Annotated in this window: 104 protein-coding genes and 1 riboswitch; of the genes, 55 read left to right on the top strand and 49 right to left on the bottom strand. The window is 72.4% G+C overall.

From position 1 onward, the window contains the following. Window positions 1–53 precede the first annotated feature (53 nt). Together FHU30_RS27960 and FHU30_RS46375 are read left to right on the top strand one after the other, a co-directional pair. Entirely contained in the window at window positions 54–1,355 is a 1,302-nt protein-coding gene (locus FHU30_RS27960; RefSeq protein WP_253879741.1) for a hypothetical protein, read from the top strand. Window positions 1,356–1,850: 495 nt separating this feature from the next. After that, the gene (locus FHU30_RS46375; protein ID WP_308211410.1) at window positions 1,851–2,453 is read left to right on the top strand and encodes a septal ring lytic transglycosylase RlpA family protein; all 603 of its coding nucleotides are present in this window, start codon (window positions 1,851–1,853) and stop codon (window positions 2,451–2,453) included. A gap of 28 nt (window positions 2,454–2,481) precedes the next feature. Here the strand turns inward: FHU30_RS46375 and FHU30_RS27950 are convergent, their stop codons facing one another. Beyond that, window positions 2,482–3,405, bottom strand: coding sequence for an arginase family protein (locus FHU30_RS27950; RefSeq protein WP_253879740.1), 924 nt, complete (start codon window positions 3,403–3,405; stop codon window positions 2,482–2,484). Between the two features lie 101 nt (window positions 3,406–3,506). Continuing rightward, window positions 3,507–4,820, bottom strand: coding sequence for an alpha/beta hydrolase (locus tag FHU30_RS27945; protein WP_253879739.1), 1,314 nt, complete (start codon window positions 4,818–4,820; stop codon window positions 3,507–3,509). 180 nt (window positions 4,821–5,000) lie between these two features. Between FHU30_RS27945 and FHU30_RS47255 the strand changes: the two genes are divergently transcribed. Further along, window positions 5,001–5,363 carry a YkvA family protein gene (locus tag FHU30_RS47255; RefSeq protein ID WP_253879738.1) on the top strand — a complete coding sequence of 121 codons (363 nt, stop codon included), beginning with the start codon at window positions 5,001–5,003 and terminating at the stop codon, window positions 5,361–5,363. Between the two features lie 90 nt (window positions 5,364–5,453). Here FHU30_RS47255 and FHU30_RS27935 read toward each other — a convergent pair whose 3' ends face one another. Next, window positions 5,454–6,206 carry an IclR family transcriptional regulator gene (locus FHU30_RS27935; RefSeq protein WP_308211409.1) on the bottom strand — a complete coding sequence of 251 codons (753 nt, stop codon included), beginning with the start codon at window positions 6,204–6,206 and terminating at the stop codon, window positions 5,454–5,456. A 1,578-nt stretch (window positions 6,207–7,784) separates the two neighbouring features. Here FHU30_RS27935 and FHU30_RS27930 point away from each other — a divergent pair. From FHU30_RS27930 to FHU30_RS27895, 7 genes are all read left to right on the top strand, one after another. Beyond that, on the top strand, window positions 7,785–8,099 hold the full coding sequence (locus FHU30_RS27930) for a hypothetical protein (protein ID WP_253879737.1): 315 nt from the start codon (window positions 7,785–7,787) through the stop codon (window positions 8,097–8,099). Window positions 8,100–8,395: 296 nt separating this feature from the next. Then, entirely contained in the window at window positions 8,396–10,204 is a 1,809-nt protein-coding gene (locus FHU30_RS27925; protein WP_253879736.1) for a fatty acyl-AMP ligase, read from the top strand. Window positions 10,205–10,244: 40 nt separating this feature from the next. Next, the gene (locus FHU30_RS27920) at window positions 10,245–12,959 is read left to right on the top strand and encodes an MMPL family transporter (protein ID WP_301323777.1); all 2,715 of its coding nucleotides are present in this window, start codon (window positions 10,245–10,247) and stop codon (window positions 12,957–12,959) included. Next, window positions 12,949–13,977: an alpha/beta hydrolase gene (locus tag FHU30_RS27910; RefSeq protein ID WP_253879735.1), complete on the top strand. Its 1,029-nt coding sequence runs from the start codon at window positions 12,949–12,951 to the stop codon at window positions 13,975–13,977. The genes FHU30_RS27920 and FHU30_RS27910 overlap by 11 nt, the downstream gene beginning before the upstream one ends. A 147-nt stretch (window positions 13,978–14,124) precedes the next feature. Beyond that, window positions 14,125–14,865, top strand: a complete 741-nt coding sequence (locus FHU30_RS27905; RefSeq protein ID WP_253879734.1) for a TetR/AcrR family transcriptional regulator — start codon at window positions 14,125–14,127, stop codon at window positions 14,863–14,865. A 166-nt stretch (window positions 14,866–15,031) separates the two neighbouring features. Next, window positions 15,032–15,625 carry a hypothetical protein gene (locus FHU30_RS27900; RefSeq protein WP_253879733.1) on the top strand — a complete coding sequence of 198 codons (594 nt, stop codon included), beginning with the start codon at window positions 15,032–15,034 and terminating at the stop codon, window positions 15,623–15,625. Between the two features lie 211 nt (window positions 15,626–15,836). Then, on the top strand, window positions 15,837–17,726 hold the full coding sequence (locus FHU30_RS27895; protein ID WP_253879732.1) for a Vgb family protein: 1,890 nt from the start codon (window positions 15,837–15,839) through the stop codon (window positions 17,724–17,726). A 58-nt stretch (window positions 17,727–17,784) separates the two neighbouring features. On the opposite strand, the gene FHU30_RS47250 is transcribed toward FHU30_RS27895, so the two are convergent. Then, window positions 17,785–19,017 carry a glycosyltransferase gene (locus tag FHU30_RS47250; RefSeq protein WP_253879731.1) on the bottom strand — a complete coding sequence of 411 codons (1,233 nt, stop codon included), beginning with the start codon at window positions 19,015–19,017 and terminating at the stop codon, window positions 17,785–17,787. Between the two features lie 94 nt (window positions 19,018–19,111). Then, window positions 19,112–20,863 (bottom strand): MFS transporter, encoded by a 1,752-nt coding sequence (locus FHU30_RS27885; RefSeq protein WP_253879730.1) that lies wholly within the window; start codon window positions 20,861–20,863, stop codon window positions 19,112–19,114. A gap of 216 nt (window positions 20,864–21,079) precedes the next feature. Here FHU30_RS27885 and FHU30_RS27880 point away from each other — a divergent pair, with 216 nt between their 5' ends. The 4 genes from FHU30_RS27880 to FHU30_RS27865 all read left to right on the top strand — a co-directional run bounded on the left by FHU30_RS27880 (window position 21,080) and on the right by FHU30_RS27865 (window position 30,157). Then, window positions 21,080–27,514 (top strand): type I polyketide synthase, encoded by a 6,435-nt coding sequence (locus FHU30_RS27880; protein WP_253879729.1) that lies wholly within the window; start codon window positions 21,080–21,082, stop codon window positions 27,512–27,514. Window positions 27,515–27,532: 18 nt separating this feature from the next. Further along, complete coding sequence (gene ccrA, locus FHU30_RS27875) at window positions 27,533–28,849, top strand: crotonyl-CoA carboxylase/reductase (protein WP_253879728.1); 1,317 nt, start codon at window positions 27,533–27,535, stop codon at window positions 28,847–28,849. A gap of 164 nt (window positions 28,850–29,013) precedes the next feature. After that, complete coding sequence (locus tag FHU30_RS27870; RefSeq protein WP_253879727.1) at window positions 29,014–29,583, top strand: hypothetical protein; 570 nt, start codon at window positions 29,014–29,016, stop codon at window positions 29,581–29,583. Window positions 29,584–29,686: 103 nt separating this feature from the next. After that, window positions 29,687–30,157, top strand: a complete 471-nt coding sequence (locus FHU30_RS27865) for a nuclear transport factor 2 family protein (protein ID WP_253879726.1) — start codon at window positions 29,687–29,689, stop codon at window positions 30,155–30,157. 32 nt (window positions 30,158–30,189) lie between these two features. Here FHU30_RS27865 and FHU30_RS27860 read toward each other — a convergent pair whose 3' ends face one another. The 4 genes from FHU30_RS27860 to FHU30_RS27845 all read right to left on the bottom strand — a co-directional run bounded on the left by FHU30_RS27860 (window position 30,190) and on the right by FHU30_RS27845 (window position 33,129). Continuing rightward, entirely contained in the window at window positions 30,190–30,486 is a 297-nt protein-coding gene (locus FHU30_RS27860) for a helix-turn-helix domain-containing protein (RefSeq protein ID WP_253879725.1), read from the bottom strand. Then, the gene (locus tag FHU30_RS27855; protein ID WP_253879724.1) at window positions 30,483–30,848 is read right to left on the bottom strand and encodes a type II toxin-antitoxin system RelE/ParE family toxin; all 366 of its coding nucleotides are present in this window, start codon (window positions 30,846–30,848) and stop codon (window positions 30,483–30,485) included. The genes FHU30_RS27860 and FHU30_RS27855 overlap by 4 nt, the downstream gene beginning before the upstream one ends. Then, window positions 30,791–32,581 (bottom strand): carboxylesterase/lipase family protein, encoded by a 1,791-nt coding sequence (locus tag FHU30_RS27850; RefSeq protein ID WP_253879723.1) that lies wholly within the window; start codon window positions 32,579–32,581, stop codon window positions 30,791–30,793. Before FHU30_RS27850 ends, FHU30_RS27855 begins: the two co-directional genes overlap by 58 nt. A gap of 125 nt (window positions 32,582–32,706) precedes the next feature. After that, the gene (locus FHU30_RS27845; RefSeq protein ID WP_253879722.1) at window positions 32,707–33,129 is read right to left on the bottom strand and encodes an ArsI/CadI family heavy metal resistance metalloenzyme; all 423 of its coding nucleotides are present in this window, start codon (window positions 33,127–33,129) and stop codon (window positions 32,707–32,709) included. Between the two features lie 72 nt (window positions 33,130–33,201). On the opposite strand from FHU30_RS27845, the gene FHU30_RS27840 reads away from it, so the two are divergent. Continuing rightward, complete coding sequence (locus tag FHU30_RS27840; protein WP_253879721.1) at window positions 33,202–33,561, top strand: ArsR/SmtB family transcription factor; 360 nt, start codon at window positions 33,202–33,204, stop codon at window positions 33,559–33,561. Continuing rightward, the gene (locus tag FHU30_RS27835) at window positions 33,558–33,968 is read left to right on the top strand and encodes an arsenate reductase ArsC (RefSeq protein ID WP_253879720.1); all 411 of its coding nucleotides are present in this window, start codon (window positions 33,558–33,560) and stop codon (window positions 33,966–33,968) included. Before FHU30_RS27840 ends, FHU30_RS27835 begins: the two co-directional genes overlap by 4 nt. Here the strand turns inward: FHU30_RS27835 and FHU30_RS27830 are convergent. Beyond that, on the bottom strand, window positions 33,949–34,668 hold the full coding sequence (locus FHU30_RS27830) for a DUF4097 family beta strand repeat-containing protein (protein ID WP_253879719.1): 720 nt from the start codon (window positions 34,666–34,668) through the stop codon (window positions 33,949–33,951). The genes FHU30_RS27835 and FHU30_RS27830 overlap by 20 nt on opposite strands. Window positions 34,669–34,877: 209 nt before the next feature. On the opposite strand from FHU30_RS27830, the gene FHU30_RS27825 reads away from it, so the two are divergent. Then, window positions 34,878–35,267 (top strand): PPOX class F420-dependent oxidoreductase, encoded by a 390-nt coding sequence (locus FHU30_RS27825; protein WP_253879718.1) that lies wholly within the window; start codon window positions 34,878–34,880, stop codon window positions 35,265–35,267. A 37-nt stretch (window positions 35,268–35,304) separates the two neighbouring features. Further along, window positions 35,305–35,745 (top strand): VOC family protein, encoded by a 441-nt coding sequence (locus tag FHU30_RS27820; protein ID WP_253879717.1) that lies wholly within the window; start codon window positions 35,305–35,307, stop codon window positions 35,743–35,745. 19 nt (window positions 35,746–35,764) lie between these two features. Here FHU30_RS27820 and FHU30_RS27815 read toward each other — a convergent pair whose 3' ends face one another. Continuing rightward, the gene (locus tag FHU30_RS27815; RefSeq protein ID WP_253879716.1) at window positions 35,765–36,259 is read right to left on the bottom strand and encodes a carboxymuconolactone decarboxylase family protein; all 495 of its coding nucleotides are present in this window, start codon (window positions 36,257–36,259) and stop codon (window positions 35,765–35,767) included. A 131-nt stretch (window positions 36,260–36,390) separates the two neighbouring features. Here FHU30_RS27815 and FHU30_RS27810 point away from each other — a divergent pair, with 131 nt between their 5' ends. Next, complete coding sequence (locus FHU30_RS27810; RefSeq protein ID WP_253879715.1) at window positions 36,391–36,720, top strand: DUF493 domain-containing protein; 330 nt, start codon at window positions 36,391–36,393, stop codon at window positions 36,718–36,720. On the opposite strand, the gene FHU30_RS27805 is transcribed toward FHU30_RS27810, so the two are convergent. From FHU30_RS27805 to FHU30_RS27780, 6 genes are all read right to left on the bottom strand, one after another. Continuing rightward, a complete protein-coding gene (locus tag FHU30_RS27805; protein ID WP_253879714.1) occupies window positions 36,721–37,182 on the bottom strand; it encodes a hypothetical protein in 462 nt (153 codons plus the stop codon). A gap of 41 nt (window positions 37,183–37,223) precedes the next feature. Then, window positions 37,224–37,364 carry a hypothetical protein gene (locus tag FHU30_RS27800; RefSeq protein WP_253879713.1) on the bottom strand — a complete coding sequence of 47 codons (141 nt, stop codon included), beginning with the start codon at window positions 37,362–37,364 and terminating at the stop codon, window positions 37,224–37,226. 153 nt (window positions 37,365–37,517) lie between these two features. Continuing rightward, a complete protein-coding gene (locus FHU30_RS27795; protein WP_253879712.1) occupies window positions 37,518–38,045 on the bottom strand; it encodes a GNAT family N-acetyltransferase in 528 nt (175 codons plus the stop codon). A 106-nt stretch (window positions 38,046–38,151) separates the two neighbouring features. Further along, on the bottom strand, window positions 38,152–38,337 hold the full coding sequence (locus FHU30_RS27790; RefSeq protein ID WP_253879711.1) for a DUF397 domain-containing protein: 186 nt from the start codon (window positions 38,335–38,337) through the stop codon (window positions 38,152–38,154). A 37-nt stretch (window positions 38,338–38,374) separates the two neighbouring features. Continuing rightward, entirely contained in the window at window positions 38,375–38,560 is a 186-nt protein-coding gene (locus tag FHU30_RS27785) for a DUF397 domain-containing protein (protein WP_253879710.1), read from the bottom strand. Continuing rightward, complete coding sequence (locus FHU30_RS27780) at window positions 38,557–39,372, bottom strand: helix-turn-helix domain-containing protein (protein WP_253879709.1); 816 nt, start codon at window positions 39,370–39,372, stop codon at window positions 38,557–38,559. Before FHU30_RS27780 ends, FHU30_RS27785 begins: the two co-directional genes overlap by 4 nt. Window positions 39,373–39,495: 123 nt before the next feature. On the opposite strand from FHU30_RS27780, the gene FHU30_RS27775 reads away from it, so the two are divergent. The 3 genes from FHU30_RS27775 to FHU30_RS27765 are packed head-to-tail and all read left to right on the top strand — an operon-like array spanning window position 39,496 to window position 41,028. Continuing rightward, window positions 39,496–39,918, top strand: a complete 423-nt coding sequence (locus FHU30_RS27775; RefSeq protein WP_253879708.1) for an ATP-binding protein — start codon at window positions 39,496–39,498, stop codon at window positions 39,916–39,918. Next, window positions 39,915–40,055, top strand: a complete 141-nt coding sequence (locus FHU30_RS27770; protein WP_253879707.1) for a hypothetical protein — start codon at window positions 39,915–39,917, stop codon at window positions 40,053–40,055. Before FHU30_RS27775 ends, FHU30_RS27770 begins: the two co-directional genes overlap by 4 nt. Before the next feature lie 34 nt (window positions 40,056–40,089). Next, window positions 40,090–41,028, top strand: coding sequence for an SDR family NAD(P)-dependent oxidoreductase (locus tag FHU30_RS27765; RefSeq protein WP_253879706.1), 939 nt, complete (start codon window positions 40,090–40,092; stop codon window positions 41,026–41,028). Here the strand turns inward: FHU30_RS27765 and FHU30_RS27760 are convergent. Then, entirely contained in the window at window positions 41,009–41,566 is a 558-nt protein-coding gene (locus FHU30_RS27760; RefSeq protein WP_253879705.1) for a TetR family transcriptional regulator, read from the bottom strand. The genes FHU30_RS27765 and FHU30_RS27760 overlap by 20 nt on opposite strands. Window positions 41,567–41,651: 85 nt before the next feature. Between FHU30_RS27760 and FHU30_RS27755 the strand changes: the two genes are divergently transcribed. Further along, window positions 41,652–42,200: a hypothetical protein gene (locus tag FHU30_RS27755; protein ID WP_253879704.1), complete on the top strand. Its 549-nt coding sequence runs from the start codon at window positions 41,652–41,654 to the stop codon at window positions 42,198–42,200. 207 nt (window positions 42,201–42,407) lie between these two features. Further along, window positions 42,408–43,409, top strand: a complete 1,002-nt coding sequence (locus FHU30_RS27750; protein WP_253879703.1) for a glycoside hydrolase family 113 protein — start codon at window positions 42,408–42,410, stop codon at window positions 43,407–43,409. Here FHU30_RS27750 and FHU30_RS27745 read toward each other — a convergent pair. Beyond that, on the bottom strand, window positions 43,399–43,818 hold the full coding sequence (locus tag FHU30_RS27745; RefSeq protein WP_253879702.1) for a MarR family transcriptional regulator: 420 nt from the start codon (window positions 43,816–43,818) through the stop codon (window positions 43,399–43,401). The genes FHU30_RS27750 and FHU30_RS27745 overlap by 11 nt on opposite strands. A gap of 70 nt (window positions 43,819–43,888) precedes the next feature. On the opposite strand from FHU30_RS27745, the gene FHU30_RS27740 reads away from it, so the two are divergent. Together FHU30_RS27740 and FHU30_RS27735 are read left to right on the top strand one after the other, a co-directional pair. Next, window positions 43,889–45,160 carry a DHA2 family efflux MFS transporter permease subunit gene (locus FHU30_RS27740; RefSeq protein WP_253879701.1) on the top strand — a complete coding sequence of 424 codons (1,272 nt, stop codon included), beginning with the start codon at window positions 43,889–43,891 and terminating at the stop codon, window positions 45,158–45,160. Window positions 45,161–45,310: 150 nt separating this feature from the next. Then, entirely contained in the window at window positions 45,311–45,781 is a 471-nt protein-coding gene (locus tag FHU30_RS27735) for a GNAT family N-acetyltransferase (protein WP_253879700.1), read from the top strand. Window positions 45,782–45,817: 36 nt separating this feature from the next. On the opposite strand, the gene FHU30_RS27730 is transcribed toward FHU30_RS27735, so the two are convergent. Beyond that, window positions 45,818–46,450, bottom strand: coding sequence for a hypothetical protein (locus FHU30_RS27730; protein WP_253879699.1), 633 nt, complete (start codon window positions 46,448–46,450; stop codon window positions 45,818–45,820). A 687-nt stretch (window positions 46,451–47,137) separates the two neighbouring features. Between FHU30_RS27730 and FHU30_RS27725 the strand changes: the two genes are divergently transcribed. Continuing rightward, window positions 47,138–47,566 carry a helix-turn-helix domain-containing protein gene (locus FHU30_RS27725; protein WP_253879698.1) on the top strand — a complete coding sequence of 143 codons (429 nt, stop codon included), beginning with the start codon at window positions 47,138–47,140 and terminating at the stop codon, window positions 47,564–47,566. A gap of 21 nt (window positions 47,567–47,587) precedes the next feature. Here the strand turns inward: FHU30_RS27725 and qcrB are convergent, their stop codons facing one another. Beyond that, on the bottom strand, window positions 47,588–49,243 hold the full coding sequence (qcrB, locus tag FHU30_RS27720; protein ID WP_253879697.1) for a cytochrome bc1 complex cytochrome b subunit: 1,656 nt from the start codon (window positions 49,241–49,243) through the stop codon (window positions 47,588–47,590). A gap of 284 nt (window positions 49,244–49,527) precedes the next feature. Here qcrB and FHU30_RS27715 point away from each other — a divergent pair, with 284 nt between their 5' ends. Beyond that, window positions 49,528–50,814, top strand: a complete 1,287-nt coding sequence (locus FHU30_RS27715; RefSeq protein WP_308211408.1) for a PucR family transcriptional regulator — start codon at window positions 49,528–49,530, stop codon at window positions 50,812–50,814. A 9-nt stretch (window positions 50,815–50,823) separates the two neighbouring features. On the opposite strand, the gene FHU30_RS27710 is transcribed toward FHU30_RS27715, so the two are convergent. The 3 genes from FHU30_RS27710 to FHU30_RS27700 form a co-directional block, all read right to left on the bottom strand. Then, window positions 50,824–51,906, bottom strand: a complete 1,083-nt coding sequence (locus FHU30_RS27710) for a sensor histidine kinase (RefSeq protein ID WP_253879696.1) — start codon at window positions 51,904–51,906, stop codon at window positions 50,824–50,826. After that, window positions 51,903–52,577, bottom strand: a complete 675-nt coding sequence (locus FHU30_RS27705; RefSeq protein WP_253879695.1) for a response regulator transcription factor — start codon at window positions 52,575–52,577, stop codon at window positions 51,903–51,905. Before FHU30_RS27705 ends, FHU30_RS27710 begins: the two co-directional genes overlap by 4 nt. Before the next feature lie 62 nt (window positions 52,578–52,639). Next, window positions 52,640–54,121 (bottom strand): glutamate-cysteine ligase family protein, encoded by a 1,482-nt coding sequence (locus FHU30_RS27700; protein ID WP_253879694.1) that lies wholly within the window; start codon window positions 54,119–54,121, stop codon window positions 52,640–52,642. A gap of 269 nt (window positions 54,122–54,390) precedes the next feature. Between FHU30_RS27700 and FHU30_RS27695 the strand changes: the two genes are divergently transcribed. After that, window positions 54,391–55,752: a sensor histidine kinase gene (locus FHU30_RS27695; protein ID WP_253879693.1), complete on the top strand. Its 1,362-nt coding sequence runs from the start codon at window positions 54,391–54,393 to the stop codon at window positions 55,750–55,752. 48 nt (window positions 55,753–55,800) lie between these two features. Here the strand turns inward: FHU30_RS27695 and FHU30_RS27690 are convergent, their stop codons facing one another. Next, window positions 55,801–56,352 (bottom strand): YceI family protein, encoded by a 552-nt coding sequence (locus FHU30_RS27690; RefSeq protein WP_253879692.1) that lies wholly within the window; start codon window positions 56,350–56,352, stop codon window positions 55,801–55,803. Between the two features lie 131 nt (window positions 56,353–56,483). On the opposite strand from FHU30_RS27690, the gene FHU30_RS27685 reads away from it, so the two are divergent. Then, window positions 56,484–57,110: a TetR/AcrR family transcriptional regulator gene (locus FHU30_RS27685; protein WP_253879691.1), complete on the top strand. Its 627-nt coding sequence runs from the start codon at window positions 56,484–56,486 to the stop codon at window positions 57,108–57,110. An 87-nt stretch (window positions 57,111–57,197) separates the two neighbouring features. After that, complete coding sequence (locus tag FHU30_RS27680; RefSeq protein ID WP_253879690.1) at window positions 57,198–59,144, top strand: WD40 repeat domain-containing serine/threonine protein kinase; 1,947 nt, start codon at window positions 57,198–57,200, stop codon at window positions 59,142–59,144. Between the two features lie 9 nt (window positions 59,145–59,153). Here FHU30_RS27680 and FHU30_RS27675 read toward each other — a convergent pair whose 3' ends face one another. Further along, window positions 59,154–60,344 (bottom strand): lipid-transfer protein, encoded by a 1,191-nt coding sequence (locus tag FHU30_RS27675; RefSeq protein ID WP_253879689.1) that lies wholly within the window; start codon window positions 60,342–60,344, stop codon window positions 59,154–59,156. Window positions 60,345–60,452: 108 nt separating this feature from the next. Here FHU30_RS27675 and FHU30_RS27670 point away from each other — a divergent pair, with 108 nt between their 5' ends. Genes FHU30_RS27670 through FHU30_RS27660 form a run of 3 tightly spaced genes read left to right on the top strand, consistent with a single transcriptional unit; the run spans window position 60,453 to window position 63,871 of the window. Beyond that, window positions 60,453–62,048, top strand: a complete 1,596-nt coding sequence (locus FHU30_RS27670; protein ID WP_253879688.1) for an acyl-CoA synthetase — start codon at window positions 60,453–60,455, stop codon at window positions 62,046–62,048. Between the two features lie 42 nt (window positions 62,049–62,090). Then, complete coding sequence (locus FHU30_RS27665) at window positions 62,091–62,930, top strand: MaoC/PaaZ C-terminal domain-containing protein (protein WP_253879687.1); 840 nt, start codon at window positions 62,091–62,093, stop codon at window positions 62,928–62,930. A gap of 50 nt (window positions 62,931–62,980) precedes the next feature. Further along, window positions 62,981–63,871, top strand: a complete 891-nt coding sequence (locus tag FHU30_RS27660; RefSeq protein ID WP_253879686.1) for a hypothetical protein — start codon at window positions 62,981–62,983, stop codon at window positions 63,869–63,871. Window positions 63,872–64,020: 149 nt separating this feature from the next. Here the strand turns inward: FHU30_RS27660 and sigE are convergent, their stop codons facing one another. Continuing rightward, a complete protein-coding gene (sigE, locus tag FHU30_RS27655; protein ID WP_253879685.1) occupies window positions 64,021–64,614 on the bottom strand; it encodes an RNA polymerase sigma factor SigE in 594 nt (197 codons plus the stop codon). Between the two features lie 204 nt (window positions 64,615–64,818). Between sigE and FHU30_RS27650 the strand changes: the two genes are divergently transcribed. Beyond that, on the top strand, window positions 64,819–66,195 hold the full coding sequence (locus FHU30_RS27650) for an esterase-like activity of phytase family protein (RefSeq protein ID WP_253879684.1): 1,377 nt from the start codon (window positions 64,819–64,821) through the stop codon (window positions 66,193–66,195). Between the two features lie 112 nt (window positions 66,196–66,307). Next, window positions 66,308–67,894 (top strand): acyl-CoA synthetase, encoded by a 1,587-nt coding sequence (locus FHU30_RS27645; protein ID WP_253879683.1) that lies wholly within the window; start codon window positions 66,308–66,310, stop codon window positions 67,892–67,894. On the opposite strand, the gene FHU30_RS27640 is transcribed toward FHU30_RS27645, so the two are convergent. Beyond that, window positions 67,852–68,994 carry a glycosyltransferase family 4 protein gene (locus FHU30_RS27640; RefSeq protein WP_253879682.1) on the bottom strand — a complete coding sequence of 381 codons (1,143 nt, stop codon included), beginning with the start codon at window positions 68,992–68,994 and terminating at the stop codon, window positions 67,852–67,854. The genes FHU30_RS27645 and FHU30_RS27640 overlap by 43 nt on opposite strands. A gap of 111 nt (window positions 68,995–69,105) precedes the next feature. Here FHU30_RS27640 and FHU30_RS27635 point away from each other — a divergent pair, with 111 nt between their 5' ends. From FHU30_RS27635 to FHU30_RS27625, 3 genes are all read left to right on the top strand, one after another. Beyond that, window positions 69,106–70,008 carry a PIG-L family deacetylase gene (locus FHU30_RS27635; RefSeq protein ID WP_253879681.1) on the top strand — a complete coding sequence of 301 codons (903 nt, stop codon included), beginning with the start codon at window positions 69,106–69,108 and terminating at the stop codon, window positions 70,006–70,008. Beyond that, entirely contained in the window at window positions 70,005–71,048 is a 1,044-nt protein-coding gene (locus FHU30_RS27630) for a lysylphosphatidylglycerol synthase domain-containing protein (RefSeq protein ID WP_253879680.1), read from the top strand. Before FHU30_RS27635 ends, FHU30_RS27630 begins: the two co-directional genes overlap by 4 nt. Window positions 71,049–71,115: 67 nt before the next feature. Further along, entirely contained in the window at window positions 71,116–72,840 is a 1,725-nt protein-coding gene (locus tag FHU30_RS27625; protein ID WP_301323775.1) for a serine/threonine-protein kinase, read from the top strand. A 51-nt stretch (window positions 72,841–72,891) separates the two neighbouring features. Here the strand turns inward: FHU30_RS27625 and rho are convergent, their stop codons facing one another. Further along, window positions 72,892–74,181, bottom strand: a complete 1,290-nt coding sequence (gene rho, locus FHU30_RS27620; protein ID WP_372503965.1) for a transcription termination factor Rho — start codon at window positions 74,179–74,181, stop codon at window positions 72,892–72,894. A 551-nt stretch (window positions 74,182–74,732) separates the two neighbouring features. Here rho and FHU30_RS27615 point away from each other — a divergent pair. Together FHU30_RS27615 and FHU30_RS27610 are read left to right on the top strand one after the other, a co-directional pair. Then, window positions 74,733–75,515: an enoyl-CoA hydratase/isomerase family protein gene (locus tag FHU30_RS27615; RefSeq protein WP_253879678.1), complete on the top strand. Its 783-nt coding sequence runs from the start codon at window positions 74,733–74,735 to the stop codon at window positions 75,513–75,515. A gap of 122 nt (window positions 75,516–75,637) precedes the next feature. Further along, window positions 75,638–76,288 carry a DUF4232 domain-containing protein gene (locus tag FHU30_RS27610; RefSeq protein WP_253879677.1) on the top strand — a complete coding sequence of 217 codons (651 nt, stop codon included), beginning with the start codon at window positions 75,638–75,640 and terminating at the stop codon, window positions 76,286–76,288. Between the two features lie 16 nt (window positions 76,289–76,304). Here the strand turns inward: FHU30_RS27610 and FHU30_RS27605 are convergent, their stop codons facing one another. Together FHU30_RS27605 and FHU30_RS27600 are read right to left on the bottom strand one after the other, a co-directional pair. Further along, window positions 76,305–76,949: a LuxR C-terminal-related transcriptional regulator gene (locus tag FHU30_RS27605; protein ID WP_253879676.1), complete on the bottom strand. Its 645-nt coding sequence runs from the start codon at window positions 76,947–76,949 to the stop codon at window positions 76,305–76,307. Window positions 76,950–76,959: 10 nt separating this feature from the next. Continuing rightward, window positions 76,960–78,243: a sensor histidine kinase gene (locus FHU30_RS27600; RefSeq protein ID WP_253879675.1), complete on the bottom strand. Its 1,284-nt coding sequence runs from the start codon at window positions 78,241–78,243 to the stop codon at window positions 76,960–76,962. Window positions 78,244–78,426: 183 nt separating this feature from the next. On the opposite strand from FHU30_RS27600, the gene FHU30_RS27595 reads away from it, so the two are divergent. Together FHU30_RS27595 and FHU30_RS27590 are read left to right on the top strand one after the other, a co-directional pair. Further along, a complete protein-coding gene (locus FHU30_RS27595) occupies window positions 78,427–80,652 on the top strand; it encodes an MMPL family transporter (protein WP_253879674.1) in 2,226 nt (741 codons plus the stop codon). Between the two features lie 146 nt (window positions 80,653–80,798). Next, on the top strand, window positions 80,799–82,181 hold the full coding sequence (locus FHU30_RS27590) for a DHA2 family efflux MFS transporter permease subunit (protein WP_253879673.1): 1,383 nt from the start codon (window positions 80,799–80,801) through the stop codon (window positions 82,179–82,181). 3 nt (window positions 82,182–82,184) lie between these two features. Here FHU30_RS27590 and FHU30_RS27585 read toward each other — a convergent pair whose 3' ends face one another. Continuing rightward, window positions 82,185–83,030, bottom strand: coding sequence for a polysaccharide deacetylase family protein (locus FHU30_RS27585; RefSeq protein WP_253879672.1), 846 nt, complete (start codon window positions 83,028–83,030; stop codon window positions 82,185–82,187). Window positions 83,031–83,113: 83 nt separating this feature from the next. On the opposite strand from FHU30_RS27585, the gene FHU30_RS27580 reads away from it, so the two are divergent. After that, window positions 83,114–83,893: an ABC transporter permease gene (locus FHU30_RS27580; RefSeq protein ID WP_253879671.1), complete on the top strand. Its 780-nt coding sequence runs from the start codon at window positions 83,114–83,116 to the stop codon at window positions 83,891–83,893. 9 nt (window positions 83,894–83,902) lie between these two features. On the opposite strand, the gene FHU30_RS27575 is transcribed toward FHU30_RS27580, so the two are convergent. From FHU30_RS27575 to FHU30_RS27565, 3 genes are read right to left on the bottom strand one after another with little or no spacing between them, the layout of a single operon-like run. Further along, window positions 83,903–84,307: a RidA family protein gene (locus FHU30_RS27575; protein ID WP_253879670.1), complete on the bottom strand. Its 405-nt coding sequence runs from the start codon at window positions 84,305–84,307 to the stop codon at window positions 83,903–83,905. After that, a complete protein-coding gene (locus FHU30_RS27570; RefSeq protein WP_253879669.1) occupies window positions 84,304–85,074 on the bottom strand; it encodes an IclR family transcriptional regulator in 771 nt (256 codons plus the stop codon). The genes FHU30_RS27575 and FHU30_RS27570 overlap by 4 nt, the downstream gene beginning before the upstream one ends. Further along, a complete protein-coding gene (locus tag FHU30_RS27565) occupies window positions 85,071–86,084 on the bottom strand; it encodes a sugar kinase (protein WP_253879668.1) in 1,014 nt (337 codons plus the stop codon). The genes FHU30_RS27570 and FHU30_RS27565 overlap by 4 nt, the downstream gene beginning before the upstream one ends. Before the next feature lie 126 nt (window positions 86,085–86,210). On the opposite strand from FHU30_RS27565, the gene FHU30_RS27560 reads away from it, so the two are divergent. From FHU30_RS27560 to FHU30_RS27550, 3 genes are read left to right on the top strand one after another with little or no spacing between them, the layout of a single operon-like run. Continuing rightward, the gene (locus tag FHU30_RS27560; RefSeq protein ID WP_253879667.1) at window positions 86,211–87,461 is read left to right on the top strand and encodes an alanine racemase; all 1,251 of its coding nucleotides are present in this window, start codon (window positions 86,211–86,213) and stop codon (window positions 87,459–87,461) included. A 2-nt stretch (window positions 87,462–87,463) separates the two neighbouring features. Further along, the gene (locus tag FHU30_RS27555; protein ID WP_253879666.1) at window positions 87,464–89,071 is read left to right on the top strand and encodes an N-acyl-D-amino-acid deacylase family protein; all 1,608 of its coding nucleotides are present in this window, start codon (window positions 87,464–87,466) and stop codon (window positions 89,069–89,071) included. Between the two features lie 11 nt (window positions 89,072–89,082). Beyond that, window positions 89,083–90,480 (top strand): GntP family permease, encoded by a 1,398-nt coding sequence (locus FHU30_RS27550; RefSeq protein WP_253879665.1) that lies wholly within the window; start codon window positions 89,083–89,085, stop codon window positions 90,478–90,480. A gap of 39 nt (window positions 90,481–90,519) precedes the next feature. Here the strand turns inward: FHU30_RS27550 and FHU30_RS27545 are convergent, their stop codons facing one another. The 3 genes from FHU30_RS27545 to FHU30_RS27535 form a co-directional block, all read right to left on the bottom strand. Next, the gene (locus tag FHU30_RS27545) at window positions 90,520–91,797 is read right to left on the bottom strand and encodes a hypothetical protein (RefSeq protein WP_253879664.1); all 1,278 of its coding nucleotides are present in this window, start codon (window positions 91,795–91,797) and stop codon (window positions 90,520–90,522) included. Beyond that, window positions 91,794–92,726, bottom strand: a complete 933-nt coding sequence (locus FHU30_RS27540) for a hypothetical protein (protein WP_253879663.1) — start codon at window positions 92,724–92,726, stop codon at window positions 91,794–91,796. The genes FHU30_RS27545 and FHU30_RS27540 overlap by 4 nt, the downstream gene beginning before the upstream one ends. 68 nt (window positions 92,727–92,794) lie before the next feature. Next, window positions 92,795–93,397 carry a TetR/AcrR family transcriptional regulator gene (locus FHU30_RS27535; RefSeq protein WP_253879662.1) on the bottom strand — a complete coding sequence of 201 codons (603 nt, stop codon included), beginning with the start codon at window positions 93,395–93,397 and terminating at the stop codon, window positions 92,795–92,797. Window positions 93,398–93,473: 76 nt separating this feature from the next. On the opposite strand from FHU30_RS27535, the gene FHU30_RS27530 reads away from it, so the two are divergent. Next, window positions 93,474–94,100, top strand: coding sequence for an FMN-dependent NADH-azoreductase (locus tag FHU30_RS27530; protein ID WP_253879661.1), 627 nt, complete (start codon window positions 93,474–93,476; stop codon window positions 94,098–94,100). 8 nt (window positions 94,101–94,108) lie between these two features. On the opposite strand, the gene FHU30_RS27525 is transcribed toward FHU30_RS27530, so the two are convergent. The 3 genes from FHU30_RS27525 to FHU30_RS27515 form a co-directional block, all read right to left on the bottom strand. After that, window positions 94,109–94,504 carry a helix-turn-helix transcriptional regulator gene (locus tag FHU30_RS27525; RefSeq protein ID WP_253879660.1) on the bottom strand — a complete coding sequence of 132 codons (396 nt, stop codon included), beginning with the start codon at window positions 94,502–94,504 and terminating at the stop codon, window positions 94,109–94,111. Window positions 94,505–94,590: 86 nt separating this feature from the next. Next, the gene (locus tag FHU30_RS27520) at window positions 94,591–96,216 is read right to left on the bottom strand and encodes an AMP-binding protein (protein WP_253879659.1); all 1,626 of its coding nucleotides are present in this window, start codon (window positions 96,214–96,216) and stop codon (window positions 94,591–94,593) included. Beyond that, window positions 96,213–97,898 (bottom strand): AMP-binding protein, encoded by a 1,686-nt coding sequence (locus FHU30_RS27515; RefSeq protein WP_253879658.1) that lies wholly within the window; start codon window positions 97,896–97,898, stop codon window positions 96,213–96,215. The genes FHU30_RS27520 and FHU30_RS27515 overlap by 4 nt, the downstream gene beginning before the upstream one ends. Window positions 97,899–98,047: 149 nt before the next feature. Between FHU30_RS27515 and FHU30_RS27510 the strand changes: the two genes are divergently transcribed. Continuing rightward, complete coding sequence (locus FHU30_RS27510; protein WP_253879657.1) at window positions 98,048–98,236, top strand: hypothetical protein; 189 nt, start codon at window positions 98,048–98,050, stop codon at window positions 98,234–98,236. 136 nt (window positions 98,237–98,372) lie between these two features. Here FHU30_RS27510 and FHU30_RS27505 read toward each other — a convergent pair whose 3' ends face one another. Then, window positions 98,373–99,254, bottom strand: a complete 882-nt coding sequence (locus FHU30_RS27505; RefSeq protein WP_253879656.1) for a LysR family transcriptional regulator — start codon at window positions 99,252–99,254, stop codon at window positions 98,373–98,375. A 102-nt stretch (window positions 99,255–99,356) separates the two neighbouring features. Between FHU30_RS27505 and FHU30_RS27500 the strand changes: the two genes are divergently transcribed. Continuing rightward, window positions 99,357–100,502, top strand: a complete 1,146-nt coding sequence (locus FHU30_RS27500) for an MFS transporter (RefSeq protein ID WP_253879655.1) — start codon at window positions 99,357–99,359, stop codon at window positions 100,500–100,502. On the opposite strand, the gene FHU30_RS27495 is transcribed toward FHU30_RS27500, so the two are convergent. The 3 genes from FHU30_RS27495 to FHU30_RS27485 form a co-directional block, all read right to left on the bottom strand. Beyond that, window positions 100,492–101,736 carry an RNA polymerase sigma factor gene (locus tag FHU30_RS27495; protein WP_253879654.1) on the bottom strand — a complete coding sequence of 415 codons (1,245 nt, stop codon included), beginning with the start codon at window positions 101,734–101,736 and terminating at the stop codon, window positions 100,492–100,494. The genes FHU30_RS27500 and FHU30_RS27495 overlap by 11 nt on opposite strands. Window positions 101,737–101,739: 3 nt before the next feature. Then, the gene (locus FHU30_RS27490; RefSeq protein ID WP_253879653.1) at window positions 101,740–102,102 is read right to left on the bottom strand and encodes a YciI family protein; all 363 of its coding nucleotides are present in this window, start codon (window positions 102,100–102,102) and stop codon (window positions 101,740–101,742) included. 127 nt (window positions 102,103–102,229) lie between these two features. Further along, window positions 102,230–102,973, bottom strand: coding sequence for an SDR family NAD(P)-dependent oxidoreductase (locus tag FHU30_RS27485; protein WP_253879652.1), 744 nt, complete (start codon window positions 102,971–102,973; stop codon window positions 102,230–102,232). Window positions 102,974–103,132: 159 nt separating this feature from the next. On the opposite strand from FHU30_RS27485, the gene FHU30_RS27480 reads away from it, so the two are divergent. The 3 genes from FHU30_RS27480 to FHU30_RS27470 are packed head-to-tail and all read left to right on the top strand — an operon-like array spanning window position 103,133 to window position 105,497. Further along, entirely contained in the window at window positions 103,133–104,515 is a 1,383-nt protein-coding gene (locus FHU30_RS27480; protein WP_253879651.1) for an alpha/beta fold hydrolase, read from the top strand. Continuing rightward, window positions 104,512–105,027, top strand: coding sequence for an RNA polymerase sigma factor (locus FHU30_RS27475; RefSeq protein ID WP_253879650.1), 516 nt, complete (start codon window positions 104,512–104,514; stop codon window positions 105,025–105,027). The genes FHU30_RS27480 and FHU30_RS27475 overlap by 4 nt, the downstream gene beginning before the upstream one ends. Next, complete coding sequence (locus tag FHU30_RS27470; protein ID WP_253879649.1) at window positions 105,024–105,497, top strand: hypothetical protein; 474 nt, start codon at window positions 105,024–105,026, stop codon at window positions 105,495–105,497. The genes FHU30_RS27475 and FHU30_RS27470 overlap by 4 nt, the downstream gene beginning before the upstream one ends. A gap of 67 nt (window positions 105,498–105,564) precedes the next feature. On the opposite strand, the gene FHU30_RS27465 is transcribed toward FHU30_RS27470, so the two are convergent. The 4 genes from FHU30_RS27465 to FHU30_RS27450 all read right to left on the bottom strand — a co-directional run bounded on the left by FHU30_RS27465 (window position 105,565) and on the right by FHU30_RS27450 (window position 108,492). Further along, on the bottom strand, window positions 105,565–106,329 hold the full coding sequence (locus FHU30_RS27465; protein ID WP_253879648.1) for a group II truncated hemoglobin: 765 nt from the start codon (window positions 106,327–106,329) through the stop codon (window positions 105,565–105,567). Between the two features lie 117 nt (window positions 106,330–106,446). Then, on the bottom strand, window positions 106,447–107,004 hold the full coding sequence (locus FHU30_RS27460) for a copper resistance CopC family protein (RefSeq protein ID WP_253879647.1): 558 nt from the start codon (window positions 107,002–107,004) through the stop codon (window positions 106,447–106,449). Then, window positions 107,001–107,708 carry a YcnI family copper-binding membrane protein gene (locus FHU30_RS27455; protein WP_253879646.1) on the bottom strand — a complete coding sequence of 236 codons (708 nt, stop codon included), beginning with the start codon at window positions 107,706–107,708 and terminating at the stop codon, window positions 107,001–107,003. Before FHU30_RS27455 ends, FHU30_RS27460 begins: the two co-directional genes overlap by 4 nt. Window positions 107,709–107,850: 142 nt before the next feature. Then, window positions 107,851–108,492, bottom strand: a complete 642-nt coding sequence (locus tag FHU30_RS27450) for a hypothetical protein (RefSeq protein ID WP_253879645.1) — start codon at window positions 108,490–108,492, stop codon at window positions 107,851–107,853. A gap of 187 nt (window positions 108,493–108,679) precedes the next feature. Further along, window positions 108,680–108,839, top strand: a riboswitch (cobalamin riboswitch). A 202-nt stretch (window positions 108,840–109,041) separates the two neighbouring features. Here FHU30_RS27450 and FHU30_RS27445 point away from each other — a divergent pair. Together FHU30_RS27445 and FHU30_RS27440 are read left to right on the top strand one after the other, a co-directional pair. Then, window positions 109,042–111,342: a ribonucleoside-diphosphate reductase subunit alpha gene (locus FHU30_RS27445; RefSeq protein WP_253879644.1), complete on the top strand. Its 2,301-nt coding sequence runs from the start codon at window positions 109,042–109,044 to the stop codon at window positions 111,340–111,342. Window positions 111,343–111,377: 35 nt separating this feature from the next. Next, the coding region (locus tag FHU30_RS27440) for a ribonucleotide-diphosphate reductase subunit beta (protein ID WP_253879643.1) at window positions 111,378–111,997 on the top strand (620 nt) is incomplete at its 3' end.

Raw genomic sequence — 111,997 nt, 5'->3', positions numbered from 1 at the left:
GCCGATTCCGTGGCCCGCCAGTGCAGGGTCAATCCGATTCCCGGGGGGAAAGCATGAACCGATCCGCGCGCAGCCTGCTCAGAGCCACCGCGATCGCGCCACTCGCCGTCGCGCTGGCCGGCCTGGCCGGTCCGGCGTCCGCCGGCCAGGCGCGCCCGGCCGACACCGGCCTCGGCAACGTCGCCGACGTGAAGGGCGCCGTCGCCGGCCTCACCCGGACGGTCGACCAGACCGCCGGCGGCCTCGGCCTCACCAACCCGACCGCGGGCGCGGGCGGCCTCGGCCTCCCGAACGCCGGCTCGGGCGGTCTCGGCCTGCCGAACCCGGGCGCCGGGCTGCGCCGCGCCGACGCCCCGCGCCGCGCCGCCGAGCCGAAGCCCGCCGGGCACGTCCGCGTGGGCCTGCCGGAGCGGCTCGCGTCCTCGCTCGGCCTGCCGCAGGACACCGACCTCCCCGTCAGCCTCCCGGACGTGCCGCTCCCGGCGCTCGGCAAGGCCCTGCCCGCCGGTGCCACCGGCGCCGTCGCGCCGAACGCCCGCACCGCCCGCACCACCGGCACCACCCGCACCGCGTCGCCGCCCGTCGCCCAGCCCGGCGTGGTGAGCGGCCTGGTCTCGCAGCTGACCGGCCGTCCGAACCCGATCCCGTTCCGGCTGCGGGACGCCGCGACGGCGCCGTCCGGCACCCGCGGAACCGGCCCGCGCCCGGCCGGCGCCAAGGACATCGGCGGGCCCGGGCTCGGCACCGTCCTCGCCGACCTGCGCAAGGTGACGCAGCTGCTCAAGGGCCAGCCGATGACCGAGCCGAACCTGCCGAACATGCCGGCGGTCCCGGGCCGTCCGCAGACCGTCCCCGGCGCCGACCGGGCCGTCCCGTCGGCCGAGCGGGCGGTTCCGTCCGCCGAGCGGGCCTCGCGGATGGCGCCGCCGCTGCCGGGCTTCGACGCCCTGAGCAACCTGAGCGGCGTGACGTCCCTGGTCCCCGGCCTGCCCGTGCCGCTCCCGCTGCCGGTGCCGAACCCGGCCGGCTTCCCGGTCGACCGCGTCCGGCACACCAGCGCCCCGGCCGACAACAACCCGGTCAACAACGTCCTGAACGGGCTGACCAAGGGCGGCAACACCCTCGGGACGCCCGGCTCGAACGGCCAGCTCCTGCCGGGCAACCTGCTCCCCGGCGGCGCCGGCGGCATCCTCCCCGGCCAGCGCGTCCGGGACGCTCGTCCCGCCGCCGCTCCGGCTCCGGCTCCCGCCCCGGTGCCGGTGCCCGTCGTGGGCGACGTGCTGCAGCGGCTGACCGGCCCGCACGGCCCGGCGACCGTCCACCTCCCCGGCCTGAACAGGGAGAAGACCGCCTGACCGGGCAGCGTCCGCAACCCCCGCGGGACGTCCGCGCCACACCGGCGCGGGCGTCCCGTCCGCATGTCCGGGGGAGTGAATTACACGGTTGTTATCCCGCCGAGATTGGCCAACGGAATCTTGACGCAGCGCACTAGATCCACTTCGCTGCGACAAAATCGGGGTGACAAACCCCACAAACTCCGGGCTTTCGCTTGCGTAAAGCCGATCAAGCCGTACGGTCAAGGACTTGTGTGCGGCCCCATCTGAGATCGCTGTGGTTCTTCCAACTGAAGATGGCCGGGAGCCGCACCGCCGGACGCCCGGTCCGCATGTTGGCGGACGCGTCGAACCACCGGTGCCGAGAACCGGCCACGAGGCGGAGCATCCCTCGTAGCAGCAGATCCCGCGGGGCACGCGACCAGGAGTGAGTCCTGCCCGCGTGCGCGGAGAACTGTGCCCGAAAAGCGGCGCACCGGGTGTCCGGGGTCCTGTCCCCGATCAAAGGACTTCTCCGTGGGTAAGCATCGCCCGAAGATCCGCCTTCGCACCCTGCTCGTCGCCTCGGGCGTCGCGGTCGCCGTCCTCGCGGCCGGCGCGGCGGCGCTGCTGATGGGAGGCGGCTCCGGCGGATCGGCGAACGCGGCCCAGACGCGACAGCTCGCGACGCCGCCGACGCAGCCCCAGAGCACCCAGACCCCGCTGGCCGACGCGCCGCGGACCACGCCGAGCCGCGCCAGCCGCGGCGAGCCCCGTCCGCCGGTTCCGAAGCCGGTGAAGACCAGCGACTCGCCCAAGCCGAAGCCGAAAAAGAAGACCTACAACGTGGTCTCCAGCGGCAGCTGCGAGGCGTCCTCGTACGGCGAGGGGCAGGAGACCGCCAGCGGCGAGCCGTTCAACCCGAACGCGCTGACCGCCGCGCACAAGACGCTCCCCTTCGGCAGCAAGGTCCGCGTCACCAACAAGGACAACGGCGAGTCCGTCATCGTCCGCATCAACGACCGCGGACCCTACGTCGGCGGGCGCTGCCTGGACCTCTCGACCGCCGCGATGAAGGCGGTGGACGGCATGGGCGCGGGCGTCATCCCCGTCCGCTACGAGGTCCTCTCCCGCGGCTGACCCTCGCGCACCCGAACGAACCCTCGCGCTAGCCGCCGCGGCTGAAGGCGCGGGCGAGCACCCCGACGAGCGCCGCCCCCGCCGTGCCGTCCGGGTCCACGTCCGGATCGTAGATCGAGACGTTCATGCCGACCGCGCGCGGGCTCGACAGGAGGACCTCCAGCAGGTCGGAGAGCTCGTCGAGGGACAGCCCGTTCGGGTTCGGCGAGTCGACGGCCGGCATCACGCTCCGGTCGAGGACGTCCGCGTCCAGATGGATCCAGAAGCCGTCGGACGCGGCGTCCTCCAGCACGTCCAGGGCCGCCGCGCCCGCGTCCTTCCCGCCGCGCGCGCGGATGTCCGCGCTGGACAGGCGGGTGATCGCCGACGCGTCGAACTCCTCGGACGCCAGGACGCCGTGGTCCTCCGGCTCCCACTGGTACCCGAGCGCGACGGCCCGCTCCTCGGCGACGAAGGGGCGCAGGCCGTCCAGGTCGGCTAGGCCGTCCGCGCCGTGCCCGGTGGCGATGCGCAGGGCGTACCCCGCTACGTTGCGGACACCGTGCGCCTTCGCGCGGTCGCGCGGCGGGGCGTAGTCGGCGTGCCCGTCAAGGTAGGCGAGCCCGTACGTTCCGCGCCGCCGCAGCGCCAGCAGCGGTCCGAGCAGCACCCCGCAGTCCCCGCCGAGGACGAGCGGGAACCGCCCGTCATCGAGCAACTCGGCGACACGGTCGGCCAACTGTGCCGTGTAGGCGATGTGAGCCTGCCCGTTCCGATACCCCGTGACCGGATCCGGGACGACCGCATAGCCCGGCGCCTCGACGCGTCCGGCCTCTTCGGCATCCAGCTTCTCGGCGAGCCCATGCGCGCGCAGCGCCTCGGGCAGCCGCCGCACCCCCGGCACGTGCCCCTCGTACAGCGGCCTCAGCCCAATATTGGACGGAGCGTCCAGCAACGACACCCGACGAGCCATCCCGCGCCTCCAAGACACCATCTAAACCCTTTAGCCGGTGTTGAAGATCAGCGTAGCGACCGCCCGCCCCACCCGTCGACCCACCGCGAGCAGGCGTCGGGTCAGGACGAGCTGCCGGTCAGGTGCAGGGACACCGGCGGGGTCGTCCGGGTCGTCGGCTCGGCCAGCCGCTCCCGGAACCAGTCGGTGAGCACGCCGTCCACGCGGACGGCCTCGGTGATCGGCGGGCGCGCCTCCAGGCCCGGCTCGGCGGCGAGCGCGTGCGCCATCCGGAACGTCGCCGCCTCCACGGTCTTCGCGCCGCACCGGGACAGCAGGTCGCGCAGCGCCGTCACCTCGGCGGCCGGGACGATCCGGTCCCGCGCGCCGCCGATCAGCAGCAGCGCCGCGCCCGCTCCGGCGATCCGTCCGGCGTGTTCGGAGAGGTCGAGGCGCTCGGCCAGCGCGACGCCCGCCGGGCTCCAGGACCGCTCCCGCCCCGAGCGCTTCTCCACCGAACGCGCCGCCCGCGCGGGCGACACCACCGGCGCGATCAATGCGGCCGTGCTGACCTGCACGTCCTGCCTGGCAAGCGCCAGCAGCACCACCGCCGCGCCCGCCGAGAACCCGGCCAGCGCCACCGGACCTTCCGGGACGCCCAGATCGCGCCGCAACTCCGCGAGGACGGCGGGCAGCCGCTCGGCGCCCTGCTCGACGGCCGTCCCGAACGCCGTCACCCCGGCGTCCGAGAGGAACATCTGCGAACCCAGCCCGGTCGGCAACCCGCCCGCCGGATCGCTCGCCTGCGGCAGGTCCAGGAACACCCGCCAGGTCGGCACCCCGGTCATCGGCACCGCCGCCGCCATGGCGCCCGCCGCCCGCGGCGGATCGAAACCGGGCCACGCCACGATCAGCCGCGTGGGCCCGCTGGCCCGCGCGTCCACGGTCGTCGGCGGCAACGCGATGTACCCGACCCCGGCCGCCGCCCCCCGAACCGGCCAAGCCAACTCCACCCCACGCCGGGGCGAACCGCCCCCGTCCGCCTCCATCTCCGCGGGCCCCGGCCCGCTGGACGCGGGTTCGGCCGTCTGGGCACGCGCCGGTCCCTTGGCGGCCTGCTCGGCTTCGGGCTTTGCGGCGGGCTGGTCGCCGGGCGGCCATCCGGCGAAGGGTGGCGCTTGGGGTTCGGTCGGAGTCGGCTCGGTCTCGGGCGGCGGGGCGTTCGGCGGACGGTCCGGTGGTGCAGGGGACGGCCGTCGGGGGTCCGGAGTGGCGGCGTGGGCGGTCATCGTCCTGGTCAGCTCCTCGCGGTCGCGGCGGTCGCCTGCGCGGACGCCGCCGCGTCCCGGGGCCGCAGGGGGCGGCCGGGGCGGGCGGTGCCGCGGACGGACGGGAGGCGGCGCTCCTCCCGCGAGTCCGGAGTTACCGAGCTTCATGTTTCCAGCGGGCGGCGGATAATGCCCCCCAATCCCCACACTCTGTCTACGAAAGACAGCAAATTGTCACCTGGGATCACCGCGCTGGCACGATCGGGCCATGGAACAAGATAGGTCTCGATTGCGTCCTAGTTGGGGACGGGTGGTGACGGGCCGCCCGCGAACACCCCGGGAGGGCGAGTGAACGGGAAGCGAGGCGCTGCGGCGGCCGGCCAGGCGTGGCAGATCTACAGCGAGACGCTCCAGGACGGCGCCCCCCGCTTCGGCGAGCGGGTCCGAGCCGTGCCGCGGATGCTGAAGTCCGTCCTGCGCGGCGACTACAAGGGCATGTCGATCGGATCCCTCGGCATGCTGGCGCTGGGTCTCGTCTACATCATCTCGCCGATCGACGCGATCCCCGAGTTCCTGCCGTTCGTCGGCGTCATGGACGACACCGGCGTCGCGCTCTGGCTGGCGACCATGCTCATCCGCGCCGCCGGCGACTACGTCGCCTGGGAACGCGGCGGACGCCCCAACGTCGTCGTCGGCGACATCATCGACTGACCGACCACGCACCAGGAACCGGCCGACGGCAGCCACCGTCGGCCTTTCCACGTCCACCCTCCGCGCGCGTCCCCCTCCGCGCGGGGGTGGTCAGGGGCGGGGGGTGCCGTCCAGGTCGGCGGCGAAGCCGGCGGCTACCGCGTGCATGACGGGGACGACCTCCTGTACGGCCTCGTGCGTCATCCGGGCGGACGGGCCGGACACCGAGAACGCGGTCAGCGTGGGGGCGCCCGGCAGCGGGACGGCCACGCAGCGGACGCCGACCTCCTGCTCCTCGTCGTCCACGGCGTAGCCGCGTTCGCGGACGCGCGCGAGCTCGTCCACCAGGGCGTTCGCGTCGGTGAAGGTGTGCGAGGTGCGGGCGGGCATGCCGGTGCGGGACAGGATCTCCCGCACCCGCGACTCGGGCAGCTGCGCGAGCAGCGCCTTCCCGACGCCCGTGCAGTGCGGCAGGACGCGCCGTCCGACCTCGGTGAACATCCGCATCGAGTGCCGGGACGGGACCTGCGCGACGTACACCGCCGAGTCCCCCTCCAGGACGGCCATGTTCGCGGTCTCGCCGACCTCGTCCACCAGCCGGGCCAGCGCGGGCCGCGCCCACGAGCCGAGCAGCCGCCCCGCGCCGTCGCCGAGCCGGATCAGCCGGGGCCCGAGCGCGTACCGCTTGCTCGCCTCCTGCCGGACGTACCCGTGGTTCACCAGCGTCCGCATCAGCCGGTAGATCGTCGGCATCGGCAGGCCGGACGCCTCGGTCAGCTCCGACAGCGCCATCTCGCCGCCCGCGTCCGCCAGGTGTTCCAGCAGCTCGAAGGCGCGTTCCAGGGACCGTACGGCCTCCGCCACCGGCGACTCCTCTCCACGCGATCCCCCAATCCTACGGAGATTCGATTTCGCTGTGCGAAAGAGGCCGGGAGGGTTACGGTCCGTGTCCGAGCGGTTATAACAGCGGGTGCCCCCCGGCGAGACCAGACCGAAACGGCGCAGCGGAAAGGATCGGCGATGGGGGACGAGGCGGCGCGCCCGCGCTTGCGTAGGACTCGCCGTGTCGGCGCGGCCGTGCTCGGCGCCGCCCTGGTGGTCCCGCCCGCCTTGGCGGGCTCGTCCGCCGCTGCCCGCTCCATTTCGCCTACGCCGAGCCCCGCGACCGCCGGAACTCCGGGCCTCTCGTCGTCCTCCGGCGCCGGGACGGCCGGGGACAGTTCGCAGCTCAGCGCCCTGCGCCTGCTCGCGACGGCGGAGCCGACAGGCGAACGCCGCCAAGGGGACGACCTGGTCCTCCGCTACCTCATCGGAATCCGCCCGTCGAGCGGAACCGCTCGCGCCGCGATCCTTGCGCTCACTGCCGAGCAGCCGTTGACCTGGGCCGCTCCCAGCACCGGCTGCACCGTCGCACCGGACGCCGTCCGCCAGCTCTGCAAGCTCGGCGATCTGCCGACCGCCCGCACCTTCCCGATCGAAGTGCGGGTCCCTGCGACCCTGAACCGTCACCTTTCCGAGAGCCAGAGTCCGCGCGATCCCGAGGAGCAGGCCGCTCGCGGTGATGGGGGCGCGGATGCCGGGGGCGGACGCGGCGCGGGTGCGCCGGTCGTCACGGCTGAGGCGCGCGCTAGCAACTCGTCCGCGCGGACCGTTTTCACGCTGAGCCCGACCACGGACGGCACGCAGGTGCCGACCGGTTCGCTTGCGCAGTCGCCGTCCGCTTCGTCCAGCCAGGCGCCGGACGGGCCTACCGCACACGCACCGACCGGCTCCGCCGCGCCGAAACCGGGCGGTCCGAACGTCCACACTCTGCCCGGTGCGATCCCGCACCCGGCGGTCGGCTCGCATGCGCACCCGCCGAAGGGGACTGGCCAGCATCCGCCCAAGCGCCCGACCGGCCAAGCCGTTAAGGGTGTGCCTAAGCATGCGCCGAAGGGGAGGACGGGCCCGCGCCCGCAGAGGGGAGCGAGTGCGCACAAGCCCCCGGCCTCCGGGCCGTCCAGGATGTTCGGGGAGAATCCGGCGCCGCGTCCGAACAGCGACCATGTGCCGCTGGTCAACGGGCTGCCGCGCTTGGAGCTGCGGCATCCGCGACCGCAGGTGGCGCCGCGGCAGCCAGTGTTGCCTCACCGGCCGGTGACACCTCAGCTACCTCCGATTCCGCAGCAACTTCCGGTTCCGCAGCGACCTGTGGTTCCCCAGCAACCAGGGGTGACACAGGAGCAGGCGACTGCCCCGCGGATGCAGGGGCAGGGTGGCCAGGGTGTGCCGCAGGCTCCTGGGGGGAGTGGGACGGCGCCTGGGACGCAGCTGCAAGGTGTAGCGCCCGAGACGCCGCCGGACGGGGTGCCGGGGCGGCCCGGAGCGGGGTCAGGGGTGCATGCTCCGCTGGTCGGGCCCTCCGGGATGCCGGTTCCGGCGCCGCCGGCTCAGCAGGGGCCGATGGACATGCCGTCGATCCCGAGCGGGCCGATCCTGCCGACGTTGAACAGCACCAAAAATGCGCCCGTGAACCCGGACGATCCGCTCCCCGGGCCGTCCGGGGAGTCGCAGATGACGCTCGTGTCGCCCGCCAGCGACATCAGCGACGCGCGGGACTGGGCCGTCGTGCTCGGGGTCGTGCTGGTCGGGGAGGTCGTCCTGCTGTGGGGCGCGGCGTGCCTGTCGCTGCTGCGCCGCCGCCTCGCCCTCGGCCGGACCGCCGGGCCGGCCGGGCCGGCCGGAGCGGCCACGAGTGCGGGTGCGCGGCGGCGCTGATCTGCGGGCGACGCGTGCGTCAGGGCTGATGAAGGCTTGTCACCCGAGTGACAAAGCCGCCGGGCGGTAATGTGCGCGGGGGTGGAAGCCCGGCCCGGCTACTATCCGGTAGCTTCACGCTGCACGATCTTTGCCGCACCCAGGCGCCCCCGGCCGCGACACACCGGAGTTCCGCAGGGACCCCACCGGCGTTCCCCCGCGAGCACACCGGCGTTCCGCCGGGCGGCGCGCACGTCCGCCGACGGCGTCCGGCCCCCGCGGGCCGCCGTCCGGCCCATCCCCCGGGAGTTGGTTCCATGGCACTGGGCTCGCTGCTTCCCGAACTCGCGCCCGGCGGCTCCGGCCGGGTCCCGCTCGTCCGGCGGCTGGCCCGCTGGGCGCAGGAGAAGCCGGACGCCCCGGCCTGGACGTTCGTGGAGTACTCCGCCGACCCGTCCGGCACCAAGACCACGCTGACCTGGGGGGAGAGCGACCGCCGCGCCCGCGCGATGGCGGTCCGCCTGCGCCAGGTCGCGCAGCCGGGGGACCGCGCCGCGCTGCTGCTGCCGCAGAAGCTCGACTACGTGATGACGATGCTCGGCGCGATGTACTCGCACGTCGTCGCGGTCCCGCTGTTCTCGCCGGACCTGCCCGGCTACGCGGACCGGCTGATCGGCGCGTACGCCGACTCCGAGCCGACCGTGGTCGTCACGTCCCGGGCCTCGCTGCCGCAGGTGGAGAAGTTCCTCGCCGAGCACGACGTGCCGCGGCCGAAGGAGATCGTGTTCGCCGAGGAGGTGGACCTCGACCTGGCCGACCGCTGGACGGATGAGCCGATCGAGCCCGACGACCTCGCCTACCTCCAGTACACGTCCGGCTCGACGCGGCGTCCGGCCGGAGTGGAGATCACGCACGGGAACGTCGCCGCGAACGCCGGCCAGCTGTGGGCGGGCTGGCACCCGGAGCGGCCGGAGCCGGAGCTGGTGAGCTGGCTGCCGCTGTTCCACGACATGGGCCTGGTCGCGACGCTGGGCCTGCCGCTGGTGAACGGCGCGCACGCGGTCTACACCGAGCCGATGTCGTTCATCATGAACCCGATGCGGTGGATGCGGCTGATCGCCGAGCGTCCGAACAAGAACGTCTACACGGCCGCGCCGAACTTCGCCTACGAGTACGTCGTGGCGCACGCGACGCCGCAGAAGATGGAGGGGCTGGACCTGTCCGGCCTCGTGACCTGCCTGAACGGCGCCGAGCCGATCCGTCCGGCCACGCTGCGGGCGTTCGCCGAGAAGCTCGCGCCGGTCGGGCTGCGTCCCGGCGCGCAGGCCCCGGGCTACGGCCTGGCGGAGGCGACGGTGTTCGTGTCCGCGGCGGCCGAGGACGAGCCGCCGAAGGTGATCACGGTGGACCGGGAGGCGCTGACCCAGGGCCGCGCGGTCCTGGTCGCCGAGGACGCGCAGAGCGCCAGCGCGCTGGTCTCCTGCGGACGGCCCGTCGGCCAGTACGTCGCGATCGTCGACCCCGAGACCGGGCGCGAGCAGCCGGACGGCGTGGTCGGCGAGATCTGGGTGCACGGCCCGAACACCGCGCCCGGCTACTGGCGCAACTCCGAGCGCAGCCAGGAGATCTTCGGCGGGCAGCTGACCGACCCCGGCGACCTGCCCGCCGAGCGGTGGATGAGGACCGGCGACTACGGCATCGCGCACGAGGGCGAGCTGTACGTGACCGGCCGCATCAAGGACCTGATCATCGTGGACGGCCGCAACCACTACCCGCAGGACGTGGAGCTGACCACCCAGGAGGCGCACCCGGCGGTCCGCGAGGACCACGTCGCCGCGTTCGCCGTGCCGGGCGAGGAGACCGAGCACCTGGTGATCGTCGCGGAGCGGAACCGGCGCGTCCCGCTGGCCCGGCTCGACCTGGCCGAGGTGGAGAGCGCGGTGCGGAGCGCGGTCAACGTCGAGCACGAGATGCGCGTGCACGAGTTCGTCCTGATCGAACCGGGTGGCGTGTCGCGCACCTCGTCCGGCAAGATCGCCAGGGCCGCGACCCGGCAGCGCTACCTCGCCGGTGAGCTCGGCACCACGGCGGCCAAGCTGGCCGCGCGGGCGGCCGCGCGCGGGTAGCCTCCCGGAAGCCGGACGGAACGAACGAATCGGGAGGATCATGCTCGGGGGGCTGGGCCGTCTCATCCAACGGCAGCGCTGGACCAGCCTTGTCCTGATCCTGCTGATCAGCTTCTTCGCCGCGGCGTGGGGCGCCGGCGTGCTCGCCAAGTTCAAGCAGGGCGGGTTCGAGGACCCCAAGGCGTCCTCGACGCTGGTCGCCAAGCTGGGGCAGAGCTACTTCGGGCAGACCAACCCCGACATCCTCGTCCTCTACAAGAGCGACCGGATGACGGTGGACGACCCGCGCTTCGAGGCGGCGGTCGTCGGCACGGTCGCGCGGCTGCCCAAGGCGAACGTCAGCCAGTTCCTCACGTACTACACGTTCGAGGGGTCGAAGGGGTCCGACAGCTTCGTCTCCCGCGACCGGCACCAGACGATCGTCTCGATCAAGGTCGCCGGGAAGGACGACGCGACCCGCAACACCAACTACCTCGCGGTCAAGGACCACCTCAAGGCCCCTGGCCTCGATACGCGGCTCGGCGGCGCGTTCCCGCTCGGCACCGAGTTCGGCGAGCGGGTCGTCGCGGACATCGTGCACGCCGAGACGATCACCGCGATCCCGCTGTTCGTGCTGCTCGTGCTGCTGTTCGGCGCGGTCACCGCGTCGCTGCTGCCGCTGGTGGTCGCGCTGTTCTCGATCATCGGCGGCCTCGCCGTCCTGCACCTGGTGACCTACGTCGCGGACGTCACGTCGATGGCGCTCGAAGTCGTCACGATGATGGGCGTCGGCCTCGCGATCGACTACTCGCTCTTCGTGATCAGCCGGTTCCGCGAGGAGATGGAACGCGGCCAGCTCGCCGCCGGGCTGCCACCCGGGAAACCCTGGAAGCAGGGCGCCACCCGTGCCGCGCGCCGCGCCACGAAGAGGGGCTACCGGTCGCTGCCGCGCTCGGGCCGGCGGGACGTCCGCAAGGAGTACAAGCGCGCGCTCAAGCCCGTGGTGCGCGCCGCGCTCGGCCGCACCCTCGGCACCGCCGGACGGACGATCATGGTCTCCGGCATCACCGTGTCCGCCGCGCTCGCCGGGCTGCTGCTGTTCCCGCAGATGTTCCTGCGGACGATCGGCCTCGCCGGGATCGCGACCGTGATGGTCGCGGTGTTCGGCGCGACCGTCCTGCTGCCGACGATGCTCGCGCTGCTCGGCCCGAAGGTCGAGTTCGGCCGGATGCCCTGGCGGCGCCCGAAGCCGGACCGCGACCCCGACGCCGGCTTCTGGTTCGGCCTCGGGACGAACGTCATGAGGCACCCGCTGCCCTACTTCGCGGGCGTGCTCGTCGTCCTCGGCGTGATGTTCGGACCGTTCCTGAACGTCCAGTTCGGTTCGCTGGACGCGCGGGCGCTGCCGAAGGACAGTCCGTCGCGCGCGGTCGTCCAGACCGTCCAGAAGGAGTTCCCGAGCCAGTCCGCCGAGCCGATCGACGTGGTGCTGACCGGCGACCTCGTCCCGCGGCACTGGGCGCCGTCGCGCAAGGGCGACAACATCCCGCCGTTCCTGGAGGACTTCCGCAAGAAGCTGATGGCGATGCCGGGCGTGACCGGCGCCCAGTTCACCGGCTACGCGGGCGACTACCCCGGCGTCCGGATCTCGGTGACGCACAAGTACCAGCCGATGGACGAGCACGCCCAGAACCTCGTCAAGACCATCAGGGGCATGTCCCTCGCCAAGGACGGCGTCCCGATGCACATCTACGTCGGCGGCAACACCGCCGCGCAGATGGACCTGATGTCCAGCCTCATGCGGACGCTGCCGAAGATGGCGCTGTTCGTCGCCGTCGGGACGTTCCTGCTGCTGTTCATGTTCTTCGGCTCGATCGTGCTGCCGCTCAAGGCGATCGTGATGAACGTGCTGTCCATCGGCGCCTCGTTCGGCGCGATCGTCTGGGGCTTCCAGTACGGCCACCTCGCCGGGTTCCTGGACTTCACGCCGACCGGCAGCGTCGAGGCGACCTCGATGATCCTCATCCTCGCCGTCGTGTTCGGCCTGTCCATGGACTACGAGGTCTTCCTGCTCTCCCGCATCCGCGAGGAGTGGGACCGCAGCCAGGACAACCGGCTCGCGGTCGCGCGCGGCATGCAGAAGACCGGCTCGATCATCACCAGCGCCGCGCTGCTGTTCCTCGTGGTGATCGCCGGGTTCGCCACCGCGGGCATCACCGTCGTCAAGCTGATCGGCGTCGGCATGTTCGTCGCCATCACGGTGGACGCCGTGCTCGTCCGCTCCCTGCTCGTCCCGGCGACGATGCGGTTCATGGGCCGCGGCAACTGGTGGCTGCCCGGCTTCCTGGCGGGCCTCCACGCCGCCCTGGACCTGCGCGAACGCGACGACCTCCCCGACACCCCCGGCCCGGTCCAGCCGTCCACGTCTCCCATCGCGGTCAACTGGCAGGCCACGCCCCACCAACCCCCGAGCGCTCCCGCCGCTCCGCCCGTCCGTCCCGTGCCGCCCGCGCCGAGCAGGCCGAGCGTGCCGCCCGCGGCGAACGGGGCTTACCCGCAGACTTCGCCCTCCGCCACGAATCCCGCATCCAACCCCACACCTCCGGTACCGGACGGTCCGGTGCCCGACCCCACGCACGGCCCCTGGCGGCCGTGGGAAGGCGGACGGCCGGAACCGGAGAGCACGCCTTCCTCTGGTCCGAAACGTGGGATAGTTCCCAACCACGATGGTTCAGGGTGGCGCTGGAGCAGCGTGAAGGAGAGCGATGACTCGTGAGTCGTATCGCGGAGTTGTCAGACGGAGAGCGGCGGCGGTCGCGGCCGCCGGGATCGCGGGGGTGCTGCTGCCCCTCGCGGTGACCGGGACGGCCGGGGCGGCGTCCTTCAGGAAGGCCGACGACGGGGCGTCGATCGCCTCGTACAAGTGGCTCAACAAGTCGAGGACCGCGTTCGACTTCACGGTGAACTCGCCCGCGCTCGGGGCGAAGCGGAACGTCCGCGTGCTGCTGCCGAAGGGCTGGAAGTTCGGCTCCGGCAAGGCGTGGCCGGTCGTGTACGCCTACCACGGCGGGAACGACAACTACCTTTCGTGGACGCGCAGTACCGACATCCAGAGCATCGCGTCCAAGTGGGGCGTGATCGTGGTGATGCCGGAGGGCGCGAACGGGTCGTACACGAACTGGTTCAACTACGGGAAGGGCGGCAAGCCGCGCTGGGAGGACTTCCATATGAAGGAGGTCCGGCAGCTCGTCGAGCGGAACTACCACGCGGGCGCGTCCCGCGCGGTCATGGGCATCTCGTCTGGTGCGCAGGGTGCGTGCACCTATGCCGGACGGTTCCCTGGAGCGTTCAAGTACGCGGCGTGCTTCAGCGGCGTCCTGTCGATGAGCCTGCCCGGCGTGCCGTCGCTGCTGATGTACACCAACACGCGGCCCGGCACCGACCCGTACGCGATCTGGGGATACCCGCGCATCGACCAGGCCAACTGGGACGCGCACGACCCGGTGAAGCTGCTGTCCAGCGTCCGCGGGACGAGGTTCTACGTGTCGGCGGGCAACGGCGAGCCCGGCCCGTACGACAAGCCCGGCACCGCGCCGTGGGACATCGGCTACCTGAGCGAGAAGGCCATCAACCCGACCGTCCAGGACTTCGTGAACCAGGCGCGGCGGCTGCACATCCCCATCACCGCGCACATGTACGGGCCCGGACGGCACTCCTGGCCGTACTGGAAGCGCGAGATGCACTTCGCGTGGCCGCAGATGATGCAGGCGATCGGAGCGAAACCGGTTCGCTGATCGCGGTTGCGGAAGGCGCACGGACGGCCCGTCCGTGCGCCTTCCCCTTTGCCCGGGTGTGAGGTGCGCCGCTCGGGCTCGGCTGGGGGCTTTCCGGGAAGTAGGGTGGTCCGCGACGGATCGTGAGCGGAGGAGCACGCGGACGCCATGGTCGAGCCCCCGGAGACGCCCCTGCCCGGCACCCGGTCGGCACTGGAGCCGGACCGCGCCATCAAGCCCGGCCGGCACGGCCTGGCCCCCGAGGCCGTGGCCGCGATCCAGCGCGACCGGCTGATCGACGCCTTCGTCCAGGTCGTCGCCGAGCGCGGGTACGCGGGCGCGACCATCGGCCGGATCACCGAGGCGGCGGGCGTCACGAAGAAGGCGTTCTACACCCACTTCACCGAGCTGGACGACTGCTTCCTGGCCGCCTACGAGCGCGGCACGGCGATCGTCCTGACCGCGATGTCCGGCGCGTTCGGCGCGGAGCCGACGTGGCCGGACGGCATCCGCGCCGCGCTGCGCACGGTGCTGTCGATGCTGGCCGCCGCGCCGGCGTTCGCGCGGATGTCGATGGTCGAGGTGAACGCGGCGGGGCCGCGCGTCCGGCGCGCCCGGACCGAGTGCATGGAGCGCTTCCGGGCGTTCTTCGCCGGGCCCGGGCCGGGACCCGGCGAGAGCCCTGTGCCGACCGTCGTCGCGGACGCCGTTGTCGGCGGCGTCTACAGCACGATCTACACGCACATCGAGAAGGGCGATACGGCGCGGCTGCCCGAGCTGCTGCCGCAGCTCACCTACTTCGCGCTGATGCCGCTGGTCGGACGCCGCGAGGCGGCCCGCTACATGGACACGAGCACCTCCTCCCCGGACGCCGCCGGTCCCGCCCGTCCGGAGTCCGTCGCCAAGTAGCCGAGGCGAATCGGGCCGACCCGCCCCGTCGCTGTCCGGCGTCCGGATCCGGACGCCGGTCCTGACTCAGGTTGACATGAAACACCGCTTGGTTTCTAGTGGCTCTGAGAACTCTCGCATCCGGCCGGTGCATCCACCCCACCCGTCCCGAGAGAGGACGCCGCACATGCCCTCGCGAATCCTGAGCACCGCCGTGGCCGCTGCCGCCGCCACGACCGGCCTGGTCGCCCTCACCGTCGGCCCGGCGTACGCCGCCGGGGTCACCCCGGCCAGCACCTTCATCACCGCCACCAGCACCAACGTCAAGTTCAGCGGCACGCTGTCCGGGCTGAACTTCTCGGTGAGCTGCACGAACTCCTCGCTCACCTTCACCACCCCGAGTTCGGGCTACGGCCCGGTGAACACCTCCGACCCGGTGTTCGGCGGCACGTGCAAGGACAGCTTCGGCGGCACCGCGACCGTGAAGACCAACCACACCAACGGCGCGTGGACGCTGCTGGCGATCGCGGTCGGTCCGAAGGTCCAGGCGACCATGCCCAAGGCCGGCGCGACGTTCAGCACGACGACGCTGCCCGGCTGCGTGGTCACCGCCGCCCCCACCGGCCCGGTGAACCTGACCGGCAACTACGACAACGGGACGGGCTACTGGCACCTCGTCAACGCCCCCGTCGCGTTCTCGGCCTCCGGCTGCGGCGCGGTCAGCCCGACCGGAACCGTGTCCGGCGACTTCCTCACCAGCCCGAAGGTCAACATCAGCTGATCCGTCCGAGCGGGGCCGTCCGGTGATCCCGGACGGCCTCGCGGTCCGTCCTGCCGGTGATCCCGGCGGGACGGACGTGAACCGGCGGACGAGGTTGGCGCCGGAGCCCGGACTGGCCGGATGAGGCCGGTGCGCCGCCCATGTCTTGACCTGAAACACCCCCGGGTTTCTATTGGGGCCACTCGGATCTTGACAAAGAGGAGGCGATGGCATGCGCCGTCGACGCAATCGCGCCGCGGCCGTGGCGCTCACGGCCGTCCTGGGCACGGTCCCGATGGCCCTGCCGCCCGCCGCGCACGCGGCGGACGCGACGGAGTTCGGGCTGCCCGTCCCGGACGTGACGCCGACCGGTGTCGCGGCGGCGAGCGGCGGCGGCGCCTGGTTCACCGAGGCGCAGGGCGGCATCGGGAAGATCACCCCGAGCGGCAGGGTCACCGAGTACCCGGTCCCGCGCAACGGGCAGAAGGGCACCGGCTACCCGGACGCGATGGCCGTGGCGAGCGACGGCGCGCCCTGGTTCACCGACTCGTCCGGAACCGTCGCCCGCGTCGGACGCCTCGACCCCGCGACCGGCAAGGTGAGCACCTACGAGCCGCCCGCCGACGCGCTCCCGAACGCGCAGATCACCGGCATCGCACCCGGCGCGGACGGCGCGATGTGGGCCGCGACCGGCTCCGCCGGGGCGCTCCTGAAGATCACCGCCACCGGCTCGGCCGGGGTGATCACCACCTTCGCCACCGGCCTCGCCCCCTACTCGGTAGCTGTCGGAGCCGACCAGGCCGTCTACTTCACCGACCAGGGCGGTCAGATCGGACGGCTCGACCCCGCGACCGGCGCCGTCACCACGTTCGCCCCGCCGAGCGCGGCGGGCGGCTACCCGGCGCTCGGCGAGATCACCGCGGGCAAGGACGGGAAGCTCTGGTTCACCGAGTCCGGCAGCAACAAGATCGGATCGCTGGACCCGGCGTCCGGGCAGATCTCCGAGTACGACGTCCCGACCGCCAACGCGCGTCCGGCCGGGCTGACCGTGCGCCCGGACGGGACGGTCTGGTTCACCGAGTCGTCCGCGTCCAACCTCGGCATGCTCGACCCGGCGAGCGGCCAGATCACCGAGTACCCGCTGCCCGCCACGCTCTCCGCGCCGTTCCGCCTGGTCAGCGGCGCGGACGGCAAGCTCTGGTACACCGCACCGGGACGCGGCCGGATCGGTTTCGTGGACCCGGCCGACCCGCCGTCCGGCTTCCCGCACCAGGCGACACCGCCGAACGGCCCGGGCGCGCCGACCATGGCCGCGCAGTTCCAGAACCGCTGCCCGCAGACGATCTGCCTCACCGAGGTCACCACCGGCGGCAACACCAAGATCGGCTCGTTCGCGCTGGACCTGCCCGCCGGGGCGATCCGGATCACCGGCTACCTCGGCGACCCGGACTCGACCGGCCTCCCGGTCCTGAAGCCGCCGGTCAGCGGGCAGCAGTTCGAGGGCAAGCCGATCGACGTGCCGGGCGGCCTGATCGGGCAGCTGCCGCTGGTCGGCCCGATCCTCGGCAAGACCCCGGCGGCGATGTGGGCGGTCAACAAGCTCACCGTCACGCAGAGCCTCGCCGGACCCGTCCACGTGCTGGCCGCGCCCGGCGGTTTCGGCGCGCAGACGACCATCAACATCAAGCTCAACAACGACCTGCTCGGCCCGAACTGCGTGATCGGCCCGGTCGACGCCAAACTCGCGCCGACCTTCACCGGCGGCGGCTTCGGCGACGACCCGCAGCTCGGCTGGGTCGGCGGCCAGATGGAGATCAACGCGCCGATCGCCATCCCGAAGGCCCAGGGCTGCGGCCCGTTCAACATCCTGGACGGCGTCATCAACCAGATGATGGGACTGCCCTCGCCCGCCGACAAGAACAGCATGAACCTCACCGGCATCCTGAACCTCGGCGTCGGCATCAACGCCGCGAACGTGCCGGACGCCCTCGCGCCGGGCTCGTCCAACCCGCTCGCCGCCAAGCTCCGCGCGCTGCTGGCGGCGAGGTCGGCCAAGCACGCGTCCAAGCCCGCGGTGAAGATCGCCAAGAAGCACACCTACCGCGTCAAGGCCCGCCACTGACCAGCGAAAAGCCCGGCCGGGCCGCGAGGCGCAGCCCGGCCGGGCACCTGCTCGCAGGTCAGGCCGGGAGGACGCGGTCCAGGAGGGTGACGGCGCGGGCGACGCCGTCCTCGGCGCGGAGGCGCTCGCCCAGGTCGGCGGCGCGGGCCCGGACGGCCTCGTCGCCGGTCGCCCGGCGGATCGCGTTCGCCAGTCTCGGGACGGTCATGGCCTTGAACGGCACGGGCGCCGGGCCCGCGCCGAGCACCGCGACGCGGTCGCCCCAGTAGGGCTGGTCGCCGAAGAACGGAGTGACCACGGACGGCACTCCGGCGCGCAGGCCGGCGGCCGTCGTCCCCGCCCCGCCGTGGTGGACGACGGCCGCCATGCGCGGGAACAGCCACGTGTGCGGGACGTCCCGGACGGCCAGAATGTCGTCGTCGGACGAGGCCGGGTCGCCCTGCACGATCCCGCGCACGCCCGCGAGGCGCAGCGCCGTCCGGACGGTCAGGTCGGTCAGCCGCGCGTCCTTCGGGACCATGCTGCCGAACCCGGCGTAGACCGGCGGCGGGCCGGCGGCGAGGAACGCGGCCAGCTCGTCCGGCGGGGTGAACTCCGGCTCGTCCAGCGTCCAGTAGCCGGTGAGGTGCACGTGGGACGGCCAGTCCGGCGGCCGCGGCACCACGTGCTCGCTGAAGCAGGCCAGCACCAGCGCGTCGTCGCGGCCCGGGCCGCGCAGCGGCAGCGGCGGCAGGCCGAGCGCCTCCCGCCGCCACGGGTTCAGGAACGGCCGGGACAGCTGCCAGGCGATCTGGTCGACGGCGGCGAAGCTCGCGCGGTTGCCCGGCCCGCCGAGCGAGCGCGGCACGAACGGGTGCGGGAACGCGGCGGTCGGCTGGCTCGGCTGGAAGTGGATCAGCGCCCACGGGACGCCGAGGTGCTCGCCGACGTGCCGGGGCAGCAGCCCGAGCGTCGGGCCGAGCAGCAGGTCGGCGTCCTTGGACCCGGCGAGGCACTCGTCCAGCAGGCGCCGTGCGGCCGGGCCGAGGATCCGCCGGAACCCGGTGAGGAACCGCACCGGGTTCCGGCCGCCCGCGAGCAGCTCCTGCCCGGCGTCCGAGCTGAGGATCTCGGTCGGGTCGACGGTCAGCGGCGCGAGGTCCAGCCCGGCGGCGTGCGCGAGCGGCGCGTACCGGGCGCTCGCGACCAGCCGCACCCGGTCGCCGCGCGCGGCGAGGGCGCGGCCCAGCGAGACGCACGGCTGGATGTCCCCGCGCGACCCGGCCGCGAAGATCACGATCGTCCGGCTCACCGGTACCTCCTCAGCTCTCGGCCGCCGCCGGGCCCCGGCCGGCCTGGTTCGGCCGCCGTCCGGCCCACCGCCTGCGCCCCCGGTCCGGTCGCGGTCACCACGCGTCGCCGCGGGGGACGCGGTGCGGGCCGGTGGCCTCGCCGTCCTCGGGATCGTACGGGCGGTACCAGCCCTCCGGCGGCGGGGGGAAGCCGCGGCGGACGTTCTCGTCCAGGTAGGAGTGCAGAGAGTAGCGCCCGCGCGGCTGCGGATGCTGCGAACCGATCTCGTAGCCGTTGTACGAGGGCGACCGGCGCGTCTCCGGGACCCGGGGCCGCTGCCCGTTCACCGGACGCCGGTCGCCCCTCCGGCCCGTCCTGCCGCGCCGCGCGTCCGGCTGCCGGTCGCCGCCCACGGCCGCCGCGACCAGGACGTCCTCCGGCACCGGACGGGACGCCGCGCGGACCGGCACGGGCTCGTCCTTCGGCGCGGTCGCGACGTCCTTGCGCGGCAGGGTCGTGGCGCTGATCAGGCCGCCGACCGCGACGAGCGCCGCGCCGAGCAGCAGCCCGGACGCGATGCCGTGCCGGAACTTCTCCAGCGCCTGCGCGGACGCGTGCGACGGCAGGTCGTGCACCAGCACGCCGACGACGGCGATGCCGAACGCCCCGGACGCTTCCCGGATGACGTTGAGGATGCCGCTGGCGACGCCGGTCCGCTCGTCCGGGATGGCCTTGAGGACGTACATCGCGATCGGCATGGCCAGCGCGGAGCCGAGCCCGACGGTCAGCACGCCCGGCAGCAGGTCGGTGTACCCGTCGCCGCGCCGGATCGTGGAGAACCAGGCCATGCCGAGCGCCATCAGGCCCATGCCGCCGCCGATCGCGATCCGCGGCCCGATCCGCGCGGCCAGCCAGAACGCGACGGGGGTCATCGACATGATCGTGAACGCCGCGGGCAGCAGCACCAGGGACGACTTGACCGCGTTGAAGCCCAGGTAGTCCTGCATGAAGGACGCCGAGTAGAACAGCACGGCGGTGAACCCCATGCCCTGGAGCATCTGGGACAGCAGCCCGCCGACGAACACCCGGTTCCTGAAGAAGCCGAGGTGGATCATCGGGTCGGGGGCCCAGCGCTCGACTGTGACGAAGCACACCAGTGCGATCAGCGCCAGCGCGAAGACGCCGAGCACCGGACGCGCGGCCCAACCGTCCCGCTGGACGGCCTCCAGCCCGTAGACCAGCGCGAACAGCATGGTCGCGGAGATCAGCACGCCCGGCATGTCCACCTTGGCGTGCTCGTTCTCGGCCTTGGAGGTCAGCACCACCGCGCCGAGCGCGATCACCAGCACGCCGGGCACGATGTTGACCAGGAAGATCCAGCTCCACGACCAGTAGGTCACGATGGACGCGCCGATCGGCCCGCCCAGCGCGGTCGCGGCGGCGCCCGCCCCGACCCACACGATCGTGCCGAGCGACCGCTGCTTGTCGGTGCGTCCGACGGTGACCATGACGAGCGTCGCGGGCAGCGCGAGCGCCGCGCCGGCGCCCTGCACGACCCGGGAGATGATCAGGATCGCGTCGTCCGGGGCGAGCCCGCACGCGGCGGACGCGGCGGTGAAGACGCTCATGCCGGTGGTGAAGCCGACCCGGCAGCCGTAGATGTCGGTGATCCGGCCGCCCGCCACCATCAGGCAGGAGAACATCAGCATGTAGCCGGTCGTGACCCATTCGCCCGCCGATCCTGACATGCCGAGATCGCGGCGGATCGTGGGGATCGCCTGGATCACCACGGTGTTGTCCATGGTGGTGATGAAGGCGCTGACGGCGACGACGAGCAGTGCCCACCTGTATCTTCCTCGGGTCACCTCGCTCGCCGCTTCCCCCTGTGAGCTCGTGTGGTTATGGTGCACAACTATCCCATCAGCCCACATCGCCTGCCAGAGGGTCTTGTCATCGGCGTGACAAGTGGCCTGTGAGAAAAGTGGCCTGTGTGCGCATCGTGAGACGGTCAAAGTAGGACATCGTGGTCCTCCGTTCCGTGCAGCACAGAACGATCCCGTGTCATTGGGGGAACCCCGCAGATGCACACCAGTGAGGGGATCGGCGAGGACGCGATCCGCCGGTACCTGGTCGAGCAGATCGCGCGCCGGTCCCGTGTCGAACCCGCCGAGGTGGATACGGACCGCCCCCTTGAGGAATTCGGTCTGGCCTCCCGCGACGCGGTCGCGATGGCGGGGGAGCTGGAGCAGTTCCTCGGCCGCGCGCTGCCCGCGACGCTGGTCTGGGAGCACCCCACGATCAACCGGCTGTCCGCCGCGCTGGCCGGGAACGCCGATCTTTCCCCGGCCGCCCCGCAGGCCGTCCCGGCGCAGGTCGCGGCCGCGCGCTCGGACGAGCCGATCGCCGTGGTCGGCGTCGGCCTCCGGCTGCCCGGCGGTGGCCGCGACCTGACCGGCCCGGACGAGTTCTGGCGGTTCCTGCTCGGCCGCGGCGACGCGGTCAGCGAGGTCCCGGACGGCCGCTGGGACCCGTTCGACGACGGATCGCCCGAGGTCGGCGACCTGCTGGACCGCACCACCAGGCTCGGCGGCTTCCTGTCCGACATCGCCGGGTTCGACGCGGAGTTCTTCGGCATCACGCCGCGCGAGGCCGCCGTCATGGACCCGCAGCAGCGGCTCGTCCTGGAGGTCGCCTGGGAGGCGTTCGAGCACGCGGGCCTCGCGCCCGCCGCGCTGCGCGGCTCCCGGACCGGCGTGTTCGTCGGCGTCTCGGCGCCCGAGTACGCCGCGTTCACCGCGTCCGACCTGGCGTCGCTGGAGCCGTTCACCGCGACCGGCGCGGCGCTGAGCGTGATCGCCGGCCGCCTCTCCTACCTGCTGGACCTGCGCGGACCGTCCATGATCGTGGACACCGCGTGCTCGTCGTCGCTGGTCTCCGCGCACCTGGCGGTGCAGGCGCTGCGCAACGTCGAGGCGGACGTCGCGCTCGCGTCCGGCGTGAACGTGCTGCTGTCGCCGACCGTGACGATGACCTTCGACCTCGCCGGCGGGACGGCCCCGGACGGCCACTGCAAGGCGTTCGACGCGAGCGCGGACGGCATGGTCCGCGCGGAGGGCTGCGGCGCGGTCGTCCTGAAGCGGCTGAGCGACGCGCAGCGCGACGGCGACCGGGTGCTCGCGGTGATCCGCGGCTCGGGCGTGAACTCCGACGGCCGCTCGAACGGCCTGGTCGCGCCGAACTCCGAGGCGCAGAAGGCGCTGCTGCGCGAGGTGTACGCCGCCGCCGGGATCGACACCCGCGAGGTGGACTACGTCGAGGCGCACGGTACGGGCACCTTCCTCGGCGACCCGATCGAGGCCAAGGCGCTCGGCGAGGCGCTCGGCGCCGGCCGGGACGCCGACGACCCGCTGCTGCTCGGCTCGGTGAAGTCCAACCTCGGCCACCTGGAGGCGGCCGCCGGGGCCGCGGGCCTGGTCAAGGCCGTCCTGGCGCTGCACCACGGGGTGATCCCGCCGTCCAACCACTACAAGGAGCCGAACCCGCACATCCCGTTCGACGACCTGCGGCTCGCGGTCGTCGCGGAGGAGACGCCGTGGCCGAAGCGGGACAACCCGCGCCGGGCGGGCGTCTCGGGCTTCGGCTTCGGCGGGACGAACGCGCACGTCGTCCTCGAAGAGGCCCCGGCGGCCGAGACCGTCCGCGAGGACGTTCCGGTCCGGATCTACCCGCTTTCCGACACGTCCGAAGACCGCATCCGGGCCTACGCGTCCGAGCTGGCCGGCTGGCTGGACGCCGCCGATGCCCCCGCTATCGCTGACGCCGATCTCGCTCTGACGCTGCGCCGCCGCGACGGGCGCGGACGGGCCCGTGCCGCCGTTGCCGCGCGCGACCGCGCCGGGCTGGTCGACGGGCTGAGGGCGCTGGCCGAGGGCCGTCCGCATCCCGGCCTGGCGAGCGGGACCGCGGTCGGCGCTCCGGGTCGTCCGGTCTGGGTGTTCTCCGGGTACGGCGCGCAGCGGACGGGCATGGCGCAGCGGCTCCTGGAAGAGGAGCCCGCGTTCGCCGAGGCCATCGACGATCTCGACGCGCTGTTCGCCGACGAGGGCGGCCCCGGGCTCTGGGCGCTGCTGGAGGAGGGCGAGCCCATCGAGGGCGGCCCTGCCGTCACGATGCCGCTGCTGTTCGCGATCCAGATCGGGCTCGCGCGGATGTGGAAGGCGTACGGCGTCGAGCCTGGCGCGGTGGTCGGCCACTCGATGGGCGAGGTCGCCGCGGCCGTCGTCGCCGGGAAGCTGTCCCTCGCGGACGGCGTCAAGGTCATCTGCCGCCGCTCGCGGCTGCTCGACCGGCTGGTCGGCGGCGGCGCGATGGCGGTGCTCGGCGCGTCCGCCGCCGAGGTCGCCCGGCTCGCCGAGGGCCTGGACGAGGTGTACGCGGCCGTCCACTCCTCGCCGAAGCAGACCGTCGTCACCGGCGACGCCGACCAGATCGCGGCGGTCGTCGCGCGGGCCGAGGCCGAGGGCCGGCTGGCCCGGATGATCAAGGCCGAGGGCGCGGGCCACTCCCCGCAGGTCGATCCGCTGCTGCCGGACCTGCGCGAGGCGCTCGCGGAGATCGGCGCGAAGCCCGGCACGCCGCTCGCCGAAGGCGTCCGCCTCTACACGACCGCGATGGACGACCCGCGCGCCGACGTCCCGATGGACGCCGAGTACTGGGCGCAGAACCTCCGCAACCCCGTCCGGCTCACGGACGCGGTCGCTGCGGCCGCCGACGACGGGTTCCGGACGTTCATCGAAGTCAACGCGCATCCGATCCTGTCGCACGCGGTCGGCGAGACCCTGGACGGCGTCGGCGCGTTCGTCACCCACACGCTCAAGCGCGCGCCGAAGGGTCAGGAGACCGACGACACCCTGACTTTCCACGCGCAGCTCGCCGGGCTCGCCGCGCACGGCCACGCCATCGCCCCGCCGCGGGACGGCGCGGTCGTGGACGTCCCGTCCGCGCCCTGGCGGCACGAGCGGCACTGGATCGACACGTCCAGGCGCGGGCGCGGCGCGGGCCGCGACGAGCACCCGCTGCTCGGCGCGCACGTCGAGATGCCCGGCGAGGACCGGCACGCCTGGCGCGCCGACGTCGGCACCGCCGCGCAGCCGTGGATCGCGCCGACGAACGGGCTGCACGTCCTGCCGTCCGCCGCGTACGCGGAGATGGCGCTCGCCGCGGGCGCCGAGGCGCTCGGCGTCGAGTCCGTGCGTGTCAACAGCCTGTGGATAGAGCGGCCGCTCGCGCTCGACGCGTCCACGACGGTCACGACGACCTTCGGCGAGGACGAGCAGCGCGTCGAGATCCACGCGCTCACCCCCGCCGGCACCTGGACCCGCCTGGCCAGCGCCGACGTCGGCGAGGACCACCGCACCCCGGCGGCGCCGCTGGACGGGCCCGCGACCGAGATCGCGGCGGCCGAGCGCGGCAGCCGCCACTACCGCCTGCACCCCGAGGTGTTCGACCGCGCGCTCGGCGTCCTGTACGCCGAGGCGGGCGAGGGCCCGTGGATCGTCGAGACCATCGGCAGCCTGCGCGTGTACGGGCCGACGCACCGCGGCGGACACGTTCGCGCCGCGTTCGCCGGCGAGCAGGGCGACCTGCGGATCCTCGGCCCGGACGGCGAGGTGCTGGTCGAGGCGTCCGGGATCACGCTGCGCCGCGCGGACCGCACCGACCTGCCCGTCCCGCTCTCCGGGAAGCTCGCCGAGGTCGTCTGGACCGCCACGGAAGCCCCGGAACCGGCCGTTCCGGACGACGCGTCCTGGCTGCTGCTCGCCGAGGCCGCCGACCCCTATGCGGACGGTGTCACGGCTGAGCTGGAGCTTCGCGGTCATCGCGTCTCGCGCGCGCCGCTCGGCTCCGCGCCCTCGGGCGATGTGCATGGCGTCGTCGTCATCCCGGGCGACCTGTCGGACGAAGAGCTCGTGCTGACCGTCGCTCGGACGTCCGTCGCGACGCCGGACGGGCCGCGACTGTACGTCGCCGCCCGCCACGCCGTCCCGGTCCTGCCGGGTGAGGCCGGAGACCACCGGCGCGGGCACATCCGCGCGATCACGCGGGTTCTGGCGTTCGAGCGGACCGTCCAGCAGGCCACCTTCGTGGACGCGCCCCGACCTGCGGATCTGGTCACCGAACTTCTCGCCGACGCCGCGTCCCGCGAGACGGCCTACCGCGAGGGCGTCCGGCACACCGCCCGTCTCGACCTCGCCGTCCTGCCCGAGAGCGGGAAGCGGCGCAAGGTCGTCCGGCGCGGCGGCGCTTACATCATCACCGGCGGCTACGGCGGGATCGGGCTGGTCACGGCCGGTTTGCTCGCCGAGCGCGGCGCCGGGCGGATCGTGCTCTCCGGACGGTCCGGACCGTCCGCCGACGCCGAGAAGGCCATCGCGCGGATGCGGGAGAGCGGCGTGGACGTCGGCGTCGTCCTCGGCGACATCGCCGAGCCCGGCGTGGCCGAGCGGCTCGTCGCCGCCGCCCGCGAGGGCGGGGCCCCGCTGCGCGGCGTCGTGCACGGCGCGGGCGCGATCGACGACCGGATGGTCACCGACCTCGGCCCGGCCGACCTGCACCGGGTGTGGGCCGCGAAGGTGGAGGGCGCGCGGCTGCTGTCCGCCGCGACCTGGGACGCCGACCTCGACTGGTTCGTCCTGCACTCCTCGGCCGCCGCGCTGCTCGGCTCGCCCGGGCAGGCCGCCTACGCCGCCGCGAACGCGGCGCTGGACGCGCTCGCCGCGTACCGCCGCGCGCACGGCCGCACCGCCACGACGATCAACTGGGGCACCTGGTCCCAGGTCGGCGGGGCCGCCGACCTCAAGGTCGCGGTGATCGAGCCGATCACCCCGGACGAGGGCGCCGAGGCCCTCGAAGCGCTCCTCGCCGCCGACGCGACCGCCGCGGGCGTGCTGCGGTTCGACCCGTCCGCGGCCGTGGGCCTGTTCCCCGAGATCACCAACATGCCGTACTTCGCCGCGCTCACCGAGGCCGCGGAGACCGGCGGCGGCGACGCGGGCGACTGGCCCGGCATCGACGCCGTCAAGGCGCTCGAACCGGCCGAGGCCCGCGCCCGCATCGCCGCGCAGGTCCGCTGGCGGATCGCGTCCGTGCTGGGCTTCGCGCCCGAGCGGCTCGACCCGTCCGTCCCGCTGACCGACCTCGGGCTGGACTCGCTGGTCGCCGTCCGGATCAAGAGCGGTGTCGAGCACGACCTCGGGCTGACCGTCCCGGCGTCGGTGCTGCTCAAGGGCGCCTCGGTGCACGTGTTCGAGGAGTGGGCCGCCGAGGAGCTGGGCCTTGCGGGCGCCCCGGCGCCGGCGTCCACGGCCGTCTCCAACGCCGAGTCCGGCTACGTGATGGCGCGCGACGCCGCCGAGCGGCTCGCCGTCCGGTTCTTCGAGGACGTCCTCGGCCTCGACCGCGTGTCGGTCGTCGCCGACTTCTACGCCGACCTCGGCGGGACGGACGAGCAGGCCGACGCGGTCGTGGCGCTCGTGATGACCGAGCTGGGCGGCGAGGCGACCCGCGGCGAGCTGTTCGCGACGCCGACCGCCGAGCACGTCGCCGAGTACATCCGGGCCGCCGACGAGGAGGCCGCGCGGCAGATCGTCCGGCCGCTCAAGGCGTCCGGCGGGCGGCGGCCGATCTTCATCGCGCACCCGGCGGGCGGCACGACGGCCTGCTACCGGCAGCTCGTCGAGCTGCTCGGCGAGGACCAGCCGGTGTACGGGCTGGAGCGGTTCGACGACGCGCCCTCGGTGGAGGAGCGCGCCGCCCGCTACGTGAAGCACCTGGTCGAGGCGCAGCCGGAAGGCGCGTTCCGGCTGGCCGGATGGTCGTTCGGCGGCGTCCTGGCGTACGAGACCGCGCGGCAGCTCCGCGAGGCCGGACGCGAGGTCGAGTTCGTCGCGCTGTTCGACGCGGGCCTGCCGCTGCCGGTCGAGGACGAGTCCGACACCCTCGCCCGCCGCTTCGCCGCGTTCACCGACTACATCAACGAGACCTACGACCTCCGGGTGGACCTCGGCTACGAGGAGCTGTCCGGGCTGTCGGAGGAGCAGCAGTTCGCCCTGGTCATGGAGCGCGCCGCGCCGCTGGCGGAGCTGATCCCGCCCGCCGCGCTGCACCACCAGCTCACCTCGCACCAGGACACGAGGTCCCTGGAGGCGTACGAGCCCCGGACCTACGACGGCCGTGTCATCCTCTACTACGCGCCCGAGGAGACCCCCTGGGCCGTGAAGGACGCGCGGTACGTCCTCGACGGGACGAACGGCTTCGGGCCGCTCTGCCCGGCCCTGGAGAAGGTCACGATCCCCGGGGCGCACCACCTCAACCTGCTCGACCCGCCGGGTGTGGACGCCCTCGCCGCGCACCTGGACGGCCAGCTCGCCGCCGCCGGCACCGATGCCGACGCCCCTGCCCCGACTGCCCTGAAGGGCGCGGCGGGCGGTCCGGCGGCCCTGTCCCCGGCCCACTGACCACGCGGAGGATCCCCCATGTCCGAGCTGCTCGAAGCCGTCCGCTCCGGCGCGTCCGGCCGCGAACTGGCCGAGATCGACCTGCCCACCAGGTTCCGCGCCGCCTTCACACGCAAGGACGAGGTGGGCATCTTCGAAGGGCAGAAGGACAAGGACGTCCGCCGGTCGATGCACGTCGGCGACGTCGAGATGCCGGAGATCGCGCCGGACGAGTGCGTCATCGCGGTGATGGCCGCGGCGATCAACTTCAACACGGTCTGGTCGGCGATCTTCGAGCCGATGCCGACCTTCCACTTCCTGGAGAAGTTCGGCCGCCAGGGCTGGTACGGCGCCCGGCACGACCTGCCGTACCACATCCTCGGCTCGGACGCGGCGGGTGTGGTCGTCCGCACCGGCTCCGCCGTCAAGCACTGGAAGGTCGGCGACCAGGTGGTCATCTCCCCGTCCTACGTGGACGAGGAGGACCACGGCTCCTACGACGACGGCATGATGTCGGAGACCCAGCTCGCCTGGGGCTTCGAGACCAACTTCGGCGCGCTCGGCGAGTTCTGCGTCGCCAAGGCCAACCAGCTCGTCAAGAAGCCGGCCCACCTGACCTGGGAAGAAGCGGGCTCCAACACGCTCTGCGCCGCGACCGCCTACCGGATGCTCGTCGGCACCCACGGCGCCCGCATGAAGCAGGGCGACGTCGTCCTGGTGTGGGGCGCGACCGGCGGGCTCGGCTCGTTCGCCACCCAGCTCGTGCTCAACGGCGGCGGCATCCCGGTGGCGGTCGTGTCGTCCGAGGAGAAGGCCGAGATCGTCCGGTCGCAGGGCTGCCGCAACGTCATCAACCGGTCCGAGCTGGACCTCGGCGAGGGCGGGCTGCGCAACCCGAAGGCGGGCCGGATCCTCGGCGAGGCCATCCGCCGCCAGGTCGGCGAGGACCCGGGCATCGTCTTCGAGTACCTCGGCCGCGAGACGTTCGGCGCGTCCGTCTACGTCGCCAAGCGCGGCGGCAAGATCGTCACGTGCGGCTCCTCGACCGGCTACAAGCACGAGTACGACAACCGGTTCCTGTGGATGCGGCTGAAGAGCATCATCGGCTCGCACGGCTTCAACTACCACGAGGCCGTCCAGGTCAACCGGCTGTTCGGGCTCGGGATGATCCACCCGACGCTGTCCCGCAGCTACTCCCTGGACGAGGCGGGCGAGGCCACCCGCGCCGTCCAGCTGAACCAGCACATCGGCAAGGTCGCGGTGCTGTGCGGCGCGACCGCCGAGGGGCAGGGCGTCAGCGACCCCGAGCTGCGCGAGCGCATCGGCGAGGAGAAGTTCCACCTCTTCCGCCACTGACGTTCAGATGTAGGGCGAAAGGCGAGGGTTTCGCGACCCTCGCCTTTTTGCATTCGAGTGTTGCTCTGCCTCGGCTCTCGACTTCGGCTGATACCTGAGCGAAACCGCTTCCCCGATAGAACGGATAACGCCAGGGAATTAGGGCTGAACGAAAGGTCGGGGCGATGGAAGGAAAAGCCGGGCTCGTCAGGAAGACGACCGTCCTGCTCTCCGCCGGGCTCGCCGCGCTCGCGCTCTCCGCGAGCGCCTGCGGCTCGTCCGGCGGGGACGGCAAGAAGGGCGTCGCGGCACTGACGACGGGCTCGCCGTCTACGCAGGGCGGGGGCGGCGGACGCCCGAGCGACCAGCAGGTCTACGACGGGCTGCTGAAGTACTCCAAGTGCATGCGGACGCACGGCGTGAGCAACTTCCCCGACCCGGTGCTCGGCAAGGGCCTCCAGGTGGACGGGAACGCCGTGAACGGTGACACCGCGACCTACAAGAACGCCGACACCGCCTGCAAATCCATGCTGCCCGCGGGCGGCGGCGACCACCCGGCGCAGGACCGCGCGATGGGCCTCAAGCACTCCCGGTGCATGCGCGCGCACGGCGTCCCCAAGTTCCCCGACCCCAACCCCAACGGCGGCGCGAACCTCGACGGCGACAAGATCGGCATGACCCCCGACAACCCCGTCTTCCAGGCCGCCGAGAAGGCCTGCCAGAAGTACGCGGGCGGCAGCACCCAGGGCGGCTGACCCGCTCCCCGCTCGTCCCGACACACCCCCCCGATGATCACTTCACGTGTCCGGGATGCTACGTTCGGCGATGAACGGATGATCGCCCGAACGGAGACAGGGCATGGCGCTGTACGACATGACCGCGGAGGCCCGGCTCATCACGCTCGCCGACCGCGCCGAGATCGCCACCCTCCTGGACCGCTACGCGCGCGCCCTGGACGACCGCACCCTGGACGAGACCCTCCCCGCCCTGCTCACCCCGGACGCCACCGTCGGCCCGCCGTCCGAGGACCACGCGGGCCTGGGCGAGGTCACCCGGCACCTGAAGGACTCCCTGACCGCCTACGGCCCGACCCAGCACGTCTTCTCCAACTACCTGATCGACGTGAAGGAGGACGAGGCGTCCGTCCGCGCCAACACGCGGGCTACCTGCGTCCTCCAGGACTCCGACGCCCTCTACTCAACGGGCGGCGTCCTCACCGCCACCGCCGCCCGCACCCCTTACGGCTGGCGCCTGAAATCCGTCACCATTTCCCCCACCTGGGAAACCAAAACCCCACCAAAACCCAACGACCCGCCCGAAGAGTCCTGACCCGGTCGGCGGCCCGTCCGAGGGTCGGGCCGTCAGGCCGCGTCGGTGAAGGTCACCGTCAGCTTCGCGCCGAGCGCGTGGGCCAGCCGGTCGAGAACGCCGATCGTGGGCGTCGGTCCACCGGCCTCAAGGCGCGACAGCGCAGGCTGCGTCATACCGGCGCGCTTGGCGAGCTCGGTCTGGGAAAGGCCGAGGGCCAGCCGCCTCTCACGCACGGCGTTCCCCAGTTCGTAGGCGAGGCGCGCCTCCTCATGGCCGGCCCGCACCTCGGTGCCGTCCCGTCCCGCGCCGAGTTCCCACCTGCTGTGCGGACTCCGCTCCCCACTCATCGCCCCACCGTCCTCTCGTACTCCTGCTGGGCATGGCCATGCTCGGCAGCGCATTCCTTGTGCGCCCGCCGCGCCCGTTCGACCTCGGCCGTCTCGCGTCCGCGCGTCTTGGTGAACACGGTCAGAAGGATCGCCCTCCGGTCGGGCGCAAGCCAGTAGGTGATCCGCACGTCCTTGGGGTGCAGGTGCATGCGAAGCTCGCGCAACCCCTCCCCGAGATGCCTCGACCATGGTTCGCCGAGCGTCTCCGCGTTCTCGGCAAGGAGCTCGACGAAGAACTCGACGCGACCGAACTCCCGGTCCGTTAGGGAGTCGAGCCACTGTCGCACCTCGGGTTCGATCTCGATGACGTAGATACCCACACCTGGACGCTATATACCACGGATGCTATAGCACTGCTCGTCGGCGAGTTGCGGCGAAAGCTTCGTTTTACGGCAGATGCCCCGCCGGGTGGGCGGGGCATTGAGGGGTGGGTTAGAAGGTGTGCCAGAAGGTGTAGGCGTGGGACTGGTCGAAGTTGGTCGGGTGGATGGCGTTGGGGGAGAGGGACTGGACGGACGGGCCGGGGTGCCAGGTCGGGGTGCCGGGGCCGTTCGGGTTTCCGGTCCGGGCGAAACGGGTCCAGTAGTCCATCATCTGGTGGGACAGCTTCAGCTGCGGGGCGCTCAGGCGGCGGCCGGTGAAGTAGTCGGTGTTGAAGAGGTAATGGAGTTCGGCGGCGTGGAAGGCGCCCGTGGGGAACGCGGGCGCCTTGGAGTCGGCGACCCAGGGGGGCGGACGCGTCGGCGAACTCGAAGGAGTAGGTCGGGACGCGCTTCTGGAGGGCGAGGCGCTGCTCGGTGGAGGCGCGTCCGAAACTGGCGTCCGTGACGATCGCCGACCAGGCCACGCTGTACGAGCCGTACTTCTTCAGGGTGTAGCGCTTGAGGACTTCCGGCGCGCGCTTCGCGCCGACGTAGGCCTTCACGTGTGACTCGTAGCCGGCCTTGTCGAGCTTCTCGCCGGAGAACTCCTCGCCGAGGGCCTGGAACAGGCGGTACTCGTCGCGGGTGATGCCCTGCATGACGGGAACGCGGTGGAACTTGCCGGTCGCGTACGCCTTGTTCGGCGCGGTCGGGAGGACGCCGCCGCCCCCGTAGGTCGGGGTGAAGCCGTAGCCCGACTCCTTGAGGACCTTTTGGACGGGCAGGGCGCGCAGGCAGGAGGCGGCCGTGGCCGGGTCCGGGCAGCCGAGCTTCGCCGCGACGTCCTTGCCGAGCCTCTCGGCCGCCGGACGCGCGTGGGGGAGCCAGGAGTCGGCGTCGCCGCGCGAGCCGTCGAACTCGGGCCAGTCGCCGGGGGCGCGCGTGCACGGACCGCTCTGCACGATCGCGCGCTGGAACAGCCCGGCGGACTGCGGCGACACCAGCTGGGAGCAGGTGCTCACGCCGCCCGCGGACTCGCCGAAGATCGTGACGTTCCGGGCGTCGCCGCCGAAAGCGCCCGCGTTCCTCTGCACCCAGCGCATCGCGGCCTGCTGGTCTTCGAGGCCGAAGTTGCCCGAGCCGTTCCCGGCCTTGTCGAACGCGCGATGGGCGAGGAAGCCGAACATCCCGAGCCGGTAGTTGACGGTCACGACGATCACATCGTCCCGCGCGACCATTTCGGCCGGACGGTAGAGCGCGCCCGCGCCGTTCCGGAACCCGCTGCCGTGGATCCAGACCATGACCGGCAGCTTCTTGCCCTTGGGCGCGTGCCGCGGCGTGGTGACGTTCAGGTAGAGGCAGTCCTCGGTGGTGCTCTCCTTCTCGCCGGTCGGGCTGAGGAGCCCGGCCTGCTGGGCGCACCGGTTGCCGGGCTTGGTCGCATTCCGGACGGTCTTCCACGCGGCGGCCGGACGCGGCGACGCCCAGCGCAGCTTGCCCACCGGCGGCGCTGCGTACGGGATGCCGAGGAATTCGCGATGGTCCTTGGCGACCGTCCCGCGCACCGAGCCCTTGTCGGTGGCGACGACCGCGCCGTCCGCCGCGGCCTGCGCCGGGGGCGTCGCCGCCGCTATGCCCGCGATCGTCCCGAGGGCCGTGGCCGCGGCGATCGCCGTCCAGTACTTGTTCATCTCGTCCTCCGTGTTGCTCCGACCCCTTCAGCCTGTCGGCCCGGCAACACGGCCCCCATGGGCCTTCCCCCAGCCCCGGGGTGGACTTTCCCCTACCCGAGCGGACGATCCCGCTGGTGCTCTGATCAGCAGCCGGTAGGGCCGCAGGCGCAGGTGGCGGTGTCGGACTTGGTGAGGTTGTCGGCGTCGGCCTTCACCACGTAGACCTCCCAGGGTTCGGCGCCGGGGCCCGACACCCACACCTTGTCCTGCACGGCGTAGCAGCAGGACGTGTCGTTCTCCTCGAAGATCGGGAGCCCGCTGTCGTTGAGGCGGCGGGCCGCAGCCGCCACCGCGTCCGTGGTCTCGACCTCGATGCCGAGGTGGTCGAGCCGGGTCGGCTCGTCGTCCTGGGCCTCGATGAGGACGAGCTTCAGCGGCGGCTCGGCGATGGCGAAGTTGGCGTATCCGCCCCGCTGCTTGGCGGGCTCGGTGCCGAACAGCTTGGAGTAGAAGGCGATCGAGCCTTCCAGGTCGGACACGCGCAGAGCGAGCTGGACGCGGGACATGGCCCTCCTTGATTCGACAGGTGTCTAAGTAGCAGCTTGCGCCGCTGAATAGGTGGATGTCAAATTAGAGGTATGTCGAAGCAGGGGTTGCCCGTGGTCGAGGCGCCGGGGTGCTGCGCGCCGCTGGTGAGCGAGCCGCTGCGCGACGGCGAGGCCGCCGAGCTGGCGCCGCTGTTCAAGGCGCTGGGCGATCCGGTGCGGCTGCGGTTGCTGTCGCTGATCGCGTCCCACGCGGGCGGCGAGGCGTGCGTCTGCGACCTGACCGGCGCGTTCGACCTCACCGCGCCGACGATCAGCCACCACCTCAAGGTGCTGCGGCAGGCCGGCCTGATCGACTCCGAACGCCGCGGGACCTGGGTCTACTACTGGATCAACCCACCCGCCCTGGAGCGCCTGTCCGCGGTCCTCGCTCCACGCGCGGTGCCGGTATGACGGACGTTCCTGAAGTGCTGTTCGTGTGCGTCCACAATGCGGGACGTTCGCAGATGGCCGCCGCGCTGCTCGACCACCACGCGGCGGGTCGGGTGCGGGTGCGTTCGGCGGGATCGGCCCCCGCCGATTCGGTCAACCCGGCTGTCGTGGAGGCCATGGCCGAAGTGGGGCTCGATCTCTCCCGCGAGTTCCCGAAGCCGCTGACCGCGGAGGCCGTCCGGACGGCCGATGTGGTGATCACGATGGGCTGCGGCGACGCCTGCCCGGTCTTTCCGGGCAAGCGCTATCTCGACTGGAAGCTGGACGATCCGGCGGGACGCGGCGTGGCGGACGTGCGTCCGATCAGGGACGAGATCGACCGCCGCGTCCGCGCCCTGCTGGCCGAGATCATGCCTGGGCGACGGTGATGTGGCCGTTGCTGGTGGTCAGGTCCAGGTGGTTGCGGGCGGACGGGTCGTTCGGGATGCGGATGTCGCGGCCGCTGTTGCTGGAGTGCGCGACCACCTGATACGGACCGGCCGGAACGGTGAGGGTGATCGAGCCGTTCGTCGTCTTCGCCCGGATGCTCTGCGGCTTGGCCGGTGTCAGGCTGATCGAGCCGTTGGACGTCCGCGCCTCGATGGCGTCGCCGCTGAGGCCGCGCCCTTCGATGCGTCCGTTGGACGTGTGCGCCGTGACTGATCCGGTGACACCGTCCAGCTGGATCGAGCCGGAGTGCGTCGTGACGTTCACCTGGCCGACGCGGGTGAGGCGGACCGAGCCGTTCGACGTGTCGCCGCTCACCGGAAGACCCGCGGGCAGGTCGAGCGTGTAGCTGACCGAGCAGTGCCGCCCGCAGCCGGAGAGCACGAGGACGCCGCCGGTCACGCGGTGGGTCGGGCCGTCCGGGCGCGAGCCGCTGTACTGGATCGTCCGCGCGAGGGCGGGTTTGGACGCGCCGCCGCGCACGGTGACGCTGCCCGCTCCGATGCCGTCCAGCCGGACGGACGTCACCTTGGCGGTCAGCGCGGCGCTGTCGCCGTAGGTGCTGTCCGGACCGAAGTCGCAGGCGGCGAGCGTCGCGACACCGGACGCGGCCAGGGCGAGGCTGAGGAACTGGCGGCGCATGGAACCCTCCCGATTTTGTCGATCACCAGGAGGCTAGGAGCCGGGCACCCTCAAGATCGTCCCGCTGCGGGGCCAACCCGGGGCTGGCTCTCAGGGGTGAACGCCGTCCGGCCGCTCCGGTCGCCGCCCGGCCGTCCGGCCGCCCGCGGTCGCCGTCCGGGCGTCCGCCGCGTTGACGCGGCCGCCGTCCGGGCAGCAGGCTGACCGCCATGATCTTCAGCTCGGCGGAACTCGTCTACCTGACCGCGCAGCCCCTCGGCCGCCTCGCGACCGTGGCCCCGGACGGCCAGGTCCAGAACAACCCGGTGAACTTCGTCGTGGATCCCGGCACCGGCGCGATCATGATCGGCGGGGGCGCGATGGGCGCGTCCAAGAAGTTCCGGAACGTCCAGGCGGGCAGCACCGTCTCGTTCGTCGTGGACGACCTGATCTCGACCGATCCGTGGAAGGCGCGCGGCATCGAGATCCGCGGCACCGCCGAGGCCCTCGTCGACCAGGACCCGCCGATGAAGAACCTGTCCCGCGAGTACATCCGGATCACGCCGGCCCGGATCGTCTCGTGGAACATCGACGGCCCGCGCGCGAGCCGGAGCGTCTGAGACTTTCCGGCAGGGGCGCGGTCTATAACTAGGGCTTATGACGCTGCACTGGAAACTCGTGGTCGACGCCAACGACCCGCACGCGCAGGCCCGGTTCTGGGCGGCCGCGCTCGGCTACGAGATCGAGGACCACAGCACGCTGATCGGCGAGCTGCTCGACGCCGGGATCGTCGACCCCGATCTGGTCGTCAACGGTCTGGCCTGGCGCGACGCGGCGGCGGTGCGTCATCCGGACGACCCGTTCGACAAGAAGAGCGGCGTCGGCCAGGGGCGGCGCCTGCTCTTCAACCGCGTCCCGGAGACGAAGAGCGGAAAGAATCGCCTGCACATCGACGTCCACGACCCGGCGGGCGACCGCGAGGCGGCGGTCGAACGGCTCCGCGACCTCGGCGCCGGCGTCCAGCGCCGCGTGCAGGAGATGGGCGGCGAATGGGTCGTGATGACCGACCCGGAGGGCAACGAGTTCTGCGTCCACTAGCCCTCCGGGACGGCCCGTCTCACTTGCTGTAGTTCTTTCCCGGCGGACGGCCCGGGATCGGCTTGCCGATGAGCGCGACGGGGACGAACAGGCAGAAGTGCCCGATCGCGATGGTGAGCGCCCAGAGCTGCTCGTCGTCGTAGTGCGCGGACGCGCGGGCGAACAGGTCGTCCGAAACCCGCTCGCCGAACGGGTTCGGGGTGAGGACGGCCTCGACGAGTTCCAGCGCCACGCGCTCGGCGTCCGTGAAGAACGGCGCGTCCCGCCACGTCGCCAGAGCGGTGATGCGCTCCTCGGACTCGCCGCTCTGCCGGAGGTTATCGACCAGCCGGAACGCGTGGTACGTGCTCCCGACGAGCTGCGAGGCGCGCAGCTGCATCAGGCTGACCGTGCCCGCCGGAACGGGACTGTCCCGGATGGCCTTGTGCACGGACGCGGAAAGTTTGGCCAGCTCGGGGAACTGCTGCGTCAGGTCGGGCAGCCGCGACTTGATGCCCTCGTGCGTGGTCGTCATGGCGGGTTTCCTTTCTCAAGACGGTCTCGCCACCCCGACGACGCACCCGCCCGCGATGTCAGGACGTCCCGCTCGCTAGAGTCCGGATGCGATCAAGCGAAAGGACGTCGAAGCAGGTCATGGCATGGTTCGTGCTCGTTGAGCGATCGGAGTTGACCGGCGGCGACTTCAACTACCGCGTCACCAAGACGATCCCCGCAGGCGACAGCCCCGAAGAGGCCCAGGCCAAGGCCCTGGAAGTGGCCCGGAAGCACCTCCCGTACGGAGGCGCGCGGAGCTGCACCCGCGAGATCTACCGTTCCCCGGACGGGGTCCTCCGCGTCGTATTCAAGGAGAGCTGGGGCTACAACACCGACGATTTCCGCGTCTCGGTCGCCGAACTCATCGAGGCCCACGAACCCGACCCGCCCGCCGAGGACGAGACGTCCCGCCCCCGCAAGTTCGGCCGCTTCCGCAAGTGATCAGTACCGATACCGCCGGTACGCATAGGCCCCGGTAAGCAAGGCCAGCAGCGGCCCCCACGCGACAAGCGGCAGGTAGCAGAGGTACAGGATGGCCATCTTGACGCCGTGCGGATACTCCGGATCGGAGAAGTGGACGCCGAAGGCCAGCGGCGTCCAGAGCAGCATGAGCCCGATCGCCCCGGCCCCGGCGGGGATGATCGCCGCCAGCGGATGGACGCGCCGCCCGCGCAGGAACGGCACCCACCGCGGCCACACCTCGCCCCACGACCGCACCAGCCCCATGCTGAGGAACGCCAGCGTCTCCGACAGCAAGGTCAGCGCGCACACGTAGCCCAGCAAGCCGAAGAAATTTATCCGCGCCGGATCACTGCTCCCCGTGAAGCCCGCAGGCAGCCGCAACGCGAACAGAATCCGCCAGATACCGGACGGAACCGCGCACCACATCGTCGCCTGCGCCACCCACTCGGCCCACCGAGGCACAGCCCCCCGAACCGCCGCGCTCACCGCAAACTCCCCGCGCTACCAGCGCCCTTCGAGGACGTCCCCGCCCCCGACCCGGACCCGGACGCGATCATGGCACCGGCAATGACAGCGGTCAGCAGCGCGACCACGATCAGCTTGACCCTCACATGCTTGGACATGCCAAAAAGATCGCGCCAACCCCGCCCCACCCACCTCCCCCACCCGACCGATCACCCTCGCCCACAAGAGTGAAACGTCCCTCTAGCAGCCGGTCCCGGGGCGTCGATCAGTAGGGGCGGCCGCCTATCGCGGCCGCTTCATCGATGACGGCTTCAAGTCGCGGGCGTTTCTCTGAGCCGATCCGACAGGTCGAGTCGCTCGGAGCGGCGGGCCATCATCCACAGGTGAGCGCTGGTGCGCTGCTCCTCACGCACCAGCACGAACCCCTGCGTCAGGTTGTAGGCGGCGACCTCTTCGACCTGGCAGTGCCGCCGTACCCACGGGATCCCCAGGCGAGCGGCCCGGTCCACGGCCCACAGCGCCATCGTCTCCCCGAGCCGCCCGGGCATTCCCGGCATGGTGACCGACCCGGACAGGTAGAGGGCCGGTTCGGCGCGTTCAGCGTCCGACCAACCCCACGGCGGCCCAACGTCCTGCACCACCATCTGCCCCACGACGCCGGCCTGGTCGTCGACCAGCACCCACAGGTCGCCGTCCGGGTTGTCGCATTGGGCCACCAGGTCGTCCAGCGCGGACCGCCAGCTCGGCAGGCCGCGACCTTCCTGCCAGACGCACCGCGCCTCGACCAGCCGGGCGACCTGCGGCCGATCGGCGCCGGTCGCAAGCCGCATCTGCATCATCCGACCATTGTCCGACCGAAGGGAGGCCGCTCAGACGAGGGACGCAGAAGGAGCCGTCGGCGCCGGACGACCAGCCCTGACTCACCTGGGACGAAACCTCGGTCGCCTATTTGTCGATGTGTTGGACGGTTTCAGCAACCTGGCGGAGGCCGCCTCGGGTGAGAGTCAGGTGGCCGAGACGAGGGTTCTTGCTGTCGCGGATGCCAACGGACGGGCCCAGGTCGGCGAGTTCCACACAGGTCCCGCCACCGCCACTTTCACTGCTGTGGCTGCTCTTCCGCCAAGCCGACACGAGTCCTCCCGCGGGCGTGAATGAAGCGCGGGGGCGCCTATTTGTCCGAGTGTCGGATGGTTTCGGTTAGTTGGTGGAGGGCGGTACGGGTGAGGGTGAGGTGGCCCGCACGCGGGTTTTTGCTGTCGCGGACGCCGATGGAAGTACCGAGATCAGCCATTTCGACGCAGGTTCCACCCGCGTCCTGACCTTCGCTGTGGGTGCTCTTGCGCCAGACGATCATGCATCCTCCCGCAGCCTCATCAGGTGTTCGCGGGTTTGGTCCTCGTTCCAGGCACGCGCCGCGAGACGATCGAATTGTAGTCCCGCGCGCAACGCGGCGGCCTGATCGTCGATCACTCGGCCCACCTCCAGGGCACCACCTGCGAAGACCATGAGGCGCCTCCTGGGGAGGCTGGTCCACCAGAAGGAACCGTCCACAGCGATGTGGGGTGTGGCGGCGTCAGGCAAGATCCGTACGGAAATATGAAGTGCCTGCGAGAGCTCCAAGACGCGGTCGAGTTGACTGCGCATCATCTCGCGGCTGCCCATCGGCCGAAGGCCGGGTGTGTCCAGCAGCAACCAGATCTGGGGATCGCCATCGAGGATGGCGGCCTGGAGCTCCATCCTGCGCGCCACCGCTCCGTCCACGTCGAGAACGTTGCCCGCCACGTATCCGGCGTGCAGAAGGGCGCGGGCGTAGTCCTCGGTCTGGAACGGAATGGGGATGAACGTGGTGTTGAGGATCTTGTGCTCGACGCCAGCACGCTGGAACCGCTTGACCCGCTGCGGCCACGTCGGATCGGGGCCGAGACGCGCATAGAACAGGAGAATCGAGAATAATCCTCCGGTCTTCCAGGCATTGTCCAGCTTTATGCAATCGGCGCTGTCGAGCTGCTTCTCGCCTGTCTCGTACTTGGAAACTTGGCCGATCGAGCAGCCGAGGATTTCCGCGACGTCGTGCTGCCGCAGATTCTTCTGGATTCGAAGAAACCGCAGGTAGAAGCTGATGAGGTCATAGAGGGACGTGTATGGGTCGGGCGGCGGCTTGACCATGTTCGGCCCTTCGGGGGGATCGCAGGGCTTTCCGATGTTGCTGGCAACGGTGACAACAGTAGTCGGGCGGCGTCAGGGTGTGATGCAGAACACGAGAATCTCGCGCCATGAAGGACGGGTCCGATGCTTTCGAAGGCTTCTGTGGGAGGGGATCAGGAAAGGCTGGTCGTCTGCCGGCTCGGCACCGGGCTCGGTGCGGCCGGGGAGGCTCGGCGGCGGGTGGCGGCGGTATTCCGCCGGTGGGGACGCGCCGATCTTGAGGACGACGCGACGTTGTGCGTCTCCGAGCTGGTCACGAATGCGCTGAATTGCGGGGCGTCCGATATCCGGCTGCTGATCGAGCGGCACACCGCGCAGATGGTCGAGGTCGCGGTGTGGGACGACGGGCCCGGTTGCCCCGAGGTGCAGAATCCGGACGACTCATGCGAGACCGGGCGCGGGTTGGGCATCGTCGAAGCCCTCTCGGTCTCGTGGGGCAAGCACGGGTCGGCGGACGGGGGCAAGACCGTGTGGGCGCGGTTCGTTGCACCGGACGCGGACGCATGATCGCCACGTATGACGTGTTGCGGGCCTCCGTGCTGGTCGGGTGCGTGCTGGCCGGGGGAGGCGTGGGTGCTCTGGTCGCCGTGGTCGTCGCGCATGTCCTCCGGCCGCGTCCGCCGGGACGGCACCGGCCGCGTTGACCTGGAGCGGGCTCCAGGCCCTAGCGTCGAGACCATGACGTGGGAGCAGCAGCACAAGATCGGCTCGGGGTTCGGCGCGCACAGCACGGCGCGGGACGTCCTCGCCGGCATCGACCTGACCGGAAAAACCGCGCTGGTCACGGGTGGCTACTCGGGGCTCGGGCTCGCGGGTGTCCGGGCGCTCGTGGAAGCGGGTGCGCGGGTCGTCGTCCCAGCTCGCAGGCTTGAGGTAGCGCGCGAAGCGCTGCGTGGTGTGGCCCGGGTGGACGTATTCGAACTTGACCTGGGCGACCTTGAGAGCGTGCGGCGATTTTCCGATCACCTTGTGGCGGACGGCCGGACGCTCGACATCGTCATCACCAACGCCGGGATCATGGCCTGTCCGGAAACGCGGGTCGGACCCGGCTGGGAGGCGCAGTTCGCGACCAACCATCTCGGGCACTTCGCGCTGGTCAACCGCCTGCGCCCGCTCTTCGCGGACGACGTGCGCGTCGTTTCGGTCACGTCCGCCGGGCACTTCCTGTCGAGCATCCGGTGGGACGACCTCCAGTTCGAAGACGGCTACGACCGGTGGCTCGCGTACGGCCAGTCCAAGACCGCGAACGCGCTGTTCGCCGTCCACCTGAACGCGCTCGGCGTGCAGGCGTTCACCACGCACCCGGGCAGCATCCTCACCCCGCTGCAACGCCACATCCCGCACGAGGACCAGGTCGCGCGGGGTTGGATCACCGAGGACGGCTCGCTCCCGGACGGCTTCAAAACCCCTGAACAGGGCGCCGCCACCGCGATCTGGGCCGCCACGTCCCCGCTCCTGAACGACCTCGGCGGCCTCTACACGCAGGACTGCGACGTCGCCGAGCCCGCCACCGGCGACGACATGCTGATCGGCGGCGTCAAGCCCTGGGCCGTCGACCCGGACGACGCGTCCCGCCTCTGGAAAATCTCCGCCGACCTCACCGGCCAGGGCCGGTAGGCATGAAGGCCGTCAGGAGGTCTTCGATGTAGGCGTCGGTGTCGGTGGGGGCGGCGCCCAGGCGGGCGAGGGCGGCCGTTCCGAGGTAGGTCGCGTAGGCGCCGGACGCACGAAGACCCGCCTGCTCAGCGGGCATGCCGAGGTCGCGGAACGCCGCCTCGACGAACTCCAGCCGCCGCCGCGTGACGCGCGCCGCGACCGGCAGCACGGCGGCGTCGGTCTCGCCGGTCAGGCGCAGCGCGAGGTCGCCGCCGCCCGCCGTCAGCGCCAGCCGCAGCAGCTCGCGCAACCGGTCGGCCGGATCGGGGATTTCGGCCAGCCGCGCCGCGACCCGCTCGGTCTGCTCGCGTTCCCACAGCTCAAGTGCCGCGTCCAGGAGCGCGGACCGGTTCTCGAACAGCCAGTAGAAGCTCGATTTGGACGCCTTGAGCCGCGCCGCGACGGGCTCGACCGCGACCGCGCCCGCCCCGCCCTCGGCCAGCGCGGCGAGCGCCGCCGCGGCCCAGTCGTCCCGGCTGAGTCGGGCGGTGCGTGGCATGGCTCACTCTCCCCATGTTCTGGACGGTGGCGTACAGTCTAGTTCTGTACGCCACCGTCTAGAACGTCCCGGAGGAGTGCCGACCATGGAATGGATCCTCGACCGCCTGCTGCCCGCGCCCGACTTCCGCACCCGCTACACCCGCCGCATCGACGCCCCGCCCGAAACCGTGTGGCGCGCGCTGCTCGCCGTGGACGCCGACGACCTGCCGTTCACCCGCGTCCTGATGCGGATCCGTTCCGGCGGACGCCGCCGGGTCGCCGGTCCGCTCATCGAGCGCGCGCCCATGCCCGAACTCGGACGCCAGGACGGCCGCGAGGTCGTCGTCGGCCGCGTGGCCCAGTTCTGGAAGCCGAATCCGGTGCCCGGGCCGTCCGAAACCACCGACGCCGACGGCTTCGCCGCCTTCAGCGACCCCGGCTGGGCCAAGGCCGCGATGGCGCTCCAGATCGTCCCGTCCGAGAACGGCACGGTGCTGGCCGCCGACACGCGCATCCTGGCGACGGACCCGCGCTCGCGCCGCATCTTCGGCCTGTACTGGGGGTTCATCCGCCTCGGCGGCGCGGGCATGATCCGCCTGGAACTCCTGAAGGCCGTGGCGCGCCGAGCTGAACGCGACCTCCGCACTGCCTGAATGTCGACTTTGGTAGTACCGCGAAGCGCCCGATGGCCGATGCCCGGACGCGTCCCCCAGCGCGAGGCTTGCCGAGGGCGGGCCAAACGGGGAGGAACGCAGAATGTCGGGCATCGGACGGCGATCCGTGATCGCCGGGCTGGCGGTCGCCGCCATCGGGGGCGCGGCGATGAGCCGCCCAGGCGAAACCCAGACGCGCGCCTTCGAGTGGGTGCGCGGCCAGTCGCCGTCCGCCCGCAGAGGCAGGGGCTGACGCAGCGCGGCGTCAACTACGACACCGAGCGCGAGGTGTGGAAGCCCGCCTTCGTGCGGCGCGAGATCCGCGCGATCCGGCGCGACCTGCACTGCAACGCGGTCATCCTGCTCGGCAGCGACCTGGCGCGCCTCGAACTCGCCGCCCGCTACGCGTCCGAACAAGGGATGTTCGTCTGGTTCGAGCCGCGCCAGTTCGACCGGGACGCGCGGCGCACGCTGGAATTCCTCCGCGCGACGGCGGTCATGGCCGAACGGCTCCGGCGCCGCCGCCCAGGTGTCGGCATCTCGGTCGGCTGCGAACTGACCATCTTCATGGACGGCCTCGTCCCCGGAGAGAACTACAAGGAACGGGCGGCGAACCTCGGCACACCGGCGGGCAAGGGCTACAACGAGCGCCTGAACGCCTTCCTCGTGCGCGCGCACGAGACCGTCCGCCCGCTGTTCAAGGGGAACCTCACCTACACGTCCGGCGTGTGGGAACAGGTGGATTGGCGCAAGTTCGACGTCGTCGGCGTAGACCTCTATAGGGACGCCTCGAACGAAGCGACCTACCGGCGCGACGTCCGCGCGCTGCACCGCTTCGGAAAACCCGTCGTCATCACCGAATTCGGCTGCTGCACATACCGGGGAGCTGAAAAACGCGGCGGCGACGGCTTCGACATAGTCGACTGGGACGCGATCCCGCCGTCCATCCCGAAGGGCTACGTCCGGGACGAGCACGTCCAGGCGCGCTACATCACCGAGTGCCTCGACATCTTCGAATCCGAGGGCATGTACGGCGCGTTCGTCTACGACTTCATAGAGCCGGACTCACCGCACGTCCCGTCCGACCCCCCACACGACCTGGACACCGCCGGCTTCTCCCTGGTCACGGTATCCACCGACTACCCGAAGACCGGAAACTTCACCCCCAAGCAATCCTTCCAAGCCCTCGCCCACCGCTTCAGGCGTTGATGTCGAGGAGGGTGGCGAGGCGGTCTAGGAGGGCGAGGGTTTCGGGGACGTTGGTGGTGGCCTCGGCGAGCGCGGGTTCGATGGGGGTGTCGCGGACGATCCGGGCGCGCGGGGACGGCTCGGCGACCGGGTGCAGGAGGGTGCGGCGGCGGTCGGACGGGTCGGGCTCGGCGCGGACGGTGCCGGCCTCGCGCAGGCGCGCGACGCAGTTGGAGACCTGGCTCTGCACGAGTCCGGTGCGCTTGGCGATCTCGGTGACCGTGGTGCCCGGATGGTCGCGCAGGTCGTCGGCGACGGCGAGGACGGTGCTGGTGCTCGTGGGGTGCTCGCCGACGCCCTCGGTCGGGATGGCGGCCTCGGCGATCTTCTGGAGGCGGCGGCCCAGCAGGTAGAGCTCGGTGATGTTCACGCCGCGAGATTACATCATCAGAGATGCATCTCTCTTGATGCATCGAAAAAGATGCATTACGGTCATCGGCATGACCAAGGCACGCGGCAACCCCTGGGCCGTCCTGGCGACGCTGTCCCTCGGGTTCTTCATGACCCTGCTCGACATGACGATCGTGAACATCGCGATCCCGGACGTGATGCGCTCCCTGCACACCGGCCTCGACCAGGTGATGTGGACGGTCAGCGGCTACGCGCTCGTCCTCGCCGTCCTGCTGGTGACGTCCGCGCGGCTCGGCGACCTGCGCGGGCAGCGGACGGTCTTCGCGATCGGCGTCGCCGTCTTCACCCTCGCGAGCGCGGCCTGCGGGCTCGCGCCGGGCGCCGGGACGCTGATCGCGGCGCGGGTCGTCCAGGGGCTCGGCGCGGCGCTGCTCACCCCGCAGACCATGGCGCTGATCGTCGCGACGTTCCCCGCCGAGCGGCGCGGGACGGCGCTCGGGATCTGGGGCTCGGTCGCCGGTGTCGCGACGCTGACCGGGCCGGCGCTCGGCGGGCTGCTGGTCAGCGCGGCGGGCTGGCGCTGGGTGTTCCTGGTGAACGTCCCGGTCGGCGTGCTGGTGCTGGCGATGACCTTCCTGCTCGTCCCGGACGTCCGGACGGGACGGGCGCACCGCTTCGACCTGCCCGGCGTCCTGCTCTTGTCCGCCGCGCTGACCTGCGTGACCTTCGCGCTCATGGAAGGCGGGCGGTACGGCTGGAACGCCTGGATCTGGACGCTCCTCGCCGCCGGCGCCGCGCTCGGCGCGCTCTTCCTCCGCCACCAGGCCGGACGCCAGGACCGCGAGCCGCTCGTCCCGTTCGAGCTGTTCCGGAACCGCGGGTTCGCGCTGATGACCGTCCTGATGGGGGTGATCGGCGCGGCGCTCGTCGGCGCGGTGCTGCCGCTCGGGCTCTACCTCCAGCAGCAGCTCGGGCTCAGCGCCGTCCATGCCGGGCTCGCGCTCGCGCCGTCGCCGCTCGTGTCGCTCCTGGTGTCGCCGCTCGCCGGACGGCTCAGCGATCGCATCGGCGGACGGTCCGTCCTGCTCACCGGCCTGGTCGCGTTCGCCGCCGGGCTCACCGCCGTTGCGTTCCTGGCCGGCGGCGACGCGCACGCCGCGACGTTCACGGCGCCGCTGATGCTGATGGGCCTCGGCACCGGATGCATGATCGCGCCGCTCTCGACCGAGGCCATGCGCGGCGTCCCGCCGCACCTCGCGGGGGCGGCCTCGGGGCTCAGCAACTCGGTCCGGCAACTCGGTCCGGCAGCTCGGTCCGGCAGCTCGGATCGGTCCTCGGCACGGCCGCGGTCGGCGCCCTGATGACCGTCGGAACGCCGCTGGCCGGACTCCACCTGGCGCTGGCCCTGCCGATCGTCCTGCTGGCCCTGTCGGCGCTCGCCCTGCTGCCGCGCCGAGCCCCGGCCGCCGCGTGATCGCGGGAGTATGCCCCTTTCGCGTACTTTGCTCGCCATGGACATGCAGGTGTGCTCCTACGACGACCCCGTCGCGCGGAAGCTGATCGCCGAGGTGCAGCAGGAGTACGTCGTCCGCTACGGCGGCCCGGACGAGACCCCGATCGACCCCGCCGAGTTCGCCGCGCCCCTCGGCCACTTCATCATCGGACGCGTCGACGGCGACCCCGTGGCCTGCGGCGGGTGGCGCGCCCACGACGCGTCCGAGCCCGGCTTCGAGGACGGGGACGCCGAGCTCAAGCGCATGTACGTCGCGCCGCGCGCCCGCCGCCGGGGTCTTTCCCGCGAACTCCTGGCCGAGCTCGAATCGTCCGCGCGTGCCGCGGGCCGCCGGCGCATGATCCTCGAAACCGGAATCGCCCAGCCCGAGGCGATCGCTCTGTACACCTCGTCCGGATACGTCGAAATCGAGAAGTTCGGCTTCTACAGCTGCTCGCCGAACAGCCGCTGCTTCGGCAAGTTCCTCTAGAGCACGCGCCCGACCTCTAGAGCACGCGCCAGAGCTCTAGAGGACGCGCCCGAGGCGTCCTCCCACGACGCGGAGGCGCCGCTGCGGTTCGGCGACCCAGGCCCAGCCCGTCTCCGTGCTCTCCTTGTTGGTCAGGTCGATCTCGAAGAACGCGCCGGGCGGGAGCAGCGACCGGTGCTGCAGGACGAAGCTCCGGTACAGGAACCCGCAGGTCACGAAGCCGAGGTCGGTGCCATGCCCGTCGATCAGCTCGCGGAAGGCCGGCGCGTCCAGCATCCGGGCGAGCTGGACGAACGCGTCGCCGTCCAGGCCCTCGTCGTCCCGCATCACCAGCCCGAGCGCCGCGGCGGCGCGCAGCCGCAGCCGCCCTTCCGCCGAGCGGGACTCGTTGAGCATGCGCAACCGCCGGTCGAGGTGCTGGACGACCTCCCCGACCAGCAGCCCGCAGTCCGCGTCCGCGGGCGCGGCGAGCACCAGCCCGTCCCCGGTGTCGCGGGACGCGCAGCGCTCCAGCGGCAGCCCGACCGCCGCGAACGCGGCCCGCGCGACGCCGTGCAGGTCGTCCCGCAGCGTCCGCCGGACGGCCCCGGCGCGCCGGCCGTAACCGACCACGTCCAGCCCGAACACCGCCCGCGGCACGGGATGGCCCGGCAACCCGTTGTCATCCATGCTCCACCTCGTCGCCGGCGTCTGGTCGCGCCGCCGGAAGCGCGTCCCCCGGTCCCACTCCGGGGAACGCCGCCAGGATGGAACGGCCCGCCGCGCTCCGGGACCCGAACGAACGCGGCCGACCGAAATCAGCGCGGACCCGAACAAAGCCGAACGCGTCGGCTGCGGATGCGGCACCCGCCGGCCGGGCCGCGAACGCGCCGGGCCGGGCCGGGGACGCGCCGGGCCGGACGGCGGCGGACGCGCAGGCGCCCTGCCGCCACAGCATCGCGCCGAGCGTCCGCCGCCTGGGCCGCCCGGTCAGGAGCGCCCTGCGGGTGGGCGGTTTCGTGTCACCTGACACGAGTCCGCCCGCCGACGATTATCGCGGGCGCGGTCAAACGAGTGTCCGAATTGAGGTGCTTTATAGCCCATGATCGGATACCGGCGGGGATATATGTCCGCCATCCCCCGCCCCGCAGGGGACGATCCGCAGCCCCTGGGTGTGGATTTCTCCCCCTTAACCATCTCGTTAGAAAAGCCGCCGCGATGCTGATCTCTGAGCCATGATTTCGTGGGTCGGGGCGACGCGGCGGCCGCCACCGTCCGACGCCCACTCTGCACGTCCGGTCAGACCCGACCAGTGGGAGGAGCGCGTCAGATGGCTGCGAAGGGGGAGCGCGGGGCCCGCGGGAAGGCGGGGCCACCATGCCGGTAAACGACGCCGACAACGGCAGGACCGACCGAAGACCGCCCGACCGCAACCCGGGCGCGAAGCGTCCGCCCGCTGGCGTCGAACGCGGCCTCCGCACGGCCGCCGGACTCCTCGCGGGCGCGCTGCAGCGCTGGGCGCGCCCCGACCCGTCCGGACGCCCCGACCCCGCCACGGCCAGGACCACCGCCGAGTTCGCCGAGCAGCTCCGGCGGCTCAAGAAGTACAAGGGCGCGACCTACCACGAGATGACCCGCCTCAGCGGCGGCTCCCCGGTCGTCTCCACCCTCTCCCAGGCCGACAAGGGCAGGAAGCTCCCCACCGAACGCGTCCTGCGCGCCTACCTCAAGGGCTGCCACCTGGACGACCAGGCCATGCTCCCCTGGCTCGAAGCCCGAGGCCGCCTCGCCATGCGCGACCAGTGACCCGCGGAACCCCGGCGGGAGTCATGGCTCATGGTGCTCGGTGAGAGTCGCCTGCTCCTCATGCGGACCGGCCAGATCGGCCCTGTAGGCGCGGTTGAGGCGGAGGCGGAGGCGGCCTCTTAGGGTTCGGGATTCGGGGGGCTCGATGCCCTGGTGGTTCGGGCGGGTCAGGGGGACGGCGGGGGGTGGGCGGTCGTCGGTCAGGGGGGCCAGGCGGTCGGGTGGGAGGCGTTCCTCGACCTCGATGTACTCGCCGGTGGGGAGGAGGCGGATGATGCCGGTCTCCAGGCCGTGGGTGACGAGGGACCGGTCGCGTTGCTGGAGGCCCAGGCAGAAGCGGTAGGCGATGGCGTAGGCGAGGACCGGGCCGAGGATGATGGCGCAGCGGAAGAACCAGGTCGTCCAGAAGAGGGGGACGTCGAAGGTCTTCGCGAGGATGTCGTTGCCGCCCGCGGCCCACAGGACGCCGTAGAAGGTGACGCCGGCGACGCCGATGCCGGTGCGGGGCGGGACGTCGCGGGGGCGGTCCAGCAGGTGGTGGACGGCGTGGTCGCCGGTGACCCAGCGTTCCAGGAACGGGTAGGCGGCGAGGCCGGTGAACAGCAGGCCGGGGACGACCAGGGCCGGGACGATCACGTTCAGCGGGAGGGAGTGGCCCCACGCGGTGATCTCCCAGTTGGGCATCATCCGCAGCGAGCCCTCCAGCCAGCCCATGTACCAGTCGGGTTGGGAGCCGGCGCTGATCGCGCCCGGGTCGTACGGGCCGAACAGCCAGATCGGGTTGATCTGGAAGAACGTCGCGAGCAGGGCGCAGACGCCGAAGACCCAGAGGAAGAACGCGGTGGTCTTGGCGATGAAGACCGGGAAGAACGGGTAGCCGTACTGGACCCTGTTCGTCGCGCCCTTGCCGGGGAACTGGGTGTGCGTCTGCCGCCAGGTCAGCACGACCGCGTGCAGCGGGATCAGCGCCAGCAGGATGCCCGGGATGAGCAGGATGTGGATGACGTACAGCCGCGGCACGATGTCGTCCCCGGGGAACTCGCCGCCGAACACGAACATCAGGACGTAGCTGCCGACCACCGGGATCGACAGGATCACGCCTTCGAGGATCCGGATGCCGGTGCCGGAGAGCAGGTCGTCCGGCAGCGAGTAGCCGAACAGGCCGTTCAGCATGACCAGCATGAACAGCACGATCCCGATCAGCCAGTTCAGCTCGCGCGGCTTGCGGAACGCGCCGGTGAAGAAGTTGCGCAGCAGGTGGATGACGATCGCGCCGAGGAAGATCACCGTGGCCCAGTGGTGGATCTGCCGCATCAGCAGCCCGCCGCGCACGTCGAAGCTGATCCGCAGCGTCGACTCGTACGCCTGGCTCATCCGGACGCCCCGCAGCGGCACGTACGAGCCGTGGTAGCTGACCTCCTGCATGGACGGGTTGAAGAACAGCGTCAGGAAGACGCCGGTCAGCAGGATGACGACGAACGCGTACATCGCGATCTCGCCGAGCAGGAAGCTCCAGTGGTCGGGGAACGCCTTGCGCATCGCCGTGCGGAGGAACGGCGTCCCGCCGAACCGCTCGTCGAGCGCCCGGCCCGCGCCGCGCAACCGCTCCGGCGCTTGATCACGTTGAGTAGTCGCGGGGGACGGTCCGTGCGGCTTTTCGGGGGACGCACCGGTCACCGCAGCCTCCAGAAACCGGCGGCCGGGCCGGTTCGGGGCGTCCGCGGCCGCCTCTCGGGTTCACCTGGCCCCTCCAATGTGGCACCGACTTCCGGACGGTTCCATGGGGGTTTTAGTGCAACTTCGTCAACCCGGACGGCCGAATCAGGTCAACGATCGCCGTGGACCGCCGCCGGACCCTTGGTTCTGGTCATGATTTTCCCCACACTAGACTCAAATGTGAGCAATTTTCCCGTGTGTAGCTGTAAGGCACACAGGGAGTAACCGGCACCGGGGGGAGCGGCGTGACCGACGATGTGACGGGAGGGACCGGGACGGGCGACGGGCGGCCCTGGGCGGACCTGCCCAGGGAGCTGGCCGACCACATGCGCCCGAACCTGGACGAGGTCGCCGACGACATGATCGCCGAGATCCAGAGCCGGGTCCGCGAGTACGACCGGCCGGGCGACGGTCCCTACTCGGGCACGCTCCGGCTCGCCGTCGAGCGGGTGCTGCACCACTTCGTCGAGCGGATCGCCGACCCCCACCAGGAGCCCGCCGCGGTCGCCGACTTCTTCCGCGCGATCGGCCGCGGCGAGGCGGGCGAGGGCCGCAGCCTGGACGCGATGCAGTCCGCGATGCGGGTCGGCGCGATGGTCGCCTGGCGCCGGATCGCCGACGGCGCCGCGATGCTGGACGTCGGGCCGCGCACGCTCGGCGCGGTCGGCGAGGCGCTGATGCTCGTCCAGGACGAGCTGGCCGCCGCCGCGGCCGAGGGGTACGCGCAGGCCAAGGCCGCCGTCGCGGGGGAGATGCAGCGCCGCCGCAAGCGCCTGCTCGACCTGCTGTTCGCCGACCCGCCCGCCGCGCCCGAGGCGATCGCCGACCTCGCCGCCGCCGCGCACTGGCCCGTCCCGCGGACCGTCGCGGCGGTCGCGCTCGGCCGCCCGCCCGCCGGGTCGAACCACCCCGCGTTCCCGCCGGACGTGCTGGCCGACCTGACCCGCCGCACGCCGTCCCTGATCGTCCCCGACCCGGACGGCCCGGGCCGCGCCCGGCTGATCGACCGCGCGCTCGCCGGGACGCTCGCCGTCGTCGGCCCGACCGTCCCGGTCGCCGAGGCCGCCCGCTCGGTGCAGTGGGCGCGCAAGACGCTCGCGCTGGTGGACCGCGGCGTGATCGACACCGACGGCGGCGTGGTGCGCAGCGTCGAGCACATGTCCACGCTGATCCTCTTCCAGGACGAGGACCTGATCTCCTCGCTCGCGGCGCTGCGCCTGGAACCCCTCGCCCACCTGCGCGTCAGCCAGCAGGACCGGCTCGCCGAGACGCTGCTCGCCTGGCTCCAGTCCGGCCGCAACGCCAACGAGGTCGCGATGCGGCTGCACGTCCACCCGCAGACCGTCCGCTACCGGCTGCGCCAGCTGGAGGAGCTGTTCGGCGACCAGCTCCTCGACCCCGACCTGCGCTTCGACCTGGAGATCGTGCTGCGCGCCCGCGCCCTGCTCGCGTCCGGCGCCGGCGAGCACCTCCTCGACGCGCACCGCGAGGCCGTCGGCGAGACCGGCGAGATCGTCACCCTCCGCCGCTAGGCGTGATCGTCACCCTCCGCCGCCGGCGCACCCCCGGGCGGGGAGGGTTACGCGGATGCGGCAGCCGTGCGGGGTGTCGACGACGCCGATGCGGCCGTTGTGCATGGTCACGACCCAGCGGGCGATGGCGAGGCCGAGGCCGGTGCCGCCGTCGGGGGTGGCCGCGCCGGACGCGCCGCGCGAGAAGCGCTCGAAGACGCGCTCGCGCTGGCCCTTCGGGATGCCGGGGCCCTCGTCCGAGACCTCCAGGACGAGCGAGCCCGCGCCGTCGCCGGGACGCGCCGTGATCGACACCGCGCCGTCGGACGGGCCGTGCCGGACGGCGTTGTCGAGCAGGTTCGCGAGCACCTGGTGCAGCCGGTCGCGGTCGGCGACGCAGCACAGCCCGGGCGCGATGTCCGCCTTGACCGGGGTGTCGGGGAACGCGGCGGTCACCTCGTCCACGAACCCGGCGACCTCCAGCTCGCGCAGGTCGAGCGGGACGGCCCCGGCGTCCACCTTGGACAGGTCGAGCAGCTGCCCGACCAGGCGGCCGAGCCGCTCGGTCTGCTCCAGCGCCGATTCGAGCACCTCGGGGCTCGCCGGGGTGACGCCGTCCGCGACGTTCTCCAGGACGGCGTGCAGCGCGCTGATCGGCGTGCGCAGCTCGTGCGACACGTTCGCGACGAACTCCTGCCGCTGCCGGTCCACGGCGGCGAGGTCGGCGGCCATCCGGTTGAACGCGCGGGCCAGCTCGCCCACCTCGTCCCGCGAGGTGGAGCGCACCCGGCGGGAGTAGTCGCCGCGCGCCATCGCCCGCGCCGCCGCCGTCATCTCGCGCAGCGGCGCGGTCATCCCGTGCGCGATCAGCTGCGTGATCACCAGCGCGATCAGCAGCCCGACCGGGACCGTCTCGCGCCCCCGGAACCCCAGCGGGTACCCCCAGAGGACGATCAGGATCGCGATGCACGCGGTCACCACGACCAGCACGCCGAGCTTCACCTTGATCGAGCGCAGCGGGTCCAGCGGCCGCGGCAGCCGCTCCCACGCGTGCGCCGCCGACCCGCGCGGCCGCCGCAACCGCTCCCACACGAACCCCGCCGGGCCGGTCATGGGCGGGCCTCCAGGCTGTAGCCGACGCCGTGGACGGTGCGGATGAGGTCCGGGCCGAGCTTGCGGCGCAGCGCCTTGACGTGGCCGTCGACGACGCGGGTGCCGGACGCGTCGGACCAGTCCCAGACCTCCTCCAGCAGGACGGCCCGGGTGAGGACGGCGCCGGGGTGCCGGGCGAGGCAGCTGAGCAGGTCGAACTCGGTCGGGGTGAGGTGCACCTCCGAGCCGTCCCGGCGGACGCGGTGGGAGCGCTGGTCGATCTCCAGCGGGCCGAGCCGGGTGACGGGCTCGGCGGTGGACAGCGTCGCGGCGCGCTCGACGCGGCGGAGCAGCGCGCGGATGCGGGCGACCAGCTCGCGCATGCTGAACGGCTTGGTGAGGTAGTCGTCCGCGCCGACGCCGAGCCCGACGAGCTTGTCGGTCTCGTCGTCGCGGGCGGTGAGCATCAGCACCGGGACGGGACGGTCCGCCTGGACGCGGCGGCAGACCTCCAGCCCGTCGAAGCCGGGCAGCATCACGTCCAGGACGATCAGGTCGGGGGAGGTCTCGCGCGCCCGCGCGACGGCGGACGGCCCGTCCGCGGCCGTCTCCACCGCGAAGCCCTCGGCGGACAGCCGGTCGGCGACCGCCTTGGCGATGGTGGGTTCGTCCTCGACGACCAGGATGCGCATGACCCGACCCTAGGAGCGCGGTGCGCGCGCTCCCAGGGCGGGTTGTGCGGATCCTGTGTCGATCACGGACCGATCGGCCAGGTGTGCACGGGTTCGTTGGAGTTCATGTTGCGCACGTACGAGCGGGTCATCGCGCGCAGCGCATCGGGACGGCGCGGCCCGATGCGCTCCTCGACGGCCTCGACGGTGCCGATCTGCCAGTCCGCCCCGGTGCGTCCGGCCAGGCAGCGGCCCTCGATGATGCCGAGCAGCCGGTCCCGGCGGGACGGCTCGACGCCCCAGCGGTCCAGGCCCTCGTGCGCGAGCGGGAGCAGCCGGTGCAGCACCAGCTCGGACGCGGGGAGCTCGCCGAGGCCGGGCCAGTAGAGCCGGGCGTCGATGCCGTCCCGGGCCGCGCGGTGCAGGTTCTCCCGCGCGGTCGCGAACGACATCCGCGACCAGACCGGGCGCTCCTCCTCGGCGAGGACGCGCAGCAGCCCGTAGTAGAACGCGCCGTTGGCGACGGTGTCGGCGACGGTCGGCCCGGCGGGCAGCACGCGGTTCTCCACCCGCAGGTGCGGCCGCCCGTTGACGACCGCGTAGATCGGCCGGTTCCAGCGGTAGATCGTGCCGTTGTGCAGGGCGAGCTCGGGCAGCTCGGGGATGCCGCCGCCGTCGAGCACGGCCTCGGGGTCCTCCTCCTCGCAGATCGGGAGCAGCGCGGGGAAGTAGCGGGTGTTCTCCTCGAACAGGTCGAAGACCGAGGTGATCCAGCGCTCGCCGAACCAGACCCGGGGCCGCACGCCCTGCGCCTTCAGCTCGTCCGGCCTGGTGTCGGTGGCCTGCTCGAACAGGGGGATCCGGGTCTCGCGCCACAGCCGGTGCCCGAACAGGAACGGCGCGTTCGCGGCGAGCGCGACCTGCGGGCCGGCGATGGCCTGCGCCGCGTTCCAGTGCGCGGCGAACCGCTCCGGGCTGACCTGGATGTGGAACTGGACGCTGGTGCAGGCGGCCTCCGGAGTGATCGTGTCGGTGTGCATGCACAGCGGCTCCGGACCGTCGATGTCGATCCGGATCTCCTCGCCGCGTGCCGCGAAGATCTCGTCGTTGAGCAGCTTGTACCGGTTGTTCGCCGACAGCGCCTCCTCGCCGATGTCGGCGCGCCGGAGCGTCGGCAGGATGCCGATCGTCACCAGCTCGGCGCCGACCTCGCGGGCGTGCGCCTCGGCGTGGACCAGATGGTCCCGGACCTCCTGTTCCAGCTCGTGCGCGTTGTCGCCGCCGAGCTCGCGCGGGGGGATGTTGATCTCCAGGTTGAACTGGCCCAGCTCGGTCGCCCAGGCCGGGTCGGCGATGGCCTTCAGCACGTCGGCGTTGCGCATCAGCGGATCGCCGGCGGCGTCGATCAGGTTGAGCTCGATCTCCAGCCCGATGTGCGGCCGGTCGAACTCGAACTGCGACTCGCCCAGCATCCGCGCGAGCACGTCGAGGTCGCGCCGCACCTTCTCCCGGTACCTGCGCCGGTCCATACCGCTGATGGTCGCGGCGGAAACGTCCCGTCCCATGTCCTCGCCTTCTGCCGCGGATATGGTCTTCTGAGCCAAATGTCCAGATCTGGACTGGGGAAACCCGGAGCGGGGTTACGGGCGCGCCGATAACCGCGCTCCGGAGTGTCACCGTCCGCCGACGTGCCGTGGTGGGCGGGGGCCGCGAGAGGACCCGGGGGCCAGGAGCGACGCGTGCGCGGGCCGTTCCGCGCACCGGCGGGAGACCGAGAGTGAGGACGGCGCGGCCGGCGCCGTGACACGCTGTGATGGATGTGAGGAGGAGCACCATGCGGCTGCGGCCACGGTCGATCAGGGCGCGGGACACGCTGGTCGCAGCGGTGCTGGCCGCGGTGGTGTTCGGCGGCATCGCCGCCGGGGCCGACCTCGGCATCCGGGGCGCGGAGAACGCCGCGCTCGTCCGGGACAGCGCGCAGTCCGCGCGCCGGACCAGCGCCGCGATCCGGGACGGCTCGCTCGCCTCGCCCATCCCGGACGACTCCGGAGGGCGGGTGCTGATCCAGGTCGTCGGGCCCGGCGGCAACATGCTCGACACCACCCCGGCCGCCGGACGGCACGCGCGGGTCAGCGCGTACTGGCCGCCGCGGGACGAGCGCGTCCGCGACTACGAGGAGTGCAAGGGCCACGGCCTCGGCCGGCGCTGCACGATCATCGAGGCGATCCGGGTCACCACCGCGCCCGACTCGGTGGTGGTCTACGCCGCGACCGGCGTCCCGGCACTGCTGGTGAACGGCGCGCTGGAGGCCCTGCTCGTGGTCGCGGTGCTGGTCCTGTCGGCGCTGGCCGCCTGGGTGACCTGGCGGGTCGTCGGCCGGACGCTGCGCCCGGTGGAGATGATCCGCGCCCAGCTCGCCGAGATCAGCGGCAGCGACCTGTCCCGGCGGGTGCCGCAGCCGTCCGGCGAGGACGAGATCGCCCAGCTCGCCGCGACCGCCAACCAGACCCTCGACCGGCTGGAGCGCGCGGTGAACCGGCAGCGCCAGTTCGCCTCGGACGCCTCGCACGAGCTGCGCACCCCGATCGCGGGCCTGCGCGCCAACCTGGAGGACGCCTCGATGCATCCCGAGGACACCGACCTCAAGGGCGTGGTCGAGTCGGCGCTGCGCGACACCGACCGGCTGGAGCACATCGTCACCGACCTGCTGCTCCTCGCCCGCATCGGCACCGGCAACGCGGCCCGCGAGGACCTGGACCTCGGCGAGCTGGCCCGGCGCGAGCTGGCCCGCCGCGCCGCCGTTCCCCGCGCCGCGGACGCGCCGCGCCTGGTCGCCGACCTCGCCCTGGACGTCGGCGTGCGCGGGGTGCGGATGCAGTTCGTCCGGCTGCTGGGCAACCTGCTGGACAACGCCGAGCGGTACGCGGACGGCACGATCGCGGTGTCGGTCAGCTCGTCCGGCGGGACGGCGGTGCTGACCGTCCAGGACGACGGGACCGGCGTCCCGGAGGCCGACCGGGAGCGGGTCTTCGAGCGGTTCACCCGCCTGGACAGCGCCCGCAGCCGCCATGCGGGCGGCACCGGCCTCGGCCTGGCCATCGCCCGCGAGATCGCCCAAGCCCACGGCGGCTCCCTGACGATCGAGGACTCCGCCCGCGGTGCCCGCTTCGTCCTCCGATTGCCCCTGCACACTTGAAGGGACCGCCCGCGGTGTGCGGGCGGTCCCTTCAAGCAGGACTCGGTCTCAGGCAGCCTGCACGGCCTGGATTTCGAGGGTGATGTCGACCTTGTCGCCGAGGAGGGCCTTGTCGCCGCCCAGCGGGACGTTGAATTCGATGCCCCAGTCCTTGCGGTTGATGGTGGCGGTGGCGGAGAACCCGGCGCGGGTGCCGCCCCACGGGTCCTGGCCGACGCCGTGGAAGTCCAGGTCCAGCGTGACCGGCTGCGCGACGCCCTTGATCGTCAGGGTGCCGTCCAGCTTGTAGTCGCCGCCCTCGGCGCGGACGCCGGTGGTCGCGAAGGTCATGGTCGGGTGCTGCTCGACGTCCAGCACGTCGGCGGCGCGGACGTGCGCGTCGCGGTCGGCGTTGCGGGTGTCGATCGAGGCGAGCTTGATCTCGGCCGTCGCGGTGGACTTCGCGAGGTCGTCGGCGACCTCGACGGCGCCGGAGAAGTCGGTGAAGGAGCCGCGTACCTTGGTCATCAGGTGCCGGATGGCGAAGGTGACCTCGGAGTGCGCGGGGTCGATGTTCCAGGTGCCGGCGGTGAGGCCGAGCTCGGTGGCGGCGAGGGTCATGGCTGTCTCCACGGGGTGTTCTTGAAACTTCAACGAACTGACTCTCCGGACATTAGTTGAGACTTCAAGCAGTGTCAAGTCCCCCTCATACATACCGGTCCACCTGTATGTTTCTTCGGTAGGCTGCGGCCATGCCGTCACCCGTCCGTCCCCGCCGCACCCAGGAGGAGCGCACCGCGGCCACCCGCGCGGCCCTGCTGGACGCCACCGTCGCCTGCCTGGTCGAGTACGGCTATCACGGCACCACCACGACCCGCGTGGTCGAGCGCGCCGGCGTCTCGCGCGGCGCCCAGGTGCACCACTTCCCGACCAAGAACGACCTGGTCCTCGCCGCCGTCGAGCACCTGGCCCGCAAGCGCGCCGACCGCTTCCTCGCCGAGGACCTGGACCCCCTGCGCCGCTCCGCCGACCCCCTCGGCGACGCCCTGGACCTGCTCTGGCGCGCCTTCCAGGGCCCGCTGTTCGAGGCGTCCATGGAGCTGTGGGTCGCCGCCCGCACCGACCCCGACCTGCGCGAGCACGTCGCCGAGTTCGAGCGCCTGATCACCGCGGGCATCCTGGACATCAGCCGCGCCGTCTTCGGCGACCAGGTCGACGACCCCGAGATCAGGGGCAACCTTTACGTCGCCTTGGAGACCATCCGCGGCCTCTGCCTCCTCAACTTCGTCCATCCCACCACTCCGGAACGCCTGGAGGCCCGCTGGCTCCGCAGCAAATCACGCCTCCTCCATATGACCTTCCCTCCTGCCAGGCGCTAAGCCTCCCCGCACCTCCCACCCCTCCCGCCGGGCGCTGAGCCGCCCCGCACCTCCCGCCGCGTGCCGGAGGCCGCTATGTTCGCTCGCATGCGGGGCGAGTCCGGGGTTTCGATGATCGGGCGGTACCGGATTCTCGGGCTGATCGGTCGCGGCGGGATGGGGCGCGTCTGGAGGGCGTTCGACACCGAGCTGGGGCGCGAGGTGGCCGTCAAGGAGCTGCGGCTGCCGGACGAGATCGACGACGCCGAGCGGCGGCAGTGGTACGCGCGGGCCGAGCGCGAGGCGCGCGCCGCGGCGCGGCTGCGGCACCCCGGCATCGTGGCTCTGCACGACCGCGTGACCGGCGAGGACGGGCGTCCCTGGCTGGTGATGGAGCTGGTCGCGGGACGGTCGCTGGACGCGGTGATCCGCGAGGACGGCCCGCTCCCGCCCGAAAGGGTCGCCGATCTCGGACGGCAGATGCTCGACGCGCTGACCACCGCGCACGCGCACGGGATCGTCCACCGGGACGTCAAGCCCGCGAACGTGCTGCTCGACGGCGACCGGGCCGTCCTCACCGACTTCGGCATCGCCGCGCTGGACGGCGACGCGACGATCACCAAGTCCGGCGTGCTGATCGGGACGCCCGCGTACATGGCGCCGGAGCAGGTCCGGGGCCGTCCGGCCACGGCCGCGTCCGACCTGTGGTCGCTGGGCGCGACGCTCTACGCCGCCGTGGAGGGGCGTCCGCCCTTCGAGGGGCCCACACACGGCGCGATCTTCGTCGCCATCGCCACCGAGGAGCCGTCCCCGCCAGAGAAGGCCGGGCCGCTCGCGGACGTCCTCACCGCGCTTCTCCAGAAGGACCCGGAGTCGCGGGCGACCGCTGACGACGTCCGACCGCGGCTTGCTCCAGCTCGTCCTGCCGCGCCTCCAGCGGCTCCTCCGCGGACTGAGGTTCTTCCCTCGCCGGGGAAGACGCTTGTGGCTGGTTCGGAACGTTCCGGGCTGGGACGCCGTGGGCGGGTTGCGGGGATCGCGGCCGGGGTCGCGGTGGTGCTGGCCGTGGGGACCGCGTTCACGGTGAAGGGGTTCAGCGGGGGCGGGGCTAAGCCTCGCGTGGCCGCGTCGCACAGTTCGCTGCCGCCCTTGCCCGCGGACGGGATTCTCGACACGGGGACCGCGGCGGCGTGGGGACTGGCGTTCAGTCCGGACGGGAAGCTGCTGGCCAGCGCGGACGACGGCAGCACGCTCCGGCTCTGGGACACCACGACCGGGGCGCCGGTCGCGACGCTCGCGCACGACACCGGGGATTCGGAGAAGTCCCGGCACGTGGTGGCGTTCAGCCCGGACGGCAAGATCCTCGCCGCCGAGAACGCCGAGAGCCAGATCCAGTTCTGGGACGTCGCGACCCGCCGGGTGATCACGACCCTCGGCGACCCGGACGGCGAATCGGCGGTCTCGGCCGCGTTCAGCCCGGACGGACGCAGCCTGGCCGTCGGGGTCTTCAGGTTCGGCAAGAACGTGAGCATCGACGGCCGCGTCCGGGTCTGGGACGTCGCGTCCCGGCGCCTCAGCTTCACCACGCCCATGACGAACGGCTTCATCGACGAACCGGCGTTCAGCCCCGACAGCCGGACGCTCGCGTACGGCGCGGGCAAGAGCATCCGCCTCTGGGACGTCGTCCAGCGCAAGGAGAGCGGCACGATCGAGGCGGGCCGGTCCGTCGACGCGGTCGCCTTCAGCCCGGACGGCGGCACGATCGCCGCGACCGGGCCCAAGACGCAGGTCGGCACCTGGGATCTCGCCAGCCGCACGAAGCGCCGGGACCTCGCCGGAGGGACCAGCGGCAGGCTCGCCTTCAGCCGAGACGGCCGCTTCCTGGCGAGTTCAGCCGAGGAGGGCGGCTCCGCCGTCCAGATCTGGGATCCGGGCACGGGCACGAAGATCCGCGATCTCGGTGGCGGGAGCAGCTTCTCGGTGGCGGTCAGCCCGGACGCCAAGGTGGTCGCCGGCGGGGGTCCCGACGGCAAGATCCACCTCTGGCGCCTGTGAGCCCGTGGGTCAGCGGGCCTGCTTGTAGACGGTGACGACGGCCGCGCCGCCGAGGCCGATGTTGTGCTGGAGCGCGGCGGTGGCGCCCTCGACCTGGCGGGCGTCGGCCTTGCCGCGCAGCTGCCAGGTCAGCTCGGCGCACTGCGCCAGGCCGGTCGCGCCGAGCGGGTGGCCCTTGGAGATCAGGCCGCCGGACGGGTTGACGACCCAGCGCCCGCCGTAGGTGTTGTCGCCGCTGTCGACGAGCTTGCCGCCCTCGCCCTCGGCGGCCAGGCCGAGCGCCTCGTAGGTGATCAGCTCGTTGGTGCTGAAGCAGTCGTGCAGCTCGACGACCTGGAGGTCCTCGGCGCCGAGCCCGGCCTCGTCGTAGGCGCGGCGCGCGGCCAGTTCGGACATCTCCGCACCGATGATCTTGATGGCCGACTTGGCGTCGAAGGTGGCGCGGGTGTCGGTGACCATGGACTGGCCGGCGATCTCGACCGCGCGGTCCCAGAGGTCGTGCTCGTCCACGAAGCGCTCGGACGCGATGACCGCCGCGCCCGAGCCGTCCGAGGTCGGGGAGCACTGGAGCTTGGTCAGCGGGTCGTAGACCATGCGCGCGGCCTTGATGTCGTCCAGCGAGTACTCGTCCTGGAACTGCGCGTACGGGTTGTTCACCGAGTGCTTGTGGTTCTTCCAGCCGATCCGCGCGAACTGGTCGGCGGTCGTGCCGTACTTCTGCATGTGCTCGCGTCCGGCCGCGCCGAACATGTACGGCGCGATCGGCTCGCCGCCCCACTCGAACAGCGGGAACAGCTCCTTGAGGTGGTTGAGCATGGGCTGCTCGCGGTCCTCGAAGGTGGTGCCGAGGGAGCCCTTCTGCATCTTCTCGAACCCGAGGGCGAGCGCGCAGTCGACGGTTCCGGACTTCACGGCCTGGCGGGCGAGGAAGAGCGCGGTGGAACCGGTCGAGCAGTTGTTGTTGACGTTCACGACCGGGATGCCGGTGATGCCCAGCTCGTAGACGGCGCGCTGGCCCGACGTGGACTCGCCGTAGACGTAGCCGACGTACGCCTGCTCGACCAGGTCGTAGGAGATTCCGGCGTCCTCCAGGGCCTTGGTCCCGGACTCGCGCGCCATGTCGGGGTAGTCCCATTCGCGGCTGCCGGGCTTCTCGAACTTGGTCATGCCGACACCCACGACGAAGGTCCTGCTGGTCATCTGGCCGCCTCTCCTCGGGTCGCTCGGGACGCTAGGCCCTGTATTAGAAACAGTCAAGCTTGTATGTTTCTACCCAGACCGGTTCGCCGCACCACCTCCGGAGGACGGATGTCTCGCAGCTTCAACCTGGCCGACCTGTTCGAGATCGTCGCCGAGGCGGTGCCGGACAAGCTCGCGCTCGTCGCGGGGGAACGCCGGTTGACGTACCGGGAACTGGACGAACGCGCCAACCGGTTCGCCCATCACCTGGCCGCGCAGGGCGTCGGCCCCGGCGACACGGTCTCGCTGCTCGCCCACAACCGCGCCGAATGGCTGGAGGCGCAGATCGGCGCGTACAAGCTGCGCGCCGTCCCGGTGAACATCAACTACCGCTACACCGCCGGGGAGCTGGCCTACGTGGTCGGCGACTCGAACTCGGTCGCGCTGGTCGGAGAGCGGTCGCTGCTCGCGCGGCTCGGCGAGGCGCGCGGCAAGCTCGCCGACCTCCGGCACGTGATCCTCATCGAGGACGGCTCGGACGACGAGGTCACCGGCGCCGTCGAGTACGAGTCCGCGCTCGCGGCGCAGAAGCCGGACGGCGGCTTCGGCGAGCGCTCCGAGGACGACCTCTACCTGCTCTACACCGGCGGCACCACGGGCATGCCCAAGGGCGTGATGTGGCGGCACGTCGACATCTTCATGGCCGCGATGTGGGGCGGGAACCTCATCGGCGACCCGATCCCGAAGCCCGAGACGCTGTCCACGAAGGTGCTGGACGGCGGCCTGACCACGATGGTCTGCGCGCCGCTGATGCACGGCGCGGGGATGTGGGTGGCGTGGGTAGCGCTGACGTCCGGGTCCACGCTCGTCCTGTGGACGGGCCGCAGCTTCGACGCCGAGCAGGTGCTGACCATCGCCGCGCGGGAGAAGGCGGTCTCGTTGCTGGCGGTCGGGGACGTGATGGCCCGCCCGCTGATCGCCGAACTGGAGGCGAAGCCGGGCGCGTACGACCTGTCCGCGTTGCTGGTGATCGCGACCGGCGGCGCGGCGACGTCCCCGGACGTGAAGGCGCGGCTGCACGAGCTCGTCCCGTCCCTGCTCATGGTGCTGGACGCGTTCGGCGGGTCGGAGACCGGCGCGTCCGGGCAGGGGGTCGAGCCGTCCGCCGACGGGCACCCGCGGTTCATGCCGCGCGGGAACGACACCGCCGTGCTCGACCACATGCTCCGGCCCGTCCGGCCGGGCAGCGGTGACATCGGGCAGCTCGCGCGGTCCGGACGCATCCCGCTCGGCTACTGGAACGACGAGGCCAAGACCGCGAAGACGTTCGTCACCGACGAGAACGGCGTGCGCTGGGCGCTCCAGGGCGACATGGCCCGGGTGGACGAGGACGGCGCGGTCGTCATGCTCGGCCGCGGCTCCCTGGTGGTCAACACCGGCGGCGAGAAGGTGTTCGTCGAGGAGGTCGAGGCGGCGCTGAAGACGCACCCGGCCGTGTACGACGCGCTGGTCGTCGGCGTCCCGGACGAGCGGCTCGGCTCCCGCGTCGCCGCCGTGGTGTCGCTCGCGCCCGGCGCGTCCGCCACTCCCGAGGAGCTGATGGTGCACACCCGCGCGACGCTCGCCGGGTACAAGGCTCCCCGCGACATCAGGATCGTGGACGAGGTGCGGCGCTCGCCCGCCGGCAAGGCCGACTACCGCTGGGCCAAGGGGCTCTATCAGTAGGCCACTACCAAGAGGGCCTCTCTATCAGTTAGGAATCCCCTCATGACCGAGATGAACAAGGACAACCTGGGCGTCTGGAGCGAGCCGTTCGACTTCGCCGTCGAGCGGGAGCGGACGGTCGCGTACGCCGCCGCCACCAACGACGGCAACCCCCGGTACACCTCGGGCGAGCTGGCCCCGCCGGTGTTCGCGATCGTGCCGGTGTTCCAGGGCATGATCGACCCGCTGTTCAAGGTCGTCCCGGACAGCCTGATCCCGTTCGTCGTGCACGGCGAGCAGGACATGGTCTTCCACCGGCCGATCGAGCCCGGCATGAAGCTGGTCTCGCGGGCGAAGGTCACCGGGTACTCGTCCAAGAAGTCCGGGACGACGGTCTCACTGAAGCTGGAGACCCGCACCGACGGCGGCGAGCTGGTCAACGAGCAGTGGATGGTGTCGTTCTTCCGCGGCTTCCAGGCCGGGGAGACGGTCGGCGAGCAGGCCCCCGCGCACACCTTCCCCGAGGAGCTGCGGGCTGGCGCGCCGCTCGCCGAGGTCACGCAGCACGTGGACGACGACCAGACGTTCCGCTACTCCGAGGCGTCCGGCGACCCGATGCCGATCCACCTGGACGAGGAGTTCGCCAAGAGCATGGGCCTGCCCGGGATCATCGCGCACGGCCTGTGCACGATGGCGTTCACGTCCCGCGCGGTGATCGAGTCGGCGGCGGGCGGCGACCCGGCCCGGCTGAAGCGGCTCGCGGTGCGCTTCTCCAAGCCCGTCCTGCCCGGCCAGGACGTCACCACGCGGATCTTCGGCAGCGGGGACGGGACGTACGCGTTCGAGACCACGTCCAGCTCCGGCGATGTCGTGATCAAGGACGGTCTGGCCGAGATCGGCTGATCGCCGCGTATCGGGGACGGTCGCCGGACCGTCCCCTTACGCTGCCGCCCATGGCGAAGATCGTTGACTACGGGGTGTTCGCGGACCGCATGAAGCGGGCGGGCGGCCGCTGGGACCTGCTCCGCGAGTTCCAGGAGGAGTGGGGCTACGCGCCCCCGCCGATCGCGGACGATGAGGACCACGAGCTGCTGCTCGCGCGGGCCGCGTCCAACGGGCACAAGGCGTACGTGCAGGAGCTCATGAACGTGGACGAGGACGACCGCGAGGGCGTCGACCCGTCCGTGTCGATCCCGGCGGCGCTGGGCGAGTGGTGGACGCTGCCGTTCAACTCGTTCGTCCACAACCCCGGCTTCTACGGGAGCAACCCCGAGTTCCCGCCGACGATGCGGCCCGACCCGTCCGGCTACGGCGTCGCGGACGGCCTCCAGGAGGGCTCGGACCTGCTCCCGGCGGACGCCGACCGCCGCCTCGTCGCCTTCATGGCCGAGAACCAGTACTGCAACGAGTGGGGCTACCTGGCGGCCGAGGCGCACCTGGACGACCCCCGCGTCCTGGTCACCTTCGAGGACGAGGAGTCCGACGAGGACGGCCAGGTCTGGATGGTCCAGGCGCCGTCGCTCTCGCGGTTCTTCCTCCAGTTCACCGCCGTGTGCCTGCCGATGACGCTCGGCTGGAGCGCCTGGCTGGACGGCGACGGCGACGAGGCCGACCGGCTCCGTGCCTCGCTGGCTCCGCTCGGGTTCGAGCACCCCTGGCGGGAGCTGGACGCGGAGACGCACCTGTACGGCGGCCCCGACGTGCTGGTCTACGACATGCACGGCGGCGACGGGAACTTCGACGTCGTCGGGCGGAACCGCGAGGCGCTCGAAGCGCTCGGCCGCCGCTTCGGCCTCGACTGGGACGCGAGGCTCAAGGAGCCCAGCCACCGCGTGAGCGCCTGACCACCGCGTGAGCGCCTGACCACCGCGTGGGCGCCTGACCACCGCGCGGGCGCCTGACCACCGCGCGGGCGCCTGACGGCGAGCACACTGAGCGCACATGTTTGAGCCGTGCGGCGCCTGCTCCGCACGGCTCAAGTCTTTCGGGACCGCTACGGCGCGGTCGTCACGCACTCCTGCGACGCCGACGGAGCCGGAGCCGGGGCCGGGGCCGGGGCGGCCGGGCGGCGGTGCTCCAGGGCGACGCGCAGCTGGGCGCGCCCGCGGTGGATGCGGCTGCGGACCGTTCCGAGCTTGACCCCCAGCGAGGCCGCGATCTCCTCGTAGGTGAGGCCCTCGATGTCGCAGAGCACGACGGCGGCCCGGTACTCGGGCGCGAGCGAGTCGAGCGCGGTCTGGATGTCGGCGTCGAGGTGCCGGTCGTCGTAGGACTGCGCGGGCGAGACCTCGCGGCCCTCCAGCCGCTCGTCGGCGTCCTCGGCGAGCGCGTCGAACCGGATGCGCTGCTTGCGGCGCGCGCGGTCGAGGAAGAGGTTGGTGGTGATGCGGTGGAGCCAGCCCTCGAACGTGCCCGGCGTGTAGGACGACAGCGACCGGAACACCCGGACGAACACGTCCTGGGTGAGGTCCTCGGCGTCGTGCCGGTTCCCGGTCAGCCGGTACGCCAACCGGAACACCCTGGTGGAGTGCTGGTCGACGATCTCCTCCCACGTCGGAGGCGTCCACGCCACTGTGCCTGCGCTCACCGCTACCCCCGTCTGATACGTAATCGTTACGGCTCAGCATGCCGGTCCGCGGATAAGAGCGGTGTAAGAACACTGCGGCCTGTCGCCGCCAGGGGTTCCAGCGCACTGCCGCGACTCCTGGGACCGGACCGCGCAAACCCCGTCCGACCTGGGCATTCACCCGCTGATCACCCGCTGGACATCCGGGACCCCTAATTTCCGGCTGTGACCGATCGCTCATCCCTTTACAAGGCCGCCGCGGCCGCCCTGGCCGCCGCCATCGCCTTCCCCGCCGCCGCTGCCACCTCCGCGGTAGCGGCAGACAGCACCCCCGCGGTAGCGGCAGACAGCACCCCCGCGGTAGCGGCAGACAGCGCTGCTCCGGCAGGCGCGGACCACGCCAAGACCGGCGGCGCCACGCTGCCGCGCATCCCGCTGGCCCAGTTCCAGAACCGGCTCCTGCCGCACAGCATCGCCGACGATCACGGCGTCGCGCTCGGCGGGATCGGCAGCGACCTGTTCCACGAGCCCGGAACTCCGAACGACGAGTTCTGGGCGATCACCGACCGCGGCCCGAACGGCACCGTCACCGTGGACGGCGAGGACCGCACGACGTTCCCCGTCCCCTCCTTCGACCCGACGATCGTCAAGGTCAGGGCGCACAAGGGCGTCCTGAAGATCGTGAAGGCGCTGCCGGTCCGCGCGCGGGACGGCCGTCCGGTGACGGGCCTGCCGAACGTGCCCGGACGCGAGGACGCGCCCTACTCCTTCGACGGCAAGACGCAGCTGGCCTACAACCCTGACGGGATCGACACCGAGGGCCTCGTGCGCACGCGCGACGGCGGGTTCTGGATCGCCGAGGAGTACGGGCCGTCCCTGCTGCACCTGGACCGGCACGGGCGCGTGATCAAGCGGTACGTCCCGCAGGGCTGGCCGGGCCAGGGCGCGCACTCGCCGATCAAGGCGAACCTGCCCGCGATCCTCAACAAGCGCACCTACAACCGCGGTTTCGAGGGCCTGACGATCAGCCCGGACGGCCGCTACCTGTACGCGGCGGTGCAGAGCCCGCTGTCCAACCCGGACAAGAAGACGTCCAAGGTGTCCCGGAACGGCCGGATCCTCCGGTTCGACCTGCGCAAGGACGAGGTCACCGGCGAGTTCGCCTACCGCTTCGAGGACGTCTCCTCGTTCGACCCGCAGAGCGGCGGCAAGCAGTCGGAGATGAAGATCTCCGCGCTGACCGCCCTTCCGGACGGCCGGATCCTCGTGGACGAGCGCACCGACCGCCTCGCCCGGCTGTACTCGGTGGACGTCCGCACGGCGACGAACATCCTCGGCTCGCGCTGGGACGACACCGCGACCACGCCGTCCTTCGAGGCGTCCCCGGACGTCCCGGCGGGCGTGACCGCGCTGCCGAAGACCCTCGCCGTCGATCTGGCCAAGGTCCCGGGCGTCCCGGGCAAGATCGAGGGTGTCGCGCTCGCCGGGCGGCGCACCCTCGCGGTCATGAACGACAACGACTTCGGCCTGGGTACGTTCGGTCCGGACGGGCGCCTTGTCGACAGTGGAGTCCCCACGACCTTGAGGTTTGTCCGATTCTGAGGGATGTGACCCATCTCATTGGACGGGGCGTCCAGAAGTATTGAGTGAGCACCGGGTGCCGGGAAATCATCGGGGGCACCCGGTACCCACCCCGAACCGAGGACGTGTGGCCATGGCGCGGAGCTACAACCTGGCGGATCTCCTGGAAATCCTCGCGGAGGCGGGTCCCGACAGACCGGCTCTCGTCGCGGGTGACCAGCGCCGAACGTACGCCGAGCTCAACGAGCGCGCCAGCCGCGTGGGGCACCACCTCGCGGGCGCCGGGGTCCAGCCGGGCGAGCACGTCGCGATCCTCGCGTTCAACCGCGCCGAGTGGCTGGAGACCATGCTCGGCATCTTCAAGATCCGCGCGGTGCCGATCCCGGTGAACTACCGGTACGTGTCCGCCGAGCTGCACCACGTGCTCTCGGACTCCGACTCGGTCGCGCTGGTCGGCGAGCGGTCGCTGCTGGCCAAGGTCCAGGACGTCCGCGGCGACCTGCCCAGGCTGCGGCACGTGGTCGTCCTGGAGGACGGCGCGGACGCCGAGATCCCCGGCGCGGTCGAGTACGAGAAGGCGCTCGGCGAGGCGACCGGCGACGACGACTTCCCCGCGCGGTCCAGCGACGACCGCTACATCATGTATACCGGCGGGACGACCGGCTACCCCAAGGGCGTCGAGTGGCGCTGCGAGGACATCTTCTTCGGCGCGCTCGGCGGCGGGAACGTCCTCGGCGACCCGGTGACCAGCCCGGAGGCCCTCGCCGCCAACGCCGAGCAGCCCGCGATGGCGGTGCTCGACTGCGCGCCGGTGATGCACGGCGCGGGCCAGTGGGTGGCGTTCATGGGCCTGTTCAGCGGCGCCAAGGTCGTCCTCTACACCGACCACGCGTTCGACCCGGCCAAGGCGCTGCGGCTGCTCGCCGAGGAGCAGGCGAACGTGCTGATGATCGTCGGCGACGTGATGGCGCGCCCGGTCGCCAAGGAGCTGGCGAGCGGCGACCACGACGTCTCGTCGCTGTTCGCGATCGCGTCCGGCGGCGCGCCGCTCACCGAGGGCGCCAAGGACGAGCTGAAGGTCCACCTGCCGAACGTGATCTTCCTCGACAACTACGGCGCGTCCGAGACCGGCGCGTGCGGGCCGTCGGTCGGCGGCAAGGAGGGCACCGCCCGGTTCATGATGAAGCCGGAGATCTCGGTGCTGGACGACGACCTCAAGCCCGTCCGGCCCGGCGAGATCGGCAAGCTCGCGCGGACCGGGCACATCCCGCTCGGCTACTACAACGACCCGAAGAAGACCGCGACCACGTTCTTCACCGACGCGGACGGCGTCCGCTGGTCGGTCCCCGGCGACTTCGCGTCGCTGGAGGAGGACGGCACGATCGTGCTGCTCGGCCGCGGCTCGCTGATGATCAACACCGGCGGCGAGAAGGTGTACCCCGAGGAGGTCGAGGTCGCCCTCAAGGACCACCCGGACGTCTACGACGTCGTCGTGGTCGGCCTGCCGGACGAGCGGTTCGGGCAGCGCGTCGCGGCCGTGGTCGCGCCGCGTCCGGGCACGTCCCCGACGCTGGAGGAGCTGACCGCGCACTGCCGCGACCGGCTCGCCGGATACAAGCTGCCGCGCGAGGTGCGCCTGGTCAGCGAGGTGCAGCGGACGGCCGTCGGCAAGTCCGACTACAAGTGGGCGAAGTCGGTCTTCGCCGACGCCGCCTCGTAGCAGGAGTCGAACGCCGCCAGCACGGCGGGCCACGAGCACCGGACGGGCGAGGTGGCGCGGTTGTGCGCCGCGATCCGGCCCCGCAGCGCGGGGTCGGACGCCAGCCGCGCCAGCGCCGCCGCCAGCTCGCGCGGCGTCCCGCCGAGCAGCCCCTCCCGTCCGGACGTGACGAAGTCGGCGACGCCGCCGCCCGCCTGGGCCACCACGGGCACGCCCGCGAGGCGCGCCTCCAGGGCCGCGAGCCCGAACGACTCGCGGGACGCGGGGGCCAGGAACATGTCCGCGGTCTCCAGGACGTTCCGCACCTCGGAGCGGTCGAGGCGTCCGGTCAGCCGGACCCAGCCGGACATGCCGTGCCGCCGCAGGTACCGCTCCATGCGCCGGCGCGCCGGGCCGTCCCCGACGATCGTCGCGCGCAGCGGGACCGCCGACGCGGCCTCGCGCAGCACCCGCAGCAGGTTCACCGGCTCCTTGCGGGGTGCCAGGCGTCCGACCGCGACCACGTGCGCCGATCCGTCGCCTTCGAGTGGGACGGGTGCGACGCGCCGGTCCCCTTCGGCGGGCGTCTCGGCGTGCCATCGCGCTAGGTCGATGCCGTTCGAGATGACGCGGACCGGGAGCCGCCCGTCCACGACCGCGCGGATCGGACGGGCCGCCGCCTCGCTCACCGTCGTGACCACCAGCCCGCCGCCGTGCCGGCGCGCCCAGCCGGGCACGAGCGCCCGGTAGACCGTCCGGCTGACCGGCCCCCACATGCTGTGGACGGTCAGCACGACCGGCGGACCCGTTATCCCCAGGCTGTGGACGGCCCGCCAGGCGAACGGCGAGACCGCGCCCGCGTGGACGTGCACGACGTCCGGTTTCAGGTCGTCCAGCAGCGGGCCCAGGGAGCGCCCGATCGGCAGCTCCCAGGGCAGCGGCGCGACCAGCCGCGCCACCGGGAACGGCGTCGGCTCGCCCGCACCGGCCGGAGCGGGCGTGGCGGTGGCGACGGCGACCTCGTGGCCGGTGCCGTACTGGGCCCGGGCCAGCTCGTCCACCTGCACCTCGATGCCGCCGAGCCGGGGCGGGAAGCAGTCGCTGACGTGGAGAATCCGCACCCTCTGACGGTGCGGTCGGGGCGCACGGCGACACGCCCGACCGCGCGGGGGATGGGCGAGCCTTGACCCGGAGCGGGCCCGGCCTTCACGCGTCCCGGGAATCAAGATCCCGTGCGACGAACGTGCGTCTTCTTCCACGCCCATCCGGACGATGAGGCGCTGCTCACGGCGGGTTCGATGGCGCTGCTGGCGGCCGAGGGGCACCGCGTGGTGCTCGTCGTCGCCACCGCCGGCGAGCGCGGCCTCACCGCGGGCCCCCCGGCGGGAGCGGCGGAGCGGGGGCGGGATGCGCGGGGGCGGGATGCGCGGCGGCGGGCGCGGCTCGGGGTGGTGCGGACGGCTGAGCTGCACGATTCCGCGCGGGCGCTCGGGTGCGAGCGGGTCGTCCTGCTCGGATACGAGGACTCCGGGCTGGCCGGAGACGCGCCGGGCGGGTTCGCCCGCGCGCATCCGGAGGCGGCCGCTGCCGAGCTGGCCGAGCTGCTCCGGCAGGAGGCGGCCGACCTGCTGGTGGTGTACGACCCCGCGGGCGGGTACGGACACCCGGACCACGTCCAGGTGCACCGGGTCGGGACGGAGGCGGCGAGGATGGCCGGGACGCCCGTCGTCCTTGAGGCGACCGTCGACCGGGACCTGCTGCTGCGCGTGCTGCGCGGCCTCGCCCGCTGGCGCCTGCTGCCCCGCTCGCTGGACGTCGCGTCCTTCGAGAGGGCTTATTCGCCGAGTGCGGAGATCACGCACCGGGTGCCGGTGCGCCGGTTCGCCGCCGCGAAGCGGGCCGCGATGGCGGCGCACGCGACCCAGACCACCGGCGGGGAGTCCGTCCGGACGCTGGCCGCGCTGCTGCGGCTTCCCGGACCGCTGTTCCGGCGCGCTTTGGGCACCGAGTGGTACGTCCGGCGCGATCTGCCGCCGGGGACCGTCCTGCGGCATCCGCTGGCGTCCTGGCCGCACAGGGCACCGGCGCCGGAACCCGGCGAACCCGCGTTGGCGGCGGATACGGCGGAGCATTGAGCCGCCCCACCCGGGCCGTCCTGTCGGTGCTGTCGCTGGCGGGGGCGGCCGGACTGCTCGTCGCGCTGCCCTACCTGGTGGGCGTGGACTGGGCGGAGATCGGCCGCGAGTTGTCCCGGCTCGCCCTCTGGGAGCTGGCCGGGCTCACGCTGCTCTGGTTCGCCGGGCTCTGGGCCTACACCTACGTGCTCAAGGCGTCCCTGCCGGGCCTGACCAACTGGCAGGGGCTGCTGCTCAACACGGTCGGCAGCGCGGTCAGCAACCTGCTGCCGTTCGGCGGCGCGGCGGGCCTCGCGGTCACCTTCGCGATGGCCCGCGGCTGGGGCCACCGGAACGCCTCGATCACGGTGTCCGCGCTGGTCACGGGCATATGGAACGTGCTGGCGCGGCTGCTGCTGCCCGCCGTCGGGATCGTCGTGCTGCTGGTCGCGGGCGAGCTGCCGGGCCGCCGGATGGCCGCGATGGCGCTGCTCGCCGCCGCCGTCCTGCTGGGCATCGTCGGCGTCCTGGCGCTCGCGCTGCGCTCGCCGAAGGCGGCCCGGGCCGTGGACGACCGCCTGCGCGCGCTGGCCCGCCGCCTGCCCGCCCGTGCCGGACGTCCGCTGCTCCGGGGGGACGGCGTGCTGCTGTCGGTGCGGGACCGGACCGTGGACGTCCTGCGCACCGGCTGGCGCGGCCTCACCGCGGGCATGGCCGCCTACCTGCTGCTCCAGGCCGCGCTGCTGTACGCCTGCCTGCTCGCGGTCGGCGCGCACGTGCAGGTCGCCGAGGCGGCCGCGGTGTTCGCGATCAACCGGATGCTCACCACGGCGATCATCACGCCGAGCGGCGCGGGGATCAGCGAGACCGGGACCGCCGCGCTGCTCGTGCACTTCGGCGTGGCCGCCGGTCCGGCCGCCGCGGCGACGATCCTGTACTCCTTCTACACCTACGCCGTGGAGATCCCGGCGGGCGGCGCGGGCTGGCTGGGCTGGCTGCTGAGCCGCCGCTCCCGGAGCGTCCCGGCAGTTCCGGCGTATCGGGCATTGGTCCGCAAATGACTCAACGTAAGGATATTGTTACCACCGGTGGAACATGCCTTGAGCGCGGGCGACCGATAACCACCTCATGGGGGGAGAAGAGGTGATACCGCTCGCGCGCAGGTATCGCCTGCACTCGGTGGTAGGGCGCGGTGGGATGGGCACCGTCTGGCTGGCCCACGACGAGATGCTCGACCGCGAGGTGGCGGTCAAGGAGGTCCGCCTGCCGGAGCGCCTCACCGTCGGGGAGCGGCGGCTCGCGTGCCGGCGGATGGTCGAGGAGGCGCGGGCGACCGCGGCGCTCCGCCATCCGGGCGTCGTCCAGGTTTTCGACATCCTGATGGAGGACGGCCGGCCCTGGATCATCATGGAGTACCTGAAGGCGCGCTCGCTGCACGCGGTGCTCGCCCAGGACGGCCGGCTCCCGGCCGCGCGCGCCGCCGAGGTCGGGCTGGCGCTGCTGTCGGTGCTGCGCACCGCGCACACCGCCGGGATCCTGCACCGCGACGTCAAGCCGTCCAACGTGCTGCTCTGCGATGACGGGCGGGTGCTGCTCACGGACTTCGGGCTCGCCGTGCACATCAACGGCGGCCGCCAGCTGGAGGACACGCTGGTCTCCGGCATCGAGGGCTCGCCCGCCTACCTGCCGCCCGAGCGGGTGCGGGGGCTGCCCAGCGTCCCGGCGTCCGACCTGTGGTCGCTCGGCGCGACGCTGTACGCCGCCCTGGAGGGGCGCTCGCCGTTCCTGCGCTGCCACGCGCTCGCGTCGATGGTCGCGGTGCTGCTTGGCGAGTACGAGCCGCCGCGCGCCTCGCGCACGCTGGCCCCGGTCGTCGAGGGGCTGCTCCGCGAGGACCCGGACGAGCGCCTGACCGCCGACGACGTCGAGGAACTCCTACGCGACGCCCTGCGCACCCTGCCCAACGAGGCCGACGCCACGGAGGGGCTCGCCGTGAGCACGGCCGAGACCACCCGTTCGACCAACATCGCGGATGGGAGCGCGCGGCCTGCGGGCGTCGCGGCTCAGAGCGACCGGTCGACCAGCGACGGGAACGCGCCGCCCGCAGCCGTAGTGGACGAGGCCGCGGACGTCGCCACGAGCCTGAAGGCCGGAAGCCTGAAGCAGGCAGGGCCGTACGAGCCGTTCGACAAGAACGCGGACGCCTATGGTCTGGCCGACAAGAACGCCGTCTACGGGACGGGCGGCGGGCGCGGCTCGGTGCGCCGGGCGGCCGTCCGGATGCCCGCGTCGCGGCGCCCGCGGCTCGGGGCGTTGCTCGGGCTCGGCGCGGCGCTGGCCGGAGTGGCGGCGCTCGGAGCCTGGTCGGCGCGCTGGACCTCGGTGAGCAAGAGCGCCTCGGCGGTGCTGCAGCCGGTTCCCGGCGCGTCGGCGCCGACGACCGTCTTCCACGCGGAGGGCGCGTTCAGCGTGGAGGTCCCCGCGAACTGGCACAACCACCACGTCCGGAACGGCGTGGCCTGGAAGGCCCCCTCGGGCGACGAGGGCCTCACCATCGTCCGGGCGCCCGGGGACGCGCTCAGCGGCCTGCACGCGGACGAGCGCTCCGCGACCGCGGACGGCGCCTACCCCGGCTACCGCCGGCTGCGGCTCGAACCCGCGCCCGACCTCGCGCGGGACGCGGCGGAATGGGAGTTCACCTGGAACCGGGACGGCGGGACGCGCGCGCTGCGCAGCCGCGTCGCCGGGTACGAGTTCTTCTTCTACACCCGCGCCTCGCGGTGGACGCCTGGTGCGCGGCTCTACGACCGGATCCTGCGGTCGTTCGATCCGGAGCCCTCCACAGGGAACTAGCGGGGTCCCGGCGGCCGGTGCCGGCGGGGTCCCAGGGATCGGAGGCGGGGGTCAGAGGGCCTGCTGCATGCGGAGCAGCAGCTCGGCGTTGGAGCTCGTGCCCTTCATCCGCTCCAGGAGCAGCTCGATCGCCTGCTGCTTGTCCATCCCGGACATCGCGCGGCGGAGCTTCCAGTTGAGCTCCAGCTCCTCGGGGGACATCAGCAGGTCCTCGCGGCGGGTGCTGGACGCCTCGACGTCCACGGCCGGGAAGACGCGGCGGTCGGCGAGGCTCCGGTCGAGCTTCAGCTCCATGTTGCCGGTGCCCTTGAACTCCTCGAAGAACACCTCGTCCATCCGCGAGCCGGTCTCGACCAGCGCGGTGGCGAGGATGGTGAGCGACCCGCCGTTCTCGATGTTGCGGGCCGCGCCGAAGAACTTCTTCGGCGGGTACAGCGCGGTCGTCGCGACGCCGCCGGCGAGGATCCGGCTGCTGGACGGGGCCGCCAGGTTGTAGACCCGGCCGAGCCGGGTGATCGAGTCGAGCAGCATGACCACGTCGTGGCCCTGCTCGACCAGGCGCTTGGCCCGCTCCACGGCCAGCTCGGCGAGGGCGATGTGCTCCTCGGCGGGCCGGTCGAAGGTGGAGTGCACGACCTCGCCCTCGACCGAGCGCTGGAAGTCGGTGACCTCCTCGGGCCGCTCGTCGATCAGCACGATCATCAGGTGGCACTCGGGGTTGGCGGTGGAGATCGCGTGCGCCAGCGCCTTGAGGATCATGGTCTTGCCGACCTTCGGCGGCGACACGATCAGGCCGCGCTGGCCCTTGCCGATCGGCGCCACCAGGTCGATGACGCGGGTCACCATGGCGCCGGTGTCCAGCCGCAGCCGCTCGTTCGGGAACAGCGGGGTGAGCTTGTTGAACTGGGGGCGGTCCGCGGCGGTCTCGGGCGCCAGGCCGTTGACCGTCTCGACGGACGCCAGCGCCGCGTACTTCTCCCGGTTGGACCGGGGCGGGCGGGCGGTGCCGGCGACGATGTCGCCGGGGCGCAGGTGGGCGTCCCGGACCTGCGCCTGGCTGAGGTGCACGTCGTCCGGGCCGGGCAGGTAGCCCGAGGTGCGGACGAAGGCCCGGTTGTCCTGGACGGCCAGGATGCCGTGGAACGGCACGACGGGGAGGGGCTGGGCCTCGCCCTGGCCGTCCGCCGCCTGCGCGTTCGCGGCGGAGGCGGGGGCCGCGCCGTCCGCGCCGTCGGGCGCGTGGGCGGGGGTGCGGGCCGGGGTCGTCCTGGCCCGGGTGCGGCGGCGCCGGTCTGCCTGTGCGGGCAGGGCGGCGTGTTCTGCCGTGGTGGTAGTGGTCATGCGGGTCCCTTCAGACGGCCGCCCCTGGCGGCGCGTGGTCGAGAGGAACGAAAGAGGGAAGTGGTCGATCGGCCCGGCGCGTCCGGGCGGAAGAGATTCGGCTCCCTGGAAGGCTGCGGGCGGCACGGGGGCCGCGCGGGCTGTCTCCGGGCGCTCAGAGGCCCGGGGCGGGGAACGAACGCGCCTGCTCCGACTTCGGTCCCGCCGGTACGGAGGCGAGGCGCTGATTTGACAGTACAGCACATTCCGCGTGGTGTGCATTCCCGCCCTTCCGCCGTTCCGGCGGTCCCCTGCGCGCCATGGCCTCCCCTGACGGCTTGCCCGAAGCCTTGCGGCCTTCGATGTGCGAACGCGCGACGAGGTTCCCACGTGCCACCGACAGCCCTGCCGCCCCGCCCCCGGGACGCCCGCGAACCGGCCCGCGCCGAGCACCGGAACGCCCGGATCCCGGCCTCGGGGCCTCCGCGCCGGGCGGCTGCGGGGCCCTCGGCGTCCCGGGGTGGACGGGGGTTTCCGTACGATGGCGACGCGTACGGGCGGAAGGGGTGGACATGGCCTCCGATGAGGGTCGGGACGGGCTGCGCTGCGCGGTGGCGGACGGGGTCGGCACGATCACGATCGACCGGCCCGCCAAGCGCAACGCGATGTCGGCGGACATGTGGCGCGAGCTGCCGGTCCTGCTGGACCGGCTGGCCGCCGACCGGTCGGTGCGCGCGGTGGTGCTGACCGGCGCGGGCGGCGACTTCTGCGCGGGCGCCGACATCTCCGAGCTGGCCGACATCAACCGGCACGACAAGGGCCACCTGTCCACGCTCGCCGAGGAGGCCGTGGCCGCGTTCCCGAAGCCGACCGTGGCCGCGATCGAGGGCTTCTGCGTGGGCGGCGGCTGCCAGCTCGCGGTGGCCTGCGACCTGCGGTTCGCCGCCGAGGACGCGCGGTTCGGGATCACCCCGGCCAAGCTCGGCATCGTCTACCCGGCCGCCGCGACCGCGCGGCTGGTCCGGCTGGTCGGGCCGTCCGCGGCCAAGTACCTGCTCTACTCGGCCGACATCGTGGACGCGGCGCACGCGCTGCGGATCGGGCTGCTGAACGAGACCGTCCCGGCGGGCACCGTCCACGACCGGGTGGCCGCGTTCACCGCCACGCTCACCACGCGGTCGCTGCTCACGCAGTGCGCCACCAAGGACATCGTGGACACGATCGCCGCCGACCGCCCGGTGGAGGACCTCGTGCGGTCCTGGCTGGACGAGGTGGTCGCGGGCGGCGACGTCGCCGAGGGCGTCTCGGCCTTCCTGGAGCGCCGCCAGCCCCGCTTCACCTGGGCCGGGAACTGACGCCGCGTCCGCCGGACTTCCAGGACGCCACCCCAGGGCGTCGCCCGGGACGCCGCCCATGGCGCCTCCTGTGACGGATGCGGCGGTTGTGGCGGGGCAGCGCCTTTGGCAGGGTGTTCGCCATGAAGCCACGTACCGTTCGCATGAGCGTCACGCTGGTCGGGGGAGCGGCGGCGGTGGCCGTGGCCCTCACCGGGTGCGGGGACACCAAGGCGGGCAGCAAGACGTCCGGGTCGTCCGGCCTGACGCCGTCGGCCGGCGCGTCGACGGGAACGGCGGCACCTGGCGGGAAGACGGTGCCGGAGACGGTCCCCTCGCACGTCAAGGAGGGCGAGCGCGGCGGCTCCGGCGCCCGCTGCTCCCAGGCGGAGCTGGGCGCCGAGCTCCAGCGGCAGCCGTGGAGCAAGCAGGGCCACGAGTTCGCGACGCTGATCCTCACCAACCGCGCGTCCAAGCCGTGCACGCTCGCCGCCGGGTGGGCCGGGTTCGGCAAGGGCAGGAACGGCAGGTTCGAGGATCTGCGGACGACCCGCGCCAAGATGCCCGGCGAAGGCGTGACGATCACGCTGAAGCCCGGCACGTCGGCGTTCGAGGGCGTGAAGTACGACGCGACCGCCGGCTGCCCGTCCATCGGGGGGTTCGGCGTGAAGCTGCACGGCGGCTGGATCGACGTCCGGACGCCGGGTCAGCGAGGCCCGGTCGTGCTCTGCCCCGACTCGTTCACCGCCGGGACGATCCAGCCGGTCATGAACGGCGTGAACTTCCAGCACTGACCGTGTCGGCCGGGGATCACTGGTTGAGGTAGGCGAGCACCGCCAGCACGCGCCGGTTGTCGTCGTCGGAGACGGCGAGGTCCAGCTTGGCGAAGATGTTGGCGGTGTGCTTGGTGACCGCCCGCTCGGTGACGACCAGCTGCTGCGCGATCGCCGCGTTCGAGCGGCCCTGCGCCATCAGCTCCATCACCTCGCGCTCGCGCGGGGTGAGCCGGCCGAGCGGCGAGTCGTCCCGGCCGCGCGCGACGAGCCGGGCGACGACCTCCGGGTCCATCGCGGTGCCGCCGGACGCGACCCGGCGCACCGCGTCCACGAACTGGCCCGCGTCGAACACCCGGTCCTTCAGCAGGTAGCCGATGCCGCCCGAGCCGTCCGCGAGCAGCTCGCGGGCGTAGAGCTGCTCGACGTACTGCGACAGCACCAGGACGGGCAGCCCCGGCACCTGGCGGCGGGCCTCCAGCGCGGCCTGCAGGCCCTCGTCGGTGAAGGTCGGCGGCAGCCGCACGTCGACCACCGCCACGTCCGGGCGGTGGTCGAGGAGCGCTTTGAGCAGGGACGGGCCGTTGTCCACGGCCGCCGCGATCTCGAAGTCGTGCGCCTGGAGCAGGCTGACCAGCCCCTCGCGCAGCAGGGCCAGGTCCTCGGCGAGCACGACGCGCAACGGGTCTCCGTCAGGAAGTGAGGAGCGCGCAGGGCAGCTCCAGGGTGACGATGGTCGGGCCGCCCGGAGGGGAGCTCAGGGCCAGCACACCGTCGAATGTACCGATACGCCGCTCGATCCCGCGAAGTCCGGTGCCTCCGGACATGGACGCGCCGCCCGTCCCGTCGTCGGTGACCGAGATCCGCAGCATGCCCGCCTCGTACCGGACGTCCACCCAGACGTGCCGGGCGCCGGAGTGCTTGGCGACGTTGGTCAGGATCTCCGACACCGCGAAGTAGGCGGCGGACTCGACCGGGGCGTCCGGACGTCCGGGCAGGTCGACCGAGACCTCGACGGGCAGCGGGTGGTCCAGCGCGAGCGCCTTCACCGCGTCGCCGACGCCGCGGTCGGCGAGCACCGGCGGGTGGATGCCGCGGACGAGGTCGCGCAGCTCAGACAGCGCCTTGGCGGACGACGCGCGGGTCTCGGCGAGCAGGGTCCGGGCGCGGTCGGGGTCCTTGTCCAGCAGGTGCTCGATCGCGCCGAGGCTCATGCCCATCGCGACCAGCCGGGCCTGCGCGCCGTCGTGCAGGTCGCGCTCGATGCGGCGCAGCTCGCGGGCCGAGGTGTCCACGGCGTCCGCGCGGGTCTCGGCGAGGTGCTGGACGCGCAGCGCGAGCCGGGACTTCTCGGTCGGGCCGAGCATGGACTGCGTCCAGCGGCCGTAGACGTCCATCAGGCGCGGGCCGTAGTAGAGCCCGGCGATGGCGTACAGCGTGCCGAACCCGGCGATCAGCGCCGCGTTGACCGGGTGGTCGGAGAAGCTGCCCTGGAGCGGGATGAAGGTGTACCACTCGTTCCCGCTGTGCGCCTTGATGATCCGGCCGAGGAACGCCGCGAGCAGCCAGCCGTAGATCCCGTACAGCATCGCGAAGAACGACAGCGAGGCGGTGAACGCGCTGACGAACGGGTCCAGCAGCATGAACGCCAGGTCCCGCCAGGTCGCCGGGTCCTGGATGATCGCGACGAACCGCTGCGTCGGGCCGCCCTCCGGCACGGGCAGGTAGGGCCGCTCGACGGTCCGGCCCGTCCAGTTGGAGACCAGGTCGCGGTAGGTGCCGAGCAGGCTGCGCAGGGCGAGCACCGCCGACGGCACGAGCAGGATGCCGACACCCACGCCGACCAGCGAGAACGCCGTCGTCACCATGGTCGAGACGAACAGCAGCGGGAACGACAGCAGCCACAGTCGCAGCCCCCGCCAGGGCACCGCCGCGTGCCTCCTGAAGCAGTCCCTCAACGCAACCTCGCCGCTCACCGGATCCTCCATCGTTCGAACCATCGGCACCCAGTCTCCGCTGGTGGCCCGGCGGGCGCAGTGTGGCGGGAACCCGAGGCCGTGGTGCACCTAAGTACACCCCAGGTCGGCACATAGCGTCATTTTCCGGCGAGCCGCGAGTTCCTAGCGTTTTGACCTGCACCCCCCACCTATGCAGCAGGGATGACCATGAAGCGGAACTTCGCGGAGCGGCTGGGCCTCTGGAGCGCCCACCACCGCACGATCGCCATCGTCGGCTGGCTCGCCTTCGTCGTGCTGGCCACGGTGCTCGGCGGGATGGCCGGCACCGTGAAGCTGAAGTCCTACGAGCAGGGCGTCGGGTCGTCGGCCCGCGCCGAGAGGATCCTGGACGACGCCGGGATCGACAACCCGCCGACCGAGATGGTGCTGCTGCACTCCGACGACGCGGGCAAGCTGACCAGGGCCGTCGCGGACGTCCGGGCCCGGGCGCAGGCGACCGGGCAGGTCAGCGGGATGAAGCCGACGCTGACCGGCAAGGACCCGCGGGACCGCCTGGTCATGTTCGAGATGGCGGGCGACCCGAAGCAGGCCAAGTCGCACGTCCAGCCCGTCCTGGACGCGACCGCCGCCGCGCAGAAGGCCAACCCCGGCGTCTCGATCGGCGAGTTCGGCGGGGCGAGCGCGAACCACTGGTTCGGCAAGGCGGTCGGCAAGGACTTCAAGCGCGCCGAGATCACCGCGCTGCCGCTCGCGCTCGGCATCCTGCTGGTCGCGTTCGGCGCGCTGCTCGCCGCGCTGCTGCCGGTGACGCTGGCGTTCACCGCGTTCCTGGCGTCCATGGGGCTGGTCGGGCTGATCAGCCACAGGATCCACGTGGACGACTCGACCAACTCGGTGATGCTGCTCATGGGCCTCGCCGTCGGCGTCGACTACTGCCTGTTCTACCTCCAGCGGGAGCGCCAGGAGCGGTCGCTCGGCCGCGACAAGGAGGCCGCGCTCCGGATCGCCGCCGCGACGTCCGGACGGTCCGTGCTGGTGTCCGGCCTGACCGTGATGGTGGCGATGGCCGGGATGTTCATCACCGGGATGGGGATCTTCGAGGGCTTCGCGCTCGGCACGATCCTGGTGGTCTGCGTCGCGATGCTCGGCTCGGTGACCGTCCTGCCCGCGCTGCTGTCGCTGCTCGGCGACAAGGTGGAGCTCGGCCGCATCCCGTTCCTCAACCGGTCCGGGCGGCGTGCGGGACGGCGCGGACGCCAGGCCAGGCCGGCGCGCCAGGGCGGCCGGATCGTCGGCGCGCTGCTGCGCCCCGTCCTCGCCAAGCCGGGCATCGCCGCCGTCCTCGCGGCCGGGGTGCTGCTGGTGCTGGCCGCGCCCGCGCTCGGCCTGAAGACGCAGAAGCTGGACGTGAACCAGCAGATGCCGAAGAGCGAGCAGCTCGCGCAGACCTACGTCGCGATCAACAAGGCGTTCCCGGGCAGCCCCGGCCCGGCCGTCGTCGTGCTGAAGGCCGACGACGTCAACTCCGCGCCCGTCAAGGCCGCGATCGCCGACCTGAAGACTCAGGCGCTCGCGACCGGGAAGATGAACAACCCGATCCTCACGCGGGTGCACGGCTCGTCGGTCGTGCAGATCCAGGTCCCGCTCGCCGGGGACGGCACCGACCGGACGTCCAAGGACGCGCTGAAGACGCTGAGCGGGCAGATCGTCCCGAACACGGTCGGCAAGGTCGGCCAGGCCGAGGTCACCGGCCGCCTGGCCTTCTCCGAGGACTTCAACGGGCGGCTCTCGGACAGCATCCTGCCGGTGTTCCTGTTCGTGATGGGCGTGACGTTCCTGCTGATGCTGGTGTTCTTCCGCTCGCCGGTGATCGCGGCTACGGCGATCGTGCTGAACCTGCTGTCGGTCGGCGCCGCCTACGGCGTGATGGCCGCGGTGTTCCAGCACGGCTGGGGCGCGTCGCTGGTGGCGACCGAGCCGGTCGGCGCGCTGGAGTCCTGGATCCCGCTGTTCGTCTTCGTCGTCCTGTTCGGCCTGTCGATGGACTACCACGTGTTCGTGGTCTCCCGGATCCGCGAGGCGCACGACCGCGGCCTGCCCACCACCGGGGCCGTCTCGGACGGCGTCCGCGCCACCGCCGGCGTGGTGACCAGCGCCGCGGTCATCATGATCGCCACCTTCGGGATCTTCGGCACGCTGTCCATGCAGGACTTCAAGCAGCTCGGCGTCGGCCTCGCGGTCGCGGTGCTGATCGACGCGACGCTCGTCCGGGTGATCCTGCTGCCGGCCGTGATGTCCCTGCTCGGCCGCGCCAACTGGTGGACGCCGCGCTGGCTGGCCTGGCTCCCGGCCGTCTCGCACGGCGAGCCGGAGGCCCCGCACCCCGCCGCCGCCTCCGGAGACGGCTCCCCGGTACTCACCCGCTGACCGCGTACTCACCCGCTGACCCTGTGGGTGTGGAGGCCCTCGTCCGCTTCGGCGGGCGGGGGCTTTTTTATGTCGGACCTACTTTTCTCTTGACCGGTTGAGTGTGTGCATCCTAAATTTAGTCCCAACCTAATCAAGGAGGTCCGATGACCGCTGTCGCCGCCACACGTCCCGGCGCGGAGCGCCGCCAGCACGCCGCCCGCCTGGACGGGCCGCTGCTGCGGGCCGCGTTCGTGCTGGTCCTCGGGCCGGTGCTGGCGCTGCTCGACACCACGATCGTCGGTGTCGGGATCGCCGCCGTCTCCCGCGACCTGCACGGGTCGCTCACCACCGTGCAGTGGGTGTCCGCCGGGTACCTGCTCGCGCTCTCGATGGTGATGCCGCTGTCGGGCTGGGCCGCCGAGCGGTTCGGGGCGCGCCGGATGTGGATCGGCTCGGTCGCGCTGTTCACGCTCGGGTCCGCGCTGTGCGGGCTGGCCTGGTCGATGCCCGCGCTGATCGCGTTCCGCGTCGTGCAGGGGATCGGCGGCGGCATGATCCAGCCGATCGGGCAGGCCACCCTCGTCCGCGCGGCCGGGCCGGAGCGCCTCGGCCGCGTCCTGTCGCTCACGCTGCTGCCGCTCACGTTCGCGCCGGTGCTCGGGCCGGTGCTCGGCGGCGTCCTGCTGCGGCATCTCGACTGGCGCTGGATGTTCCTGGTGAACGTGCCGATCGGCATCCTGACCGCCGTGCTCGCGGCGCGCTTCCTGCCGCGCGACGAGCGCGGGCCGGGGCGGACGCGGCTGGACGTCCTCGGGCTCGCGCTGCTGTCGCCGGGGCTCGCGGCGCTGGTCTACGGGCTGTCCGAGTCGTCCTGGCTTGCGATGGGCGCGGGCGTGGCGCTGGTCGGCGGGTACGCCGTGCACGCGCTGCGGACGTCCCGGACTCCGCTCATCGACCTGCGGCTGTTCGCGCGGCGCGGGTTCGCGGTCGCGTCGGGAAACTCGTTCCTGCAAGGCGCGACGCTGTACAGCTCGATGCTGCTGCTTCCGCTGTACTTCCAGAGCGCCCGGCATGCGGGCGTGCTGGAGGCGGGGTTGCTGCTGACGCCGCAGGCGCTCGGCACGGCCGCCGCGTCGTTCCTGTCCGGACGGCTCGCCGATCGCGTGGCGCCGCGCCCGCTCATCCTGCTGGGCATCGCGCTGACGCTGGCCGGGACGGTCCCGTTCGTCCTCGCGGGGCCGCCGACCTGGCTGCTCATGGCGGCGCTGACCCTGCGCGGCGTCGGACTCGGTATCGCGATGACGCCGGGCATGCGCGCCATCTACGCGAGCGTGCCGCGCGACCAGGTGCAGCGCGCGGCCGGAGCGGTCAACACCGTCAACCGCGTCGGCGGCTCGCTCGGGACGGCCGTCCTCGCGCTGGTCCTTCAGGACGCGCTCGCACACCACCCGGCATCGGACGCCTTCAGCGGCGCGTTCGGATGGGCGCTCGCGCTATCGGCACTGACGCTCGTCCCCGCAGCGCTCTACCCGTCGAAGCGGACCTGACGGTCAGAGCGCGACGAAGTTCAGGCCGCGCGCCTTCAAGCGGGGGATGACGTAGCGGAGCGAGGCGACCGTCTGGGAGCGGTCGCCTCCGCCGTCATGGCAGAGCAGAACGTTCCCGGCCTTCGCCGACAGCATCGTCCGGCGGATGTGGCCGACACCCGGACGGGACCAGTCGGTCGGGTCGACGGCCCAGTCCACGGGCAGCATGCCGTGCTCGGCGACCAGCTCCAGGTTCTCCTTGGACCACGCGCCGCCGGGCGCGCGGAACAGCGTCGGGACGACGCCCGTGACGTCCGCGACCCGCTTGTACGGCTCCAGCACCTCCTTGCGGAGGCGCTTGCCGGACAGCCGGTCGAACGGGATCGGGTGCGTCTGGGTGTGGTTGCAGATCTGGTGCCCGGCCTCGACGACCCGCCGGGTCAGCTTCGGCCACTCCTGGATCTGCTCGCCGATCTGGAAGAACGTCGCGTGCACCTGGTGCTCGGCGAGCAGGTCGAGCACCTGCGGCGTCCACTCCGGATGCGGGCCGTCGTCGATGGTCAGCGCGATCGAGTTCGGCGGCGCGGGCGGGCTGACGTCCTTGAAGATGTCCCGGATGGGCGCCTTGACCAGGGTGAGGCGCTCCTGCGTCCAGGACGCGGGACGCGGCGTGGGGGTCGGGGTGGGCGTGGGCGTCGGCGTAGGCTTGAGCTGCTGCGCCGGGTGCCCGGTGTTCGCCGCCTGGTGGACGTGCGCGGCCCGGGCCTTCCCGTGCAGCGCGCCGTCGGCGCCGAGCACGGCGAGCCCGGCGACACCCATCAGGGTGAGCGCGGTTCGCCTGGTCGGTCCGCTGGTCCCCGTATCCGCCACATGCCCCACGTTAGCGGGGTTTCCGCACGCCGAGGTGCCGGAATCAGGTCACAATCGGTTGAAATGAAGCTGGTCGCTCATCAATGACCGGAACGCCGTCCGTCGGGCCGCTGCTCGGGCTCGTCCTCGCCGCGTTCGCGGTCCTCGCGGTCGTGCTCGTCCGGTTCGGCGGGCTCGGTCTGTCGCGCGACATGGCGACCGCCGCGCTGCGCGCCGTCGTGCAGCTGTCGGCCGTGTCGCTGCTCATCGCCGGGGTGCTGCGCAGCGGCGCGCTGACCGGCTGCTTCATCGCCGCGATGCTGACGGTCGCCGCGTTCACCGCCGCGCGCCGCGTCGTCGGACGGACCGTCCGGACGCTGCGGGCCTCGGTGCGCGCGGCCGGCTGGACGGCGCTCGCGATCGGCGCGGGCGCCGTTCCCGCGCTGGTGCTGATGCTCGCGACGCGGCTCGTCCCGCTGCGTCCGGTCGCGGTGCTGCCGATCGCGGGCATCCTGATCGGCGGCGCGATGACCGCGACCGCGCTCACCGGCCGCCGCGCGCTGGACGACCTGCGGCTGCGGCGCGGCGAGTACGAGGGCGGGCTCGCGCTCGGGCTGCCGGAGCGGGACGCGGCGCTGGAGGTGTGCCGTCCGGCGGCGGCGCTCGCGCTCGTCCCGGCGATCGACCAGACCCGGACGGTCGGGCTGGTCACGCTGCCGGGCGCGTTCGTCGGCGTCCTGCTCGGCGGCGCCAGCCCGGTGCAGGCGGGCGCCGCGCAGCTGCTCGTGCTGATCGCGCTGCTGGCCGTCGAAGCGGCATCCGCCCTGCTCATGCTCGAACTGGTCGCGGCCGGGCACTTCGGCGACGGCCGCGACTACTCCTGAGCGGGTCGGTCAGAGGACGCAGGCGAGCGCGTCGATCTCGACGAGCATGTCCTCGTGCGGCAGCTCCACGAACACCGTGGTTCGGCAGGGGAGCGGCGTGTCGCCGGAGTACTTCTTCACGAACTCGCCGTACGCCTCGTTCATCGCGGCGAAGTCCTCGCGCTTGGTGAGGTAGACGCGGAACATCATCACGTCCTCGACCGACGCGCCGCCCGCCTCCAGGATCGCGCGGACGTTCTCCAGCACGCGCGTGGTCTGCGCCTTCACGTCGCCGTGGTGCAGGTACGCGCCGGTCTCCGGGTCCTGCGGGCCCTGCCCGGAGACCTGGAGCAGCGGGCCCTTGCGGACGCCCTGCGAGAACACCCACGCGGGCGCGGGCGCGCCGTCGGAACGGACCTCGGTCTTGGCGGTCATGCTTGCTGGTTTCCCTTCTCTCGGGGCCGGTGGCCGAAGTCGGCGGAGATGGCGGTGGCCGTCTCCAGCAGGTCGGGCAGCAGGTCGGTGACGCGCTCGGGCGCGACCGGCGCGAGGTCGGGCACCGAGACCGACGCCGCCGCGACGACCTGCCCGGACGCGTCCCGGACGGGCGCCGCGACGCAGCGGATGAACGTCTCGTGCTCCGCGTCGTCCACGGCGTAGCCGCGCGCCGCGACGCGGTCCAGCTCGGCGAGCAGCGCGTCCGGGCCGGTGATGGTGTTCGGCGTGAACGCGGTGTACTCGATGGCCGCGGCGACCGCGCGGCGGCGCGCGTCCGGCAGGTCGGCGAGCAGCACCTTCGCGATCGCGGTGGCGTGCAGCGGCATCGGCAGGCCGACCCGCGAGTACATCCGGACCGCGTGCCGGGAGTCGTACTTGTCCAGGTAGACGACCTCGCCGCCCTCGTACACGCCGAGGTGGACGGTCTGCCCGGTGCGGTCGTTCAGCCGCGCGAGGTGCGGGGCCGCGACGCGCCGCACGCCGCGCTGGTCGAGCGCCGCCGCCGACAGCTCGAACAGCCGCGAGCCGAGGTGGAAGCGGTGCTCGCCGTCGCGATGCACGAACCGGTCGTCCTCCAGGACGCGCAGCAGCCGCAGCACGGTCGTCTTGTGCACGCCGAGCTCGGCCGCGAGGTCGTCCAGCGAGCGCGGGCCGTCCGCGAGGCCGCGCAGCAGGTGCAGCCCGCGCGCGAGGCTCTGGCTCATCCGATCCCCCGGGTGATGGTGGTGGCCGCCCACTCCGCCGGGGACGCGGCGAGCAGCGCGGCGATCCGGTCGGGCGGGGGCGGCGGTCCGTGGTCGCCGTGCACGACCAGCGCGCCCGCGGCGGCCAGGTGGCCGAGCCGCAGCCGCCCGCGCGGGTCGAGCCCGCGCAGCGTACCGGCCAGGAACCCGGCGGCGAACGCGTCCCCCGCCCCCACCGGCTCGACGACCTCGACGCGCAACGCGACCTCGGTTGCGAGTGCGTCGCGGGTGACGGCGGTGGCGCGGTGCTTGTCGTCCTTGACGACGATGACGTCCGGTCCGGGGAGCAGCGCGCGGAGCCGTTCGGGGTCGCCCGTGCCGAGGACGCGTTCGGCCTCGTCCGCGCCGAGCAGGACGATGTCGGCGGCGTCCAGCAGCGGGACGAGCGTCGCGGCGGCGTCGGTGCCCGGCGGCCAGAGCGCCGGACGGTGGTTCAGATCGAAGCTGGTCAGGCGGCCCGGGACGCGTCGTTGCAGCAGCTCGGCGACGAGCTTGTGCGCGCCTTCCGACAGCGCGGGCGTGATGCCGGAGAGGTGGACGAGCGGCGCGTCGCGCAGCACGCGGACGTCCATCATCTCGGGCGAGAGCGCCGAACCGGCCGAACCGTCGCGGTAGTAGTGCAGAACGCTGCCGTCCGGGCCCGCCTCCTTGACGAAGAGGCCGGTCGGACGGTCCGGGTCGGTGACGACGCCCGAGGTGTCCACGCTGGACGCGGCCAGCTCGGCGACGATGCGGCGGCCGAAACCGTCGGCTCCGACGCGTCCGACCCAGGCGGCGGGGACGCCGAGCGCGGCGAGCCCGCGCGCGACGTTCGCCTCCGCGCCGCCGATCGCGTGCCGGAACGTCTCGACGTGCTCCAGCGGCCCGGGCCGGTCGGGCAAGAAGGCCGCCATCGCCTCGCCGACGCACGCCACCGGCCCGGTTCCCGCCACCGGCTCCGCGCCCGCCGCCGGAGACTGCCGCTCAATCACTCTGCCGCTCCCCGTGGCCGACGATCCGGCTGTCGCCGTTGACCTGCTCGTGACGGCGATGCTACAACCGGCAGAACACATCGTGCAATGAGCATTGCAAGGTGCGCAACATAGGAGGTGGAAGCGGTGGCAATCGACGCCGAAGCGGTGGCGGCGCTCCGCGGCGAGCGACTCGACTGGCGATTCCAGGCGGTCCCCGCGGCCGCGCACGGCCGCACGGTCGGCGAGTTCCTCGCGTCCGGACCCGTTCTCAGCGACCTGGGTACCCCGCTGCTGACGCTCGATGCCGCCGCGCTCGACCACAACCTCGCGCTGATGGCCGGCTGGACGGCGAAGGCGGGTGTCGGGCTCGCGCCGCACGGCAAGACGACGATGGCGCCGCGGCTCTGGCAGCGGCAGCTCGACGCCGGCGCGTGGGGCATCACGCTCGCGAACCTCCCGCAGCTGCGCGTCGGGCGCGCGTTCGGCGTGCGGCGGCTGATGCTCGCGAACTCGCTCATCGACCCCGCCGGGCTCGCGTGGCTCGCTTCCGAACTCGACCGCGATCCGGATTTCGAGTTCGTGTCGTGGGCCGACTCCGTGCGGACCGTCTCGCTGATGGACGCCGCGCTGCGCGAGGCGGGCGCGTCCCGTCCGGTGGACGTCTGCGTCGAACTCGGCGGACCCGGCGGACGCACCGGAGCGCGCACGCTCGAAGAGGCCGACGCCGTAGCGGAGGCCATCCGGTCCGCGCCGACGCTGCGGCTCGCCGGCGTCGCCGGATACGAGGCCGCGTTCGTCCACGACGCGACCGACGCATCGCTCGACATCGTGGACGGCTACCTGCACCGCGTCGCCGAGCTGTACGCACGCCTCGCGTTCGAGGTGGACGCGCCGATCGTCACCGTGGGCGGCAGCGCCTACTTCGACCAGGTCGTGGACGTGCTGGGCGGCCTGCCGTCCGCGCGTGTGATCCTGCGCTCCGGCGCGTACCTGATCCACGACGACGGCTTCTACCGGGGCGTCTCGCCGCTCGCCCGCGCCGAAGGCGAAGCGTTCCGGTCGGCGATGCACGGCTGGGGACGCGTCGTCTCCCGCCCCGAGCGCGGCCTCGCGCTCGTCGACACCGGCAAGCGCGACCTGCCGTTCGACGAGGGCCTGCCGGTCCCGCAGCTCGTCCGCGGACGCGGAACCGAACCGGTCGAGCACGCGTACGTGAGCGCGCTCGCCGACCAGCACGCGTTCCTCCGCGACGCGGACGTCGAGGTCGGCGACATCGTCCGGTTCGGGCTCTCGCACCCGTGCACGGCGATGGACAAATGGCAGCTCATCCCGGTCGTCTCGTCCGTCGGCGATGACGATCCCGCCGTGGTCGACCTCGTCCGGACCTGGTTCTGACCGTGGCCCGGGGTCTGCTCTTCCGGGACGCCACGGTCGTGGACGGCACGGGCGCGCCCGCGTACCGCGCGAACGTCCATGTCGAGGACGGCCGCATCGCGTCGATCTCCGACGACGCGCCCCCGGCGTCCCGCGTGATCGACGCCGGCGGGCTCGTCCTCGCGCCGGGCTTCATCGACATGCACGCGCACTCCGACCTCGCGCTGCTCGCCGCGCCCGAGCACCTCGCGAAGGTCGCGCAGGGCGTGACGACCGAGGTCCTCGGCCAGGACGGCCTGTCGTACGCGCCGGTATCGGACGCGACGCTGGCGACCGTCCGGCAGGCCATCGCGGGCTGGAACGGCGATCCGGCCGGCTTCGACTGGAGCTGGCGGACGGTCGGCCAGTATCTCGACCGGCTCGACGAGGGCATCGCGGTCAACGCCGCCTACCTCGTCCCGCAGGGCGCCGTCCGGATGCTCGCGATGGACTGGGACGCCCGCGAACCCACGCCTAGTGAACTCGACCGGCAGCGCGATCTCGTCGCGACCGGTATGCGCGAAGGCGCGGTCGGCATGTCCAGCGGCCTGACCTATGTGCCGGGCATGTACGCGTCCGATGACGAACTGGTCGAGCTGTGCCGGGTCGTCGCTTCGCTGGGCGGCTACTACTCGCCGCACCACCGCTCGTACGGCGCGGGCGCGCTCGCCGCGTACGCCGAGATGGTCGAGGTGTCGCGCCGCTCCGGCTGCCCGCTGCACCTCGCGCACGCGACCATGAACTTCGGCGTCAACAAGGGCCGCGCAGGCGAGCTGCTCGCGCTGCTGGACGAGGCCATCGCCGGCGGCTGCGACATCACCCTCGACACCTACCCCTACCTGCCCGGATCCACGACGCTCGCCGCCCTGCTGCCCAGCCGCGCCGCCGAGGGCGGACCCGCCGTCGCGCTCGCCCGGCTCGCCGACCCCGCGTCCGCCGCGTCCATCCGCGAGGTCATGGAAGTGGACGGCTCGGACGGCTGCCACGGCGTCCCCGTCGAGTGGGGCACCATCGAGATCTCCGGCTCCCGCGTCCCCGGCACGGTCGGACGGACCGTCGCCGCGCTCGCCGCGTCCTCGGGCCGCACGCCGTTCGAGGTGTTCCGCGAGCTGCTCGCCGCCGACGACTTCGGCACGACGATCCTGCAGCACGTCGGGCACGAGGAGAACGTCCAGGCGATCATGCGGCACCCCGCGCACACCGGCGGCAGCGACGGCCTGCTCCCGCTGACGCCCGGGGCGAAGCCGCACCCGCGCGCGTTCGGAACGTTCCCGCGCTACCTCGGCCGGTACGTCCGCGACCTCGGCGTCCTGCCGCTGGAGGAGTGCGTCGCGCACCTCACCGGACGGCCCGCCCGGCGACTCCGGCTGCGCGACCGCGGCCTCGTCCGCGCCGGGTACCACGCCGACCTCGTCCTGTTCGACCCCTTCGCCGTGCGGGACACCGCCACCTTCGACGCCCCCCGGACCGTCCCCGACGGCATCGCGCACGTGCTGGTCAACGGCGTCCCCGTCCTCGCGGACGGCCGGCCGACCGGCGCACTGCCCGGCCACGCCCTGCGGCGCGGCCGGGACACCACCTCCACCCCCTGAGAGGCGACCCCATGGCCCATTGGTTCCGCCACGAGACGGGCGGTCTGCTGCTGCTGTGCGCAGCGGCGATCGCCCTGCTCCTGCTGCTCATCATCAAGGTCAAGCTCGAACCGTTCATCTCCCTGCTGGTGTCCGGGCTCGCCCTCGCGCTCGCCGCCGGGCTGCCCGTCTCGCAGATCGTCGGCACCCCGCTCAGCTCCAAGACGTCCCTGCTGGAGACCGGGTTCGGCGGCATCCTCGGCCATATCGCGCCCATCATCGGCCTGGGCACGATCCTCGGCGCGATCCTGGAGTCGTCCGGCGGCGCGGACGTCCTGACCCGCAAGCTGCTGCACGTCTTCGGCGAGAAGCGCGCACCCCTCGCCATGGGCCTCGTCGGCCTCATCTTTGGGATCCCCGTATTTTTCGACATCGGGATCTTCGTCCTGGCGCCGCTCGTCTACATCACCGCCCGCCGCGGCGGCCGGTCGCTCGTCCTGTACGCGATGCCGATGCTGTGCGGCCTGTCGATGACGCACGCCTTCCTGCCGCCGCACCCCGGCCCGGTCGCCGCGTCCGGGCTGCTCGGCGTCTCCCTCGGCTGGCTGATCATCATGGGCCTGGTCTGCGGCATCCCCGCCTTCCTCGTCGCGGGTGTCGCGTGGGGCGCGTGGATCGGCAAGCGCGTCGACGCGTCCGTCCCGGACGAGTACACCGTCGGCGAGGAGGCGCGCGAGCAGGAGGCCGAGGACGAGCGCCCCGAGCCGTCCCTCGCCCTCGTCGGGCTGATCATCGCCGTGCCCCTGGTGCTGATCCTGCTCGCCACCTTCGGCGACGTCTGGTGGAAGGGCAGCTCCGTCCTGCCGCTGCTCACCTTCCTCGGCACCCCCGCCGTCGCGCTGACCATCGCCGTCCTGCTGGCGTTCTACCTGCTCGGCGTCCGGCGCGGCACCCCGGCCAAGGAGCTGTCCGAGCTCGCCACCCGCTCGCTCCGCCCCATCGGCATGATCCTGCTGGTGGTCGGCGGCGGCGCGTTCTTCGGCGCCGTCATCACCGCGACCGGCGTCGGCAAGGCCCTCGCCGCCACCATGTCGGACGCGGGCCTCCCCGTCATCGTGCTCGCCTACCTGATCGCCTGCGGCCTCCGCCTGGCCCAGGGCTCCGCCACCGTCGCCATCGTCACCACCGGCGGCATCGTCGGCCCCCTCCTGCACGGCGAGCACCACTCCCAGGCCCACCTGGCCCTGATCGCCATCGCCATCTCCGCGGGCTCGATCATCGCCTCGCACGTCAACGACGGCGGCTTCTGGATCGTCTCCCGCTACTTCAACCTCTCCGTCCGCGACACCCTCAAGACCTGGACCGTCCTGGAAACCATCCTGTCCCTCGTCGGCTTCGCCATAGCCGGCGCCCTGAGCACCTTCATCTGACCCCGCCCGGGCGCGGCGGCAGCCCCCGCCGCGCCCGCCTCACCCCCGCGAGTAGTAGGCCACGAGGCTCCCGCACTGCTCGGTGTGGTCCCGTCCTGGCCCGGTGACCGCGACCTCGGTGGGCGCTCCCCGGTCCAGGGGCGCCAGGTCGGTGACCGCGACGCGATCCACCATCTGCTGAGGCGCACCGGCCGTCTCCGGCCCCCAGGCGATGCAGACGACACGGACCTTGCCCGTGTCGATCGCCGCCAGCTGCGAGGACGACCGGGGCGTGACGCGGACCTTGGCGAAGCGCGAACCCAGCTGGACGAGCCGGCCCTGTGCGTCCAGCGGCTCGGCGCGCAACCCCTCGGAGGAGAGCATCGGCGCGTCGACCTTCACCCTGTCGACCACGGTGACCTTCACCTTGCGGACGCTCCCGGCGGACGGCCCGGAGAAGGCCAGGACGTCGAAGGCCGTCGACTGCGGCGGCACCACCACCAGCCCGCCGTCGCTGCCGAGCGCCGTCCGCACCCGAACCTGCGGGAGGTCGTGGCCTTGCTCGTCCTGCGGAGTGAACACCAGCGTGGGAGCGATCGCGTCGCCGCCCCGGTTGGCGATCGCGAGCGTCTGGTCCATGTACCCGGTGCCGCCCCGCGCCTGGTAGCGAAACTCCAGCGGGCCCTTGTTCTGCGTGGTCTCCGCAGCGTGTCCCAGCCGTATGGAGCCCACACCCGGCACGAAGCCGAGCACGAGAAGCACGACTCCGACCCACCACACGAGCTCCGCGACGCGGTCCTTGCTCGGTGCCGCGTGCCGCGAGAGGAACTCCGACCGGTAGGCGGCGCGGAACCGCTCGGCCTCCGCGACGAACTCCGCGGCCGGGATGTCAAGCCACCTGGCCTGGGCCGCGAACGGCCCGCCGTACTTCTGCACGTTCCGCCGGGCCGCCCCGACGGCCCCCCGCGGAAGGTCGTTGACCTGGTCCGGGTCGGCCAGCCGGACGACCACGTACGACCGTCTGCCGACCGTCCGCTCGCACACCTCGGCCACGTTCGACCAGGGGAAGAAGGCGTCGTGCCTGCGCCAGGAGATCCCGGCCGGCGACAGCGTGAACCCGCGGCGTCCCCTGATGATCGTAAGCGCGGCGGCGACATCCATCAGGACGCTTCCGCCCGCCCAGAGCACCGGGATTTTCCGGTGAGTCCATGCGTCAATGGCGACCACGACGATGACGAAGCCGGTCCAGCCCGCGAGGCCCAGCCATGGCTGGGGAGACCGGTAGGCAATGCGGCGTTCTGTGGTGCTCGCGTCCATGGCGGAGGCTGCCTCGCTCATCGTGTGAGGTCTACGTACTTCGAGCCGCGGACGGTCACCCTCACCCGGCGTACGTCGGTGGCCCGCGGGCCCTCGAAGGCCAGGGCGTCCTGGGCGATTCCGCGTGGGGGGACGGCCAGCAGGCCACGGTCGCTGCCGAACGCTGTCCGGACCGTCACGTCGGGCACTGGTCGGCCCTTGCTGTCCTGGGGGGTGAAGGCGAGGGTCGGTGCGACCGCGAGGCGCTCCCAGTTACGGATGACAAGCGTCCGGGGCGGGAAGCCGGTGTCCGGGCCTCCCGGGTGGTACTCGAAGACGAGCATGCCGCTGCGCTGGACGACCAGGCCCTCCTCGACCGGCGGGTCACTGAAGATCACCGCGAACAGTGCGAGCGCCACGCCCGCGATGTTCAGCACGGACGAGCCGAGCGCGCCCTTCGCACGGGGCATCGAGCGAAGGGCGGACTTCGTGTACGCGGCCCGCCGCCGTTCGGCGTCCTCGACGAACTCCGCGGCGGGGATGCCGAGGCGCTTGGCCTTCGGGGCGATCGGGCCGCCGAAGCGGCGGGTGTTCCAGGGCGTCTCGGTCATGCCGCCGAGCCACCGGGCGTCGCGGAGCTGGTCGGTCTCGGCGACCTTGACCACCACGCGGTCGCCGGCCGCCACCACCTCGGTCACGTTCGACCAGGGGACGAAGATCTGGTGCTTGTGCCAGGTCAGGCCGTCCGGCGACAGCGTGAATCCGCGGCGCGCCCGCAGCGCCGTGAGCGTGCCCGAGGCGACGAGCAGTATCGCTCCGGCCAGGAACAGCCAGGAGAGTCGCGGGTGGTAGTGCGGCTTCAGGGCCAGCAGGCCCGCGAGTAGCGCTAGTTCCACGAGCGGGAGTGCGATGGCCGAGAGGTCCCGGTACGGGACGGCGCGCTCGGTTGCGGGCGCGGTGGTTTCGGTCATGCGTGTCCCGTCTTTCCAGTGGAAGGTGGCGGGATCTTATGAGGCGCTGACTGCGGGTGACAAGAGCATTAAGTGGCGAGGGAGCGGGCCAGGGCTGAGAGGTCTCGGGTCAGGGCTTCTTGGGGCCGGTTCTGGTCGGTCAGCCAGTGGGTGAGCATTTCGGCGGAGAGGGCTGCCAGGAGGGTGTCGGCGCGGATGTCGGGGGACGGGGCGCCGGCCAGGTCCAGGAGGTGGCGGCAGTGGGTGCGCCACAGGTCGTGGGCGCCGCTGCGGAAGCGGGCGCCGGGCGCGGCGGTCTGGGAGAGCAGGACGAGTTCGCGCTGGTCGATGACGAGAGCGACGTAGTTCTCGACGAAGGCGGCGAGGCGGTCGAGGGGGTCGGCGCCGGGGCCTAGGGGCGGCGGGCCGGAGAGCATGCGCTCCTGGAAGGCGCGCTCGCGCTCGTCCAGGAGGGCCATCGCGAGGCCGGCCTTGTCGGTGAAGCCGCGGTAGAGGGTGCCGACGCCGACGCCCGCCTCCTTGGCGACGTCCTGCATGGTCACCTTCTCGACGCCGTCGCGGGCGAACAGGCGCTCGGCGGCGTCCAGGACCTTGGTCCGGTTGCGCGTGGCGTCCGCGCGGCGGCGGCCGGACCCGGCCAGCGGCAGGTCCGTTGACGAAGCGGAATCCATTCCGGTACCTTCTCCCATGGAAACGGAATCTATTCCGTTTCTGCCCTGTTGTCTATCTGACCTGCGGAGATTCACGATGACACGCCTGTTGCACATCAGCGCCTCGCCGCGTGGCGCCGCGTCCGAGTCCTTGGGGCTGGCCGGCGCGTTCCTGGACACCTACCGGCGGAGCCGTCCCGAGGACAAGGTCGAGCACTTCGACCTGTGGGACGGCACGCTGCCCGAGTTCGGCCCGGCCGCCGCCGCGGCGAAGATGGACGTGTTCGCCGGAGCCGAGCCCGCCGGGGAGCGCGCCGCCGCCTGGGAGGCCGCGACCGCGACCTTCGCCCGCTTCGACGCCGCCGACCGGTACCTGTTCTCCGTCCCCATGTGGAACGCGGGGGTGCCGTACATCCTCAAGCAGTTCATCGACGTGGTCTCCCAGCCGGGCCTGCTGTTCGGCTTCGACCCGGAGACCGGGTACGAGGGGCTGCTGAAGGGCAAGAAGGCCGCGGTGATCTACACCGGCGCGGTCTGGGGCGAGGGGCGCGGGCCCGCGTTCGGCAGCGACTTCCAGCAGCCGTTCTTCGACGACTGGCTGCGCTGGGCCGGGATCCGCGACATCACCACCGTCCGGTTCCAGCCGAACCTGGTCACCGCCGACGCGGACGCGGCGCGCGAGAAGGCGCTCGCCGAGGTCCGCGCGGCCGCCGCGTCCTTCTGACGGGGACGTCAGGGGAGGAGGCCCTTGCGGCGGGCGGTGGCGACGGCCTCCGTCCGGGTGTGGCTGTCCAGCTTGCGCATGGCCGAGCGCAGGTAGCTCTTCACGGTCTCGGGCAGCAGGCCGAGGCGCCCGGCGGCCTCGGCGTTGGTGCAGCCGAGCGCCACCTGCGCCAGGACGTCCAGCTCGCGCGGCGAGAGGCTCGGCCGGTGCGCCTGCCGGGACGGGACGGTCCCGGCGGCGGCCAGCCGGCGGGACGCGGCGCGCAGCCGCTCGCGCAGCTCGGGGTCGGGCACGCGCTCGGCCAGCTCCAGCAGCTCGGCGTGCACGGCCCGGACCTCCTCCCAGCCGGGATGCCCGGTGTCGAGGACGGCCGTGTGCGCCCGGCTGGCGTCGTCCTCGTCCATGCACGTCAGCATGCCCGGCTGAGCCGCGAACGCAAACCGGGCGTTCAGGCGGTCCGGAGCCGTCCGCGGTCCGGAGCCGTCCGCGGTCAGGGGAGGCCGAGGATGTCCACCGCCTCGGCGCGCATCTGGACCTTGCGGACCTTGCCGGTGACCGTCATCGGGAACGCGTCCACGAGGTGGACGTAGCGGGGGATCTTGTAGTGCGCGAGCCGTCCCGCGCAGAACTCGCGCAGGGATTCCGCGGTGAGGGGCGGCGCGCCCGGGCGGAGCCGGACCCAGGCCATCAGCTCCTCGCCGTACTTCTCGTCCGGGACGCCGATGACCTGCGCCTCGACGATGTCCGGGTGGGTGAACAGGAACTCCTCCACCTCGCGCGGGTAGACGTTCTCGCCGCCGCGGATGACCATGTCCTTGATCCGGCCGGTGATGGTGACGTAGCCCTCGTCGTCCATCGCGGCGAGGTCGCCGGTGTGCATCCAGCGGGCCGGGTCGATCACCTCGGCGGTCTGCTCGGGCCGGTCCCAGTAGCCGAGCATGACCGAGTAGCCGCGGGTGCACAGCTCGCCGGGCACGCCGCGCGGCACGGCCGCGCCGGTCTCCGGGTCGACGACCTTGACCTCCAGGTGCGGGTGGACGGTCCCGACCGTGCCGACGCGGCGGTCCAGCGAGTCGCCCGCGCGGGTCTGCGTGGACACCGGGGACGTCTCGGTCATGCCGTAGCAGATCGTCACCTCGGCCATCCCCATCCGCTCGATGACCTGCTTCATCACCTCGACCGGGCAGGGCGAGCCCGCCATGATCCCGGTGCGCAGCGAGGACAGGTCGTGCGCCTCGAAGGACGGGTCGTTCAGCTCGGCGATGAACATCGTCGGGACGCCGTACAGGGACGTGCAGCGCTCGGCGGACACGGCGGCGAGCGTCTTCGCCGGGTCGAAACCGGGCGCGGGGATGACGATGCACGCGCCGTGCGAGGTGGCCGCGAGGTTGCACATCACCATGCCGAAGCAGTGGTAGAAGGGCACCGGCACGCAGATCCGGTCCTCCTCGTCGTAGCCGCAGATCTCGCCGACGAAGAAGCTGTTGTTCAGGATGTTGTGGTGCGAGAGCGTCGCGCCCTTGGGGAAGCCGGTCGTCCCGCTGGTGTACTGGATGTTGATCGGGTCGTCGGCGGACAGCACGGCCTCGGGGAGCGCGCCGTCCCGTCCGGCCTCCAGCATGTCGGTCCACGAGTCGCGGCCGAGCAGCAGGACGTCCAGCAGTTCGGGGCAGTTCGGCCGGGCCTCCTCGATCATCGCCGCGTAGTCGGACGTCTTGAACGACGGCGCCGCGACCAGCGTGCGGATCCCGGCCTGCTTCAGCACGAACTCCAGCTCGTGCGTCCGGTAGGCCGGGTTGATGTTCACCAGGATCGCGCCGAGCTTCGCCGTCGCGTACTGGACGAACACCCACTCGGCGACGTTCGGCGCCCAGATCCCGACCCGGTCGCCCTTGCGGACGCCGAGCGCCGCGAGCCCGCGCGCGACGGCGTCCACCTCATCGCTGAGCTGCGCGTACGTCCACCGGCGCGCCTCACCCGGCCTCCCGGCGGGCGCGCACTCGACGAGCGCCTCCCGGTCGGGGAAGGACGCCACCGTGCGGTCGAAGTTCGCGCCGATCGTGTCGCCGAGCAGCGGCAGCGCGGACGTCCCGGACGCGTAGGACAGCTCCGTCATCGCAGCCCGTCCTCGCGGAACTCGCCCTCGGGACGCGCATCGGCGTCCGGATGCTTGCCCGTCTCGGCGGTCCGCAGCTCCACCCGGCGGATCTTCCCGGAGATCGTCTTCGGCAGCTCGGCGGCGAACTCCAGCAACCGGACGCGCTTGTACGGCGACAGCCGCGCCGCGCAGTGCTCGAAGATGGACTTGGCGGTCGCCTCGTCCGGCTCCCAGCCCGCGGCGAGCGTCACGTACGCCTTTGGCACCGCGAGCCGCACCGGATCGGGGGACGGCACGACCGCCGCCTCCGCCACCGCCTCGTGCTCGATCAGCACGCTCTCCAGCTCGAACGGCGAGATCTTGTAGTCGGACGCCTTGAACACGTCGTCGGCGCGTCCGACGTAGGTGATGTAGCCGTCGGCGTCGCGGGAGCCGATGTCGCCGGTGTGGTAGACGCCGTCGCGCATCGCCTCGGCCGTGCGCTCCTCGTCGCCGTGGTACCCGGCGGTCAGGCCCAGCGGACGCTCGATCAGGTCGAGGCAGATCTCGCCCTCGTCGCCGCGCTCCCCGGTCACCGGGTCGACCAGCACGACGTCGTAGCCCGGCACGGGACGTCCCATCGAGCCGGGCTTCACCTCCTGCGCGGGCGTGTTCGCGATCTGGACGGTCGTCTCGGTCTGCCCGAAACCGTCCCGGATGGTGATGCCCCACGCGTCCCGGACCCGCTCGATGACCTCGGGGTTCAGCGGCTCGCCCGCCGCGACGACCTCGCGCGGCGGGTGCTGGAGCCGGCCGAGGTCGGCCTGGATCAGCATCCGCCACACGGTCGGCGGCGCGCAGAACGAGGTGATCCCGCAGCGGTCGATCGCGTCCAGCAGCCGGTCGGCGTCGAACCGCGCGTAGTTGAAGATGAAGACGGTCGCCTCGGCGTTCCACGGCGCGAAGACGTTGCTCCACGCGTGCTTGGCCCACCCGGGCGAGGAGATGTTCAGGTGGACGTCGCCGGGCTGGAGCCCGATCCAGTACATCGTGGACAGGTGCCCGACCGGGTAGGACGCGTGCGTGTGCTCGACCAGCTTCGGCTTCGCGGTCGTCCCGGACGTGAAGTACAGCAGCAGCGTGTCGTCGGCCCGGGTCGTCCCGTACGGGGTGAAGTGCGGGTCGGCGTCGTAGGCGTCGGAGTAGTCCAGCCAGCCGTCCACCGGTTCGCCGACCGCGATCCGCGTGTACGAGCCGGGCACGCCGTCGAACTTGCCCGCGCTCCCGGACGCGACGACCACGTGCTTCGCGTGGCCGCGCTCGATCCGGTCCCGCAGGTCGTCCGTCCCGAGCAGCGGCGTGCACGGGATCATCACCGCGCCGAGCTTCATCGTGGCGAGGACGGTCTCCCACAGCTCGACCTGGTTCCCGAGCATCACCACGACCCGGTCACCGCGCCGGACGCCGGACGCCCGCAGCCAGTTCGCGACCCTCGCGGACCGCTCGGCCAGGGACGCGAAGGAGTACTTGGCCTCCGAGCCGTCCTCCTCCACGATCCACAGCGCGGTGCGGTCGTTCTCGTCCGCGATGTGGTCGAACCAGTCCAGCGCCCAGTTGAACCCGGTCAGCACCGGCCAGCGGAACTTCTCCCGCGCCGCCTGGTAGTCCTCGCGATGGGCCAGCAGAAAATCACGCGCCGCCCGGAACTCGACCGCCTGCATCGGACCTCCTCGTCTCCCCAGGATCGTGTCCACTCACTGTGACCCGCGCCACCCCCGAACGGGGGTAGCCGCCCCGGCACGTCCCCAAACCCCTTCCGTGCCCGTGAAGCACCTCGACCGCTTCTGCCCCACGTGACACGGTTGTCCACATGCGGCAGTGTGACCTGTGTCGGCGCAGGCAGCCGCCGGATGCGAGGATCGCTCGCCTTCCTGCCCGCAAGGCCGGCTACGCGATCGTGAGCTTCCAGTTCCACTACGCGATCGACCCGCACTCGCGCGCCGCCGTGGCATCGGCCGGGGCGGACGCCTTCACCACCTCGGTCCGGGTCGTCGGCTGACGGCGCGCCTGAGCTGACCGCCGCTCCGGGCCGTCGAGGTCCGGGGCGGCTTTTCCATGGCCGGAAGCGGGCGGGGCAGTCGGAAGCGGGCGGGGCAGTCGGAAGCGGGCGGGGCAGTCAGAAGCGGGCGGGATGGTCAGAAGCGGGCGGACATGAGGTCGGCGAAGGCGCGGAGGCGCGGGCTGGTCTCGCCGCGGCGCCAGACGAGGCCGAGGAGCGAGTCGGGCAGGCCGTCCACCGGGACGTAGGTGATGTCGGAGCGGGCGAACAGGCGGCCGGTCGGGATGCAGAAGACCAGGCCGCCGCGGCCCGCCGCGATCGTGATCAGCGCCTCCTGGAGGCCGGACACGGCCGGGCCGCGGGGGATCGGGCGGCCGTCGGGGGTGGCGGTCGGGGACATGTGCTCGCGCCAGTACGCGGGAGCCGGGCCGTCAATGTCCAGGACGGGCAGGTCGGCGAGGTCCTCGGCGTGCAGCCGGCTGCGGCGCGCGGCCGGGTGCCGGGCGGCGAGCGCGACGGCCTGCTGCTCCTTGGCGAAGGACGGCCCGACGACCAGGTCCGGCTCGGCGACCGGGAGCAGCGTGACGACGGCCTCGACCTCGCCGCGGCGGAGCGCGCCGAACGGGTCGGCCATGGGGATCTCGACGAAGGTGACGGTGCAGTCGGGATGCCGGGCCTCGAAGATCCCGGCGGCCTCGACGACACCCTCGCGGGCGGTGCCGGTGAGGAAGCCGACGCGCAGCTCGCCGGTGATGCCGCGCGCGGCGGCGCGGGCGTTGTCGAAGGCGCAGTGCAGCGCGGTGTAGGCCGGGCGCACCTCGTCCAGCAGCCGCTCGCCGAGCGGGGTCGGCCGGACGCTCCGGCTCGTCCGGTCGAACAGCCGCCCGCCGACCTGCCGCTCCAGCGACCGGACGAGCTGGCTGACCCGGCCCTGCGAGATGCCGAGCCGGTCGCCCGTCCGGCCGAAGTGCAGCTCCTCGCCGAGCACGAGCAGGCATTCCAGTTCGCGTAGCTCCACCGCGCCGCCTCCCCCGACCGAACCGTCAGTGATTAGTCGTAGTAATCCAAGGATGCGTAGGTCACGGTTGTTCCAAGTGCGGGCGCCGCCGAGCCTGGAATCATGATCGCGAAAGCTCCGCTGGTGGTGGCCGCCGGCACGTTCACCATCGTCACGACCGAGATGCTCCCTGTCGGGCTCCTCCCGCCCCTCGCGCACGACCTGCACGTGTCGGAGGGCGCGGCCGGGCTCGCCGTGATGCTTCCCGGCGTCGTCGCCGCCGCCTCCGCGCTCGCCGTCGCGCTCGGCGCGGGACGCCTCGACCGCCGCGTCCTGCTCTGCTCGCTCGCCGCTCTCCTGGCGGTCGCCAACGTCGTCTCCGCGGTCGCGCCGTCGCTGGGCGTCCTGCTCGCCGCGCGCGTCCTGGTCGGTGTCGCGATCGGCGGCTTCTGGGCGATCGCGGCGAGCCTCGCGCCCCGGCTCGTCCCCGAACGGCAGGTCGGGACGGCCACGGCGGTCATCTTCGGCGGGATCGCGGTCGCGTCGGTCGTCGGCGTCCCGGCGGGCGCGTTCATCGCGCAGGTCGCCGGATGGCGCGCATCGTTCGCCGTCATGGCCGCGCTGGCGCTCGCCGTGCTCGTCCTCATGGCCGTTGCGCTGCCGCCGCTGCCCGCCACGAGCCCGTTCCGCGTGGCCGACCTCCCGGCCGTGCTGCGGCTCCCGACGATGCGCGTCGGCCTCGCGCTCACCGCGCTGATCGTCGTCGGCCACTTCGCCGCGTACACCTACGTCCGCCCGGTTCTGGAGCAGATCGGCGGCGTCCGCTCGGCGCTGATCGGCCCGATGCTGCTCGCCTACGGCCTCGCCGGGATCGCGGGCAACTTCCTCGCCGGGCGGACCGCCGTCCGCAGCCCGCGCCTCACGCTGCTGACCCAGGCCGTCGCGATCGCCCTGGTCACGGTCGTCCTGGCCGCCACGCCCGTCCCGCCGATCCTGCCCTTGCTGATCTGGGGCATCGCCTACGGCGGCGTCTCGGTCTCCCTCCAAACGCTGCTGTCCTCTGAGCGGGACGCTCCGCCGGAGGCCGCGTCGTCGCTGCTCTCGTCCTCCTTCAACGCCTCGATCGCCCTGGGCGCCCTGGTCGGCGGCCAGCTCACCGACGGTCCCGGCCTCGCCACGCTGCTCTACACGGCTTCCGTTCTCACCGCGGGCGCTGCGCTTCTCGCCGTGGCCACGTTCAAGCCGAGCCGCGTCCCGGCTACTCGCTGAGGCGGTCGGCGCGGTTGGTCAGGTGGCGGTGCTCGGGGGTGCTGGTGGTTCGGCGGGCGGCGGCTCGGTAGGTTTCGGCGGCTTCGGCCCTGTTGCCCTGGAGTTCCAGAAGGTGGGCTCTTGCGGCCAGGAGGCGGTGGTGGTCCTTGAGGCGCTTGTCCTCGGCCAGGTCGTCCAGGAGGGCCAGCGCCTCGGACGGGCCCAGGACCTTGGCGACGGCGACGGCCCGGTTCAGGGCGACCATGGGGTTGTCGGGGTCGGTGCGTCCGAGCAGGTCGTAGAGGGCGAGGATCTGCGGCCAGTCGGTCGCGTCGGGGGTCGCGGCCTCGTCGTGGACGGCGGCTATGGCGGCCTGCAGCTGGTACGGGCCGACCTGGCCGCGCGGGAGGGTACGGCTGAGGAGGTCCACGCCTTCGGCGATGAGGGCCTTGTCCCAGAGGGAGCGGTCCTGCTCGTCCAGCGGGACGAGTTCGCCGGACGGGCTCGTGCGCGCCCGACGGCGCGCGTCGGTGAGCAGCATCAACGCCAGGAGGCCCGCGGTCTCCGCGTCGTCCGGGACGAGGCCGTGCAGCATGCGGGTGAGGCGGATCGCCTCGGACGACAGTTCCGGCGCGGTCAGGTCCGGCCCGGACGTGGACGTGTAGCCCTCGTTGAAGATCAGGTAGAGGACGTGCCGGACCTCGGCGAGCCGAGCCGCGCGCTCCGCGTCCGGAGGCATCCCGGACGCCTTGAGGGACTGCTTCGCCCGGCTGATCCGCTGCGCCATCGTCGCCTCGGGCACCAGGAGCGCCGCGGCGATCTGCGCCGTGGTCAGGCCGCCCACCGCGCGCAGCGTCAGCGCGACCCGGCTCGGCCGCGAGAGCGACGGGTGGCAGCACATGAACAGGAGGAGCAGGGAGTCGTCGCGGTCCAGTTCGGGCGGGCGTTGCGCCGCCTCGGCCGGAGTGGCGGCGTCGGCGTCCTCGCGGCGCCGGCGGGCCTCGTCGCTGCGGATCTCGTCCACCAGGCGGCGGTTCGCTACGGTCAGCAGCCAGCCGCGAGGGTTGTCCGGGATGCCGTCCTTCGGCCATTGCAGCGCCGCGGCGAGCAGCGCCTCCTGCACGGCGTCCTCGCACGCGTCGAACATGCCGTGCCGCCGCACGAGCGCGCCGAGGACCTGCGGCGCGCACTCGCGCAGCAGGTCCTCGACGGCCCGCCCGGCCACGGGCTGCTCGGCCACCGGCTGCTTGGCCACCGGCTAGAGGTCGTCGTCGGCGCTGTGCAGCACCGGCCACAGCTCGACCGGCTCCCGGGCCGCCCAGGGCATGTCGGCGACGATCTCCTGGGCCCGCTCGGCGCTGTCCACATCGAGCAGGTAGAAGCTGCCGATGTACTCCTTGGTCTCCAGGTACGGGCCGTCCGAGACGACCGGCGCGCCGTCCTCCCGGCGGACGAGCCGGGCCTGCGTCTCGTCACCCAGGCCGTAAGCGGCGACCAGCTCGCCGGTCGCGCGGTACTTGGTGTTGAACGCGTCCTGCGCGGCGACCGCCTCGACCCACTCGTCGTGCGGGAACGCGTCCCACTTCGCCTTGCTGCCGTAGATCATCGCGACGTACTTCATGGTCGGCCGTGCCTCCGGTCCGGGTCGTCCGCCCCGCGCCGCGGGCCGGCTCGTCCGCCCCGCGCGGCGGGCGCCGGGCGGACGCTCTCGACTTCCCCTCCGGACTCTAGGCCCTACCGGCCCCCGGTCAGGCGGCGAACCCGCCGTCGACGCTGATCGTGGTGCCCGAGACGTACGCGCCGCCCGGACCGGCCAGGTGCGCGACCACCGCGGCGATCTCGTCCGGCTGCGCGTAGCGGTTCAGCGCGGTGAAGGCGGCGAAGGTCTCGCCGTTCGGGCCGTCCGCCGGGTTCATGTCGGTGTCGGTCGGCCCGGGGTGGACGACGTTGACCGTGATCCCGCGCGCGCCGAGGTCGCGGGCGAGGCCCTTGGTCATGCCGACCAGCGCGGTCTTGCTCATGGAGTACAGCGACAGGCCGGGGAACGGCGCGTGCTCGGCCACGTTGCTGCCGATGCTGACGATCCGCCCGCCCTCGGTCATGTGCCGGGCGGCGGCCTGCGCGGCGAGGAACGGCGCGCGGACGTTCAGCGCGATCGTCCGCTCCAGCTCGTCGGCGCCGATCTGGTCGATCGGGGCGAGGACGAAGGTGGCGGCGTTGTTGACCAGGATGTCCAGGCGCCCGAACGTCGCGGCGGCCTCGTCCACGGACGCGACGACCGCCGCCGCGTCGGTGCCGTCCGCCTTGATCGCCAGCGCCCGGCGGCCGGCCTGCTTGATCTTCTCGACGACCCTCCCCGCCGCCTCGGCGTTGCTCTGGTAGGTGAAGGCCACGTCCGCGCCGGCCTGCGCGAGGCGGACGGCGACGGCGGCGCCGATGCCGCGGCTCCCGCCGGTGACCAGGGCGGCCTTGTTCTCGATCTCGTTGCTCATGGGTTCGAGTCTGCGGTCCGGCGGGGTCGCGCGCTGGCGGGAATTCGACACCGCATTTCCGGACGCGACGTCGCTTTCCCGCTATGACCGAGGTCACAGGAACGTCCGGCCAGGAGCCGTCCTCTTCCACGCACAACCCTTTCGGGAGAGGCGGGAATCGTGCGCAGTGATCTCAGGCGGTGGGCCGGGCGGGCCGGGCGGGCCGTCGCCACGCTGCTGGCTTTGGACGCGTGCGTCCACCTGTACTGGACGACCGGGGCGACATGGCCCGCGTCCGGCCGGCGCTCGCTGTCGATCAACGTGCTGGGCGGGCAGGTGCCGTTCACCCCGGGCACCCTGCTGCCGCTGGTCGCGATCCTGACCGTTGCGGCGGTGGCCGTCCTGACGTTCAGCGGCGGACGCGCCCGGCGACTTATCCACAGGCTGTGCGGAGTGGTGACGTTCGCCGTGGCGACGGGCATGCTGGTGCGAGGGCTGGTCGGCATCGCGTGGGCGTGCGGCGTCGGCGACGGGTCCGGAACGACCTTCTACTGGCTGAACCTGCTGCTCTACACACCGGTCTGCTTGCTCTTCGGCGCTGCGGCGGCCTGGCTGGTCGGAGTGCCGGACCATCTCGGACGGGCCGTCGCGCTGGCCCTTCCCTTGGTGCTCACTGCCGGCGTCCTGGTCGCCGCGTACGGGTGGCAGCCTGGGGAGCAGCGCGGATACCGGTCGCCGTTCCTGGCGTCCGTCCCGTCGCGGTATCTGGATACTCCGATCGCGCGGTTCCACTACGTCCAGCAGGGGCAGGGCGGCGGCGCGCCGGTCGTGCTGCTGTCGCCCGGAGCCGCCTGGGCGTTCGCGTGGCAGGAGCAGCTCACGGCCCTGTCCCGCACGCACACCGTCTACGTTCTGGACCTGCCCGGACAGGGGTTCACGTCCGTCCGCGACCCGCACTTCACGTGGGACCTCAAAGGCATGACGGCCGCGATCGACGCGTTCCTGAACGGGCTGCGGCTGCCGCAGGTGGCGCTCGCGGGGAACTCGTGGAGTGGCGGCTGGGCGCTCGCCTACGCGCAGCGGCATCCCGCCCGCGTCAGCAGGCTCGCGCTGCTCGCGCCGTCCGGCCTGGACGAGCGCGACCCGGCGACCTGGGAGGCGCTGAAGATGCCCGCGGTCGGGGAGCTGCTGACGAACCTCGCCGCCGGACGGAGCTTCACCGCCTCGGCCGTCCGGTCCCTGTTCGTCCACAAGGAGCGGGCCACGGACGCGCTCGTGGACGAGATGTGGGCGCCCGGAACCGCGAAGGCGAACCTGCGCTCGAACTACCGCCTGGAACGCGGACTCGACTGGCGCGAGACCGAACGCGCGCTGCCCGCGACCCGGCAACCCGCCCTCGTGATCTGGGGACGGCAGGACACCGTGCTCCCCGTCCGGCAGGCGCGGCGGTTCGGCACGCTGCTTCCGCGCGCCGAGGTGCATGTCCTGGAAGGCTGCGGGCATGCCCTCACGCTCGACTGCCCCGGCCAGGTGACGCCGCTGATGGAAGCGTTCCTGCGATGACCCTCCCGACCGACCCCCACGATCCGGGGGTCTCGCTGGCGCGGGCGGCGCTTGGCGGCGACACGGTCGCGATGCAGGACCTGCTCGCCCACCTCGCCCCCTACGTCGCGCGGATCTGCGGGCCGATCGCGCTCGACTCCGGCCCGGACGCGGCGCAGGAGGCGCTGGTCGCGGTGTTCCGGTCGCTGCGCACGCTCCGCGAACCGGCCGCCCTCTACGGCTGGACGCGCGCCATCGCCGTCCGGGAGGCGGTCCGGGTGGCGCGGCGGGACGCCCGGTCGCGTCCCGCCGAGCTGGCCGACCTCCCCGCACCGGACGATCCGGAGCTGGCCGCCGACGTGCGCGACGTGCTCACGCGGCTGTCGCCCGAACACCGCGCGGTGCTCGTGCTGCGCGACCTGGAGGGCCTGGACGAGCAGGCCGCCTCCCGCCTGCTGGACATCCCGGCGGGCACCGTCAAGTCCCGGCTGCACCGTGCCCGGGAGAGCTTCCGGAAGGCGTGGTCGGCATGAGCGGTGACCTTCAGGGCGGCGGCTGGCCCACCGCGGAGCTGGACGACGTCCGGCGGCTGCGCGTGATGGCGGCGGCGATCCCCGGCGGGCGGGTGAGCGAGCGCGTGCTGCCGCTCCCGCTGGACGAGGTGTGGGCGGTGATGGGCGACCTTGAGGACGGTTTCGGGCGGTTCCAGACGGACATGCGGCACGTCCGGGTCGTCCGGGCGGAGGGCGGGCGGGTGGTCGCGGTGGCGCGCAGCCGCTTCGGGATGCGCGCCCGCCTCGAAGGGACGCTGCGGCCCGGCTGGTGCTGGCTGCAGAGCCGCTTCCTGATCCTCGGGATGGCCGCCGCGCCGGAGCCGGGCGGCGGCACCCGGGTGGCGGTCACGGGCGGCGTCCGCGTCCCGGCCCGGGCCGCGATCATCCCCCTCGGCGTCCGGCGCGAGCTCGACCGGACCCTGGCCCGCCTGGCGGACGAACTCCGCTAGGCGCCTGGCCCGCCTGGCGGGCGAACTCCGTTAGACGGGACGCGCGGGGACGCGTCCCGCCTGGCGGCTAGGACGGGATGTAGGGCGGGGCGACGCCCCAGCCCCAGTGCGGCATGGGCGCTTCGAGCGGCGGGGTCGCGCCCGGCTGGGAGTTGCCGACCGCGAGCCGCGTGCCCCACTCGATGTAGCTCGCGAAGGCGGCGCGGAACTCGGGGTCGTCCGGCAGGCCGGCCTCGTCCGCGGCGTCCATCAGCAGGCTCACCCAGCGGCGGCGCTGCGGCTCGGTGATCGCCTTGCCGAGGTGCTGACGGACCATGTGGTGGTAGCCGCCGCGCTCGGCGCTGTACCGCTCCGGCCCGCCGAACACCTCGCCGAGCCACAGCGCGACGTAGGCGGGGTGGTGCTTGTCCATGTGCGCGAACAGCGGGCCGATCAGGTCGTCCTTGAGGACGTGGCCGTAGAAGACCTCGGTGAGCCGCGCGAGCGCCTCCTCGCCGCCCGCCCAGTCGTACAGGGACGGGACGCTGCCGCCGTTGCCGCGCACGGCGGTCTGCTCGTAGTGCCGCATCTCCTCGATCTGCTGGACGTACGGCTTGATCTCGGCGAAGAACGCGGCGAAGTGCTCGCCGGAGCGGAACTCCTTGAGGTGCGCGTCGGCGGAGGTCCAGGTGATGCGCAGGACGTAGCACTCCGGCTCGTCCACGCAGCGGCTCAGCTCGTAGCCGACGCACTGCGGCGCGGCGGCGAGGGAGGCGGCGGCACGGCCGTAGGCGGCCTCGAACGCGTCCGCGTCCGCGCCGCCGATGCGGTAGCGGATGTATTCGACGATCATGGTGGTCACCCCTTCAGGCGGTGGTGATCATGTAATCATGTAATCAGCGCCTTGGGGAGTGTTCGCCGGAAATCGGCATGCTCCGGGAGGCCGGGTCGGGCCTCCCGGAGCATGCGGTCAGCTCGTGCGCCTCCGCATCCAGGCGACCCCGCCGACGAGCAGGGCGAGGACGGCGACGCCCAGCCCGAGCCACAGCCAGCCCGCGCTCCCGCCGCCCGAGGACTTCTCCGACCGCGGCGCGGACGCGGCGGACGGCTGAGTTGGCGAGGCTGACGCGGGCGCGCTCGCCGCCTGTCCCGGTGCGGCGGACGAACCGGTCACCGTGAACTTGAACTCGCCCGTGACCGGATGCCCGTCCGAGGCGACGACGCGCCAGCCGACCGTGTAGACGCCGTTCGGCAGCGGGCCCTTGACGGCCTCGGTGACGGTGTTGTCCACGGCGTGCGCGGTGCCCGCCTCGTGCCGTCCGCCGGACGCGTCCGCGAGCACGACCTGCGGGAACCCGACCGGGTCCGCGTACTTCAGGGTGATCTCCGCGGGCGACGCGACCTTCGCGTTCGCCGCCGGGTTCGACGACGTCAGCGACGTGTGCGCCGACGCCGGCACCGCCGGGACCCCCAGCACGGCCACGGCCGCCGCCGCTCCCACCAGGAACGCCCGCGCCTTCGCCCTCATGCCCGGCTCCGGTTGCGGCTGAGGCCGTAGGTGCCGACGGCGATGCCGATCACTCCGACCGCGATACCGACGCCGCCGAGCGTCCGGGCGGTCCCGTCGTCCGACTTGGCGGACGCCGCCGGGGGAGTCTTGGACGTGGCCGCGACCGCCATGCCCTGGCCGTCCGCGCCCTTCGGGGTCAGCTTCAGGACGGGCGCGGGGTGCTCCGGCTCGTTCGTGCCGTTGCCCGGGTCCTGGTCCCAGTTGACGACGCTGTTGTCGGAATAGGTCTGCGCGGCCTTGAAGACGAGCCGGTCGGCGTTGCCCGGGAGCGGGCCGAGCGAGACATCGAACTCCTGGAACTGGCCGGGGTCGATGCGCCCGCCGGACCAGGTGATGCTCGACACGGCCTCGGTCAGCTCGCCGCCCTCCGCCTTCAGCGGCGTGGCGAGCTTCGACTTGGCGACCTTGACCGTCCACCCGGGGACGGGGCGGACGGACACGAACGCCACCGGGTGGTCGGCGGGCAGGTCGACGCGGACCTGCGTCGTCCCGGCGCTCGGCTTCTCGTTCGGGACGCGGAAGGAGACCTTGGTGAAACCGCCCTTCTCGGCGGTCCCGGGGTTGACGGTGACATGCGCGGACGCGGCCGTCGCGAGCCCGACCAGCGAGACACCGGCGAGCGTTGCGACGGCGGCGAGACGCCGCGCGCGAACCAAAGACATCGAATTCTCCGTTCAGGCATGGGGGAAATCCGGACGGGCTATGGCCACGTCCGGTGACTTGCCGGAAACCCCGCGCGGACGACGCCACGCGGACACCCGCGTGGACGGCGCCACGCGCGAACCACGCCCGACCGGAGGTCGGTCAGGCGGTCGCGAAGGGGTGTGAACGGAGAAGCGGCGGTCCTCGCCGGACCACCTGATGCCGCAGCGCACGGCGCCGAAGAGCCGCAACGGGCACGGCAACCGGCACGACGCCGACGCGCAGCGGCGGAACCACCGGCTCCACCCTGAGCAGCGCCAACAGGACCCGCACCGGACGGTCCGCGAACGACGCGATGCGTCGGGTCAGCGCCCACGCCGCCCGCTCGCCGCGCCACAGCCAGAAGCCCGACACCAGACCCGCGGCGACGTGCGCGAACGTCATCGCCGCGCCCGGCCCGTGCGTCGCGGCGACCGCGACCGCGTGGTGCGGGGAGTGCATCGACGACGTCCCGCCGCCGCCCATCGAGCGGGGCCCGCAGGACCCGCACGCGCTCGTGTAGAGCGCGTGGAGGGCGAACTGCCCGCCGACCAGGCCGCCGGCGATCGTCGGAAGCGACCGCTCGTGCCCGCTCAGCGCGTAGGTGACCGCGAGCACGCCAGCGAACCCCGCCAGCGCCGCCCAAGCCGGGACGGTCGCGGAGGCCGCCAGGGCATGCCCGAGCGTCGCCAGGGCGACGCAGACGGTGGAGAACACCACCGCGCGCGCGAGGCGCAGGAGCGGCCGGGGCTGTGCTGCGGACATGTCGCTCTCATGGTGCCATCCCGGCGCCGCGCCGGGTACCCGACCCCCCGAAAGTGGTCGCGGACACGCCCAACATGTTGGGGTTGCGCAGTGAGCCGACTCAAGATGTAGGGTCTAGCCCCGTGCTGGTTCGCCCGCACCGCCGCTCCGCGCCGCCGCGCGTGAGCGGCGGGGCGGGCGTCGCAAGAGGGAACCCGGTGGGAATCCGGGACTGCCCCGCAGCGGTGAGCGGGAACGACCGCCGTCATGAGCACTGGATCCGCCCCGCGCGGACCGGGAAGCGACGGCCACTAGGCCCGGCTGCGCGCCGACAGGCGCGCCGCCGACGCCCGCGAGTCCGAAGACCTGCCCGCACGACGAACGTCCGAAAGCCTCGCGGGAGGCCGATGGACGGGCGCGCAAGCCTGCCCGAAAACGCTCCGGGCGCGGTCGTGACGGCCGCGAACGGGACGGACCGGCGAGGCCCGCTCGGGGGGACCGGGCCGGGCCCGGCTCGGGCGCGCCCGCTCCCGGCCGCCCCGCGAGGGTGATGCGAAGGGGAGAGGGCCGATGACGCAGCAGCTGGTCGCGCCGGTGGAGACCGCACGGGGAACGCTTGAGGTCGAGGTCGGACGGGCCTGTGCCGGCCTTCCGGACGCCGAGCCCGGACGGATCCTCGCCGCGGTCCGCGGCGGCGACGCGTCCGATGCGAAGGGCCTGCGCGAGCTGGCGATCGCCGAGGCCGCCGCGCTCGTCGCGGTCGAGCCCGCCTACTCCAAGGTCGCCGCCCGCCTGCTGAACGCGCACATCGCCGACGAGGCCGCCGAGGAGGGCGTCCGCACCTTCGCCGAGTCGGCCGCCGCCGCGCACCGCGAGGGCCTGATGGCCGACGAGCCCGCCGCGTTCGTCGCCGCCAACGCGGACGCGCTGAACGCCATCGTCGATGACGAGGCCGACGACCGGTTCGAGTACTTCGGCCTGCGCACCGTCTACGACCGGTACCTGTGGCGGCACCCGGAGACCCGGCGCGTCCTGGAGCGGCCGCAGTTCTTCCTGCTGCGCGTCGCGGTCGGGCTGGCGGAGTCGGTCGAGGACGTCCGGGAGCTGTACGGGCTGCTGTCCACGCTGTCGTACCTGCCGTCCTCGCCGACGCTGTTCAACAGCGCCGCCCGCCGCTCGCAGCTGTCGTCCTGCTTCCTGCTGGACGCGCCGCGGGACGAGCTGGAGTCGATCTACGAGCGGTACGCGCAGGTCGCGCGGCTGAGCAAGTACGCGGGCGGGATCGGGATCTCCTGGACGCGGGTCCGGTCGCGCGGGTCGCTGATCCAGGGCACCAACGGCCTGTCGAACGGGATCGTGCCGTGGCTGCGCACGCTCGACTCGTCCGTCGCGGCGGTGAACCAGGGCGGCCGCCGCAAGGGCGCGGCCTGCGTGTACCTGGAGCCGTGGCACGCCGACGTCGAGGAGTTCCTGGAGCTGCGCGACAACACCGGCGAGGACGCGCGCCGCACGCACAACCTCAACATCGCCAACTGGATCCCGGACGAGTTCATGCGCCGGGTCGAGCGGGACGAGGACTGGTCGCTGTTCGACCCCAAGATCGTCCCCGAGCTGACCGACCTCTACGGCGACGACTTCGACCGCGCCTACCGCGCCGCCGAGGAGGCGGGCAAGGCCGTCCGGACGATCTCCGCGCGCCGCCTCTACGGCCGCATGATGCGCACTCTGGCGGAGACCGGCAACGGCTGGATGACCTTCAAGGACATCTCCAACCGGGCCTGCAACCAGACGGCGGAGAAGGGCAACGTCGTCCACCTGTCGAACCTGTGCACCGAGATCCTGGAGGTCACCAGCGACGGCGAGACCGCCGTCTGCAACCTCGGCTCGATCAACCTCGGCGCGCACGTCGCCGGGGACTCGATCGACTGGGAGCGGCTGCGCGCCACGGTCCGGACGGCCGTCCGCTTCCTGGACCGGACGATCGACCGCGGCTTCTACCCGACCGCCGAGGCCGAGAAGGCGAACAAGAAGTGGCGCCCGATGGGCCTCGGCGTCATGGGCCTCGCGGACGTGTTCTTCAAGCTGCGCCTGCCGTTCGACTCGGACGAGGCGCGCGCCCTGTCCACCCGGATCGCCGAGGAGATCTCGCTCGCCGCGTACGGCGCGTCCGCGGACCTGGCCGAGCAGTACGGCCCGCACCCGGCCTACGACCAGACCCGCACCGCGCGCGGCCAGCTGCACGTCGACCACTTCCCGGACGCCGCGATCACCCGTCCGGACGCCTGGGCGGAGCTGCGCGCCCGCGTCGCGAAGACCGGCCTGCGCAACTCGCTGCTCGTCGCGATCGCGCCGACCGCGACGATCGCGTCCATCGCGGGCTGCTACGAGTGCATCGAGCCGCAGGTGTCCAACCTGTTCAAGCGCGAGACGCTGTCCGGCGAGTTCCTGCAGATCAACCAGTACCTCGTCCGGGACCTGAAGGCCGAGGGGCTGTGGCTGCCCGAGGTGCGCGAGGCGATCAAGCGCGCGAACGGCAGCGTGCAGGGCCTCGCCGACCTGCCCGACGACGTCCGCGCCCTCTACCGGACGGCCTGGGAACTCCCGCAGAAGTCCCTGATCGACCTGGCCGCCGCGCGCACCCCGTTCGTGGACCAGTCGCAGTCGCTGAACCTGTTCATGGAGACCCCGACCATCGGGAAGCTCTCCTCGATGTACGCCTACGCCTGGCGCAGCGGCGTCAAGACCACCTACTACCTGCGCAGCCGTCCCGCGACCCGGATCGCGCAGACGACCGTCTCGGCGACCTTCTCCGACGAGAACGCCGTCATCTGCTCCCTGGAGAACCCCGAGACCTGCGAAGCCTGCCAGTAGCCCGTCCGGCGCCGCGACACCTGGAGACCTTGGAAATGCTGCTCGACCCCGGCATGGACCTGACGCTGCGTCCCATGCGCTATCCCGACTTCTACGAGCGCTACCGCGCCGCGATCCGCAACACCTGGACGGTCGAGGAGGTGGACCTCGCGTCCGACCTGGCCGACCTGGCGAAGCTCACGCCCGAGGAGCTGCACCTGGTGAACCGCCTGGTGGCGTTCTTCGCGACGGGCGACTCGATCGTGGCGAACAACCTCGTGCTGAACCTCTACAAGCACGTGAACGCGCCGGAGGCCCGCCTCTACCTGTCCCGGCAGCTGTTCGAGGAGGCCGTGCACGTCCAGTTCTACCTGACCCTCCTCGACACCTACCTGCCCGACCACGACGAGCGGGTCAAGGCGTTCGCGGCGATCGAGCACATCCCGTCCATCCGGGCGAAGGCGGAGTTCTGCTTCCGCTGGATCGGCTCGATCGACAAGCTGGACGAGCTGCGCACCCGCGAGGACCGCCGCGCGTTCCTGCTGAACCTGATCTGCTTCGCGGCCTGCATCGAGGGCCTGTTCTTCTACGGCGCGTTCGCCTACGTGTACTGGCTGCGCTCGCGCGGCCTGCTGAACGGCCTCGCGTCCGGGACGAACTGGGTCTTCCGCGACGA

Source organism: Actinomadura rupiterrae (assembly GCF_024172125.1).
In the GTDB taxonomy this organism is placed as follows: domain Bacteria; phylum Actinomycetota; class Actinomycetes; order Streptosporangiales; family Streptosporangiaceae; genus Spirillospora; species Spirillospora rupiterrae.
Note: the sequence above shows the minus strand (reverse complement) of the source record. Positions and strands in the feature narration are given on the sequence as shown.

Excerpts from the sequence above, each read along its gene's own strand:
- FHU30_RS27850 (WP_253879723.1), bottom strand. The coding sequence starts at position 32,581 with ATGAACAAGTACTGGACGGCGATCGCCGCGGCCACGGCCCTCGGGACG.
- FHU30_RS27925 (WP_253879736.1), top strand. The coding sequence starts at position 8,396 with ATGGCACTGGGCTCGCTGCTTCCCGAACTCGCGCCCGGCGGCTCCGGC.
- FHU30_RS27785 (WP_253879710.1), bottom strand. The coding sequence starts at position 38,560 with ATGATCGTCTGGCGCAAGAGCACCCACAGCGAAGGTCAGGACGCGGGT.
- FHU30_RS27455 (WP_253879646.1), bottom strand. The coding sequence starts at position 107,708 with ATGTCTTTGGTTCGCGCGCGGCGTCTCGCCGCCGTCGCAACGCTCGCC.
- FHU30_RS27465 (WP_253879648.1), bottom strand. The coding sequence starts at position 106,329 with ATGATCGTCGAATACATCCGCTACCGCATCGGCGGCGCGGACGCGGAC.
- ccrA (WP_253879728.1), top strand. The coding sequence starts at position 27,533 with ATGTCCGAGCTGCTCGAAGCCGTCCGCTCCGGCGCGTCCGGCCGCGAA.
- FHU30_RS27740 (WP_253879701.1), top strand. The coding sequence starts at position 43,889 with ATGACCAAGGCACGCGGCAACCCCTGGGCCGTCCTGGCGACGCTGTCC.
- FHU30_RS27470 (WP_253879649.1), top strand. The coding sequence starts at position 105,024 with ATGAGCGGTGACCTTCAGGGCGGCGGCTGGCCCACCGCGGAGCTGGAC.
- FHU30_RS27595 (WP_253879674.1), top strand. The coding sequence starts at position 78,427 with ATGACCATGAAGCGGAACTTCGCGGAGCGGCTGGGCCTCTGGAGCGCC.
- FHU30_RS27880 (WP_253879729.1), top strand. The coding sequence starts at position 21,080 with ATGCACACCAGTGAGGGGATCGGCGAGGACGCGATCCGCCGGTACCTG.
- FHU30_RS27500 (WP_253879655.1), top strand. The coding sequence starts at position 99,357 with ATGATCGCGAAAGCTCCGCTGGTGGTGGCCGCCGGCACGTTCACCATC.
- FHU30_RS27550 (WP_253879665.1), top strand. The coding sequence starts at position 89,083 with ATGGCCCATTGGTTCCGCCACGAGACGGGCGGTCTGCTGCTGCTGTGC.
- FHU30_RS27900 (WP_253879733.1), top strand. The coding sequence starts at position 15,032 with ATGCCCTCGCGAATCCTGAGCACCGCCGTGGCCGCTGCCGCCGCCACG.
- FHU30_RS27705 (WP_253879695.1), bottom strand. The coding sequence starts at position 52,577 with ATGCGCATCCTGGTCGTCGAGGACGAACCCACCATCGCCAAGGCGGTC.
- FHU30_RS27950 (WP_253879740.1), bottom strand. The coding sequence starts at position 3,405 with ATGGCTCGTCGGGTGTCGTTGCTGGACGCTCCGTCCAATATTGGGCTG.
- FHU30_RS27770 (WP_253879707.1), top strand. The coding sequence starts at position 39,915 with ATGATCGCCACGTATGACGTGTTGCGGGCCTCCGTGCTGGTCGGGTGC.
- FHU30_RS27895 (WP_253879732.1), top strand. The coding sequence starts at position 15,837 with ATGCGCCGTCGACGCAATCGCGCCGCGGCCGTGGCGCTCACGGCCGTC.
- FHU30_RS27570 (WP_253879669.1), bottom strand. The coding sequence starts at position 85,074 with ATGAGCCAGAGCCTCGCGCGCGGGCTGCACCTGCTGCGCGGCCTCGCG.
- FHU30_RS27450 (WP_253879645.1), bottom strand. The coding sequence starts at position 108,492 with ATGTCCGCAGCACAGCCCCGGCCGCTCCTGCGCCTCGCGCGCGCGGTG.
- FHU30_RS27865 (WP_253879726.1), top strand. The coding sequence starts at position 29,687 with ATGGCGCTGTACGACATGACCGCGGAGGCCCGGCTCATCACGCTCGCC.
- FHU30_RS27665 (WP_253879687.1), top strand. The coding sequence starts at position 62,091 with ATGACCGAGATGAACAAGGACAACCTGGGCGTCTGGAGCGAGCCGTTC.
- FHU30_RS27765 (WP_253879706.1), top strand. The coding sequence starts at position 40,090 with ATGACGTGGGAGCAGCAGCACAAGATCGGCTCGGGGTTCGGCGCGCAC.
- FHU30_RS27460 (WP_253879647.1), bottom strand. The coding sequence starts at position 107,004 with ATGAGGGCGAAGGCGCGGGCGTTCCTGGTGGGAGCGGCGGCGGCCGTG.
- FHU30_RS27510 (WP_253879657.1), top strand. The coding sequence starts at position 98,048 with ATGCGGCAGTGTGACCTGTGTCGGCGCAGGCAGCCGCCGGATGCGAGG.
- FHU30_RS27675 (WP_253879689.1), bottom strand. The coding sequence starts at position 60,344 with ATGACCAGCAGGACCTTCGTCGTGGGTGTCGGCATGACCAAGTTCGAG.
- FHU30_RS27660 (WP_253879686.1), top strand. The coding sequence starts at position 62,981 with ATGGCGAAGATCGTTGACTACGGGGTGTTCGCGGACCGCATGAAGCGG.
- FHU30_RS27780 (WP_253879709.1), bottom strand. The coding sequence starts at position 39,372 with ATGGTCAAGCCGCCGCCCGACCCATACACGTCCCTCTATGACCTCATC.
- FHU30_RS27730 (WP_253879699.1), bottom strand. The coding sequence starts at position 46,450 with ATGGATGACAACGGGTTGCCGGGCCATCCCGTGCCGCGGGCGGTGTTC.
- FHU30_RS27860 (WP_253879725.1), bottom strand. The coding sequence starts at position 30,486 with ATGAGTGGGGAGCGGAGTCCGCACAGCAGGTGGGAACTCGGCGCGGGA.
- FHU30_RS27920 (WP_301323777.1), top strand. The coding sequence starts at position 10,245 with ATGCTCGGGGGGCTGGGCCGTCTCATCCAACGGCAGCGCTGGACCAGC.
- FHU30_RS27520 (WP_253879659.1), bottom strand. The coding sequence starts at position 96,216 with ATGACGGAGCTGTCCTACGCGTCCGGGACGTCCGCGCTGCCGCTGCTC.
- FHU30_RS27485 (WP_253879652.1), bottom strand. The coding sequence starts at position 102,973 with ATGAGCAACGAGATCGAGAACAAGGCCGCCCTGGTCACCGGCGGGAGC.
- FHU30_RS27580 (WP_253879671.1), top strand. The coding sequence starts at position 83,114 with ATGACCGGAACGCCGTCCGTCGGGCCGCTGCTCGGGCTCGTCCTCGCC.
- FHU30_RS27590 (WP_253879673.1), top strand. The coding sequence starts at position 80,799 with ATGACCGCTGTCGCCGCCACACGTCCCGGCGCGGAGCGCCGCCAGCAC.
- FHU30_RS27680 (WP_253879690.1), top strand. The coding sequence starts at position 57,198 with ATGCGGGGCGAGTCCGGGGTTTCGATGATCGGGCGGTACCGGATTCTC.
- FHU30_RS27625 (WP_301323775.1), top strand. The coding sequence starts at position 71,116 with ATGGGGGGAGAAGAGGTGATACCGCTCGCGCGCAGGTATCGCCTGCAC.
- FHU30_RS27830 (WP_253879719.1), bottom strand. The coding sequence starts at position 34,668 with ATGCGCCGCCAGTTCCTCAGCCTCGCCCTGGCCGCGTCCGGTGTCGCG.
- FHU30_RS27775 (WP_253879708.1), top strand. The coding sequence starts at position 39,496 with ATGCTTTCGAAGGCTTCTGTGGGAGGGGATCAGGAAAGGCTGGTCGTC.
- FHU30_RS27700 (WP_253879694.1), bottom strand. The coding sequence starts at position 54,121 with ATGGGACGGGACGTTTCCGCCGCGACCATCAGCGGTATGGACCGGCGC.
- FHU30_RS27725 (WP_253879698.1), top strand. The coding sequence starts at position 47,138 with ATGCCGGTAAACGACGCCGACAACGGCAGGACCGACCGAAGACCGCCC.
- FHU30_RS27905 (WP_253879734.1), top strand. The coding sequence starts at position 14,125 with ATGGTCGAGCCCCCGGAGACGCCCCTGCCCGGCACCCGGTCGGCACTG.
- FHU30_RS27695 (WP_253879693.1), top strand. The coding sequence starts at position 54,391 with ATGCGGCTGCGGCCACGGTCGATCAGGGCGCGGGACACGCTGGTCGCA.
- FHU30_RS27960 (WP_253879741.1), top strand. The coding sequence starts at position 54 with ATGAACCGATCCGCGCGCAGCCTGCTCAGAGCCACCGCGATCGCGCCA.
- FHU30_RS27735 (WP_253879700.1), top strand. The coding sequence starts at position 45,311 with ATGGACATGCAGGTGTGCTCCTACGACGACCCCGTCGCGCGGAAGCTG.
- FHU30_RS27820 (WP_253879717.1), top strand. The coding sequence starts at position 35,305 with ATGACGCTGCACTGGAAACTCGTGGTCGACGCCAACGACCCGCACGCG.
- FHU30_RS27535 (WP_253879662.1), bottom strand. The coding sequence starts at position 93,397 with ATGGATTCCGCTTCGTCAACGGACCTGCCGCTGGCCGGGTCCGGCCGC.
- FHU30_RS27645 (WP_253879683.1), top strand. The coding sequence starts at position 66,308 with ATGGCGCGGAGCTACAACCTGGCGGATCTCCTGGAAATCCTCGCGGAG.
- FHU30_RS27710 (WP_253879696.1), bottom strand. The coding sequence starts at position 51,906 with ATGACCGGCCCGGCGGGGTTCGTGTGGGAGCGGTTGCGGCGGCCGCGC.
- FHU30_RS27945 (WP_253879739.1), bottom strand. The coding sequence starts at position 4,820 with ATGAAGCTCGGTAACTCCGGACTCGCGGGAGGAGCGCCGCCTCCCGTC.
- FHU30_RS27530 (WP_253879661.1), top strand. The coding sequence starts at position 93,474 with ATGACACGCCTGTTGCACATCAGCGCCTCGCCGCGTGGCGCCGCGTCC.
- FHU30_RS27545 (WP_253879664.1), bottom strand. The coding sequence starts at position 91,797 with ATGAGCGAGGCAGCCTCCGCCATGGACGCGAGCACCACAGAACGCCGC.
- FHU30_RS27800 (WP_253879713.1), bottom strand. The coding sequence starts at position 37,364 with ATGTCCAAGCATGTGAGGGTCAAGCTGATCGTGGTCGCGCTGCTGACC.
- FHU30_RS27760 (WP_253879705.1), bottom strand. The coding sequence starts at position 41,566 with ATGCCACGCACCGCCCGACTCAGCCGGGACGACTGGGCCGCGGCGGCG.
- FHU30_RS27930 (WP_253879737.1), top strand. The coding sequence starts at position 7,785 with ATGGACATGCCGTCGATCCCGAGCGGGCCGATCCTGCCGACGTTGAAC.
- FHU30_RS27540 (WP_253879663.1), bottom strand. The coding sequence starts at position 92,726 with ATGACCGAAACCACCGCGCCCGCAACCGAGCGCGCCGTCCCGTACCGG.
- rho (WP_372503965.1), bottom strand. The coding sequence starts at position 74,181 with ATGACCACTACCACCACGGCAGAACACGCCGCCCTGCCCGCACAGGCA.
- FHU30_RS27690 (WP_253879692.1), bottom strand. The coding sequence starts at position 56,352 with ATGACCCTCGCCGCCACCGAGCTCGGCCTCACCGCCGGCACCTGGAAC.
- FHU30_RS27845 (WP_253879722.1), bottom strand. The coding sequence starts at position 33,129 with ATGTCCCGCGTCCAGCTCGCTCTGCGCGTGTCCGACCTGGAAGGCTCG.
- FHU30_RS27670 (WP_253879688.1), top strand. The coding sequence starts at position 60,453 with ATGTCTCGCAGCTTCAACCTGGCCGACCTGTTCGAGATCGTCGCCGAG.
- FHU30_RS27525 (WP_253879660.1), bottom strand. The coding sequence starts at position 94,504 with ATGGACGAGGACGACGCCAGCCGGGCGCACACGGCCGTCCTCGACACC.
- FHU30_RS27870 (WP_253879727.1), top strand. The coding sequence starts at position 29,014 with ATGGAAGGAAAAGCCGGGCTCGTCAGGAAGACGACCGTCCTGCTCTCC.
- FHU30_RS27685 (WP_253879691.1), top strand. The coding sequence starts at position 56,484 with ATGCCGTCACCCGTCCGTCCCCGCCGCACCCAGGAGGAGCGCACCGCG.
- FHU30_RS27835 (WP_253879720.1), top strand. The coding sequence starts at position 33,558 with ATGACGGACGTTCCTGAAGTGCTGTTCGTGTGCGTCCACAATGCGGGA.
- FHU30_RS27475 (WP_253879650.1), top strand. The coding sequence starts at position 104,512 with ATGACCCTCCCGACCGACCCCCACGATCCGGGGGTCTCGCTGGCGCGG.
- FHU30_RS27910 (WP_253879735.1), top strand. The coding sequence starts at position 12,949 with ATGACTCGTGAGTCGTATCGCGGAGTTGTCAGACGGAGAGCGGCGGCG.
- FHU30_RS27755 (WP_253879704.1), top strand. The coding sequence starts at position 41,652 with ATGGAATGGATCCTCGACCGCCTGCTGCCCGCGCCCGACTTCCGCACC.
- FHU30_RS27795 (WP_253879712.1), bottom strand. The coding sequence starts at position 38,045 with ATGATGCAGATGCGGCTTGCGACCGGCGCCGATCGGCCGCAGGTCGCC.
- FHU30_RS27445 (WP_253879644.1), top strand. The coding sequence starts at position 109,042 with ATGACGCAGCAGCTGGTCGCGCCGGTGGAGACCGCACGGGGAACGCTT.
- FHU30_RS27515 (WP_253879658.1), bottom strand. The coding sequence starts at position 97,898 with ATGCAGGCGGTCGAGTTCCGGGCGGCGCGTGATTTTCTGCTGGCCCAT.
- FHU30_RS27490 (WP_253879653.1), bottom strand. The coding sequence starts at position 102,102 with ATGAAGTACGTCGCGATGATCTACGGCAGCAAGGCGAAGTGGGACGCG.
- FHU30_RS27840 (WP_253879721.1), top strand. The coding sequence starts at position 33,202 with ATGTCGAAGCAGGGGTTGCCCGTGGTCGAGGCGCCGGGGTGCTGCGCG.
- FHU30_RS27610 (WP_253879677.1), top strand. The coding sequence starts at position 75,638 with ATGAAGCCACGTACCGTTCGCATGAGCGTCACGCTGGTCGGGGGAGCG.
- FHU30_RS27575 (WP_253879670.1), bottom strand. The coding sequence starts at position 84,307 with ATGACCGCCAAGACCGAGGTCCGTTCCGACGGCGCGCCCGCGCCCGCG.
- FHU30_RS27615 (WP_253879678.1), top strand. The coding sequence starts at position 74,733 with ATGGCCTCCGATGAGGGTCGGGACGGGCTGCGCTGCGCGGTGGCGGAC.
- FHU30_RS27815 (WP_253879716.1), bottom strand. The coding sequence starts at position 36,259 with ATGACGACCACGCACGAGGGCATCAAGTCGCGGCTGCCCGACCTGACG.
- FHU30_RS27825 (WP_253879718.1), top strand. The coding sequence starts at position 34,878 with ATGATCTTCAGCTCGGCGGAACTCGTCTACCTGACCGCGCAGCCCCTC.